This window comes from Scytonema sp. PCC 10023, from assembly GCF_963920835.1.
Classification (GTDB): domain Bacteria; phylum Cyanobacteriota; class Cyanobacteriia; order Cyanobacteriales; family Nostocaceae; genus Kalymmatonema.
Genome location: NZ_CAWUDP010000011.1, coordinates 1 through 115,343, shown reverse-complemented (window position 1 = coordinate 115,343; position 115,343 = coordinate 1). Strand labels below are relative to the sequence as shown.

Sequence of the window (115,343 nt, the reverse complement as noted above, 5' to 3'; positions counted from 1 at the left end):
TTCCATCAAACAGCGTCCCAAACTCCGAGCCTGTTCTAAAATAATTTGGCTCAAACTCAAACGGCGATTTTGTCGCGGATACAAAACTGGATTACGGAACTGCTTTTCTAACTCGCCTAAAAATAATTTTTTCGCCAAACTACCCAACCACACTCCCACCCCATCTGGAGATGATTGGAAATCTTCTGGTGAAAGTAGCTGTGATTGGATAATTGAAATGACAGTTTGGTCTACCACCACTGGTCGAAACTCTTCCATTAAATCCAGCACTAAATTTGGGCGATAAGGTTCTGTAGCATGGAAAAACCCTAGATATGGGTCAAGCCCAGCCTGCAAACAAGCAGAAAACACCCGTGCTAACAATACCCCATATCCCCAACTCAAAAGTGCATTAATCGGGTCTAGGGGTGGACGGCGATTGCGTCCGCTAAAATTCCACTCAGTAGGAAACCAATGTCGTAATCCTTGATATTGACACTCCCCTGGCTATCAAAACTTCGCTGTCGCTCGTTTTGATTTAAAGCCAGGGGATTCTACATTCACCGTCGCCACTTGCTCTACCAGGTTTGCACCAAGCAGCGTAGAGGTTGCGACTCCTGTAGCGTTACTTCGGGATTGCCCATCCCTAGCTTTTGCAAGATTCAGAATATTTATTGCTGCATTCACATCTCTTTGTATCTCGCATCCACAACTACACTTATGGGTACGAGTTGAAAGAGATTTTTTCACAATTGCACCACAATCAGAACACTTTTGAGAAGTCATTCTAGGATTGACCGCAACAACTGTAGTACCTAACTTAACAGCAAAATATTCTAACCAACGACGAAAAAGAGTCCAAGCCACATCATTAATGGACTTAGCTAAACAGTGATTCTAACCCCGTGCCTTTCACATTCAAATTTTCATAGGCGACTAAAGCGTTAGCTTTGCATAAGGTTCGCGCCAATCTCTTGGAATGCTCTGTCCTTTGCCTATTTACTCTTAAATGCTTTCGAGCATATCTTTGTCTTGCTTTACGCCGTTGGTTTTTTCCTTTTTCTTTTTTATATATTTGACGTTGAGCGTGTTTAATGGCTTTTTCAGCTTTACGGAGAAACCTGGGATTTTCTTCATGATGCCCATTGGAATCAGAATAAAAATATTCCAACCCAACATCAAGACCTAGTTCACCATCACCTATTCTTTGTTCAGGCTTGACTTCAATGTTAACTGCAAACTGGCAATAGTATCCGTCGGCTTTTCTAACTAATCGAACTCGTTTGATTGATTTGACAGGATAAGTGTGAATGTCCCACTTTCCTAGTAACTTGATCTCTCCAATACCTTTTTTATCAGTAAAAGTGATGCGCCGTTTTGTGGGATGCAGTGACCATCCACTAGTCTTGTACTCAACCGAACGATTATCTTTTTGGAAACGCGGAAATCCTTTCTTAAGTGCCTTTTTGGATTTACAATTACCGTAAAACCTGTCAATAGCTGACCATGCTCTCTCAGTAGCAGATTGACAAGCCATTGAGTTTAATTCTTTTACAAAACCAAACTCTTTACGCAGCGCTGTTGAGTAGTTGTTCAAAGCAATCTTGTCTACTTTTTCGCCATTGGGTGCATCCATCCAGTAACGAATTGCTTTGTTTCGGATGAATTGAGTAGTTCTAATAGCCTCATCGATAGCTCGATACTGCTGTTGTTTACCTTTAACTTTGTACTCTAAAACCAGCACTGCGGTATCACCTCCTTTATTTACTTCACTCAATTCATGATAACATTAATGCAACGCCAACCAACGCCAATATGAAAACTAAAAGATTAAACGTAAGACTAACTGACCGCAGATACTATAAGCTAGTCTTATTGTCAGCCGAGTTAGACCGAACTATCAGCAGCATGATTGATGAATGGATTGATTCTTTACCTGAGCCGCAAAAAGAAAACATCACTGTAGGCTAAAGCCTACGTTGTGGCTTTCATCCCCTGCCTAAAGGCAAGGGGTTTTCAGCCTACATCCTTATAAGAGGAATAATTACCTATCAAATCAATTGCTTGTGTCAATTCGGCAATTTGTCCTTGAGTCGCACGGTTACGCCGTTGCAGCAGCACCCGTTGGTTACGAACTTTACCCATAACCAATTTCTGTGCCAACGCCATACCAAAGGTGGTTTCCACAAGACGGTACTGTGCTAAACGAATTGTTGGGTTAGTGGAAAAGTGCCCTTGCAGACGTCCGCGAAATTGACCATCTTGGCGAAGAAAAATGGTTTCAATCCCCCGGTCGAGTAGCTGTGCAATAGCAACATCGGTTAATTGCACGCCAGGTAAAACGATGACTAAGCTTACTTCTGCCAAACGGCTATTTTGGGATTGTTTCTGTTTGATAATGACTAGTGACTCGTTGCGATAGCGGACAATCGTTCCTGGTTCCGTAAGATACAATGTGGTCATAGATAATAAAAGAAAAAAAGAAGTCTGTTTTTACTTCTTCCATCTTTATTTATCGTTGGAAAACGCCTTTTCCATTGCCGCCACTAAGAAGTTGGTGAAGGTGGAACAGAGACTGGATTCTTTAAAGCCCGACGCGCTAACTTAACATAAGTCTTCACCGTTTCATAAGGCATCTCTAAGTCTTGTGCCACAACCTGCAACGACTCTCCCATTTCCCGCCGTGCCAATATAGTTGCCCATTTCGTTGCGGTTTCTTCTGCGCGATCGCCACCAGTACGTTTGCGCTGTGCTTTAAAAATATCTGTCAGTTCCTCAACACGTCTTGCCAGCAAGCTTTGCACGTCTGGCACTTCTGGCGCTACTTGCGATGACCAACCTAACCGTGTTTGACCTAACCCAAACGTCGTTTTATGACCAGTACCGCAGTAAGGCGCTAACTTCCCCAAAGCATAAAACAGCTTGCAAAAGTCTGGTTGCTTTGATGCTTCTTTGGTCAAACCAAATTCTATCGCGCCTGTAAATCCTGTAACCGCACCCTTCTTACCTGCTAGTACTTTCGCTGATGTCAGTTGGTGACGGGTAATCAACACATTTTCATCCACCCAAAAAAGAAACGCCTCTTGTTCAACTGGTATCCCCGAAAAGTCATTCCACCGGCGCAGGTAACTGTGAAAGACATTCGTTGGCATTGGCAAGGGGAAGTGATGACCTTTGCGACGAAAGCTTGTGGGACTAGTGAACTTTAGGGTGACTGTTTCACCATGTTCAGAATTAAGGAGTTGAGCATAAGTTGTGGCAGGATGAGCAATTTGACAAGAGCGTATTTGCAAAGGTGCATCCCGCAAATTCAGTTGTGTGGGCAAATTTTGCACCCACTGCAAAAGCCACTGCACAACTCGACTCGATAAAGCGGTAACATACCAGTAATAAGTGGTGTTTGCCTTGAGTTGCACTTCCCGACCGCTACTCACCATTTCTCCATCCAACGCCGAAATGGTGAAGGGTTTTTCCGACTCGCCATCGTGGAGGTAAGCAGATAGTTCCGGTGAGAACGAACGTACTTGGTCAAGAAACCAAGCGTGCAGCCCAATGGTGTACTGAGGGTAAATAGAAACATCTGCTTCGGAGAGTAATTCAAATACCAATCCGACCAATTCTGTATCGGGCGACCAAATTAGGTTAGATTCTGGGGAATTAAGCTTTTTTGGAGTGCGTCGTGGCATGACAAGTTATAAATCCCAATAAATCAGCATATATCCGTATTGAGTACAGCACTTTTGGGAATTATGAGTTCTCACTATTGTATCTCGTTTTGCTCTTTCCATCCCCTTGCGGGGAATAGGTAGTTTGTAACTTTGTAACTTTAACTCGCGATCGCTTCAGAATAAAGTCTTGCGGGGAATACTACTTTAATCACCGTCCTCTTGCAGGTATTGTGCAAATGGTGACAGCTTGTCTAAGGATTTAGCTACTGCCATGACTTGTTCTGAAGTCTTGCTGGCAATATTAGCAACTTCCAGAACAGATTGGCTGGCGGAGGTTGAAGCTTTTGCTTGAACTGGAGCGGTTTGGGCAAGCTCCTCAACCAGTTTTTTCATTTGGTCGGTTATAGTAGCAATTTCATTAAGCTTGAGCTGAGTTTCTTTTACCAATTCAGTCCCAATTCCCACCTGTTCTGCCCCAGACTCCATAGCAGCAATAGCTTCATTGGCTTCTGTCTGAATTTGGGCAATCAGTGATTCTATTTCTGCTTCTGCAATACTCGCGTTCAATTCCTGCACTTGAGAAAGTGCGTTGTCAGCAAGCATTGCCAATTTTTGACCAGTTTCTGGGGTGCGACTTGCTTCAAGTGCTGTATTCATGACTTGCAGCTTAAGTTGAGATGCAATATTACTAATGAGGTTGGCTACCTGGGAGAGCTTTTGGGAAGGTTCGTCTAGACGCTGGACTTTTTCGGCAGCTTCCACAATTGTTGTTTGGATAGCACTGAAGTTGTCTAAAATCGGGTTCATAGACTCATGCCCATCCTGTACTAACTGGCTCAGCCGCTGATCCTGCAGTTCTGCTTGTTGCGCACAAATCAGCATTCTCAAAGCCGAATCAGCTAACGTTTGAATTTGATTGTAGGCATTTGTCACAGACTCCATCTGACTAAGAGCCTCGGTTGAAAGGGTTTGGACAACTGTTTCACTACCTGTAAGCAGTTCTGACACCTGACGCTGGAGTGCTTCTTTTTGTTGACGCTGCTCGCGTTCTGCTGCTTCAGCAATTTCGTACGCCTGCTCTACCTGGTATAAAAGCCTAGCATGGTCGAGAGCAAACCCCACTTGTGTAGCTATCTGGGCAACCAAATCAATCTCATACTGCTGCCAATCACGCGGTGCGGAGCACTGATGTGCAATCAATAAGCCAAATAGCTGCTCATCCTTGAGAATCGGCGCTACCAAATTTGCCTTGACAGCAAACGGTTCGAGTTGACCAATGTAACAATCGCTCAAACCTGCTTCATAAATGTTATTCGTAGCTTGAACTCGACCCGCTTGGTACATTTCTACATAGCTCTCTGCAAAGCAGGGGTCTTTAATTTCGGCTCGCAACGCTTTCGGAAAACCTGGAACAACGGATTCTGCAACCACAGTTCCATACCAGTCGCTGTCAAAGCCAAAAACAACCACTCGGTCAGCGCCCAGTGCTTTGCGAACTTCATTAACGGTGGTTTTGAGGACGTCTTCTTCGTTGAGCGATTCGCGAATGCGGCGCGTTATGTCCCCAAGCAATTGAGTTCGCACACCTTCTGCATCGATTCGCTGAAGCAGCCGCGCATGGTCGAGAGCAAATCCCACTTGCATAGCGATCTGGCTGATCAAATCAATCTCATACTGCTGCCAATCACGGGGTCCGGAGCACTGATGTGCAATCAATAAGCCAAATAGCTGCTCATCCTTGAGAATCGGCGCTACCAAATTTGCCTTGACAGCAAACGGTTCGAGTTGACCAATGTAACAATCGCTTAAACCTGCTTCATAAATGTTATTAGTAGCTTGAACTCGACCTGCTTGGTACTGTTCTATATAGCCCTCTACGAAGCAGGGGTCTTTGATTTTGGCTCGCAACGCTTTCGCAAAACCAGGAACAACTGATTCTGCAACCACAGTTCCATACCAGTCGCTGTCAAAGCCATAAACAACGACTCGGTCAGCACTGAGTGCTTTGCGAACTTCTTCAACGGTGGTTTTAAGGACATCCTCTTCGTTGAGCGATTCCCGAATGCGGCGGGTAATATCTATAAATATCTGAGCTTGATCGGCTTTCGTATCTATCCGTTCTAGCAGTTTAGCGTAGTCGAGAGCAAATCCCACTTGCGTAGCTATCTGGGTGCAGAAATCAATCTCAGCTCGCTGCCATAAGCGTGGTCCGGAACACTGATGTGCAATTAATAAGCCGAATAGCTGGTCGTTCTTGATAATCGGCGCAACCAAATTTGCCTTGACACCAAATCGCTCTAGCAACCCAATATGACAATCACCGAGATTAGCTTTATAAATATCATCAATAGCACGAACACGACCATTTCGGTATTGTTCGACATACCCTCCCTGGAAACAGGGGTCTGAGATTGTCGTCCACAATGTTTTCGGCAAACCAGGGGCTACGGATTCTTCTACAAAGGTTCCATCCAACTTGGAATCGAAACGAAAGATGACCACGCGGTCAATTCTTAAGGCTTTGCGAACTTCTTCAACAGTCGTTCTGAAGACATCTTGTTCACTAAGCGATTGCCGAATACGCTGGGTAATGTTCATCAACACGCGCGATCGCTCAGCTTCAGCTTCTTGTTTCCATAGCAAATCCGGAAGCTGTTCTTTTATTAAGCTGATGTTGCTCTCTAAGACAACCAGCTCATCAATGCTCCTGATGGGAGCGGGAGTACCAACCTCTTGACGTAGGCTATTCACCATACTACTAGAGACTGTTGTCGCGTTCAGGATGGGACGAATGGCGCGATTAGCTAAAAATGCTGCGATCGCACCTGCCAACACTGCCGTCACCCCTGTTTCAATTAACAGAAGTGACAGTAATCTGTCTAGTGCTTCACTTTTTGCTGGACTTGTGGTATTCGTTTGTCTAGATTGGGAAATTTGCTTAGCAGTCAACTGGCTACCAAAGTAGTAAGTGACTGTCCCTACTGCCAACACAGGCAGCATACTGATACCAAGCGCCCAAGCTATTGCCTTAGTTTTCAAGCTCGATTCCTGTCCCTTCTGCTGAGCAACAGGAGACTGTTGAAGATTTTTTGGCTGATTAAATTTTTGCTCCGCTGGCTTTTGAGAAGAAGGCTGAGTCATACACGAAATCTAGTTCTGCTGCAATAATTTATTAAGGACAAAAGTATTGGTCGCTACATCGATTTCCTCAACTAGGGAGGTAGGGTAATGCTGCGTTGGAATTGTTACTAAGTTAAAGGTAGATTAAAAAGTTGCAACCTTGTCCTGACTTTATTTAAGGCTTTTGTGTAGGACTAAAGAAGCGCCACAACTAGGGGTATTAGAGTTTTTACCAAAGGGGCAAAATGGCTCTAAAACTCTTACATGGTTTGCTTTTCACTCCTTAGCCTTTCTGCCTCTCCTCAAGGGTTTGATGTTCCAAATTAATAACTTTATTATATGAGTATTCAATATTATTAAAGTATAATATATTATTATTGTGTGAATTTTGTATTAACCATTCAAAAGCTGTGTGCGCGAGCTTTTTACAAAAATGAGCAAAACAAGCGCAACTGCACATACCAAAGACACTATTCTTAGCGTTGGGTTGTCCCACTGTTTTATGGCGATCGCCACCATTGCCCAAACTGTGACTCCTGTATAAGCAATGTCTCGGCGCTGGACAGTCATGAATGTAGCAACTGCGGCTGCAACTAGCAACATAATCACTGTCCATACTTGGGCAGAAATTCCCCAACCATTCCAACCGACAAAATACAACGCACACGCCACATTAACAATAGTTGCTACACTAATCCACGCTAGATAAATACTGATAGGAATGGTAACGCACCACTTCTTGATACGAGATACAGGATTTGTGCCAATCCCTAACCTTACGTATATACTTATTAGGGGTAGCAAAATTCCTAGCATTGCTACCACTGAAAGTGAAAAAAGCCGGGACAGGAACAGATAAACCCAGATACTTTGGGCAAAACAAGCAATCACCAGCAAGTAGCTTATTTTACGTAAATCGGAATCATGTCTCTGGTTTGGCAAAACTTGGTAGATTCCTAATGCAAAAAGACCAAGGTAAATCAATCCCCAAATAGCAAAGGCGTAATTAGCAGGAATAATCTGCACATTTTTGAACAGAGTATTAGAAATTTCGCCAATATTGAGTCCATTTAAGGGAAAAATGTTCGACACAACGTTGACGACAAAAGCGCCGATAATGGCAGCTAGGGTCACAAGCTGTCGCAGTAAATCTTGGTCATAGCTAGAGTTGGATTGCTGCATAGCTACTATTGCACCGCTTATAGATACTCTGTTGTGCTTCTAGCTTACATCTTTCTTGGAGGTTGACAACCCAGAAGCAACGATAGTAGAGTTAAAAATAACGAGCGTTCGATATAAATTAATTAGAGAGATGCCGAAGATTGTTGACCATGACCAATACCGCAAAGAACTGCTCAGTAAGTGCTTTGACTTATTCGCCGAGAAAGGCTATGCTGCCATTACCATGCGCCAAATAGCTGAAGGTTTAGGTGTTTCTACTGGAACGTTGTATCACTACTTTCCTAGTAAACAGGCGTTATTTGAGCAATTGGTAGAAGACATATGTGAACGAGATGTATTGCTGGCAAAGGCTGAGTTGGAAGGAAAGCAAACTTTGCCGGAACGGATGGAAGCTTTAGGAAAATTTTTAGCTAAAAACGAAGGTTATTACATTAAGTGGACTTATTTACAAGTTGATTTTTGTCAGCATCAAGACTCTAAAGAAATGCAGGGTAGTAATGCGTTTCAACGTGCAACAGAGCGATATGAACAGGTAGTGTGTGATATTTTAGGCATTCAAGACCGAGTGTTAGCTTGGTTTATTTTTAGTCTGATGGATGGCTTAATCCTTGAGCGACTAATGGATAATGAAATGGTTTCTATTCCTGAACAATTTGCTTTGTTGAGCAAAATGCTAACGGCATATTTAGAAAAACAACTCTCGAATCATACTGCTAACAGCTAATGAGTGAGGAAAATTTATGAATGTTAAGGTATTATCAAAACCTGGGAATCGATGGTTAATTGGGCTAGTTGTAGGTGCAACTGCAATCACAGGTGGAATTGTTTTTTATGGTATTTCTCAGTATGGGATGGTCAGTCAAAAACCCGCACCTGTGGAAACTGCTCCTCCAGTAAAAAAAGTCACAGCATTAGGACGACTAGAACCAGAAGCTGAGGTGGTTAACTTGTCTGCACCTTTAGCATTGGATGGCGATCGCATAGCTCAACTGCTCGTCAAAGAGGGTGAGAATGTAAAAGCTGGACAAGTTGTGGCGCTTCTCGACTCACGAGATAAACTCCAAGATGCTCTATCGCAAGCACAAGAGCAGGTTAAGATGGCTCAAGCCAAACTCGCACAAGTAAAAGCTGGGGCAAAATCCGGGGAAATCTTTGCTCAAAAAGCAACTATTGAGCGGTTGCAAGCACAGTTGCAAAGTGACACAATAGCTCAAGAAGAAGCGATCGCCCGATTGGAAGCGCAGTGGCTAGGCGATAGAACAGCACAAGAAGCAACAATTCGGAGACTTGAGGCGGAACTTAAGAATGCTCAAGCCGAAGATCAACGATATCAGCAGTTGTACAAAGAAGGAGCTGAATCTCGTTCCTTATTTGATAGCAAACGCTTGACTTTAGAAACCGCGCAACAGCAACTCAACGAAGCCAAAGCAGTTCTTAACCGAATTAATACCACTGCTAGCAAACAAGTTCGTGAAGCGAAAGTGGCGCTACAAAGAATTAATGTTACTGGTGTCAAGCAAATTAAAGAAGCCAACGCCACCCTCGACAAGATTGCTGAAGTTCGTCCCGTGGATGTGCAAGCGGCGCAAGCGGAAGTGGATAATGCTGTAGCCGCTGTCAAACGCGCACAAACTGACTTACAACAAGCTTATATCAAGTCACCAATCACAGGAGAGATACTCAAAATTCACACACGAGTTGGAGAAAAAATAAGTGACTCTGGCATTGTGGATCTAGCGCAAACTGAGCAAATGGTTGCTGTCGCAGAAGTTTATCAATCAGACATTGGTAAAGTGAAAACCGGACAAAAGGCAGTTGTTACAGGACAAGCGTTCAACGGAGAATTGCAAGGAACCGTTTCGCTGGTTGGCTTGCAGGTGAACCGACAGAATGTTTTCAGCAATCAACCAGGGGAAAATCTGGATAAGCGAGTCGTCGAGGTGAAAATTCGCCTCACACCCGAAGACAGCAAGCGAGTTGCAGGTTTGACCAACTTGCAAGTGCAGACAGCGATTGAACAGTAAATTTTCTTCGCTAAAAAATATAACGAATGTTCGATATAGATTGGTGTGACAAGGAGGGAACTTCTACAAATGCTTTGCAAAACGTCTCGAATCCGGATTCTTAGGAGAACTTATCCTTGGGCGACTTTGGCAATTACAGCTTATAGACTCAAATGCTTAAACAATGTCAACAGGAATAGAGAAAAAACTCGTTTTTTGATGGCTTACTTCAAGATTGACTTTGCAGGCATTCTATCGCTCATGAATGACATGATTTTTTAAAGTGTACTAAACACATTGTCTCGTAAAAAAAGGTGTCAAAATGCTGAAAGCCACATACTTAATTCTTTGCATTCTAGGTACTGTTTTACCGTATTCACAATTTTTTCCTTTTCTTTTAGAACACGGATTGAATGTGAACCTTGCCTTAGAACAGCTTTTTGCTAACCGAATTTCTGCATTTTTTGGTATGGACGTGTTTGTTTCAGCGCTGATTCTTTTCGTTTTTATATTTGGAGAAGGTTCACGGCTAAAGATGAAAAATTTGTGGGTTTATGTTGCCAGTACTTTGTTAGTTGGTGTTTCTTTGGGCTTGCCTTTGTTTCTCCTCATGCGACAACACAAACTTGAAGAAACAACAGTGAACAACAAGATTCCCGACTTCTTTAAGAAGTCGGGAATCTAAGCCAATGGATTTTCGTATGTCAAGGAGTTTTTTGAAATGTTTCGTAAATGGTTTCGTAGAACGCCGCTGGCATTGCGGCAGGTGATGAAAGAAAAAACTCGTCTAGCAGTGGCAGTGGCAGGTATTGCCTTTGCAGATATGCTGATATTTTTGCAATTAGGCTTTCAAGATGCACTGTATGACAGTGCGACACAGCCCCATCGCCTGCTGGAAGCAGATTTGGTGATGACTAATCCTCAATTACAAACCCTTTTCTCTGTCAAAAGCTTTTCTCGTGAACGACTTTATCAAACGTTGAGTCATGAAGGCGTTCAGTCGGTTAGTTCTGTGTACATAGGTACAGGACAGTGGAAAAATCCAGAAACTCGGATTAACCGCGCCATATTGATATGGGGAATTGAGCCAGAAGCCCCTAGCTTGAATTTGCCAGAGGTGAAGCAAAATGCAACGGATCTTAAACTTTTGAATAGAGTATTGTTTGACCGTGCTGGACGTCCGGAGTACGGGGCTGTAGCCGACGCTGTGCAAAAGCAGGGAACGCTGGAAGCAGAACTTAATAGCCAGAACATTCAAGTCACTGGACTGTTTACCGTTGGTAGCTCATTTACTGCTGATGGTAATGTGATCACGAGTGATTCAACGTTTCTGAAATTGTTTCCAGAACGTCAACCCAATCAGATAGAAGTCGGTTTAATCAAACTCAAACCTGGTTTCGATCCGACGCAAGTCCAAGCACAGCTTGCGAAAGAATTGTCAACAGATGTACGAGTTTTAACACCAGAAGGTTTTGCGGCGGTGGAAAAATACTACTGGGAAAGTCAAGGGACAATTGGATTCATTTTTGGACTTGGTGTGATTGTAGGGTTTATTGTGGGAATCGTAATTGTCTACCAGATTCTTTACAGTGATGTTTCCGACCATTTACCAGAATATGCCACGTTAAAGGCAATGGGCTATAGCGACGGTTATCTTCTCGGTGTTTTGTTTCAAGAAGCATTGCTATTGGCAGCATTGGGCTATATTCCTGGATTTTTGATTGCGATCGCACTCTACCAGTTAACATACGCAGCAACACTGCTACCCGTTGGCATGACGCTTGCCCGTGCAATTATTGTATTTATCATAACAATCATGATGTGCAGCTTTTCTGGGGCAGTCGCGATGCGGAAGTTACAATCTGCCGACCCTGCGGATGTATTTTAGTTTTGGGTAACAAATTGTCTTAAAAAAGAAAGCAAACCCTTTGTTGCCCAGAGTCACACAAATGCTAACAATTTATTCTGTGTATGATTTCTGATAAAAAACTGCCTCGTTGGCTCAACATAGGATTGGCTTTCCCCGTCATTTTTTTAAATGGTTGGCTCATACTCTTACTTTGCCAGTACCTACAGCCCATCGTCAGTATTGTATTTACAGCCAGCCTCGTTGCTTTTTTACTAAACTATCCCATCGTCTTTTTAGAGCAGCAAGGCGTGAAGCGAGGTTGGGCAATAGGGCTAGTGTTGCTTTTTGCGCTATTGCTGTTGGGAGTTTTGGGGTTAGTCCTAGGTCCTTTAGTTTTTCAACAATTGGTTGAGTTTGGCAACCGTGTGCCAGCTTGGATTGAAGCAGGTAAGCAAGAATTACAAACTTGGGATGAGCAGACAGTGTTGCACCAGCTGCCATTTGATGTCAGTGGAATTACGTCTCAGTTGACAAGCAGACTGACTGGAGCAATGCAATATCTCACAGCTCAAATTATTAACGTGACTTTGGATACTATTAATAGTGCCTTAAATCTTGTTTTGACAATAGTTCTGACAATTTTTCTGGTTTTTAACGGGAGAAACCTTTGGGATGGGCTTTTTAGCTGGTTCTCTCCCGAGTGGAATGAGCAGATTCAATTATTCCTGAAGCAAAGTTTTCAAAACTACTTTGTAGGTCAAGCAATGACGGCTTCCATCCTCAGTGGAGTTTTGATACTTGCGTTTTTGGCTCTACAGGTGCCTTTTGGTCTACTATTTGGACTAGGTATTGGGTTTGCAAGCTTAATACCGTTTGGAGGAGTTCTCAGTATTGCATTAATCAGCTTATTAGTCTCGTTTCAAAACATTTGGCTAGGAGTCAAGGTATTGACAGTTGCTGTTGTGCTTGGTCAAATCAACGAAAATGTTGTGGCTCCCCGACTGATAGGAGGTATGACGGGACTCAATCCTGCTTGGGTATTCATCTCTTTATTAATAGGAGCAAAGCTGGCAGGAGTTTTGGGTCTACTTATGGCGGTACCTACGGCTAGTTTTATCAAAAAAACAGCAGATTCTCTACGGAGTTCCAATTCTAGTTTGAAGCTACCAATGGTTTCAACACTTGAGGGTTAATTATGGGTCGATGTGTTTTAGTTGTTCTGGGAGTACCCAAATGGCAAATGATTCGACAAATGCATTAAACAATGAAACTCGTGATGCGTGGAACACTAACGCTTCTGTTTGGGACGCCCGCATGGGTGATGACGGGAACGACTTTCATCAAGTGCTGATTCGTCCAGCAATAGAGAGACTACTTGAGGTAAAACCGGGTACCCGCATTTTGGACATAGGCTGTGGAACTGGGCTGACAACCCGCAGGTTAGCCAGCCTGGGCGCACAGGTGGTAGGAATAGATTTTGCCGAAGAGATGATTGCCTCTGCCCGCAGGAGAACTCAACAGCATGAAACATCAATTGAGTATCACGTTCTAGATGCTACGGATGAGACAGCGTTACTTGGGCTGGGGGAACGCTCGTTTGATGCTGCTGTATCCGCGATGGCACTTATGGACATGGCAGACATTGATCCCCTTTTACAGGCACTGACAAAGTTACTACGACCTGGAGGCTGCTTTGTCTTTGCCGTGATGCATCCTTGCTTCAACAGTACCCACGTCACTATGGCTGCAGAAGTCAAGGATTGCGAAGGTCAGCTTGTGAGTGAATACTCAGTCAAAGTATCTGGGTATCTACAACCCTCCACCACAAAAGGTTTAGCACTTGAAAATCAACCAAAACCACATCTGTACTTTCATCGACCGTTACACGTCCTATTAGGTGGAGCATTCCGTGCTGGGTTTGTGTTGGATGGCTTAGAAGAACCAGCTTTTCCATCTGACCATTCTTCTAACACTCGCTTTTACAGTTGGTCTAACTTTACCCAAATTCCACCTGCGCTTGTTGCTAGGTTGAGATTTTCTGATGAATTGTTACGCAAATCCTAGGCGATTAGTCAATAACCATACAGAACAAACTGTAAGCAACCCCCGACTTGAAGTCGGGGGCTTCAGCAAAAGTTGAAGCCCTAGTTTACCAGACTAAGTACTCCTTTGTACTACGTTCAGAACAAGTGTTAAAGTTCCTACCTACAAATGCGTAGCTAGTTTGTAGCTCTAGAAAATCAAGATTAAACATCTGTAATGGGTTAAGGAAGTGTCTTGATTAAAGTACCGATTCTGAACTTTGTCGAAGCTAACATTACCCGTAAGGAGGGACAATTGTCCAAAGTGTTTGTAATAGATTCAGAAAAAAGACCATTAAATCCAATTCATCCAGCGCAAGCAAGGCAATTATTACGAAACCAAAAAGCAGCGGTTTTTAGACGCTTCCCATTCACTTTGATTCTCAAGGAATTCCGTTCGGATTCTCCTGTGTCACCTTTAAGATTGAAGATTGACCCTGGCGCAAAACATACGGGATTGGCATTAGTCAACGATTCAACTGGTGAAGTAGTTTTTGCAGCCGAATTAAAACATAGAGGCTTTGCTATTAGAGAATCTCTTACTTCAAGGAGGCAATTACGTAGAAGTAGAAGAAGCCGCAAAACTAGATATCGTCAACCCAGGTTTAATAACAGAACACGCTCTAAAGATTGGTTAGCACCAAGTTTGGAAAGTCGGGTTGAGAATATCAAAACTTGGGTTGAGAAGTTGCGCCGATTTGCACCCTTTGGAGCTATCAGCCAAGAATTGGTGCGCTTTGATATGCAGTTGATACGCAACCCAGATATTCAGGGGAAAGAATATCAGCAAGGGACTCTTTATGGTTATGAAACTAGAGAGTACTTACTTCAAAAGTGGAATAGACAATGTGCTTACTGTGGAGTAAAAGACGTTCCACTTCAGATAGAACATATTTATCCCAGAGCAAAAGGAGGTTCAAACTCAATTACAAACCTTACTTTATCTTGCGGAAAATGCAATACAAAGAAAGGGACTAAAGATGTTAAAGATTTTCTCAAAAAAGACCCGACAAGATTAGAACAAATTTTGAAACAAGCTAAAAAACCTTTGGCAGATGCAGCATCAGTAAATACAACTCGATTTGCATTGTTAAATGTTTTGAAATCAACTGGGCTACCTGTAGAAACAGGTTCTGGTGGACTAACCAAGTTTCACAGAACTCAACAAGGTTTGCCCAAAGCTCACTGGTTGGATGCTGCTTGCGTTGGTCAATCAACGCCAATCTTGAACATCAAAGGCATCAAAGTTTTGTTCATTACAGCGAACGGTCACGGAACAAGACAAATATGTCGGACTGACAAATACGGATTTCCAAATCGCTATTGCTCTAGAACTAAGTTTCACTTTGGTTTTCAAACTGGTGACATTGTTAAAGCTGTTGTCGTTAGTGGTAAAAAAGTCGGTCAATATATTGGACGAATTGCAACTCGTGCAACTGGTAGTTTCAACATTTCGACCAAAAACGGATTGGTACAAGGAATTTCTCACAAATATTGTAAACACATCCACAAAAAGGACGGATATAGTTATGCATTTTAGGATAATTGTACGGCGATTAAAATCGCTCGTGTCGCAGTTCCTCCGTGGTCTAAAGACACACGGTTTCCCTGCTCCCGGAGGTTTTTAGATGACAAAAATAACTTCTTCTCATAACTCAATGCACATAGTCACAACTCAACCCGTCATCTGTGCAAGTAACCTCAATCATTACTTTGGTGAAGGTACGCTTCGCAAACAAGCCTTATTTGATATTAACCTAGATATTTACTCTGGCGAAATAGTGATTATGACTGGACCTTCAGGTTCAGGAAAAACAACTTTGTTGACTCTTATGGGAGGACTACGTTCTGCCCAAGAAGGAAGTTTAAAGATTTTAGGACAGGAAATGTGTCGTGCGAGTAAAAAGCAGCTGCGAGATGTTCGCCGTCAAGTTGGCTATATTTTCCAAGCACATAACCTCATGACATTTTTGACAGTGAAAGAAAATGTCCGGATGTCGTTAGAGTTACATGACGAGTTTTTAGATCAGGACATGGATGCTCAAGCAGTTACGATGTTGGAGAGTGTTGGTTTGGGAAATCGTGCAGATTACTACCCAGAGAATTTATCAGGTGGACAAAAGCAACGGGTGGCGATCGCCCGCGCCCTGATTAGTCAACCAAAAATAGTCCTAGCAGACGAACCCACTGCTGCACTCGATAAAAAATCTGGGCGTGATGTTGTGGAATTGATGCAGAAGTTAGCGAAAGAACAAGGCTGTACAATTTTGCTGGTGACTCATGATAACCGTATTCTTGATATAGCCGATCGCATTGTATATATGGAAGATGGTCGTCTCGTCAGCGATGGTGTAGATGCTACCGCTAAAGTCGGTTAAATCTAATAACCCAAGTTGCGGGTTACGCCACCTTGTAAAGATGCTGAGGAAAACATCATATGATTGTAACTAACACAGCTTGGTAGTGAACTACCTACACCGCCGCTTGCGGTCGGTGTAGGCTTCTGGCGTTCCTGAGAACTACCAGAACTTCCTTCTCCCAAGGGGAGACGCTGCGCGAACGAGGTACTATTAGTAGTAGAGTCACCCACTACCGGATTCGCTTTACGGCATTTTATCGTGGGGAACAGTCCCAGCCCCACGCGCTTTATGTTGATGGATGCGTTTACATCGCGGTCAACCCAAAGCGATTCTTTTTCGTCCCAATATTCTCGGATACCGCAATCAATGAAGACAAACTCGTCACGATACGCGAGTAATTGAGATGTGTATGCAGGTTTTACTGCTATTGTCCACACCCGGTGCTTTTGCAGCTATGTATTCTAGAATGGTGAAAAACTGTCCAAACGCAGCATCAGTCCAAGATTTGTTTAACCCAGACTTGGCTGATTGACCATTGGGTAAATACTTCCCGTCTTGATCAAGCTTTGCTTTGTTTCGCTTTGACAAAGCTCTGAGGGTAAGATCTTCGTGTACAAAAACTTTTTTGTTTGTACGCAGCAGTGCGTGAGCAGTCTTGAATGCATGGTCAATCCTAGCCCTGGCAATGCGTTGATGTTCCCGCGCTTCCCGCTTGGCTAGTTTACGACGTGCTTTACTGCCTTTTTTCTTGGCTGATTTGCGGCTAGAAACTTTAGCCAACCTTTTTTCAGACTTTCTGAAAGACTTCAAAGCTGGAAGTTTGGTATTCTCTGAAGTCGCCAAATAATCGTCTTCATGTAGTACCGCATCCAAACCGAGCGTGTTATCCCAAGTTGGAATTACATTATCTGGCGTAAAAACAGGAACATTGGGGTCTTCCAAGCAAATCGTAATGTACCATCCGTCTGAAGAGCTTGTTAGTAAAGCGTTCTTAAGCACAAAACCATTAGGCAAAGGACGATGCAAACGCACCTTCACCCAGCCATTAAGCTTTGAAAAAGACAGGAACAACCAATCTTTTTCGATACGTTCAACGGTTATGGCTTGACCTTCAATCCTCATCGTGCGGTAACGTGCAGCATTTTTAAAGCGTGGTTTCCCACTCCGATTACCATTACTGTCTCCCTTAATGAAGCGAGAAAAAGCCAAGTCTACTCGCTTGGACACATCCTGCAATGTTTGAGACGGTACACGGGTAAAGTCTAGCAACTCTCCAGAATACCCGACTTTGAGCAAATCTTCCTTAAGAATTGGAAGCAGTTTTTTCTGAGAGTAAAAATCAGGATTGTCTCGCAGTTCCGGCAATGAACAGACCAAAGGGCAAGCATTAATGCTGTTGCGGTTATTTTCCCACCAGTCAAACCTGTCTCCCAGTTGCTTGTTGTACCAGTACCTACAAGTTCTCAGCCAGGTATTCAATTCTAGTTTTTGATTAGTGTTTGGATAAGCGCGGTACTGATAATTAAGCAACAGAAGAACTTACCTCCTTATCTCTTGGGCAACGTTGTTATTTTATATTACACTGATTGTATCAGAGTTCCTGAAAAAGATGTGAAAAATGATTTTGTTTCCAAAGGTAGGTCAGTCAGTGACCTTAAGATTCATTTGGTTTTGACAACAAAATATCGCGCCCATGCTATCACTGGCGAGATGTTGAAACGCTTACACGTTATTCTTGAAGATTTATTGGTTAAGTGGGATTGCAAGCTTATTGAATTTAATGGGGAATCTGACCACGTACATGCGCTGTTTCAGTACCATCCAGACTTACAATTAAGCACGTTGATTGGAAATATTAAGTCAACAACATCTCGTAGACTTAGGCAAGAATTTGCAGAACACCTGAGTCGTTTCTATACAAAAGACGTTTTTTGGAATGGGTCGTATTTTGTTGCTAGCTGTGGAGGCGTAACCATCTCGACCTTGAAACAGTACATTGAATCACAAGATCGACCAGAGATAGACAATTAAGGCGCTGTCCCCACTCCCTCAATAACCTGCGGTTATTATTGGTCGGGGGACGCACCTTAATTGTCCGGTCATTCATCCCACCCTGCCCTTCGGGTCAGACGTGGGATGAATGACCGATTAAGCTAAAGAAGAGCAAAGTTTAAAGGGCGTTGCTGAATCTATGTATGAAAAAGATGTCGTGTGATTCCAAACCCTTATAGAGACGTACCATGTGAGTCCAGCGCGCTCTTGGTAGGGTTTCCCGACCCAGGCGACTGGCTCTCCCGTTGGGGTACGTCTCTACACTTGGATTCATACTTCAAATCAGCAATGCCGTTTAAAGAGCATACGGGTAAACACATTCGTGATTTGCCAATCACGGCAAACAAGCTTTTGTGATACGAGGATTATTCTTACCACATGAAAGAATTACAGAGCATTATCAAAACCTTCAAGCAATGCAAACAAAGCGGTCAACGTACTGCCCTCGCTACTGTCGTTAAAACCAGTGGTTCAGTTTACCGTAAACCAGGGGCACGTATGTTGATGACTGATGACGGTCAAATGATTGGTGCCATCAGTGGTGGTTGCTTGGAGAGTAATGTCTTTGAACAAGCACAAACCCTAATGTTTTACTCAGGCACTCCAACAGTGGTAAAGTATGATACAAGTTCTAGTGACGATATTATCTGGGGCTTCGGTCTAGGCTGTAATGGAGTTGTGTCTGTGCTGATTGAATCCTTGGATGATGTGGAAGCAAGCAGTCAACTGGAATTCATCGCCGACTGTTTTGAGCAAAATCAACAAGGAGTCGTTGCAACTGTCTTTCGGGTAGAGGGAAAAAACCAAGTCCAAGTTGCTTCTCGTCTGTTTCTAAAACAAGATGGCACTATCATCAACGGGATAGAAGACAATCAGCTTGCCCACAAGGTACAGGAGGATGCTCAACGGGCGCTACATAATAAATGCTCACGTATTGAATCTTACTTACTTGTCAATGGTATTGCTGAAGTGTTGTTTGAGGTGATTCAACCACCTCTTTCTTTGCTTATATTTGGTGCAGGTCACGATGCTATTCCAGTCGTCCACTTTGCTAAACAACTTGGTTGGCATACTACAGTCATTGATAATAGACCAGGTTATACAACAGGCGATCGCTTTCCTGTTGCAGATAGAATTATTTTCTGCAATCCAGAACACCTTGAGGCACATTTGACCTTCAATCCACGCATGGTAGCAGTGTTAATGACTCACAAATATACACATGATTTAGCACTGCTGCCAATTCTACTTTCCTCTGGGTTGCCTTACGTGGGTCTTTTAGGACCGAAAACTCGACGAGAGCGATTACTGCAAGACTTACAAGCATCTGGATTCATTCTCACACCAGACCAGTTACAACGTCTTTACAGTCCAGTTGGTCTTGACATCGGCGCTGAGACTCCAGAAGAAATTGCCCTTTCCATTGTGGCTGAAATTCAAGCTGTTATTGCCAATCGTTGTGGTAATTCACTTAGACAACGCGCTGGAGCTATTCATTCTCAGGATGAGGAGGTTAAATGTCTGGTATCGGTCTAATCATACTGGCAGCAGGTGCATCCACCCGAATGGGGACACCCAAGCAATTGCTGAAGTATAAGCAGCATAGCTTACTGCGTCACATGGTTGAGCAAGCGATCGCCTCAGTCTGCAAACCCATCATTGTTGTGTTAGGGGCGTATGCTGAACGTATTAGACCGGAGATAGAGTCATTTAATGCACATATTGTCGAAAATTTAGACTGGTCTGATGGGATGAGTCGCTCAATTCAAGTTGGCATAGAAGCTTTGAATATTGTTAATCCAAATGTAGAAGCTGCTGTGCTAATGCTATGTGATCAGCCGTTTGTCTCCACCCAAATTATCAATCAGCTTGTTGAAGTTTACCAGACTACAAATCAAAAAATTGTCGCATCAGAATATACAGGAATTTGGGGTGTACCTGCGTTATTCAACTGCCACTTATTCCCAAAACTTACTATGCTCAGTGGTGCTGCTGGTGCTAGACAGGTGATTAAAGAACATATTCAAAAGGTTGTAAGTATTCCTTTTCCAGAAGGTGCGATTGACCTTGACACGCTCGAAGACTATGAGCAGTTTCAAAGGATGAAAAGCAATATCATTTAACTCTTAAGATGCACATTTCATAACGCTTACATAGCAAGGCTTTCAGAAAATGAAGAAAAATGTGCTTTTTTCATTTGTTGCTAGCCTGGAGCATTATAAATATAGTAAGAGCGTCCCGCCCGTTCTGGATTCACAGGCGGGCAGTATCCCACAATTACAATAACTTATCCGGTGTAATAGGTAGATTGCGGATGCGCTTACCTGTAGCATGGTAAACAGCATTACCAATTGCGGATGAAACACCAGTAATGCCTATTTCACCAAGAAAGAATCATCCGCTACTAATCATTCGTCAGAATATTGAACGCGTTTTCTCGTTATGAATCAAGAGTTCTGGTTTCTGAGTATTGGTCTGAAGCCCCCGAATTTATTCGTGGAAAAAAAAGAAAGTTTTTCCATTCTTAAATCCCCCGGATTCCCCTTGTGGGGATATCCTCGCGCTGCGGTTCTGTGTTCTGCATTCTTCTTAACTACACCCCTGACACCCGCTGGATTAAAGTTGAGGTCAGGTTCGCCAACGAAAGCAACCTCAATGCGAGGAATATCCGCGTGTGCGGGAAAGTGATAGGTAGCAAAGTCATAAACCACCGGATAGCCGATATTTGGGTCAAGGTGGCTCTCTTCCATCAAAGCTTGCCCAATCCCCATGATCACGCCGCCCCGCACCTGAGACGCGGCAGTTTTAGCGTTGATAACGCGCCCAATATTCATTACGGATACCCAACGCGTCACCTGTAGGCGTCCAATTTCTTCATCTATACTGACTTCACAAAAATGCGCCCCCCAAGATTGAAACGCCCATTTCTTTCCTTCCTCACCTGGTGCTGAAGATGCTGTTGCCTCAACAGCAGCCCGCCCGGATTGACGGAGGTTGGCAAACACTTCCTCAGCAGTCTTGGCTTTGGCAGTTTTCAGAACCTCCTGACAGGCAGACATGACTGCAGGAAGGAGGGATGCTGTCATCATGGAACCACCTGCTAAGCCGCCATCTGGTAGTAAGGAGTCACCAATATCTACCCGCACTTTTTCTACAGATAGCCCCAAAACTTCTGCGGCGGTGGAGGCGACAATCGTATACGCACCAGTACCCATATCATTCGCTGCAGTCAAAACATGTGCTGTACCATCTGGTAGCAACCGTACCTTCGCGGATGCTGCACGCCTGAGACCAGGGAAAGTTGCCCCTGCCATTCCCCAACCGATCAGTTTACCATTACGTGTTAGCGATCGCACTTGTTTTGGTCTGTCTTTCCAACCAAATTGCTCTGCACCAAAGCGCAAACATTCAGAGAATGCTTTGGCTGAAAATGGCAACTCTTGACGCTGGTGTTCCTTAGTTTCATTTTTCAACCGCAGTTCCACAGGGTCAATATTGAGTTTCCAAGCCAGTTCGTCCATTGCTGACTCCAATGCCCAAAGACCGGGATTTTCTCCTGGTCCTCGCATAAATGTTGGTGTCCCGATGTTTATCGCCGCCACTTCTTGCTTCAACCGGATATTTGGCGTAGCATACATGACTGGAGTAATCCCCGTACAAGGTTCAGTAAAAACTTCAACTGGTGATGTACAAGATTTAACATCATGTTCAACAGACATGAGGTTACCATCAGCAGTGGCTGCCAAACGGATAGTTTGCTCGGTTTCAGAACGGTGTCCTGAATTTGCGGTCATCTGCGCTCGTGTCAGGACGACTTTGAGGGGGCGTTGGAGTTGGCGAGCAACAGCAGCACAGAGAATACCGTGAGGCCAGGGAAAGACTTTAGAACCAAAAGCTCCTCCAATAAAGGGGGTAACAATACGCACCCGCTCTGTTGGGAGTCCAAAAAGTTCTGCATAAGTACGCTGAGTACCCATGACCCACTGGGACGGTTCGTAAATTGTCAGAGAGTCGGAACCTTGCCACTGAGCAATGGTAGCATGAGGTTCCATGGGCGCGTGCAATTCGGTGGCAGTTTTGTAGGTCACTTCCATCTTTGCTGTTGCACTTGCCATTCCTGTGGTAAAGTCTCCCTTTTCAAACTTCAGCTCCTCACCAGACTGGGGTGGGGCTTCTTTGAAAGTACCCTTTGTCAGATCTACAAGGGGCTTCTGAGTTGCGTATTCAACCTTCACCAACTGTGCTGCATGACGTGCTCGTTTAAAGGTATCTGCTACTACCAAGCCAATGATTTGTCGTGCATAATGAACTTTATCATCAGATAATGGTAAACGAGCCTCTTGACATCCTCCCCGCCCAAGAATGTGCGGGGATTCCAAGAATCACTTCTTGGGCTTTCTGTTTCTACGAGTTGACTTGCTTGAAGGAGTTTCCTCACTCAAGTATAGCAAAACTTCCTTCAACTTCTAAGCAAATCTAATCATCTATAGTCAATTGTTCCAATTTTGGTGCAGGTAATTTAGCTATTCTAGGATGGCATATTGCTTTTTCAGCTTGAGTTCTTGGGGAGAATAAGTCATGACTATTTGGGTAAATGAACAAATTGATTCATCCGGCATGATTCATGCTTGTATTGCTTGCTGTAACGAGTCTCAAGCCAAAGATTGCCATCAGTCCTTTGAGCAAAATTTGACTGAAGAGCAAAAGGCATGGGGTTGGGTGGCGCGATTGCGGACGGTCAATTCTTGGGATGACGTTCCAGTCAATGCTTTAAAGCTGGATTAAGAGTTATATTCGTTCCTTAGGGTATGGAGAAAAAAAGAATTCTTTCCTTGCCAAATAGAACATATTTTATTTGTGGGGACGCAACTGTATTGTGCGTTCTTCTTAATTTTTACTTTCTTTTACCGATTCCTATAGGGGCGCAAGCCACTGCGCCTCTACTGCCTTAGTTTCTATAGCGCAACTCAATTGAATGAAGTAATTATAAATCTCGTGTCCACTCCCCTCATTCCCCCTTACAAGAGGGGGGGGAAGACAGAGGAAAAACTTTTATTTATTGTCCCATGAGTAGTTCATTATTTCTTTGGTGTACCTTACTCCGGGTTGCAAACCCCTATATTGGCACAAGCACAGCAGCTAGATCAGAATATGAGCGAAGATAAGGTTAAAGAAATATTAAGAAAATAATATAGTATTAGAAAAGCTTCAAATAAACTAATCTATTATGGAAAATAGATGTGTTTGTTGACTATTTAAGAGTTATCATCGGTACAAAAGATGAATTGAAAAAAAAACTTGTAAAAAACAAAGAAAGTTGAGTGAACTATCCAACAGTTTACACTGCTCTTCCAGGCTCTCCCATCCATTTGGTTGGCAAAACGGGACAAGCTGTTCAAATTTCAATTCATTCTCCTAGTCAGTATATCTGTGCCAACCGCGAGCAGATATTACCAGATTGGAAAAAACAGGTTTCTTTGTGGGTCGTGATTGTTTTACAGCAATCAGGATATGAATTAGTGGAAAGTACCCCGGAAATTGAGACAGAAAAAGAACGGTTGCGGGAAAAGTTTATGAGATTTGGTTGTGATGTTGCCTTTAATCTGCGCGATCGCAACTATTTAACAGACGTGATCGACCCCCGCACAGGCTATCCTTTGCTTTCGCGTCCGGGGAAAATTTTGCACGACGACACTGCAGCTGTGAAAGCTTTACTGCGCTACCCAGTCATTCAAAACAAATGCCGCGTGCTCATCCATCCCAGTTGGGGAATGGCAGTTTATCCCGGCATTTTGATCTCACAAGCTCCCCCATTCTTGATCGAATGGGTGATCAAGAGCATAGCTCCCTTGCATGGTTGGAAAATGAAGACTGAAGACTGAAGAATAATAAAGGATGAAGACTTCATAATTTTTTGTACTCTTGATACCATTGCACAAAAGAATTTATACCTTGCTCAAGGGGAGTACTGGGCTTAAATCCAACATCACGCATCAGGTCATCTACATCAGCATAAGTTGCAGGAACATCTCCCGGTTGCATTGGTAATAGGTTTTTCACTGCTTTCTTGCCAAGCGCCTTTTCAAGCACCTCAATAAACGTCATCAATTCCACAGGATTATTGTTACCGATGTTGTAAAGTTTGTAACGGGCATTGCTGTTCGCTGTGTTGGATTCAGGTGGTTTGAGCATCACCCGGAAGACGCCCTCAACGACATCGTCAATATAGGTAAAATCTCGCTGCATTTTGCCGAAGTTGTAGACATCTATGGGCTTACCTTCTTCTATCGCTTTCACGAATTTGAAATACGCCATGTCGGGTCTTCCCCAAGGACCATAAACTGTAAAAAAGCGCAGCCCGGTTGTCGGAATTTGGTAGAGATGACTATAAGTATGGGCAATCAGTTCATTTGCTTTTTTGGTTGCAGCATACAGCGAAATCGGGTGGTCAACATGATCGCTGACGGCGAAGGGAACTTTGGTATTGACACCATAAACAGAACTTGAGGAAGCAAATACCAAGTGCTTGATTTGACTTTGGCGGCATGCTTCTAAAAGATTCACAAAGCCTGTAACATTGCTATCTAAGTAAGCCCAAGGATTTTGTAAAGAGTAGCGCACGCCTGCTTGGGCAGCAAGGTGAACGACATAGTCAAAGGTGTATTCTTGAAAGAGTTGAGCAATCTCAAGGCGATCGCCCGTATGTTGCCGAGCCTGTTCTTCCAGAACAGGCTCCCCCAAAGCAGAGCTTGGTTGGGCAACAGGGCGCGCTTCGCGATCGCCGTCTGGGCGCGCCCCTTTGGGACGATCGCTCAACTCTAAAAACTGAAACGTAAACCCCGGCTGCGGGTGAAGCTGCGCCAAACGAGCTTTTTTTAGGTTGACATCGTAATAGTCATTCAAATTGTCAACGCCTATGACCTCGATTCCTTCTTGTAAAAGACGCTGTGCTAAGTGATAACCAATAAATCCAGCAACACCAGTAACCAGTACCCTCATCGTTAACACCACTCAAAAGTCCATAATAGACATCATATTCATTGCGCGAAGTATACGTGTGCTGTTTAGCATCTATGATCATAAACAACACTATAGATTGGACTAACCCTTACGAGGTCGGCGCAATTTCTTAGAACGAATAGGTCCTAAAACTTGGTTGAGTGCACGCAGTTGTTCAGCTGTCCCCATAGCGATCAGAACATCTCCCGGCAAAAATACCGTATCAGCTGTAGGACCACCGATAAGTTCGCCATTGGCGCGGCGAATGGCAAGCAGCAGTGCACCCGTTTGCGCTCGTAATTGTGCCTCTCCTAAAGTTTGACCCACAAAAGGACAAGTCGCGGGGTCTAGCAAAAATTCTTCCATGTATAACTGTCGGTCTGTACCTGAGATAATGCCATCTACAAAGTCCATCACTTGGGGTCGCAGAGCTGCTGCTGCCATGCGCCTTCCGCCAGTGATGTAGGGAGAAATGACGGCATCTGCACCGGCACGTTGTAATTTTTGCAAAGCTTCCTCTGTGCTGGCGCGGGCGATCGCCCTAATCTTTGAATTCAGTGTTTTTGCTGATAATACTATATATAAATTTTCAGCATCTGAAGGAAGCGCCGCGACGATACAAATTGCCCGTTCAATACCAACTTTAAACAATGTTTCATCCAGAGTCGCGTCTCCTTGGCATACAACGTAACCTTGAGCTTGGGCGATTTGTACAGATTCCAAACGCGAGTCAATAATGACAAAAGGAACGCCTTCTGCCCGAAATTCTATGGCAATTTGGCGACCTGTCCGGCTAAATCCACAGATGATATAGTGTTCCGCTAAGGATTCCATTAAGCGCCTCTGTTGTCGTATGATAATCTCGTGCTGAAAGTAACCTTGGATGACAGCTTCCGTGAATCTGTTCACAATGTAACCAATACTGATAACTCCCATCAAAATCAAGGCGATGGTAAACAATCTTCCTCTCGGTCCTAGCGGTTGGGTTTCACCGTAGCCAACAGTCGCCAACGTGATGACGGTCATGTAAGCTGCGTCCTCCCAAGACCAACGCTCCACAAATCGATACCACAAAGTGCCAATGAGGAAGACACCAGCAAGGGCGGTAATCCCCGCCTTTAACTCTTGCTTGATACGTTGATATTTTTGCTCAAGTGTTGAGTACACAGTTTTTTTTCGATCACCACTCGTTTGAGAATATCTGAGTGCTAGCTTAATATGAAGTTTGTAAGAAGATTTTTTTCCAGATTCTCATAGAAACCACCAACCAACGATAAGATGACAAGTTTTTAGGAGTTAAGTCAGTAGTGAGCATACAAACTCTGGTTGAACAAGCGACGATAGCGTCTAGCCCCTTTGAAACAGATAGTTTCAATCAAGTTGTCATGTCCACCTACGCACGGTTTCCCATAGCCCTAGAACGGGGCGCTGGATGCCGTGTTTGGGATACGCAGGGGCGGGAATATCTCGACTTTGTGGCTGGAATTGCCACTTGCACTCTCGGACACGCCCACCCTGCTTTCGTAGAAGCAGTGACACGGCAAATACAGAAGCTACACCACGTTTCTAATTTGTACTACATCCCTGAGCAGGGAGAGTTGGCAAACTGGATAGTGCAGCATTCCTGCGCGGATCGCGTATTCTTCTGCAACTCCGGGGCAGAAGCCAATGAAGCCGCAATTAAACTGGTGCGAAAATACGCACATACAGTGCTACAAATTGAAAAACCAATCATTTTAACGGCACGCGACAGTTTCCACGGAAGGACTTTGGCAACAATTACCGCTACAGCTCAACCGAAGTATCAAAAGAACTTTGAACCTTTGATGCCTGGTTTCCACTATGTCCCTTACAACGATATTGGTGCGGTAGAAGCGGCGATTAGCGAACTCGATGAAGGCGATTACCGGGTAGCGGCAATTTTGATAGAACCATTGCAGGGGGAAGGCGGCGTACGACCAGGGGATCTTGCCTACTTCCAAAAGCTGCGGCAGATTTGCAATGAAACTGGCGTTTTGCTGATCTTTGATGAAGTGCAAGTCGGTATGGGACGCAGCGGCAAGTTATGGGGTTACGAGTGCCTTGGCGTTGAACCGGATATTTTCACCAGCGCCAAGGGGTTGGGCGGTGGTATCCCGATAGGGGCAATGATGTGCAAATCATTCTGCGATGTTTTCCAGCCAGGAGAGCATGCCAGCACCTTTGGCGGAAATCCTTTTGCGTGCGGAGTTGCTCTCACCGTTTGCCAAACTTTGGAACGGGAGAACATTTTGCAAAATGTACAGGATCGGGGTGAACAGTTGCGAGATGGTTTGCGGGCGATCGCAGCAAAATACCCCAATCACATCACCGAAGTACGTGGTTGGGGTTTGATCAATGGTTTGGTGTTGAACTCAGATACCCAGTTAACAGCGGCGGAGGTTGTCAAAGCTGGGATAGATGAAGGTTTATTGCTCGTTCCCGCTGGTCCCAAGGTTGTACGATTTGTACCACCCTTGATTGTGACACAGGTAGAAGTAGAACAGGCGTTGCAAGCTGTGGACAAGGCAATGGCAGCTGTGACAAAAGAATGAAGAAACAAGAAACAAGAGAGAAGAATAAATTCTTCTCTCTTGTTTCTTTTGGGGAATGATTAATTCAATTACAGTGTTGAGAGCAGAAACTCTACTCATGTTGGTGCAAACCTGCTTGAGCAACTTTCGACGTTGAGCCTAGAATCCCACGGCTTATAGCCGTGGGAGTGTCAAGAATTAGAGAGCGTATCTGCCATTCTTTGCAGTTTTCTACCGACTTCTTCCATCGTGTAGAAGAACGTGAAAAACCTCAGTAACTCATCGATAGGATCATCTTGCATCTGTATTCCTTGCAAGTGATTGAATTGCTCCGTTGCATTCGTGAGTGCAACTTCTATCTCTGGTAAAGATAAATGGGATTTATGCGACTTAACAGTATGTGCCAAGACGAGCATCGCACTTCTGGTTTCCTGTGCTAGTTGGGTAAGTTGGGGTGAGAGCATCTGCCAGAAGGTGTCCTGTTGGCGGACAATTACAGTATGTTCCATTGTCAGGATATGCTCCCAAATCCTTCGGATTAAGAACTCCCAAGCTTCATTTACCTGCTTTTCTGGTGGTTCACGAGTTTGTCCCTGTCTGACTTCCTTCCATAGTTCCCGCCCTTTCTGTAATGAACTAATAATAGTGCCTTTTATCGCCTCCGCTTTCGGGCGCTCATAGTTTCCTGTCAACGCACCATCCACAACCAATCCGTAAAACTGCTCCAAACTCACCAACGTTTGCGACAAACAACGCCTTAGTTCTGAGCCAGCAGAGGCGGGAAAGACGAAGTTGTTGACCAACAGTGCTACACCAATGCCCAACAGAGTTTCTAGAAATCTACCCCAAGCGTACAACCAGGGAGACTGGTTGTGAGTCAAAATGACAATTGCCGACACATACCCCGCTAACTTTGCCGCCTCATTAAATTTCCAGTAGTTGGCAAGAAAGATAGTCAGGAACACACTGATTCCCAACGACCAGGGATTGTTACCTAGGGTAGCGCTAAAGATTGCGCCACCAATGGCACCGATCACCGTTCCAATCAACCGTTGAATCCCCAGTCTCAAAGTGCTGCCATGCGTCGATGACATCACAATAATGGCTGCTATAACTGCGTAGAAAGGATACTCCCATTGCAACCACTGAGCAATGACCAAAGAGATTGCAGATGCTAGTCCCATTTTTAGTGCCATCTTGGCTAGCATCCCATTGGGAGAACAAGCCCAATTGTTCAATGCTGTGATGATTGTTTGTTTGGGCAATTTCTGCTGGCTTGTAGTTTGGCTATCCGGAGAGGGAAGAGTGTTATTGGGTTTTACCATATCTACAAGGTAAAAGAAGGAGTTAGGAAATCCAACACAGACTAATACCACATGGTTTTTGACCATTAGTATTTTATGCTGGTTTTCAAATCTCCACAGGATGTTGCCCGTAAAATGGTAATGCTTCTGACCAGTTAGGACGCTGCCCTCGTTGCCAGTCTAGATATGCGAGTTGCAACACGTTTGTCACTGTCGCTGCTAATCCGGATTTTGCTTCAATAAGTTGATAATCTGTGTCCCAGCTAGCTAATTTTTCCTGCCATGCTTCTGGTGTCATCACAGTATCTGGTAGTAAAACCTTAAGTTCAGAAGCATCTGGTGTGGGTTGATAAATAGCCCCGAAAACTTGACCTCGTTGGGCGGGCATTTGTACAGCTATGGCACTTTCTGACTGAAATCGCCTCCCCGTTGACGGCGAGGAGGTTTGGGGGGTGGGGTCAACAACGTGTGACCACGCCATAGCTGCCAAAGTAGAAATGGCAAATACAGGAATGCCTAGTTGTTGCCCCAAAGTGCGGGCGGTGACAACGCCAATCCGAGTTCCAGTAAAACCTCCTGGTCCGTTTGCTACGGCAATAAACGCCAAGTCTGCCCAAGTTTGCGGTTTAATAAATTCAACTAAATATTGATGCAAATGACTGGATAGTTCACGATCTAAATCCCAAACTTGAGAACGGCTTTCGGCAGCAAAGTTACTCATTGCCAAACCCAATTCACGAGTTGTGGTGTGTAGTGCCAGTGCGTATTGCGTTGGTTGGAGATTTGCTAATTGAGTGGTCAAGCTATTTTTAATATTGGTTTTTTTATAACGTCTTGTATTTTAAAGCATCTTTCTGCGTTAAATTAAACATAAAAATAATCACGACTACCACACTAAACAGCAGTAGCCGCGTTTAACATACACAACACAACTCATGCTCAAGTTGGCACCAACTCACCAGGACGTAACTTCGACCACTTACCCATTTCACGCTTAAAGCTGAGACATCCTACAACATCCCATTCCATTTCAATCACATCGTCTCGCGTACGGATGTTGACATTGATGGAGGGTTCATTCGGCTCAAAATTTGGCGTTTCGGTCAAGTGAGGTTGTTGGTGCTGGGTTTCTACCGCATGGTAGGTGATACAGCGGTCTACATAGTGGCAATTTACACAAACACACATAATTCAACCAACTCCGGGGACCTTTATTGATAATCTAGCTTAAGCGCCATTGTTATTCACTAGTCGCTGGGTTTATTTTTATTACGATGGACTGTTCAGTTCCTTCTATGCTTTCGCCAGAAAATTGGCCTTTTAGTTTGGAATTATTGCCACAACCTGCATACATGGTAGGTGGTGCTGTGCGGGATGCGATTTTAGGAAAGACTCGCGAGTACTTGGATCTGGATTTTGTTCTACCATCTGATGCGGTGAAGGTAGCTCGTAAAATAGCGACACATTACAAAGCTGGTTTTGTGTTATTAGATCCACAACGACAAATTGCTCGTGTTGTGTTTCCCCACGCTACAGCAGATTTTGCACAAGCTGAAGGCAATAGCTTAGAAACAGACTTGCATAGGCGGGATTTCACAGTAAATGCCATAGCATACAATCCCCACACTCAAGAAATCATTGATCCCTTGCAAGGCTATAATGACCTGCAACAGCGTCTTTTGCGAATGATATCACCTGCTAACTTGGAAGACGATCCCTTGCGGTTAATGCGGGCATATCGCCAAGCTGCTCAACTCGGTTTTACAATTGAGCCAGAGACTCAGGCAGTAATTCGCTCTTTAGCTTCACACATCACAAAAGTTGCCCCTGAAAGAGTGCGGGTAGAATTAGGGTATATGCTGGCAAATGCTCAAGGGAGTTCCTGGATTGCAAGTGCTTGGGAAGATGGTTTAATTACTCCTTTCTTTAAATACGCCACAAAAGAAAGTGTGAGTTTATTGGCGATGGTTGACTCTTCTGCTTCTCAACTGGCGGAAATTTGGCAGCAATTTGGAGTGGAACTTGCCCAATATGTACGCGATACCGTCAAAACCACTTGGTTGGCAATAGCTAAACTTGCAACTCTAGTCAACCCGGAACCAGAAACAGCCCAAATAGAGTTGGTGGAACTCACCTATAGTCGTGCAGAAATAAAAGCGGTAACTACCGTTTTAAGGTTGTTACCGCAACTGAAAACACCCCTGATGTCTTTGCGAGAACAATATTTCTTATTTCAAGAAGCGGGATTTGTTTTTCCAGCGATCGCCACTTTAGCAGTCGCACACACCATATCAGTAGAGGCGATATCTAACGACAACGCTCTAGATATGTACGCACCCTTAATCACCCGCTACCTTAACCCTGATGATCTGGTTGCTCATCCCACAGCTTTACTTAGTGGGGAAGATCTAATGTTAGCACTGAACATTCCTGCTTCGCCACTAGTCGGTCAACTCCTTACAGAAATTGCCGTGGCGCAGATTGAGGGGAAAATTTCCACACAAGAACAAGCGATAGAGTTTGCAGCTGGGTTATTAAAGATTAGGGATTAGGGATTAGGGATTAGGGTTTGAAACTGTAACTTATTTTCCTGACAAAACTACCCATACCTTACTGATTGTCCACGTCTTCCAGAAGCTTGTCCACATATTCCCTTAGCCGTTCTTGCCAGTCAGGGACGGCTTTAAGTTTCTCCCTCACTCCCACACGCACATTGAAACATATGGGACGCTTATCAAACGGCTCATTGTTCTGTGGTTTAAATCCTAACTTGTTACCTTTCTGAAATGGCATCACACAAACTTAAATTAATATGTTAATATATTAACATGTAGAGAGCATAACAATGTTATTAGGTTTTAAGACAGAACTAAAACTGAATAACGCGCAACGCACCCAACTGCTTAAGCATTGTGGTGTATCCCGTCATGCGTGGAACTGGGGACTAGCTTTAACCAAACAAATACTGGATCACAACAAAGCTAATCCCGAAGCCAAGATAAAGTTTCCTAGCGCTATTGACCTTCATAAATGGCTGGTAGCACTGGTAAAGAGCGAAAATTCTTGGTACTACGAATGTTCGCGCGTCGGCTCCACAGGAAGCACTAAGAGCATTGAGGATCTCTTGGGACAGATGCTTTAATAAGACATCTGGAGTCCCGCAGTTCAAAAAGAAAGGACGTAGAGACTCATTCACGCTTGAGGGAATAGTCAAAATCTTAGGTAGTAATAAAATTCAAGTACCTGTGATTGGTGTTCTCAAGACCTACGAACGACTGCCCTTCGGGTTCGCAGTCCCCTAGGTCGGGAAACCCTCCTGCAGGGCTGTCTCACCACAAGTGCTAATCAAGTCTTGTACAATATCTCGTCATGCATCGAGATGGTTTATTAGTTTCAGGTTTGATGTAGAACAACAGCATTTAGGTAATACAAGCGTTGTAGGCGTTGACCTTGGTGTTAAGAACTTGGCAACCAAGAGCACTGGTGAGGTAATAGCTGGAGCCAAGTCTTACAAAAAGTACGAAGCTAAGTTAAGCAGAATGCAGTGGTTGAACCGCCATAAAATCATCGGTTCAAACAACTGGAAAAAAGCGCTCCTTCAAATAGCTAAGCTTCACAGAAAAATAGCCAACATCCGGAAAGACACATTGCACAAGCTCACTACGCTGCTTGCCAAGAACCACGGCACAATAGTGATTGAAGACCTCAATGTATCAGGCATGATGGCTAATCATAAACTGGGCTTTGCGCAATTGCTGATATGTCTTTGTTTGAGTTCCGTCGTCAATTGACCTATAAATGCGAATTATATGGTTCAAAGCTCGTTGTCGTTGACCGATGGTTTCCAAGTTCCAAGACTTGTTCAAATTGTGGCACTAAAAAGGAAACACTCACCTTGAATGAGCGAGTGTTTGAATGCTCCGAGTGTGGTTTTGTTGTTGACCGCGATTTAAACGCAGCGATTAATTTGAAGCGAAGCGGTTCCTTTTAGGAACTAGAACGCGGTCAGTTAGACCGTATGAGCCTGTGGACTGGTCTTGTTGCCGACTTCTCCAGCAATGTTGCAGGAAGTAAACGAAACCCAACCTCTGTGACTAGTACCAGTCATCTTGTTGTATAGAAAAGTCTAGTTATGGGTAGCTTTGGGTAGGTTTTATGTAACGGAATTCTCACCTAAGAGTCAACAGTCCCCTTTACAATTTCTGAATTTAAGGGTATTGCGGAAGTCCCCACCCTCAAGGTACTCAAGCAGGTGGGGATGGCATGCTGTGCAAAGATGAAAACATTTCTGACCAATTCAATCCGTAGGATTGACAGGGAATGCGATGGTTGTTCGCGTAGCGTGTCCGGAGGACATAGAGTTGCCAATCTTGGCATTTGGTAGTGAGCCTATATAATCTTCGATTACCGCAGTCATCGTTTTATCTGTAAGTACTGCATACTCTCTAAGTATATTTAGCCTGCGGTCTGCTACTTCACGCACTAGCAAAAAAGCTGGTGATCTTGAGGCAACTAGGGGCGAAGAAGCGTCAAAAATCTACTCTTACTAGGCTGGATGTAGAAACCAGCCCACAGGCGAAGTAAGGGCTGGTAGTTCATAAAAATTTCATCTACCGATACAGTGGGGATTTATCTATTCCTCCAACTTGATTAAGAGGCCAAAAGCGAATGACAGCACGTCCGATAATGTTCTCGCGGGGAACAACACCCCAGCAGCGGCTATCATAGCTACTGTTACGGTTATCTCCTAATACTAAGTATGAGTTGGCTGGTATGGTGACAGGTTGCGATAGGAAAGGTGGTTGCTGACCTGATGTGCAAACATCGATAGCTGTACGCTGTCCAGTTGCTAAGTACTTTTCTGACAGGCCTTTGTTATCGATATAAACTTTGCCATTCCTCAGTTCTACCTTTTCTCCTGGTAAGGCAATCACACGCTTAATAAAAGCATCTTGATATTGTTCTTTTTGTAACTCTTGCGTCGGTGAAAATACTACAATATCGCCTCGCTGCGGGTTAGAAAATTTATAACTTAATTTATCGACAATAATCTTGTCCGCCTCCCATTGGTTTGGAGTACCGTGTAGGGTTGGTTCCATCGAACCAGAGGGAATCCAACGCGCTTCAGCAACAAAGGTGCGAATTCCTAGGGCTAGGACGATGCTTAATACAACCGTCCTACTGAGTTCTGCAAGCCAAGAAGAATTACTGGGTTGTGGGTGGCGAGAGTTGTTATCAGACACTTGATTTTGCATGAAAGAAATTACAAAAGTAATGGCAATAGAAGCAGGTGATTCACTTGCCCAAGCAGGGATGCTGTATTTTTATCTTAACTTTACAATCAAGCTGTTGAGGTTGTGTAGTCATCTTGACAGGGTTCTCGGTTAATTAAGAAGAATAAACTTTTTTGTGACAAACAACACAAAGGCTCCGCAAAGAGTTCAACTAAGTTTAACCTATAGGGATAATTATGTGTTAAGCTCAGTTCTTGTTTTAACGCAGTTGACCGCATGTCATCTCCTACGAGTTTGCTGATTCGTCGCGCTCGCATAATTCTACCCAATGGTGAATCACTCCTTGGGGATGTGCTAACGCGCGATCGCACGATAGTTCAAGTTGCACCAGAAATTTCCGCTGCAACGCCGATTACAGAAATTGACGCACAAGGGTTAACTTTGTTGCCAGGCGTAATTGATCCACAAGTCCACTTCCGGGAACCAGGACTGGAACACAAGGAAGATTTATTTACCGCTAGTTGCGCTTGTGCCAAAGGGGGAGTCACCTCATTTTTGGAAATGCCCAATACGCGCCCCACAACCACGACTCAACAAGCTCTTGATGATAAACTACAACGAGCTTCGCAAAAGTGCTTGGTGAATTATGGCTTTTTTATTGGGGCAACAGCAGAAAATTTGCCTGATTTAGTTATGGCAAAGCCAACTTGTGGGATCAAAATTTTCATGGGTTCAATGCATGGACAGTTGCTCGTTGACCAAGACGCTGCACTAGAAGCTATATTTTCTAAAGGCGAGCGTTTGATTGCCGTTCATGCTGAAGACCAAGCCAGAATTAATGAACGCCGCAAGGATTTCGCTGGAATTCATGATCCTGCAGTTCATTCCCAAATCCAAGATAATCAGGCAGCCCTACTGGCAACTCAGCAAGCATTAAGACTTTCTAAAAAATACCAACGTCGTTTGCATATTCTGCATATGTCAACAGCAGAAGAAGCAGACTTACTACGTCAGGATAAACCAGGTTGGGTGACAGCAGAGGTGACGCCTCAGCATTTACTTCTCAATACCAGTGCTTATGCGAAGATTGGCACTTTAGCGCAGATGAATCCACCATTGCGATCGCCCCACGATAACGAAGTCCTGTGGCAAGCTTTGCGTGATGGCGTGATTGACTTCATTGCCACAGATCACGCACCGCACACTTTGGAAGAAAAAGCTCAAGAGTACCCAAACACTCCTTCTGGGATGCCTGGTGTTGAAACTTCCCTACCTCTGATGTTAACAGCTGCAATGCAGGGAAAATGTACTGTTGCTCAAGTGACTCATTGGATGTCACAAGCCGTCGCTCAGGGATATGGTATCCCAAATAAGGGAGCGATCGCTCCTGGTTATGATGCCGATTTAGTGCTTGTCGATTTGAATACCTATCGCCCTGTGTTACGCGAGGAATTGTTGACTAAGTGTCGTTGGAGTCCTTTTGAAGGTTGGAACCTCACTGGATGGCCTGTGATCACTATAGTAGGCGGTCAGATTGTGTATGAAAAAGGAAAAGTACATACACACGTGCGGGGTCAAGCCTTAACTTTTACTCATTAAACAAGAGTGCAAAAGTCAATTTTATGAAAAAAAAACCACAGATGGACAGAGATGGACACTAGTTATTTATCTGCGTTTATCTGTGTGCATCTGCGGTTCTAAATATCAATTAATCATACTTTTGCAAGAAGTGTATTAGCTAAAACGAAAATTCATCCCACGTTTGTTGCCGTTGGGAGGCGTGGCAATACTGCTTGGATCAGCAGCTTTTTCTATTAATCAACAAACTTTGTAGAGACACGCTGTTTGAAGGGTCTCTACACACTGAAATTTCTACCGTTGACACTGTAAGCTTAAGCCGTGACAGAGTGGCTTTCATCACGCTCGCTAAAACCACAGGGTTTTCAGCCTACCTTCTTATAATCCAAAACCCGATTACTATCACTCACCACTCCCACTAATTACATTCTGATATCAAGTCCGGTTAATTACTTATAATTCCTGCTTTACCTCACCCGCCTCCCTTCCCCTCTCCGAACTTGCTACAGAGGGTTGGGGTGAGGTTCTTCGTTTTTTATAAGTGTTCATCCGGACATAATATGAGTTCTGAATTCTAAATTCTTTTTCTGAATTTGGCAAAGCGTTGCTTAGTGCGCCTTTCCAGCCACAAGTCTCAGCTTTTGAACGTATTGAGTAGAGGTTTCTTTACTGAATACGTTTTTATTTTATACAAACTTCATAATTGATCAAGTAAATCTACGTATGCATTTGCTTACATAGTTAAGGGAGCTAGCAAATATCAATGCTAGATATACCTACTGTAAAAAATTTTGCAAGTGAGGTTTGATAATTAAGATGACAATCTTAGCTAATCTAAATGATGAGCGTGGTAGCGGTAGATTTGGCGCTACCACGGCAAACACATTTGAGCAAAGCGAGAATGTGTCATAAAGACCGTGAAATTCTTGGCTGAATGCGCTGCTTTGAACGAGTCCACTTACCATGCTGTAGTTGCCTACACGATGCACCTAGGTGGTTCTCTGCTCAAGCTTTTGCTCTGTTACGCAAGCCTGTTCTCGTCCGCCCCACGGTAGGAAACAGATTAAACTCCCATCGAGGCTATTGCTTCGTTGATGGTGCAATTATGGAGCGTAATTTCCGCTTGACGAGTGCCTTCATCTCCATAAGTCAAGCGTACAGCAAAATAGCTATTTGGTTTGTAGGGCATACGTTCTGCCCATTCAATTGCCACAATTCCTGGTGTGACCTCAACACCTTCCCAGTAGGTTTCTAGGTTTAAGTCGGCGACTTGTTTTGGTTCCAAGCGATATAAATCTAGGTGGTAAAGGGGAAGGCGTCCTTCCATGTACTCGTTAATGAGAGTAAAAGTTGGGCTAACAATTGGATCGCTGATGCCTAAACCTTCCCCTATACCTTGCACCAAAGTTGTTTTGCCAGCACCTAAATCACCTTCGAGTAAAATAACATTGCCAGCATTCAGCGATTGACCGAGAGCAATTCCAAGCTTTCGCGTCGCCGCTGCATCTGCCAAAAAAATTTTTATCATCAGTCAATAGTTCTGGGCTGGTCCCGTATATCCTCACTTTCCATGATGAGCTCCACTATACCACCGCCACAACACCCGCGCCAGTCGTTGGGGGTTGTGACGCACGCAACCTGTTTCATCTTCATGCATCACATTAGCGAGAACAATCCGCCGCCCTAACTGACCTATAGCTTCTCGATCCAGGAAAACAGGATGCGATTGTTGCTGGGCGTAGCGGATAAGTGCGCGGGGACTAGGAGATTTTTTATGTACTAGTACAGCGTTAAATAGGGGTCTGCCGCAAGCAGCATCAATTGCCCGGATGTGGTCAGCAACGGTGTATCCTTGAGTTTCTCCAGGCTGTGTCATGATGTTACATACGTAGATACGGGGTGCGTCCGAGGCGGCGATCGCATCAGCAATTTCTGGTACGAGCAAATTGGGAATGACGCTGGTATAAAGACTGCCAGGACCCATGATGATGTAATCGGCTTCTTTAATTGCCTTAATGGCGGCTGGCAAGCCGGGAGGATTTTCCGGAATGCAGCCAATCTTGACAATAGTACCACCGGCTTCGGTAATTTTAGATTCTCCTTGTATACGGCGACCATCGGATAACTCAGCCCAGAGGCGCACATCGCTGAGAGTTGCTGGCAGAACTTGTCCCCGGATGGCTAGGACTTTGGAACTGGCGGCGACACCTCTTTCCAAATCGCCAGTAATATCACTCATCGCCGTCAAAAACAAATTGCCAAAACTATGACCTAGCAATCCCTCTCCAGCCTTAAAGCGGTACTGGAACAGTTCTGTCAATAACTTTTCTTCATCAGCCAGTGCAGCCAAACAATTGCGAATATCTCCAGGTGGTAGCACGCCAAATTCCTGGCGTAACCGCCCTGAAGAACCACCGTCGTCGGCTACAGTGACAATGGCAGTAATATTGGCGCTATAAACTTTCAAGCCTCTAAGCAATGTGGAAAGTCCCGTACCACCACCAATTGCGACAATTTTTGGTCCCCGGTGCAATCGGCGATGCGCCATGAGGACATCAATAAGTTCCTCATCGCCTTCTGATCGCAGTACCTGAGTAATTGAACTGACTGTCCGAGTTTGTCCCCATAAAAGCAACAGCAAGCCGCCCAGTATCACCAAAGGTCCGCTAATGTAGTACGGTACAATGTCGGTGATGAATTCCAGAATGCCCCTCAAAAACTTAATTGCCCAAAAAATTGGGGTTAGCCTAATCCAGATAGCAAATCCCAGACTTGCTAAAATTACACCTCCAATACTAATTAGCAACCATCGTTTCACCGATAGCCCAGGAGATAACCACTTGAACCACTGGTTAACTCGATGGGAAGTGCGACGACGTGACTGCTTTTGCAAGGCGTTGAGGGCTTGTCTGAGAAAACCAATTGACATACCTGATTTGGAGCAGTGCTACTAACAATGATTAACAGAAAATGTACACTACCTGGTTTAAACCCAAGAAGTGTGGAATTATTAGATTTTTCAATCTCATTAGACCAAAAGTGCATAGTCTAAGTTGCCAGTATGCCGAGTGATTACGCCTTTTGGTCAACAGAAACAACAAATCAATGGAACAGCGAATTTTAGGAATAGATCCAGGACTGGCAATTTTAGGATTTGGGGCGATCATATGCCAAAAAAATCAAAACAGTGTGCAACATGATTCAGTAAACCTACTAGATTTTGGTGTTGTCAATACGCCAGCTGGCACGGAAGTGGGACAGCGGCTATGTACGTTGTACGACGATTTGCACACCCTGATCAAAGAATTTCAACCTGAGTTGGTAGCAATTGAAAAACTCTTCTTCTATCGTATGTCAAATACTATCCTCGTGGCTCAAGCGCGGGGAATCGTCATGTTGGTATTGGCACAGCATAACTTACCGACTGTAGAATTTACCCCTGCCCAAATTAAACAAGCGTTAACGGGATATGGTAATGCTGACAAACAGGAAGTCCAGCAAGCAGTGGCGCGGGAGTTGAATTTGGATGCCATACCTAAGCCAGATGACGCCGCCGATGCTTTGGCAGTGGCGCTGACAGCGTGGTTTCAGATTTAGGTGTGTAAAACGAGAATTTGTAGCTCATCAAGACTTTGGATGCGATCGCTGTAAAGCGGGCGCTTTGCGCCATCGCCCAAACGGAGCCGCCCTTTGGGAGCATCGCCGCAGGCGGGTACTCCGTGCTCGAAGCGCTTTTCTCGTGCTAAGGTGCAACAAGAGCATCGATAATGAATAACGATGGCAGAATTAAGTCTTCAAATTCCCAATGAACTGGCTCAAGGTCTTTGGGGAACACAATAATTCTACCGGCTTTGACTGCTTATTTCCAATAAAGTCTAGACTATTAAGAACCCTTAGACGAATAGGATGCGTCATGCCGACCTATCGATCCAAAACCTCGACCCAAGGACGCAATATGGCCGGTGCCCGCGCGCTCTGGCGCGCCACCGGAATGCACACCGAAGACTTCGAGAAGCCAATCATTGCAGTCGCCAACTCCTTTACCCAATTCGTACCCGGTCACGTTCACTTGAAGGATCTGGGCCAATTGGTGTGCCGTGAAATTGAAGCCGCCGGTGGTGTCGCCAAGGAATTCAACACCATCGCCGTGGACGATGGCATCGCCATGGGTCATGACGGGATGCTCTACAGTCTGCCCTCGCGCGAGATCATCGCCGATTCAGTCGAGTACATGGTCAACGCCCATTGTGCCGACGCCCTGGTCTGCATTTCCAACTGTGACAAGATTACCCCCGGCATGTTGATGGCAGCCCTGCGTCTCAACATTCCCGCCGTATTCGTCTCTGGCGGACCAATGGAAGCTGGCAAGACGAAGCTCTCGGATCACAAACTGGACTTGGTGGACGCCATGGTGGCTGCCGCGAACGACACGATCAGCGACGAGGTTGTCGAAGAGTATGAGCGTTCCGCATGCCCGACCTGTGGCTCTTGCTCCGGCATGTTCACCGCCAACTCCATGAACTGTCTCACCGAGGCGATCGGTCTTTCCTTACCCGGCAACGGCACCGTGCTCGCAACCCATTTCGACCGGAAGGATCTGTTCCTCAACGCCGCGCGCACCATTGTCAGCATTACTCGCCGCTACTATGAGCAGGACGATGAATCGGTACTGCCCCGCTCTGTTGCCAGTTTCAAAGCGTTCGAGAATGCCATGATGCTGGACATCGCCATGGGCGGCTCCACCAACACTATTCTGCACTTGCTGGCCGCCGCCCATGAAGCCGATGTTGATTTCACCTTGAGCGACATCGATCGCCTCTCGCGCCAGGTTCCACAACTCTGCAAGGTAGCACCGAACACACCCAAGTATCATATCGAGGATGTCCACCGGGCTGGCGGCATCCCCAGCATTCTCGGCGAGCTCGATCGGGCCGGACTGCTCCACACGGACTTGCCGACGGTCCACAGTAAGACGCTGAAAGAAGCGCTCGATCACTGGGATATCGTGCGTACCGATGACGAAGCCGTCCACACCTTCTTCAAAGCTGGCCCTGCGGGTATTCCAACTCAGCAAGCGTTCAGCCAATCGACCCGGTGGCCCTCGCTGGATCTGGACCGAGAAAACGGGTGTATCCGCAGCATCGAAAACGCCTACAGCACCGAGGGCGGACTGGCTGTGCTATACGGCAACTTGGCTGAGCGTGGTTGTATTGTTAAGACGGCAGGCGTAGACGAAAGCATTCATGTGTTTGAAGGCAAGGCGCGCATTTATGAAAGTCAGGATGCCGCTGTCAAAGGAATTCTCAGCGATGAAGTGGAAGCGGGCGACGTGGTGATCATTCGCTATGAAGGTCCGCGCGGTGGACCTGGCATGCAGGAAATGCTCTATCCGACCAGTTACCTTAAATCCAAGGGTCTGGGCAAGGTTTGTGCATTATTGACCGACGGTCGCTTCTCAGGCGGTACTTCGGGACTCTCGATTGGTCATGCCTCTCCGGAGGCGGCGGCGGGCGGCAACATTGCTCTGGTCAAGGACGGCGATCGCATCCGGATCGACATCCCCAATCGCAGCATCAATGTGGAGCTATCGGCGGAGGAATTAGCCAACCGTCGTGTTGCCATGGAAGCAAAGGGCAAAGATGCCTGGAAGCCTGCACAGCCCCGGCAGCGTCGGGTGACAGCGGCGCTCAAGGCTTATGCACTGCTGGCGACTAGCGCGGATCAAGGCGCGGTACGAAACCTGGAAGTGCTCCAGTAGAGAAATACAAAAGACACAAAAACAGGGGTTCTGTCACAAAAACAGGTTAATGGTAAGGTGGGAAAGGCTATCCTTGCCTCCCCACCCTCCTAGCGTCTACTCCTTCTGTGTTTAAGTGGCTAGAACTTACGCATTGGCAGGAAGTTGACATTGTGAATTTAAGCCCACCTTTTGTTTAAGATGTTCGAGAATGAAGTCACGAGCGACTTGAATAGATAATTTTCTCGCTTTGAAATCAGTTGCAGTAGAGAATGTGTGTGTTTTGGGCTAGAAAAAGATAGGTCAACTATTCATATATTTACTTATCACAAATCTGATTACACTTACCAACTTGCGCCCAAACTTGCCTATGAGGTAAATCCGTACTCTCCCCTAAAAGTTCTACCTCAAACAGCTTTAACTTTTCTCCCGGCTGAAGCTTATCTAGCAGTCGTGATGACGGAGATTTTTTTTCTCTTAAATCCACCTTCTGTTTAATAGTGACTATTGTGTTTCTTGATGGAACAGTAGGGAGATCAATTATCTGAGGATCTGTGGTTTGAAGCAGTTTATCTCCAAAAATTAAACTATTCGAGGTATTATTAACTAGACCAATCTGTATCCAGCCAATTGGGGTTACGTATTGTATTGAGTTTGGAGTTGGGTTAGCTTCTGATAAAGGAGTCTCTAATAAATTATGTCGTTGAGAAATTAAGAGCATACTACCTACTAGCACAACACCTACACCTACTACCACAACACTTGCTACAACAACCTTCACAACAGGCACTATGGTTGCCCGACTCTCGCGATGAGAGGTTAATATCCCAGTAGAAGCAGAATTAGAAAGTTTCTCAACCACTACCCTAATACCTTCAGCAATATTTACAAATGCTTCATCGTGTGTTGCCCAAAACCTACGATTAGTTACAGGTTGACCATTGTCAGGGAGGTATTGTAGTTCACTGAACGGTGTATTCTGCCAGTTATCAATTGGGCGGAGTTTAATAGGTATAATATGGGCTTTTCCAGCCTTGCACCGTTCCATAGCCCGCTTTACGATTTTCCTGCCATGTTCCGAATCTACAAACTCTGGACTCACCAGCAAAATAATCAAATCGGCTCTATTTAAATATCGGTTATTTTCCTGCTTCCAGTCCCTTCCCGCCGCCGTTTGATATTTATACCAGTTTATCTTCACTCTAGGCTCTTGTTTCAAACTACTAAGATGTGGCTCCAGCTTGTCCCGCAGTTTTTGGTCTTTGTGGGAGTAGCAAAAAAAAATTTTGATAGGTCTGGTAAATATCGGCAAAAAAGACATAAATTACAGTTTCTTTTTACTGCATCACTAAGTAAGTTCGCACCTTTAATGAGAAAAACTTCAAAATCTGCACTCAAAGTGATTCGATGCCTAGTTTCTCGATTTGTTCTGCAAATTCTTCAGTAATAACAGAGAATGCTTCATCCTGGTTTTTCCAACCCCTACCAGTTACAAATTTACTATTCCTAGGTAAAGGCTGAAGGTCACCAAGTTGAAACTCCCCAAACTTTACACTCTGCCAGTTTGCAACTGGACTCAGAAGTACAGGAATCACCAAAGCTTCTCCGGATTTTTGTCTTTCCATTGCCCGCTTAATCTCTAAGTTGCGGTGGTAATCAGCAAGAAAATTCCGACTAATAAGTAGGAGAATTATCTGGGCTGAGTTTAGGTGTTTCTCAATTTCAACCTTCCTATTTTCACCTGCTGCAATTTTGCGCTCATGCCAAATTTTAATAACGTCTTGTCCCTCTAAACTACTTAGAGACGTTTCTAGTTGCATTCGCAATTTTTCATTTTCTCGAGCATAAAATAAGAACACTTCTATAGCTTTAGTAGGTAGCACAGGCATAGGTTTGTTTTTTACTAAAGGCAAGTTTTTGGGAAAAGTTGGAGCAACAGTTGTAATGCTGAAATTAAGCTTTTTTTTAATAGTTGGAGTCAGTTCCTCTGAAATACCTTCCAACTGAATGGCATTAACGCCAAATTTGTGCGCTACCTCTATGGTTCGCCCAGCCCCTAAAGCATCATAAAAACCAACAGCAAATTTAATCGCAGCCCTATCCCCAATTGCCTGCTTCATCCCAATTACATAATCAATGTGTTGGACAATTGCTTCAGCCTGCTTCTCTGAATAACAAGCATTGAGCAGTACACACTCCACCTCTGCAAATAACTCAAACAGTCCAGCAAGTGCCTCTGGCTTTACTGGCTTTGCTTGCCCAGTTATGTCCTCAAGTACCAATCCGCCGTTCGCTTCACCATGTCCGCAAAAATGGACGATTTGTGGCTCAAAGTCCAATATAGATCGGCGAAGATCATCTGGACGTACTGCCCACCTTGACTCTATAACAAATTGATTAGATTTTTTTGATCGCCGTAAACCTTCAGCAATTTCACGAACCTCCTCATCCAAACGGAGTTTTGTAGTATTTTTTGGATTCGCTGCTAGAACCAAGATTTTTTTTATGGGAGTATCACTGGTCATGCAATGGTTCAGTATAAATACATTTTTTTAGTAGTATAACTTTTGTCATCTAATGAAAGATACTGTAGGGAGCTATGTTAGAAAGCTTGCTGCCCTCAGTATATTTACAACTCAGGATTGAGGATAAGGTGAATAATCGTACCCCAATTAACTAGTTAACGTTTAACGGTTCCACCACTACCCTCTTCTCATCCTCATCCACCTTAACTCGTGCCAGCCCAAATTGCGAAATCACCCAAGCATTTGTCGTCAAGTGGGTACTCACCTCAGGTACTCGGTACTCACTCCTCGTTGATGCCAAAGCAGCTGGCAATAATAACTGATCCGCCAAATGTTCATCCACTGGTGCGCCTGTTTGATGAAACTTCAACAGTTCCTCGCAAGCCATATCTGCTACTTTTTCCGCTGCCAAACCAATGCGCCCTAACGCACCAAACCCAGCTAAGCTATTCTCGTACTTAGCAGTGAGAAACAAACCCGCCCCTGGTGCCACACCTTTTGCTCGCAATGGCTGCACAGATGGTTTCAATTGGGCTTCACGCAACACATTTTCAGCACGACTCGCCATCCTTTGGGGAATGTGAGAAGGTAATTCCGTGACGACTGCTAACCCCCGCACCTGTTGCAAGTCGCCGCGTTCCACCAAGTTGATCCCCCCAATGCTACCACCACTTATTAACAACTGCACTTCTCCACCACCTTGGGGATACCACCCCCAAGCCTTCAGTTCCACCTCAACTTGCACACCCATGCGTTGCACAGTTGGTAAATAAACTTCTTGAATGTAAGTCACCGAAGGGCTGTGGGTGACGTGAGTTCCGCCCTTAAGTGTTACCTGAGAGTCACCAGTAGCCAGTACCAAAGGTAAGAGAACAGTCTGCAACACTAAACCCACAGCACCAGCCGAACCGCCTTGGCGCGCTTCACTGACATCAAAGGTATAATTTCCCGCTTGTACAGCACTACCAGGAATAAACTCCAGCGTCGTCGAACCCAAAGCATCCCCTTGCACTTTGGCGTTGCAAATTGCTGCGGCGGCGCGAACCGCTGTCAAGTGTTGTGCTGCAAGCCCCGGCTTTGGGCGCCCGGCGCGGATGTTGCCGATCCGGATGGGATGACCAGTAATCGCAGCTAGACTTAGGGAGGTGCGGAGAATTTGCCCGCCGCCTTCACCGTAGGAACCGTCGATGTGAATCATGGACAATTTGAGATTTTGTCTTTTAAATTTTGGATTGTCCCGATGATTTTTGAATCAAACCACAGATGGACACAGATAAATCTTGATTGATGTTTATCTGTAGTTTTTTAATTGTGGCTGCAAAGGAGATTTACGCTTCGCTTCGCGTATCCGTAGGGGATATTTTAAATTCCAACACTTTGCTCTTACCAGGATTCATTAACCCATAGGGGTCAACCATTTCCTTAAACTTCAATTGCTCGGGATCAATCACTTTTCTCCCACCGTCTTCAATAATATATGTGTGGGGATTAGCAATAAACACACCGCGCTCTTCGTGATAGCGGATAATTTCATTGAGGCGTTCTTCTGTAGAGTAGCGCACAAGTTGCAAAGCTGCAGGAGCGATCGCACCGTTGACTCGAATAAATTCTAAATGCATCATCACCTCATCGCCAAAGTGATGATACAGATGCTCTACCAGTTGTAAATTTTTATCATCAGGCAATATACTTTGCAAGTAGGTGATGGAAGTATCTACAGTCCGGGCGTGTAAGGTGGTGTGGTTCCAGGTAAATTCCCCTAAGTGCGTCCCTTTTGCTGCATCAATAGCAGGTTTTTGATATGTAATTTTGCCACCATATTGCTGTACTAACCCAGACAATAATTCTAAACTTGGTTCGGCAAGCATCAGTAAAGCGGCGTGAGTTCCATCAGGAATATACTCTCGTAGAGGTGCAAAATACTGTGGAATTGGGGATGCAAAAATGCTAATTTCTTTCTTAATCATCCCATCAGCATTGGCTAAAGCTTGACCAAACTTTGCCGCCGCCATAAATTCTGGGAAGGTAACAATCACTTCTGCCCAAGGGTAAGCTGGTCCTAATGGGATTTCGACTTCAGTAATAATACCATTGATGCCCCAGGCATGGTTGACTTTTTGCACGTCGTCGCCGCGCAGTTCAATGACACGCGGTTCATCTTCCATTGTCACGACTTGTAAAGCTAGAAGATTGCCGCGATCGCCTAACAATCCATATTGTATCGACCCTATTCCGCCGCTACCACCTGCTACAAATCCGGCAATCGTCGCTGTGCGATAAGTTGAGGGTGCCATCCGCATTTCCCAACCGATTTCTCGTGCTTTTTTATCCAACGCTGCCAACTTTACCCCAGCTTCCACCCGCGCGACTCCCGGTTTCACCCAGGGTATTTCCTGCATCCGCGTCATATCTATAATGACGCCTCCATGTAAGGGTACGCATTGCCCGTAATTTCCCGTTCCTGCACCGCGCACTGTAACGGGTACTCTGTGTTTCACGCAAGCTGCTGCTACTTTTAACACTTCTTGTTGGTTCGCAGGACGCACAACTAGATCCCCGATTTTTCCTTCGAGTTTGGGTACGAGTACCGGGCTGAAGGTGTGGTAATCTTGGGATAATTTTGCGACTTGTGTAGGGTCGGTAATAATTTCAATGCCTTCTAAGGAAGCAGTGAGAGCATCTAAATCAAATGATTTTACAGGTGTTGTAGTCATAGTGAGAATTTTCTAAAAATGGAACCACAGATGGACACAGATAGACACAGATAACAGTCACTCGCTTCTCAAACATTCAAAATTATCAATTCAAAATTCAAACATTTTACCCACGGCTGTCTTCCGTGGGCTTGAAACAAGGACACCGTATTTCTTGCGCTTGCGCCAGAGCGAAATACATCTTTTTTTGAAGTGGGCTTGTATCCCACAACTAAAGTTTTTAAGCCGTTTTCCATTTTGAATTTTGAATGAGCGAATTTTGAATTGTTTTGTCATCTGTGTTCATCGGTGTTCATCTGTAATTTTAATTTTCATGTTTGACTGCACTTTCGTGCCATTTACTTAATATAAGGTCAGATAAGGCACTCAAGCTCACAAAAATCAGAACACCTAAGCCTGTTGTGAGAAATAATGCGGCAAACATACGGGGAATTTGTAAGTTGTAGCTGGAGATGAGGATGCGATAAGCAATTCCTGCTTTTGCCCCACCAGTACCAGCAACAAACTCCGCAACGACTGCACCAATTAATGCTAAACCACCACTGATTTTTAAGCCGCCCAGAAAATAAGGCATGGCACTGGGTAAGCGGAGATACAATAGTGTTTGCCACCGGGAGGCTTTGTACAGTTGAAACAAATCAAGCAAGTTGCGGTCAACGCTGTTGAGTCCTAGTGTGGTGTTAGAAATGATGGGAAACAGGGCAACTATCCAAGCACAAACGACTAGGGCGGCAAAGGTGTTATTTTTTAGCCAAAGGATGATCAGGGGCGCGATCGCCACAATTGGTGTTGTTTGTAAAATGACTGCGTAAGGAAATAAACTTTTTTCAATCCACTTGCTTTGGGCGAATAATATCGCAATCAGCAAACCAGAAATAGCAGCAGCAATAAAAGCAAAAATAGTAATTTGTAGTGTAATTAATAACGAGGGAAAAAGCTCATTCCAATCAGTAATTAGGGTTTGAAATACTAATATGGGATCGGGGAGTATATAGGGAGGCAAATTTGTTATCCGTACAAAGATATCCCACAGAACCAGTGCCAAAAAGCCGACTGCCACAGGTGCCAAGACATCAGCAGAAATAAATTTTGCAAGTATCTTTTGTGTTTGAAGGCGACGGATGAACAGCATAAGCAATTCAAAACTGCAAAATTGAATTTTTGGGATTGCCCATTGCTGCCGCTAGATGTTTAGCAACCTTGTGGCAATATTCGTTGTATGCTGAGGACATACGAAACGCCTCACTACGCGGGTGTGGTGCATCAATTATGACATCTGCTACTATACGTCCGGGGGTTGTCCCCATGACAAGCACCCGATTTGATAAATACACTGCTTCGTAAATATTATGTGTCACGAAAACGACTGTCCAGTGGTGTAGATACCACAAATCTAGTAAGTCACGGTTGAGTTTGCTGCGCGTAATTTCATCCAATGCCCCAAACGGTTCATCCATCAACAGGATATTCGGCTGAGTGACTAATGCCCTAGCAATTGATACCCGCATTTTCATCCCACCCGATAACTCGCGGGGATAACTTTTTTCAAAGCCTTCTAACCCTACCAGTGCAAGCGTTTGCTGCACCAAGGGAATTGCATCTTTTCTGGGCATTCCCGTTAATTTCAAGGGTAAGCGGACATTTTCCCTAACATTCGCCCAAGGCATAAGTGCGGCGTCTTGAAAGACAAAGGCAAGTTTCCGTGCTTGCTGAGTGATACCGCAGTCAATACTGCCAGAAGTCACACGCCCAAGTCCAGCAATCAGGCGCAACACGGTACTTTTACCACACCCAGAAGGACCAACTAAGCTGACAAACTGTGACTTGTGGATCACAACATTTAGGTCTTGCAAGGCAACAGTGCCATTGGCATAGACTTTGCTAACGTTAGTGAGAGTAATAATAGGGTTGGTCATTAATCAACTTTCACTACGGCGTACATATCTCGGTTCAATAACTATTGCAACTGAATTGCGAATCTGACTTTTCACGGTATGTGGATTCATCGCATTTTGAGGGTTTCCCAAGCCCTGATTTTTTCGTCCTTAAGAAGAACACAGAACCGCAGCTAGGTAATCAGAATATCCCCACGGATGGAATCCTCTTGATTTGAACGCGGAAGACTTTCTTTTTTTCCACGAATCAATTCGGGGGCTTGGAACCAGTTCTCACCGAAGCTGAACTCTTAATTCAGCAAGGAGAAAATGCGTTTAACATTGTGACGAATGATTCTGAGTTCTGAGTTCTTTCTTGGTCATTTTCCTTAATCCACGACTATTAAGAATCAGCCTGTGGAAACCACGTTGTTTCGTAGTTTGAGGACTTCCCGTGAAAAGTCAGGTGTCTCACCCGTGCTAAAAGCGCAACTACGAACTAGACATTAAGACTTGTACGCCTGCACTCCCCTATTGACAAATTTCAAAGTGAATGCTTGCTTGTATTTTGTATTAGGTTGGAAAAGTTTCGCTTTAACCATGTCCTGAAACATTGTATCCCAACGCTCCTCGGTCATTGCCCCGATCCCTTGTTTTTCTGCTGCCCCAGAAACAAGTAAACCATATTCTTTAAGCTTTTGAAGACTATATGCAAGCTGCTCGTCTGTCATTTCTGGGTTATCTTTTTTAATAAGTTCATTACCAGGAGTTGGGTTGTCCAAGTAGCTGTACCATCCCTTAATTGAAGCATCGACAAACCGCTGCACTAAATCTGGATTGTTCTCGACAAGTTCTTTTTTTGTCTCAATTGTGGTTGCGTAAGGTGGATAACCAAAATCTGCTAATAAAAACACTAGAGGCTTAAATCCACCCTGCTTTTCAATGGCGAAAGGTTCTGAGGTAACATAACCCTGCTGGGCAGAGTTTTTGTCAGTCAGAAAAGGTCCGGGATTGAAGTTATAGGGGCGCTTTTGTTCGTCGGTAAAACCGTACTTCGCTTTAAGAAAGGGCCAAAAGGTGACATTGGCAGCAGCAGAAAGATAAATTGGCTTACTTTTAAGGTCGGCAAGAGTTTTCACTCCTGTGTTAGGGTGAGCAATGAGACACTGGGGATCTTTTTGAAAGATTGCCGCTACAGTCATTTTAGGGATTCCTTGAGCTATGGCATTGACTGCATCAATCCCATAGCCCATAAAGAAATCTACCGCACCACCCATCAACAACTGCGTTCCACTGGGAACTTGGGGACCACCCATTTTTATGCGAAGATCCAAGCCGTGGTCTTTATAAATACCAGTCGCGATCGCCTGATAAAATCCCCCGTGTTCTGCTTGCGCTACCCAGTTGGTACCAAATGTGACTTTATCCAAGCCAGAGTTGTTAGACTGTGGTTGGTCGTTATTGGCACAAGCAGCAATGATGCTACTACCAATTAACACTGAACCAGACTGGATAAATCGGCGACGACTCAGGGTATGAATTGCTGTTGATGAGCGTGGTGACGGATTCATATTAAAATTTTGCTTTCTTTGCTCCTAGTGCTAGTTCAATCGGAAAGTGCATTCCAAAATCAATTTTTGATTGACTTGGGAATAAGGTTGAATCTCCAAAGCACGGTGAAATGCTCTGATAGCTTCAACGTACTCTCCCATCGCGACATAACACAAGCCTAGACCGTGAAGTGCGCCGAAATGTACTGGATTGATTTGGATGACCATTCGACAGTCTCTCAGAGACTTTGAATACTCTCCAGTGGTATAATAAAGAAAAGCTCGGCGATTCCAAGCTTCAGCAAAATCTGGTTGGTCGTTAATAAGTTCTGTCAGCAAAGCTTCGGCTTGAGCTATTTCTCCAGAATCCATTAACTTTTGACTGCGTTCAATCATGGACAGTCCATGAACTCCCTTTTGTTGAAACCAGATACGCCAGATTTTCCTGGTCGCTTGGTCGCGGACTGTTTGCTCGGGATTTTTCAAGTCTTCAAGTAAGGAATCGATAAATAAAGAATCCATGAATTCAAGGTCGGTGATAGTTACTTTGGATCAAATTTCGCACATTATTATCTAAATGATCTAATTAATTACTAAAAAATTCTGATTCCTGAGTACCAAGAACCCAATACGTGCAACACAGAAATGCCGGAGGAGGTTTCCCCGGATGGCAACTGGCGTTGCTGAGTCAAATTTTAGAAATTCAAAAAATGCGACAGCACTCATTGCTTAGAACTGGGGACAATGAAATTAAAAATTAGCAATTAATTTACTATCTTCTGTAGTCTGTAATACGATCGCTCTATGATTCGATATTTAGAGTCATTAGTGATGGGTCATTAGTATGCCATACTTTTACAAGTCACAACTATGCTGGTAGTTGTAGAGAAATCGCTAATGACTAAGAATTGATAAAAAGTAAGAGAAAAAGAAACGACTATGCCAAAGCAAAAAAGCGTTTCCAGGCATATTGTTCTCACTTCGCATCCCAGTCGCTTTGGTCCTAAACCGATTCCCATCCAATGGGGAGCAGCTGATCCAATGCAACGCGGTCCAGTGATTGCCACGCTGGTAAAGCAAGCACACCGCAATGTGATTGGCACCCACTCTGGTGGTTATGCGATTTACAGGGCATTAGCGGTGGCTAGCGGAGCACTTCAGTCAGATCACAGGGCAGATCTTACCAACACATCTCCAGTAGAATACATTGGACCACACCCAAGCTGGTACGAGCCAGATAAAATTGTCTCGCTTGACCCGTTTGGGGCGATGGTTGGTGAGGTGTTTGCATCATACTGTGCACAGGGATATGACATTCGTCCTACGATCGCCATCACAAACGCGCACATCAACTTACCCGAATTACAAGAAGCGGTGGCAAAAGGACGCTTGCAGGTTGATGGTAAGATTATGAAACCTGGTGGCGATTTAGTGGTCACTAAAGCCGCAATTGAACCAGTTTGGTACTTACCAGGAATTGCCAAACGGTTCCAAATCACCGAAGGGGAGTTACGCCGCGCTTTATTTGAACAAACTGGGGGAATGTTCCCAGATTTAGTGACGCGATCTGATTTGGAAGTATTTTTGCCGCCAATCGGAGGTGTGACTGTGTATATCATTGGAGATATAGCAGCCCTGACTGACCCGGATAAACCCTTAGCAGTACGCGTACATGATGAATGTAACGGGTCTGATGTGTTTGGCTCAGATATTTGCACCTGTCGCCCCTACTTAGTACATGGTATAGAAGTTTGCGTCCAAACGGCACAAGAAGGTGGTGCAGGTGTCATTGTCTACTGCCGTAAGGAAGGGCGTGCTTTGGGAGAGGTAACGAAATTCCTGGTTTACAATGCCCGCAAGCGTCAAGAGGGTGGCGATCGCGCTGATTCCTACTTTGCCCGCACTGAGTGTGTGGCGGGGGTGGAAGATATGCGGTTCCAAGAACTGATGCCGGATGTGTTGCACTGGTTGGGCATTACCCGTATCGACCGTATGGTATCAATGAGTAATATGAAGTACAACGCTATTACTCAGTCGGGAATTGAGATTGTCGAACGAATACCAATTCCAGAAGAGTTGATTCCCCAAGATGCCCGGGTGGAGATAGAGGCGAAGAAAGCAGCAGGTTATTACACCACAGGAGAGGTGTTGGATGCTGACAGTTTAGCTGCGGTCAAGGGACGTTCTTTAGTAGATTGAGTTTAAGGCGATAAGGGGGACAAGGCAGACAAGGCAGACAAGGCAGACAAGGGAGAATTCCTCAAAAAAACTCTCCCCGTCGCTGCGTCTGCCATTCTCCACGTCATCTCCCTCATCTTCCTCATCCTCCTCATCTCCCCTCGGGGTGTATCGATATAGCAGGCACGTCCTAACCCTCAAATTCCTGCAAAAAGTTGAATAAAGCTAAACTTCACTACTCATCTTTTTCAATTTTTTCTTCAAAGACTGAATGTACTGTCGCAGTACTTCAGTTCTATTCAAATCGACGAGCTGACAATATGCATCCAATATTTTTAATTCGTCTACCGTAACCCGAATCTCTATCCTTTCCGTTTGTTTAGCCATTGATATTTCCGTACAATTGTCCGTACAATAACTATAAAATCAAAGCGCTTTATCAGCAATGTACGCCATCAAAGTAGAGCTAAAACTGAATAACAAAGAGCGAACTTTGATGCGTAAGCATTCTGGTTATGCACGTTTTGTCTACAACTACGGCTTGGCATTAACACAGGGTTTGTACGCTTCTGGAGTAAAAGCGAGTATCGCTAAACAGATAAACGAAGTAAAGAAAGTATTCACCGGATATACCAAAAAGCAGCCTGAAAATCAGTGGATGAACAAACTCTCATCCAGAGTGTATCAACAGGCTTTTATGGACTTAGGGCAAGCATATCAGAGATGGTTTAAAGGACTGTCTAGGAAACCTGTTTTTAAGTCTAGAAAGTCCGGCGATTCGTTTACTGTTTACGACGGTAACGGGAAAGTATTGACTACCAGTGGGAAGGAAATAAAGATTCCCACGCTTGGGACTTTCCGCTTAAAAGAAACTTTGCTTTGTCGTTATGTAACTCAAACTTTTACTATTAGTCGCCAAGCCAATAAATGGTACGTCTGTTTTGCAGTAGACGCTGATAGAATTCCACCGACTTATCACCCAGAGGAAGCGGTGGGAATTGACTTGGGCGTGAAATGCTTTGCAACTTTGTCAGACGGTTCTCAGATTGAAGCTCCATTACCTTACAAACAAGCGAAAACCAAGCTAGGTAAGGAACAGTGGCGGAATAGAAACAAGCAATTTGGCAACGGTCGTCAAGGGATAAAGCAGTCAAACAGAGCCAAGAGATTCTTTGATTCTCTTGCCAAGAAACACGCACGAATGGTCAATCAGCGCCAAGACTTTCTGCATAAGACAACAACAGAGATAAGCCGCAAGTTCTACCGAATTCGGATAGAAGATTTAAATGTCTCAGGGATGGCTCACAGCAGAAAATTGTCAGCAGCAATCTCTGATTTAGGATTCTACGAATTCCGTCGTCAACTAACCTACAAGTCTGAGTTTTTTAGAACCAAGGTAGAGGTAGTCGATAGATGGTATCCATCGTCAAAGAAGTGCTCAATCTGTGGAAACAGACACGATAATCTAAAACTTTATGACAGAATTTACCAGTGTCAAAATAAGTCGTGTTTAGCGCACACAATAACGATGGATAGGGACTTAAACGCAGCTTATAACTTGTTGAACGCACCAATGGACTTTGTACGGCAGGCTCAACCGGAAATCACGCTCGTGGACAAGAAGTAGCCGACTACCTTGGTTGAAGCGAGAAATAAAAAGCAATGTTCAATGTTGCATAAGTTTTATGGAGCAGTCAGTAAGAATGGAGATGCGAACCGCCAAGACGCCAAGGACGCCAAGAACAGATGATCAAGAGTTGGTTGCTTATTTGCGATCGCCTGGTGCTATCCGCGAACGTTGTGGGCAACTGTTTGCGTTAGCTGTTGAGGGTAAGTCGCATCACTTTAGTTGCGATTTGACACGGTTGACAAAAGTGGGTGATTATGTAATTGAGGTAATGCAGGAACAATACCCAGATTTGCAAATTCCTTTTCACAGCCGCTGGCGGCATTTTGAGGCTGGGGGTGTACCGCGTTTATCTCAGTTGGATGAGCAATTAGCCGAACTAACGCCTTTAGAAAAAGCTGGTGCCAAGTTTGATTTGGCGATGATTAGTGTTTTGTTGGATGCGGGGGCGGGCGATCGTTGGTATTATCGCGAACGGGAGACTCAGCTAAGTTTTAGGCGTTCTGAAGGTTTGGCAGTTGCTAGTTTCCAAATGTTTTGCGATGGAACTTTTTCTAGTGACCAGCAAACAGCACCTTTGCAAGTTCATGCTGAAAGATTGCAAGCCTTAACAGAACAAGAACTGGCAGATGGGTTTGGTGTGAATGCAGAGAATCCTTTGGTGGGAGTTGCTGGGCGGTTGCAGTTGTTGCAAAAATTAGGTCAAGCCTTACTTTCTTCACCTCATTTATTTGGAGAACAAAACCCCCGCCCGGGTAATTTGGTTAAATATTTAATAGAAAAATCTAGCAATAATCAATTAGCTGCTACTACAGTGTTGGATGCAGTTCTAGAAGGACTAGGTGATATTTGGTCTGGACGAATTGAGGTTGCTGGGATTAATCTGGGTGATGTTTGGTTTCACCCAAGTGTTGCTGATGATGGCTTAGTGCCATTTCACAAACTGTCCCAGTGGCTTACCTATTCTCTGCTAGAGCCTGTACAAGAACTTGGTTTGGAAATTACTGGCTTGGATGCCCTTACTGGATTAGCAGAATATCGCAATGGCGGGTTATGCCTTGATTTGGAACTCCTGCGCCCCAAAGAGCCAGAAATTTTGCTCAAGCCTCATCCAGTTGCATCAGAGGTTATAGTTGAGTGGCGTGCCTTAACCGTGATGCTCTTGGATCACATCGCTGCTACAGTACGCGAAAAATTAGGCATGAGTGCTGAAGAACTGCCACTGGTGAAAATCCTGCAAGGTGGAACTTGGACAGCGGGGCGAAAAATAGCTGCTCAATACAGAAAGGGTGGTATACCCCCCATACAGATAGAAAGCGACGGCACTGTATTCTAGCTCTGGGCAGTCATTAGTCACTTTATCATTAGCTTTGGAAAAAGCAACCGACCAAAAAGCTAATGACTGATACCTCTTTTCTTGGTGTCCTTGGCAAGGGAACGGACAATTGCACGCCAGTCGCACGCCACTTGCGGGACTCGGGACGGACAGTTTCTCCCGGAGGGAAACCCTCCAAGAGAACTGTCCTCGGGAACCCCAACGCCAGTCGCCTGGGTCGGGAGACCCCAACGGGAGAGCCAGTTGCCGTGAGAGCGGGAAACCCTCCTGCAGCACTGGTCTCACCTCCTGCATGGCTAGCGCTCCGCAACGCAGTGGTTCCACCCTTCGGGAAGTCGCTCCGCGTCTACAACTGGTGGGAACCAGAGTACGGCACTGTCGTCCACTTTGCTTTCGTCGGGACGCAAGCGTCCTCATCTTGCCGTTCGCATAATAAAACATTTAGAGCTTATGTACAGTCAAGTCATAATAATCGAGCATCCGTTGATTCAACACAAATTGACGCTCATGCGTAAAGCCGAAACCACCACGGCAAAATTTCGAGTCTTAATTAAAGAGATTAGCTTGCTGTTGGCTTATGAAGTCACGCGAGATTTGCCTCTAAAACATGAATTGATTAAAACACCACTAGCCCCGATGAAAGCCCCAGTGCTTGCGCCAGATAAAAAGCTAGTGATTGTTTCTATCCAACGGGCGGGACAAGGAATTTTGGATGGGATGCTGGAACTTATACCATCAGCAAGAGTAGGACACATTGGATTATACCGTGACCCCAAAACCCTAATTCCCGTTGAATATTATTTCAAAGTACCTCAGGATGTCGATAAGCGAGATGTATTGGTGGTTGATCCGATGCTGGCAACTGGCAACTCAGCAGTAGCAGCGGTTGAACGCCTGAAATCAACTAATCCGAAGTCGATTCGGTTTATTTGTATACTCGCTGCACCAGAAGGTATTGAGTATTTCACCGAAGTACACCCTGATGTCCCTATTTACACTGCTGCTATTGACGATTATTTGGATGAAAGCGGCTACATTATTCCTGGATTGGGAGATGCAGGCGATCGCTTGTTTGGGACGAAATAAGCTGATTTGTATTCAAATTGTATAGTTTGACGTAAAAAAGAAGGTAAAAGGTGAAAGCTATAAGGTAAAAAATCATATTTTTCCTTTTTCCTTCTTATTCCTGAACTGCTACTTTCCTAAGTTTAACAGTAAAGTTTAACAGTTTTATGATCACTGGTTGAGGCAATTGTCTGACCGTCAGGACTGAACGCCACATTCCAAACTATATTTGCTCAAACCAGTGAACCTTATTTGCAGACGTGATGAATCACGTTGGTATGTGATTGAACTAGTAATTTTTTTCAAAAAAGTGACTGGCTCAATCACATTTCTTTATAGTACCTATAATTTTTGATACTTGCTCTCAATAGTAGCAAGCTTGATTCTTGCGACTCATTTGCTGTGCTTTCAATTTTCATGTCCTAAAGCCTTACAGCAAGAGTTTCATAAGCCAAAAAGCGCAAGTTCAATGCGCGACAGCTTATCATGAGAAATTTACTAAAAAATTCTTATTTTGCGTATTAATCATTTATATTCTATTCCTATAACTGTTTTTATCACCCTCCCAAAAATGTCTAAACCAACGATTGGGCAACTCGAAAGAGAAATAACACATCGTATCCGTTCCCTCTATATGAAACAACTTGGACATCGCCCTGGCAAAATTATTTGCCAATTTTTTGATACAGAATTGGCAATCTCAATAGAAAACTCTGTAAGCGTTCCTGAGCAAACTCTTGTGAGGGCAGGATATGATATGTTAGCTGAACAAGTGCGATTAGATCTAAACAAAATCATTGCTCCACAAATCAAGGATTTGATTGAGGAGATTATTAAAAAAGCAGTAGTAGACTTGTTGCTCAATACCAATTTAATAACAGGTCGCACTGGCATTATTGTTTTTTTAGAAGCATTGCCAGAAGTTCGGAATCGCGAAAGTATTCCTAAGGCTAATTGCAAGATTGCGCAAGAGTGAGATGGCGGTAGATAGCAGCTTGTAATTCATGAAAATTATATGGTTTGGTAATGCAGTCATCAGCTCCTGCTAGAAGAATGGCATTTCCATCTTGTTCACAGGTTAAAGTTGTCATTCCAATAATTGGAATCATTGCTGTCTCTGGGTTGCGCTTTAAATAATGAATAACCTGTAAACCACTTAAATCAGGTAGTGCAATATCGAGCAGGATTAAATCTGGTTGGTGTGTTTGTGACAAAATCAAAGCTTTGATTCCTTGTTTAGCACAAATACACGATACATTGAGTAACTTAAGCTGACAATTGAGAAGTTCTAAATAGTGTAGATCTTGTTCTACAACTAAAACAAAAGGCTGCACGGACATAAATTATTCTTCACCTTTAAAGAAGGACCATACATCAAAACCCTCGTGACTAAAAAACTCGTTTTTAGGAAGGTCATCCTGTTAGCAAGATGTACGAGGCTTCCTTCAGGCGGCTGTTAGCGGCTTGAGATGGAGTGACTCGTCTGTGACTCACAAGGCTTGGTGTCTGCGCTGATATCCAGGGAAGGATACGAAGAGCTAGTGGCAACATTAAGCAAATATCATCATATTAGATGTGTGTTTCGTCAAGTCTTTTTTGAAAAAAATTTAGCTTTGGTTAGCTGTGGCTAAATTTTATAGAGCATGGCTCTTGATTAGGACTGACGCCAAAATTTTGATTGTGTGGGACTCGCCATAGTGCATCTCTACATAAATCACCTCAACTTAGTAGCGTTTTGAACCTAGAAGACATAAGTCCTGATAGCTGCATTATTAAGTAGGTGTAAGTGAAATCAACTTATGCACTTAATTAAGATGGAACGTGGATTGTAGATAGCTGAAACATTTTGCAGCCGCAGCGCAATTGATCTGCAGATACAGAGAATGCTTCCCTGACGCTCGCGCATAGCACAATCCGGTTTTTTTGTACAGTGCCTAAGTCCTATTGGTGTCGGTTTTGTTTGAAGTAGGGGACTCCCAAAGCTGCTGGAGGTGTAGACTGTCCAGCTAATCCAACCAGGGCAAGCAGAGCGGTTATGTACGGTAGCATAATCAAAAATTGATAAGGAATATTTGCATTCAATGCCTGAATTCGCAACTGCAAAGCTTCCGTAGCACCAAACAACAAGCAAGCCAACCCAGTTCCTATAGGATGCCATCTGCCAAAAATTAAGGCAGCGATCGCAATAAAGCCTTTTCCAGCACTCATTCCCTCTGCAAAGTATTTTACCTGCACTAAAGTTAAATAAGCACCTCCCAATGCAGCTAGACAACCACTGACTACCACAGCAAGGTAACGCACCTGTTGCACTGACACCCCAGCCGTATCAGCAGCCTTGGGATATTCCCCTACAGCTCGTAAGGTAAGACCCGGGCTGGTACTAAACAAAATATAGGTGCTGATAAAAACTAAAAACAACAGTAAATATACGAGAATATCTTGCTGGAATAGCAAAGGTCCGACAAGGGGAATATTCGCAAGACCAGGAATTATAATTGGTTCAATTCCAGGTATGCGCTGGGCGCTACTACCACCAAATACTAAGCGTGATAAAAACGATGTTAACCCAGCGGCAACAAGATTAATTGCTAAGCCTGAAACTAACTGGTCAACCCGTAAAGTTACGGATAAGAAAGCATGGAGTAGTCCCACTAGTCCCCCAGCAATCAGAGAAGCAAAGACACCAAGCCAGACGTTACCAGTGTAAAAAGTGGCTACACCACTAGTAAATGCACCTGTCAGCAACATTCCCTCTAAGGCAATATTCAGTACCCCCGACCGTTCCGAAAAAAGTCCACCCAGTGCGGCAAATGCTAGGGGAACTGCAAGACGGAGGCTAGAAACGAGGTAATCTGAGAAGAAGTTTATGTTATTCATATGTAGTATATTGCACCCAACCCTGATACGGAGTTGCGTTGAAAGATATCACGTAGTTGTTGGGACAAGAGAGGGAGAGAGGGTAAGATGTATGAACCATTAGCGATTTTTTGTAAGGTGGGCATTGCTCACTAATATCTCAAATGTCTATCACATAAGCTTTTATAGGCAATGCCCCGAAGTTCCCTAGGTTGGGAAACCCGCCTGCAGGACTTCTCTCCACCCTACGATTTGTAGTCTAATCATAAAATAAGCGCTATAAAATGAGGCTACAAAGTCCGGATGACAAGGGCTTATTATTTGTGTTCATGGTTCCATCACTTTTATGCGATGTTCTAGAGCCAGACTAATGGCAATAAACAGTACAGTCAAACCTTGAATAGCGTAAACCACAGTCACTGGGACTCCCGCACTGCGCTGCATCACATTCGCACCACTGCGAAGCGCACCAAAGAACAAGGAAGTCAGTACGACACCGAAAACACTACCGCGGCTGAGAAATGCGATCGCGATCGCATCAAATCCATAACCAGCCGAAACTTGCTCAAACAATCGATATTTTAACCCCATCACTTCAGTTGCACCCGCCAACCCAGCTAAACCACCCGCCAACGCCATTACCAGCATGATCGTGCGTTCGACAGAAATACCACCATAACGGGAAGCAATAGGGTTAAATCCTACGGCAGCGATTTGGTAGCCTATAGGTGATAGTACGAGCAAAACCCATACAATGACTGCTGCAACTAACGCCAGTAAAATCCCCGCATGGGCGAGACTCCCTGGTAAAATAATTGGTAGTTGAGCAGATTTAGCAATCAATGGTGAATAAGGACTAGGCGCACCTGGTTGCTTTAAGGGGTTCTGAACAAGGTAACCAATAAAGTTAAAGGCGATGTAGTTCAAGAGCAAAGTTGTGATCACCTCATTTATCCCGCGCACCGCTTTGAGATAACCTGGAATCAAACCCCAAATTCCACCAAAAACAAATCCTGCAAGCAACGCCAGTGGTACATGAATTACACCAGGTAATCCCTGCACGTACAACCCTATCAACGCACTTCCCAAAGCACCCAGGTAAATTTGCCCTTCCCCACCGATATTAAATTGACCTGCACGCAAAGCCACCAACACCCCTAAACTGGTTAACAATAGCGGTACTATCTTGGTAAGAGTGTTGCCAAATCCAAAGTAGGTAGAAAGAGATTCTTGAAACAAAGCCGTATATGCTGCGATGGGATTTGCCCCAGCAAGTAAGATCAGAATTGCACCGACGAGTAACGCCGATGCGATCGCAATTACGGGAGGTAAGATTGGTAGCAGCAGAGGTTGAATCCGATTCGTTGTAGTCATCTGAGTTTACATTTTTGAATTTTGAATTTTGAATTTTGAATTGTTTATTTCCTTCCCCCAGCCATTAAAAAACCAATCTCCTCCACCGTTGCTGTCATTGCATCCAAAACACCCACAAACTCACCTGTGTACATTACTGCAATGCGATCGCTCATTGCCATAACTTCCTCCAATTCGGTAGAAATGTACAAGATAGCCGCACCGCGATCGCGTTGGGCTAACAACTGCAACTGTACTGCTTGTGTCGCCCCCACATCCAGCCCCCGCGTTGGTTGCATAGCTACTATTAACATTGGTTCTCTCGCCAGTTCCCGCGCCAGCACAACCTTTTGCTGATTTCCCCCCGAAAGCTGACTGACTTTCACACCTTCACTTGTCGCCCGGATATCAAACTCTTGCATTGCAGACTTAGCATTATTGCTGATTGCTTCCTTCTGCAACAAAAAGCGACGACAAAACGGCAATTTTTTAAAAGCTTTCAAAATGAGATTTTGAGCAATATTGAACTGCAACACCAAACCCATTTTTTGCCTATCTTCCGGGATGTACCCCACAAGGGCTTGTGGGGAGGGGTTCTGTATCAGTTCAATTTTTCCAGCCTTGACTGTTCGTAAACCAGTAATTGCATCTGCTAATTCTCGCTGTCCATTACCATCTACACCTGCAATACCCAGAATTTCTCCCGCCCGCAGTTCAAAAGATACATTGCGGACAGCGATTGCGCGGGGCGCAGTGCCTTCGGCAATCGCACCCCTGTCATCCTCAACTTGTAAATTTTGCACTGACAAAACCACCTTTCCAGGGGAAGCAGGAGTTTTGTCTAACCGTAAAGTCACCTCGCGCCCTACCATCAATTCCGCTAACTGCTGCGGCGTGGCTTCTTGAGTCGTTGTATTTGCTACTACCTTTCCGCGTCGCAACACAGTGACTGTGTCGCATAGGTTCATAACCTCATCCAATTTGTGGCTGATAAAAATAATTGTGTGTCCATTCGCTGCAAGTTGTCGCAAAATAGCAATTAATGATTCTACTTCTCTTGGTGTTAGCACTGCTGTTGGTTCATCAAGAATCAACAATTTTGCTTTCCGGTAGAGAACTTTGAGAATTTCGACTCGCTGTTGCGCCCCTACTGGCAAATTTCCTACTTTAGCAGCAGGATCAACTGTTAATCTATAAGCTTCGGATAAAGCCGCGATTTCCTGTTGTTTCTGACGCAGGTTTAAACGCCAGTGATTCAATGTTCCTAGAATGATGTTTTCTGTTACAGTCAACTGGGGAACCAGCATGAAATGTTGGTGAATCATGCCAATGCCTAATTCAATTGCTGCACTTGATGAAGATATTTTTACTGGTTTTTCTTGCAGGTATATTTGACCTGCATCAGGTTGATAAAGACCGCTAATAATGTTCATTAAAGTGGTTTTGCCCGCCCCATTCTCGCCTAGGATGGCGTGAATTTTTCCTGGTTCAACAGTGAGGCTAATGTTGTCATTGGCAATGAATGAGCCAAAGCGTTTGCTAATTCCTTCTAAGCGTAAATAAGACATATAACAAAACTGCACGAGACAAGAGAAAAGGTAGAGAAAAACCTCACCCCCCAGCCCCCTCTCCGCAAGCAGAGAGGGGGAGCATTTTTCCCTCTGTGGGCAGGCTGTAAGAAAACAAGGAGAGTATTTTTCCCCTCCTCGCTTGCGGAGAGCAGCGCCGTGCGGGGGTTCCCCCCGTTGAGGCGACTGCGGGGGAGGGGTTAGGGGTGGGGTCACACTGATGTATTTTCAAGTTAGATAGAAACGAAAAATAAAATGAGATTTTAAGCTGTGGTTTTTTTAACGCACCGGGTATCTTTGCCACCCTCTTGGCATTTTTCAAAGGTGATTTTTTTAGCAACAATTTCCTCTTTTGTATTGAGTGTCTTTTGTTTGATTGGTTCGGGAACGATCGCCCCAAACTTTCCTAAAGATAAAATATCTGGTTTTTCTAAACCTATCGTGTAAATTTGACCTTTGAGTTGATTTTGTTTGGCTAGTTCTGCTAAATAGGCGATCGCTAAATCCAACCGCTTTACCGCACTTGTTAAAACTGCTTTGGGTGCAATTTCTAATTGGTCTTTCGTGTTACCAAAAGCATAAACTCCTTTGTCGCTTGCAGTTTGCAAAACGGCAGCAGATGCAGTATCTAACCATTGATAGATGACATCAGCGCCAGAAGAAATTAAAGCAAGAGTGGCTTCTTTTGCCTTGGCGACATCGTTCCAGTCACCCGTGAATGTAGAACTGATTTTGATATCTGGCTTGAGAGATTTTGCTCCTAATTCAAAGCCGCGTAGTTCTTGTTGGGTAGCATCAAATTGTTGTCCTGCAATGTAAGCGAGTTGATTGGATTTGGTCATTGATGCAGCGATGATTCCGCACAGATAACTCGCTTGCAAATGGTCAATTCGCAAAGCAGCGATGTTGGAACCGTTGACAGCACCATTGACACCGATAAAGAAAGTGTTGGGGAACTGCGGCGCGACTTGTTCAATAGCAGCATCAAATTGTCCGCCGTGGGCAAATACTAGGTTATAGCCCCGACGCGCAAAATCTGAGAGAACTTCGGTTTGGTCTGCTTGTGCTATTTGTTCTACATAGGATGTTTCTGCACCCAGCTTTTGTTTAGCAAGCTGTACGCCTTCGTAACCAGATTGATTCCAGGCTTGATCGCTGATGACTCCAGGGAGGGCGATCGCTATCTTAAACCCTGGGCTACCCCCTGTCGTTGTTGAGTTGCTACTGCAAGCCTTCAGCAGTAAACTCGTACTTAAGGTAGCTGAACCATACAAAAGAAATTTACGCCTACTAAAATTTGCCGCCATACATTAGCCTTGAGAATCCTTGTTATTGATTACTATAATCTCCCTTATTCCCCTACCTCCTCGTTTATTTTTCCCACCGTTGACCGAAGACGTAGTGACCTGAAGCCAAACAAACTGAAGGAGTGGACGCAACTATAAAGTCAAGGGAATAGATGAACAATCTCAAGGAAATTTTTCGTGTCATCCTAGCGGTATGTATGATTGTAGCTGGAGTGACGCACTTTACATCTGCTGACCAGTATGTCAGAATTGTGCCGCCGCAACTGCCCTACCCTGTAGAAATAGTTTATCTGAGTGGCTTTTATGAAATCTTGGGTGGTATCGGGTTATTAGTCCCGCCTGTAAGTCAAGCTGCTGCTTGGGGGCTACTTGTTCTTTTTATTGCTGTTTACCCATCCAATATCAATATGGCAGTAAATCTCATTAAAATTGACCATATACCAAATTCACCCTGGCTACATGTGATTAGACTTCCGTTTCAGGCGGTTTTAATTGCTTGGGCTTGGTTGTATACAAAACCTTCAGATCCCGAAAAACAAGCTTCTATTATTCCCAAGTCACTTATTCCCAAGGAACTGCAGGAATTAAAGTGAGTCGTTTTCGCAGACCTTTGTTTAACCCTCTCCTGAAAGGAGAGGGAATCAAGGGTAAAATAATGTGGGTGCAAGCAGGTTTGATGTCAACACCCCTGCCTAAAGGCTAGGGGCTTAAGCGCCTCAAGTCTGGTGGATTAGTTGACCCGACTAAGTACCTTGAGTACTACGTTATTGGCAAGTGTTCAAGTTCTCACTCCGGGATACGTGATGCCAGTCCCGGATTCTGAAACCGGACGATTAAACACGTTTAGAGGGTTAAGCTAGTGTCGTTTGGAAAGTACCGACCAATAACATTGTCTAGGCTCACATTACCCCGAAAGGGAGGCTCGAATGAGCAAAACCGTTATGCGTACAGGTGAGTCCAGTCCTGTTCGCGCAGCGTCTCCGCTAGGAGAAGGCGGGTTTCCCAACCTAGGGAACTGGCTCTCCCGTTGGGGTGAAAAATATCAGTTCGCAATTGCCCGAACGAAAGTACAACGCAAAAGTACACGGTATTGAGTAACCCCAAGGCGGTAATGGTTCACAAAAACAAGAATGTGTATTGCCGTCCTATAAGGACGGGGTTTCTACCCAAATTTTCGATGAGTACATCAAAGACAGTTCAACAATTGCGGGCTGAATGGATAACGCCGGAAAGTTTTCGTCGATATGGACAGGTCATTTTTCCTCAGTTAGACGGTAAATCGTTTGATGCACAAGATGCTCAACTCGTACTTGATAGAGGTGTTCCCCGCTTTTATATCATGCAGCTGCACCGCAGAGGACGCAAATTTCACACCATTACTCGCCATGTACAATGTACTCAATGTCTGGGTTCACTGGAAGGGAAGGACTGGTTAATTGCGGTTTGTCCTCCTAATAATAATATTGATGAACCATCTTTAGAAGACATAGCAGCTTTCCGCATTCCAGGAAATTGCTTTATCAAATTAGACGTAGGAACTTGGCACGCTGGACCTTATTTTGAGCATGAGGTTGTGAATTTTTATAACTTGGAATTGAGTGATACGAATGTGGTGGATCATTTCACTCACAATTTTCTCAACAGTCATAATCTGGAGTTTGAGTTTGAGATTTTGTGAGCGATCGCTCTAGAATAAGAGTTCTAGCTCGCATCTGGATCTCCTCCTAACTCCCGCAATCGCGCTGCTAGACGCTCGGCTCGCTTTTTCTCCTGCTCCGCCCGTTGCTGCTCTCGCTCCGCTATTTCTTCCGGCAGCAAAATTAAGTTTCCTTGTGAGTCATACAACCGCAACCAGTAATATCATGTCCGCTTAATTACTTATAATTCCTGCTTGACCTCACCCCAACCCTCTCCTTCTTAAGGAGAGGGTGCCGTAGGCGGGTGAGGTTATTCGTTTTTTATAAGTGTTTATCCGGATATGATATAATAGACCTCTTGCACTCAGGCAAAACTTGGCCCAATCCCCAACCCCTTCTCCCAAAATTGGGATTCGGGGAGCCAATTTTAAAGTCCCTCTCCCAAGCTTGGGAGAGGGATTTAGGGTGAGGGTAAAGATTCATGCAAGAAGTCTAATGACTAATGACTAATGACTGCCTTAACGAGTTAACTTTATTTGTACCGACCTACTTATTTGTTAATGATTGTTAGCAAAAAAGTATCGGTTGCCATTCACCAATTTCGACAGGTATTTGCTGATTTACTAACGAAGACTTTCCAGGAACAGACGAAGAAGGTTTTGAAGGTGCAGGTAAAGAAAGTTCTTTAGGGACAAAAGGCTCACTAGAAGGTGCAGATAATTGTATAGGTATCTCTGCACTAATGCGACAACCTGCTCCCGGTCTAGAATCTAAATTGATATGACCTTGCAAAACGGCAACCCGTTCTTGCATTCCCCGCAGTCCATATCCGGTCGAGACTTGCTTAGGATTGAATCCCCGACCGTTATCTTGAATGATGAGGTAGACACTGGTTGATGTTGTGTAGACAAGAATTTGCACTTGTGTCGCCATCGCATACTTGCGAGTATTGTTGAGTGCTTCTTGAATAATTCGGTAAAGTGGTGTGACAAGCTGCGACGGTAAAGCGACAGAAAAGTTAAGCTCAACTATAGGTAACACGCCAGTGGTTTGCTGAAAATCATTGACCAGAAATTCGATGAGTGTTTGCAGAGATTGAGTCTCGTGGGTATCGTCGCGTAATGCTTGCACCGATTGGCGGACTTGTTGAGTGGCGATCGCCACTAATCGATGCGCTTCAGTAAGAGACTGCTGTGCCTGAGTGGGGTCTGGTTTACACAGTTTCATGGCAGTTTGTAATTGAAACTTGAGCGCGGTGAGTGCATGTCCCACAGAATCATGGAGTTCTCGCGCAATTCGGTTGCGTTCTTGCACCGCCGAGAGATTAGCAAATTCCAAAACACACTGCCACAAGTGTTGATGGATTTGATTGAGTTGTTCTGGTGTGTAGAGTTCTTCGACCATATTCCTGTTTAAGTTCGTCCAGCTAATTATTAGGTAGTTCTGGATGCAGGAAGCTTATGCAATTTTTCGGGAGCAGTTTCACTATTGAAAGGGACTAGGGATTAGGGATTGGGGATTAGGGATTGGGTTTAGAATCGAAAAATTATGTTCGGAGCAACAAAGCCCTCCCAAAGAAAGGAAATTTTTCCCAGTCATCAGTCGCCAGTCCCCCATCCCGGAGCTACCATCATTTACGGGTGTGTCAGCAATGGGACGCAATGGCGCTTTCTCAAACTGGAAGGCACAGTGGTGAGCCAGCTGCGGTGGTGAACCAGTGCTGCGGGAGGGTTTCCCGACAGCCAGGCAACTGGTGAAAGGGTTCCCCGGCATAAGCAAACTGGCGTAAGCGCAAAGCGCAGGCTCCGCCAACGCGTAGCGTGCCGAAGGCATACCCGAAGGGTGACAATCGATCTCAACGATTATCCCCTACCACCAGTTCATCAAATCTTAGGATTCTTGGTGTGGATGGTACAACACGCTTAAGTCCAGTTGCCAATCAGCACATACGCCGCCCAGAAATAGGGTTGTTGTCTAAACTTGGGGTCGCGTAAAATTTCAAGTTGGGCACGTCGCAGAGCTTCTGCCTTTGAGACACCAGTTTTACTAGCTTGCGCTAATTGATTATAAAATTGACCGATGAGTGTCGCTGAGGCTTCATCATTGACGCGCCACAGTGTAGCTACTGTACTACGTGCGCCGGATCGTACCGCAACTCCCGCTAATCCTAACGCCGAACGAGTATCGCCCGCTGCTGTTTCACACGCACTCAGCACCAAGAGTTCCAGCGAATTATCCCTTGACAGTTCGACGGTTTTTAGGACGCTACTGAGTTGATTGACTTTGATTTTGTTATCCCAAGTCAAAATAAAAGTGTCATCTGCTGTAGAACCAAATTGACCGTGTGTTGCCAAATGGACAATCGGTGACGAAACAGCAGATACCCTATTTTGAAACGCGGAATTTGTAAACTTTTGGTTAAACAGGATTTGGCTAGGAATCTGAGATTTAATTTTGTTCACCTCAGTCTCAACATAAGGCAGCGCCGAGAACTCTGGAGGACGCGCAGCATTGAGTCCAGCTACCAACGCACCCAGTTGTTCTTGCTTGAGCGATCGCGGCGATAAAAGTTGCAGCCCGGGTGTTAAAGCAATGCTGTACTGTTCCACGAGGAACTTTTGACCATCGTGCAGCGCCGCCATTGGGACATTTCGCAAAGCACCATCTAAAACAAAGACTAAGGTTTCTACTTTGCTCGCGGCAAGTTCTGCGGCTGCTGGACGAATAAGCCAATTGTATAATTGCTGGAGTTGTGGGAGTGCCAAGTTTCCGGTGGTGGGTTGCTGTAAGTCTAGGCGCAGCGGTGATACAAGATTTTCCACCTGTTTGCTGCTGACATCAGTTTTGTAGTAGCGTAAATTGCGAGGTTGTGCTTGCGTTTGGTTCGCAGATGGTGGTAGACTAGTAATAATAGCAAGCTCGTCTTCTAAAAGAATCGGATAAATGACTGCTGCACGTTGATCTACCTGATCAATCAATGCTGGGTTGCCGTTGAGACACGCTTCCCGGAAGAAGTTATCGAGTTCGACCAATTGTAATGCTTCAACGACATCCCGCGCAGTCTTCAAATCATCAGGTTTATTCGATTTCACCAGTAGCCCGACGAGTTGACGGTGAATTGGCTCAACGGCATCGCGGAAGGAAAACTGTACATCCGGACTTGCCGCAGCCAAATCTGTTCGCAGCGATTTGATTGTCGCGATCGCTTCTTTATAAGCTGCGATCGCACCTGTATTTTTGCCTTGAGCCTTTAGCACTCGTCCCAACTGCCACTGCCACAGATAAGCGCTATCGGCTGCGTTTGTTTGTTGTGCTAATTGGAGTGCTTGCTCGGTCAATTTTTCAGCCTCAGTCCACTGCTGCGTTTTTTCGTAGACACTGCCCAAGGTACCCAACGCGTAGGCAAGGGTGTGTGAATCTCCTAAATCTTTGGCTTGTTGTACTGCTTTTGCTAGGAGTTGTGCGGCTTCACGCAACGCAGATGTCTCTCCTGTTTGGCTTCCCATCCGCATCATCGACTGGGCGAGATTCACCCGTGCTTCAATAGCTGTACGACTGGGAGGTAATGCCTCGATTTGTTGTTGAACCTGTGGCAAGAGAGTTTGAGCCGCAGACTGTTGATTGGTATCGACGAGTAGACTGAGTTGATTGACTTGTGCTTGCACCCGTAGACTGGGGGAAACTGCAGAAGCCGCCTGTTGATAGAACTTCAAGGCAGATTCGGCAGCTTTGGAGTTCATTTGAGCGTCGGCAGTTTTATCGAAGCTAAGTTGAGCGCGGGCAGTGTTACCGAGGCTGAGTTGAGCTAATGTGATGATGTCGGGTAACTGCAACTTGTTGGCAATAGCAAGGCTACGCTCTAAAACAAGGCGTGCTTGGGTGAAATTGCCAGTCACCCGCAGCGAATCTCCTAAAGTACGAAGCGCGGTTGCGGTTTCGGGAGAAGAAGGAACGGCATTGAGCAGAGTTTGTAGTTGTTGAGCATTCGCAGTTGAACGCTGCGGTAATTTTAATGCGCTGTCGAGAAGTGCGATCGCCCGTCGATATAATCCTAAGTTTTGTAAAGCTTGCGCCTGCTTAATTTGGCTGATCAGTGCTCGTTCTGGCTTGCCTTGCTGGGTGTAAAGTGCTGCAGCGCGTTGCCAGGATTTCAGCGCAGCTTCCGCTTGTCCGCGTGCCAGGAGTAACCCGCCCTGGATGTCGAGGACTTGCGCTAGTGCTAGTGATTTCTCTGGGGTTGTTGGTATAGTTGCTTCTAAGAGTGAGAGACTGTTGGCGATCGCTTTGCTGGCATCGTTCCATTGTCCCAGCTGTTGATAGCACAGCGATAAATTGCTGAGACTGAGCGCTTGGCGGATGGGATCTCCGACGGCTTTGTAAGCTTGAGCAGCTTTTTCAAAGAGCGTTGCTGCTTCTGCAAATTGATTGGCGGTATAGTGCGTACGTGCTTGCTGTTCGAGAAAAGACCCCTCCCCGCCCTGGACTATTCCCCTCCCCGCATGCGGGGAGGGGTTAGGGGAGGGGTTCCGAGGAATTTGGGAGTTCTCAACCGAACCAGGAATTACTGAAATGTGAGCAAATACAGGTGATGCAATACACAACAATGAAGTCATCACCATTGGGATAATAAAACGAATAAATTTCTTATGGCGTCGTTTAATAGGTTTCATAAAAGTATTTTTCATCGTTATCATTGTTTCGATACCGGACATCCTGTTGCTGCAGGGCGAGTATTCGGCGTGACTTTAGGTGCAAAGGCGACTAATGTAATGTTGCCATCGCTATCTTTGACCCAACCTTGCGCTTCAACAATTGCAGGCGGAGTAGGCGTGACGACTATTGCTGGGGATGTTTGCGGTACATTAGCAGAGCCTTGTGAGTCCAAAGTTGCCAACTGACTGAGGTTAGGTGTACCTGCCAACGGTTCTAGAGGATTAGGAGATAAACTGCCGCGTCCTGTGATGATAAATTCGCCCAACGGTTTGGCATTAGGGCTTCTCGGGCAAATTTGGGCAATTTGATTGGTGGCGTCAACAAAAGAGACTGGTAGTTCGATGAGTCCAGAGGCGGGTTGGACTTCTGGTTCGGTGATGTCGATTTGTCCCTGCACACCGAGTTGAGAACTGGCAGTGATGTCGCTTTGTAAGGTGGGGAAGGAAGCGGGGACGATGCCAAACAGCCCATCGGTGTTGATGGTGATGTTACCGCCGCGTCCTTGGAAGGCATTGGCGGTGATGTCGCTGTTTTCATTAGGGACAGCAACAATAAATTTGCCATTGATTGTGATGTTACCGCCATTGCTGTCTACCTGAGGCGCTCCGGCAGTTGTAGAAATAAAGCTGCCTTTACGTAGCAGTAAAACATCATCAACGGTCAAGAATATATCGCCGCCACTTCTTGTTGTAGTTTCAGCAGAGATTTCTGAGCGATTATTTAATCGTAAAGTCTCACCTTGGACTTGAATTTTTCCACTTTCGCCGCTGCCAAAACTATTGGCAGAAACAACAGCTCGATTGTTGAGGTCGAGTGCTCGCGAAGTCATGAAGATTGTGCCACCCGTGCCCTGCCCGTTGGAAGTCACCCTACTGAGAATATCACTGTCGTCAACCGAAATGCGATCGCCAGCATTGAGAGTGATATCTCCAGCATCCCCTTGCCCAGCAGTCGAGGAAACTAACGCAGCTTCATTGCTTAAGGAAATAAGATCGCCAGCATTCAGGGTAATATCTCCACCCTTCCCGACTGCATTCAAACTCACACTGCTCCTAATATCTGCATTGTCTAAGGAAATGCGATCGCGTGCCTGAACAATTATGTTACCAGCATCACCTTGTGCTTGGGTACTTGTGGTGAGTTCCGCATAATTCGAGAGTAAGAGTGAACCTGTAGTAATTTCAATATTGCCACCTTTGCCAACAGCGTCTTTTCCAATCAAACCGGTAGACGCCGCACTAGAACCAAATGCGCCACTAGCAGTTCGCTGACTTGTTCCGTCAAACACCACCTGATCGCGGGCGTTGATAAAGATATTACCTGCGTTGCCACGTCCATTGGAGACTTCTGCTGCTAACTGACCACCGTTTGTGACAAACAATGAACCCGTGTTGATTTCAATATTGCCACCATTGCCAACAGGTTGTTTCAAAATTCCAGCTTGTCCTACAGTACTGAAGGCTCCACTGGAACTAACATAATCACCTTGCACAACTTGCACAAATTGAACATCATTAACAGTAATTTCCAATAGTTTACTGCCATCAAACACAATTGTATCGCGGGCATTGAGGCTGATATTTCCAGCATCGCCTTGCCCAAACGTGCTAGTGTCAATCTGACCTGCGTTATTGAGGAAGAGGGAACCAGTCGTGATATCAATATCTCCCCCCTGACCCTCTCCTCCAGGAACCACCCTGCTGGCAATAATGCTGCTATTGTCTAAAGTAATAAAGTCATTGGCATTAATCGTGATATTCCCTGCATCCCCTTTTGCACCTGTACTGGATTGCAATTGTGCATTGTTGGTCATCGATAATGAATTAGTATTAATCTTAATATTGCCACCATTACCGACTGCTCCAGGGTACACTAGGCTCAAGATGGTTAATCCAGTCTGATCTGTACCATTTAATGAAATGCGATCGCGAGCGTTGATTAATATATTTCCAGCGTCGCCTTGTCCAAACGTGCTGGTATCAATTCGTGCGCCATTAGTGACAGACAATAAATCAGTCTTAATCCCAATATTGCCGCCGTTGCCTTCTGCTCCAGGTTCCACTGTGCTGAAAATACCGCTAGGAGCTTTTCTTACCGTTGGGCTAATCCTATCTAAATAAACTTCGCGAGCACTGATAGTAATATTTCCAGAATCACCTTTTCCATAAGTGCTAGCACTTAATTGAGCACCATTAGTCAGAAAAAGGGAGCCAGTGGTCAGATCAATGTTGCCTCCTTTGCCTTTCCCTCCAAGTTCCACATCACTAATGATTGAACTGGATCGGCGTCCATCTTGACTGGTACCATCAAAGAAGATGCGATCACGTGCCTGAACGATGACATTTCCTGCATTCCCCTGACCGCCTGTATTTGCAATGATTCTCACTCCATCTGTGATAGTGAGTGAGCCAGTGGAAATCTGAATATTACCGCTATTGCCCATACTAGGGAGAAATACGAAAAACTCTGAAAAAACAGAGTTATCAATTATACTTTCCTGGGCAAGTTGAAGAGTTCCAGTGGTATTGAGGATAATATCTCCCGCTTGAGTGTTTGGTGTGCCCCCAAGTAAAATTCCCGCTTGTATACTACTCCTTCCAAAAATATCCAAATTGCGAGCGTCGATTGTCACGTTACCACCGCCATCACTCCTCACACTCCTCACATCAATTCTCGATTGATTGTTAAGCGATACGTCTGCACGTGGAAGATCGGGAGGAAAACTCAGACCTCCATCAGCATTGAACCCAACAGACCCTACACTTCCTACTGCGCCAATCTCAACACGACCTCCTAGTGCATACAACTGTCCCCCCTCCATCTGTACATTGCCTCCCACCAAGAGCAAATTCTTTCCACTGGGAACTAACAAGAGTCCTCGGTTATTAATCGCCCCCGGATTAAGTTGATTGAACAACAACGCAGAGGGATTGATAGTCAACAGTGGTGGCGCTTCTGGATTTGTCGCACTAAACACACCCTGCTCACCAAAGCGAAAGGCACTCGCTGTCGTCCCTACAAATGACCCACCTACATCCAATCGGGCGTTGGGACCAAATACAATTCCATTGGGATTAAGCAAAAACAGATTCGCGCTACCGTCAACGCCCAACGTCCCCAGAATATTTGAAGCTTCCTTACCTGTCACCCGCGTCAAAATATTTTGTATTCCATTAGAATTGACAAAATACACTCGTTGCCCATTACTGACATTGAACTGACTAAAACTGTGAAAAAGGTTGCTACCCCGTTGAGCGCCGCCAGAGATGCTGTCAGCTGCTGCACCCTTGATTTGAACGTTGGGTGTGACGCTTGAACTTTCTGCCCCAAGGGTGTTATCCGGAGTAATTTGAGCGTGAGCAACCTTGCTGGTAAACAGGATGAGGCTGCATAGAAGGGAGTGTTGAGAAAGCAGTGGAAATTTGTTACCGTCGGCATTTTCCAGCAATTCCCAAGCGGGAATTCGCTGATAGACGCGTTCCGGGGGAAGCGAGAAATCGACTATAGGTTGTAACCCAAAGGGCGGATACCAGTTTAAAGGAGGAGGTAAATCGCGGATTTTTGGCGCTTTCTGCTCAATTGCATCAACGAGTTGGGTGCGTAAACTCGTGACGCTACTTGTATGGGGCTTTGGTAAGTTAGCGATTGAGGAACGAGATGTCTGCACAAGCGACATCAAATAAGCGATTGGGCAAGCTTGGCGACAATCTTGATCTGGAAGTGGAATTTCCACAAAGTGGGGATCAACCACATCAATATATCCTTGCACTGTCCAATTTTGACTTGCAATAGTAGTACTTTTACTGATACTCAATTCACCATCTGGTTCCAAAATCCCAGCAATAATGAACCACATATTTTGGTCAACTGCTCGCTGTATTGCTTTTCCTAAATCTTTATCTCCAGATGGAGGGTCTTTTTGCGGCGTATCAAGCACCACATCTACCCCAACAACGGGCGCATTTAATTTTTGTAGGCGTTCGATTAACTTTGCTAAGTAGCTGCGATTTATCGGATTGAGCTGAGAAATGCCACCACGAGAAATGGATTTGGTATCAATTTGCACGAGTGCAACGGTTGGAGGTGACTTAGATGGGATTTGAGCCGTTACGTCGCGGTAAATTGATTGGACAAATGTCCGCCCGTTCAGCAGTTGCTCTGCAACAAGGGGAATGCAACTGAGAGCAATACTTGTGCATAGTGCGATCGCCTCAATTCGAGTTGGTAACAAATTACATAAATACTGTTTCCAGTCAACTGGGTTTATACGGAATAAGGCGGCTCCCGGATGGCAAAACAGCGAAGGCACCAAATAAGCAGAGGGATAAGTGTGGCTCTTTTCCATCCGCAGAAATTGACGCGCCGCCATCATTGACTCGTACACATCCAGGTGTTTCGCCAACCCTTGCAAGAATCGTACCAAAAATTCCTGCGCGACACGGTTATGTATCGGTTCACGCATCACCACAACTTGACTAAAACCAATATCAATCAACGCATCCGCAATACTCAATCCACTACATGAGTTGAAAATGGCAACTTGTAGTCCGAGTTTTTTTGCAACCATCAATTGTGGTTTGATTTCATTGATAGAAATTGACACACCAGGAGCAATTCCCAACTCGCCCCCTGTCATCTGGGTTTCGTTGCTGTGTCCAGCAAAAAATAGTATATCCCAGCCGAGCTTTTCTGTAATTGCGTCGGTAATTTGTTGGATTGCTTGCTCTGGTGTTTGCTTTGGTTGCCAACCGACAAACTGTATATCTGCAATGCGGGAGAGCGATCGCACAGCTTCGCGATCTGCTTCAAAATTTAACCCAGTATCGTCGCCTAAAATTGCTAGAATGCGGGCACGTCGCTGTTGTGGTTTATCATACCGGGTTCCACTTTCTTTAATATTTAAAGGAGCACGAATAATCCGAATTGCTCCAGTCGTTGCGAACTCTGTGCCAAGTTCCCAAGCCTCCCAAGGAAAACGGTCTAACTCAATCGGCGCACAGGTGAGAAACAGTTGCACTGCCTCAGTTGTTTCTGGATTCGCTTTAACAAGTTCCTGACTTGCCTGGGCAATTTGGGAGCGAATTTCGTATAACTCTGCACTACGCAACCAGCGATGAAACTCATACATTAACTTTGTTTCCGCTTTGACAAGTTCCGCGTGCCAGTCCACAGTAGTGAGTCTGGCAACCCCACCACCAACCGTCCGTCCCCGTATATGTTCCGACTGATAAAAGCTGAGATATGCCCGCCGCCATTCTTTATAAAGCTGAGTGAGGGCAGTTGGATAATTAACTTGCACAGTTAAATTTTGTCCTTGTCCCCAAGACAATTCAAATAAGCAGATTTGCTCAACTTTTTGAACTTTAAGATGAAAAAGACGGGAATAAAGTTTCATATAGGAGTTAGTTGTTAGTAGTTATATCACGTCGGTCGAATTGCCCATAATACCGGAACCCCACCCCCTAACCCCCTCCCTGCAAGTGCAGAGGGGAACCGAAGCGAAGCTGCGATGGGGTGGGGTTCTTTAGGAATCGGGGTTAACTTATCGGACATCATATAGCCCTTCTCGTTTGAATGAAGTACAAATTTATCTGTGTCCATCTGTGTCCATCTGTGGTTCTTATTTCCTGATGTATTGCACTCAATTACAGCTATTTTCAGGTAAATAGACCTTTTTATCTCGCGCAAAGCCGCAAAGACGCAAAGAAGAACGCTAAAAAATGTGCTCTAAATAAGTGAAAACTGAAGATTTCGCTATATTTCCAACTCAAAACCAAAAGGCGGAATTTCAAAAACCGCTTCATGATCAGCAGTTACTGTTACCCAAAATCGTTCGCCCCAATTGCCAATGACTTGAGCATAAAGTACGCCTTGATTCGTATCCTCCTGAGATTCTTCAAACAGTTGCTGAGTCTCATCTTTAATTTCCAGCTTGAGGTGCATTGGTATCTGCCCTCGCTGTTGTGGACTTAAAGCAATCAGTAACATCCATTCCGGACTATCTAATTCTTGTGATACCACCCACGTCACCGCATACAGTCGCAAACTTCCCTGTTCCCAGGACAAGTCACGGTAAGCGCCTCGCGCCGTTGGAGGAATATGGACACCTTGCTGTTCCAAGGCTGCGCGAATCTTATAAAATTCTTCTTCCAACGATCGCAGCGCAGACAGTGTCAATGATGGCATGAGCATCCATCCCAATTCCTGAGCCACTGTATCAATTTGGTTGCGTAACCACAAACCGACATTTATCAGGGGTTGAGAACGCACAGGAGCAGAAACTTCATACACCCAGTTTACGAGATCAGGGTTTTGCAATAGTGTCTTGCCTTCTTCGACTGTCAGCAATTGCCAAAGCGGCTTGGTTGGAAGTTGAGATTGCAGTGCTGTCAGTTTCTGCCGCAGTGCTACGTCACTGGTTTGTTGTGCGGATGCAGTTGTGGGTAGAACTATAGCATCTGGTTCTAGGCAACGCAGATTTAGTAGAAGCGCGTTGGGATCAGGATTAAACCAAGTTAGGGGTAGTGTATACGTCCAATCTTGTTGCGGTTGGAGCGATGTGGCTGCTTGGTATCGACGGTACTGTTCATAGTTTAAAAAACCAGACACTGCAACCTGCTGTTGCTCCTCGTCAACTTGGATCGGCACATAGAAATGAGCTGCAAAATCAGGGATATCAAAAACCGCACTTGGAAAGCTGACTTGATTCTCATCCAGACTGCTACAAGGCACGATGCAGAGTTTGAAGGAACCGACTTGAACGTTACACGCCGCCGTCATCAAATTTGCATAGGATGGTTGCCAAATCGAGGCATTTTCGCTTTGCACCCTCAAATCTGGGGCGCGATCGCCCAGCCATTGCTCAAATCCTAATACAGCCAACGCAGCCAAGTAGACTTGCCAGCGTTGATCTGGCAAGTGAATTGATTGACTCAGACGTGCAGCTTTTTGTAATTGCTCTGGTAATAACTCGGTTTGTGTATCATTGAGCGATCGCCAATCGAGTACGTCTGTTAAATCTGGCATTGGTGCAGGTTGATCAATCATGATGTAGGACTCCTTGAATCGAGATAACGGCAGATGCGACGTGCCAGCAAACCACGTAGGGGTTGATTGCGAACCGGATTTTTTGCCTCAGATTCTGCTTCCTGGATGATGCCCGTAATTTGTTCCTCTAAAATCACTTCCACCTGCTGATCTAAGCTTTGTAAACGTTGGGAGTCAGCATACATTTTGGCGCACTCAACAATGCGATCGCGCAACATCACGAGCAACCGCTGACGGATATCAGCACGTAAATCATTAAGTTTTAATAAACGAGTGACTTCATACTGTTTTTTAAATCCAATGTGCGGCGCGATTTGGCTCATCGATTGACCTTGGCAATGGAAAAGATGTAACGCAGTTATAAATAATTGCTCAACCGATGAACGCTTGCGTTGCAACTTAGAAATAAAATCACTAATAACTTGAGAAATTGCGTTATCTAAACATTGAATAAATTGATTTTGATAATATTTAAGAAATTCAACTTTTTCTTCATCATCCGGCTCTACCTGTGCGCGATCTACGAACGGTTGAATCTCAGGCTGATCGAAAGAAACGGCTGGAACCATTCCTCCTTGTGCCGAAATGCGATATTGCCGTAGTTTGGATGCGATCGCATTTAATTGACGCAAGACTGCTTCAGGCGTGAGCGTGCGACTGGTGCGAGCTTTCAGGTCATCAGCGATACGAACTAACTGCTCAGGCGTTGGTGGTTGACACGGTTGTTTCGTCCCCGTAACGCGCTGTTGCAGGCGGTCTTCACGATAGACTGCATGAAAGCTTTGTAAAAGTTCACAAGTTTGTTGGATTTCAATTTGTGTGAACTGATACACCTCCGAAAGAATTTGCTGTAAACGCTTCGAGGTTGTATCATTCAGCAACGCCCAATCGCTGACTATATAAACACCGTGCTGTAACAAAAACCGTTTGAGTTCTGGATGTTGCTTAACATAGCGTGTCACCCATGTGTTGAGCGTTCCCTTCGCTGGGTCAAAAGTTTGCAAAATCGTCGTCGCCAGAGAACGATAAGCAACACTTTGCGGCACCTTAGGGAGCAGCCCCTGATCATCTAAAACAAAAGGCAATAAATCTTCATAAGTAAAACCGTGGCGACTGCCAAACTTAGCTGCCAAATTCAGACACGCCTGATCAATTTGATGCGAGATATAGCAGCGTAAACAAATTTCAGCGAAAAAGCGATCATCGCTCTTCACTTCCCCATCCTGCCGCATTTGCTGCCAAAGTTGGCGTTGAATCGTTGTATCAGGGACGTTAACCTGTTTCGTCCATTCAGGAAATTGGTTTTGGAAATAGGTCTTAGCAGCGATCATTGTTTCCACCCGACGCGAGCCAGTCGAATTTAACTTGACAAATTGCCAGTATTTTGATGCAGAAACCACAGTGTTTTATTTATCCAAAGCCAGTCACTCTCAATTTTTTCATCTCCTCAATTTAAAGTCACTATTTTTTCAGTAGTGTTACTTATACTTCTTTCTAGTTCTGGCTGAGTCAACTCATGCAAATTCAGCGGCGAATCCAACCGCGACTATAGCGCCTCACTTCAGCTACTTTAACGTGAGTTCGACGAAACCTAACCCCAACCCCTTCCCTTGTAGGGAAGGGGCAAAAAATCCGCAACGCACGTACGAAAGAATAGGCTTTTTAAGCCTCTCCCCGCTTCAGGGAGAGGTTTGGAGAGGGGTCAAATCAGGATATATCAAACTCACGTTACTTTAGTAAAATGACAGGGATATACGCCTGAAAATTTTCAAAATCTTTATCTGTTGTTATCAGGCTGTAGCTACGACGATGAGCAACTGCACAAAGTAAAAAATCAGTGTTTGCTCCTTGAATACCATGTGTACGGCAAGTGTTGTAAAATTCTGCAGCTAACTCGTAGTCTTCGGTTGTTAACTCTAAGTCAGGGAAGGCACGGAGGTAGTCTCTGAGACGAGTAAACTGTTCTGCATGACGAATGCCTGAAAGTACTTCTTGTCGCACAGCCCCTAACAAAACGACTCGATCATCAATAATTAAATCACGCAACTGATTGACAACAGGCATTGCGTCTGATGGAGTATTTCGCCGTAGTGCCAATGACCATACAGACGTGTCTACGATCACTCTCATGACTGCAGTCGCTGCTGTTTATAGTTGTAATCTGCGTCATAGTCAATCGTTCCAAACAACTCCAGCACCCTAAGCTGCTTGCGGCGTTGTACAAATTCGCGCAATGCTTCTTCGACCACATCACGTTCAGTCTGTTGATTGCCAAGAGCTAAAGCTTCTTGAATTAAAGCTTCGTCGATTTGAATGTTGATGGTCATGCACTTGCTTTTGGACAAACGATAATAACACAAAAATTTTATCAGTTTCCTCTTCCTCTGCGTTCTCTGCGCCTCTGTGGTTCCATAAAAAAGTCCTGTTCACAACTCAGCTAGGAATGCTATATAAGTCTTCACCGGACATGACATGATATGATAACCTAATCGCTAATCCGCATTGCCCCTCATCCCCAAAGGGAACCCCGAGATCCCCAGTCTCCACACCCAGGAGTAGCAATAAACGATTAAGAAATACAAAATTTTATCAAGCCAAACTGGATTGCACAATAATTTGGCGCACTTGATTAGGAGTCAAAGTGGGATTGGCGCTCAACATTAGTGCCGCTACACCTGAAACATAAGGTGTCGCCATCGAAGTGCCATTGAGATAGCCATATTTATTACCGGGAATCGTGGAGTAAATATTAACGCCAGGGGCAACTACATAATTTAGCCGACTGTCAGAACCTGCTCGATTTGAGAGATTAGCCATATACCTATATTGATCAATCGCGCCCACTGCGATTCCCCAATCAGTTGCTAATGCTGCTGGATATATAGGTGTACCAGCACCTTCATTACCTGCAGCCATGACAACAGTTGCACCCCGTTGCGTTGCATATCGTATAGCCTGTTCAATTTCAGATGAATAACCTCCACCCAAACTGAGATTAATCACATCTGCGCCATTATTGGCTGCATAGACAATTCCTTGTGCAATATTTTTCTGAGTACCGCTGCCCTTTTCATCCACTACTTTGATTGGCATAATTTGAGAATTGTATGCGACACCTGTTGTACCAAATTCATTTCTCTCAGCAGCAATGATTCCAGCAACATGAGTGCCATGTCCCTCGTAATCCATCGGATTATTGTTGTTGCCTACAAAATTCCATCCAATGACATCATCAACATATCCGTTGCGATCATCATCAATACCATTGCCAAAAATTTCGCCTCGGTTTCTCCAAATATTGTCATTTAAATCTGCGTGGGTATAGTCCACTCCACTATCAAGTACAGCCACCACAACATTCTTGCCTGTATATCCTTTTGCCCATACTTCCGGTGCTTGAATCGTATCAAGTCCCCAATTGTATCCACCGACATTAGAAACATCAGCAAAAGGTGACTTCCCTATTGCTCCTGCTACGGCTACGGGTGCATTCACAAGTCCATAGCCAGACACCTTACTAAAGGTCTTTGATTGTAAGGTCAAAGATTGTGACGTTGAAAGCTTTTCTGCGCTCAACTCATTTGTTGGCGTTGCCGTTGCAAAATAATTTGCCTGTGTCGTATTGCCATCATTTGCTAGAAAAGAGAGTGGAATTTGATACTCAAATTCACTGTTATCATCAGCAAGAACTTGACCCGTGATTTCATCAATGGTTTGTGATAAAGCATCAACCTGGACGGAATGATTAAGATTGCGGTAAACTTCACTTGCGACCAAACTCAGTAAGTCATCATCTTTGTAGGCACATTGACGATGAGAAATGTCATCATTTGCAATGCCTATATAGTCATAAAAGCTGTATATTTCGTTAGAAATAGATTGTTCTTTTCCTAAATTCGAGTTATTAGGGAAATTGATTAGAAGATTATTAGGCTCAAATGAACCCGTAATTATAGGTGTTGTTATCGCAGATGAAATCTCTAAAGATACACTACAAGTATCTATTGAAGTGTCAAGCATATTTGTTGATATTTCATGTTTTTCTGAGCTACGTTATTCACTATTTCTCAAGGCAAGGGACATATGCATTTTGATGAAAACTTACATAAAGATAATGAAAGGCGTGTAAACAAAGCTCCTTGGCTTCCAAAGAAACGCAATAGCCTGTAATTAGCAATGTAGAGACGCGCCATGGCGGGTCTCTACATTAACTAAACTGTATTGATTTATGAAATGCTGTACTACGTAAACTATGTAACTTGCTTTGCATAGTAATATATCTACTGAGGATTCTACCTAATTTTCTTTTTACTGGGGGGTGCGATGTTTGAGATACCTGTGCGTCAGTGGTGGGAACGAGGATTAGGAATTGTTATATGTGGTGCGATCGCTTTTGCTGGAAATAGCTCACTCGCTCAAATCACCCCAGACAGCACTCTCCCAAATAATTCAAACGTCACATTAGATAGCGGCACTTTCAATATCACAGGGGGAACCCAAGCAGGGGCTAATCTGTTTCATAGTTTCCAGCAATTCTCTGTCCCTACTAACTTTACAGCTTCTTTTAACAATGCCGTAGATATTCAAAACATCATCAGTCGGGTAACGGGTGGTTCAATATCTAACATTGATGGGTTAATCCGCGCCAACGGTACAGCTAACCTATTTCTGATTAATCCCAACGGAATCATTTTTGGACCGAATGCCAGTTTGAATATTGGCGGTTCGTTTGTCGGCTCTACGGCTAATGCGATTCAATTTGGGAATAACGGCATTTTCAGCGCTTCCACTCTTGAAGCTCCCTCACCCTTGCTGACAATCAATCCTTCTGCTTTACTATTTAACCAAATTGCAGCTGCATCTATTCAAAATAGCTCAGTGGCACCAGCAGGACAAGCTCCCTCTGGGGGAATTTCTTCTGGTTTACGTGTTCCAGATGGGCGGAGTTTGTTGCTCGTAGGTGGCGACATCAAGATGGATGGCGGAGGATTGAGGGCTTACGGTGGACGCGTCGAGTTGGGAGGATTAGCTTCCCCTGGAACAGTCGGGTTAGAGGTGAATGGCAACAATTTAAGCTTGTTGAGTTTTCCTGATAACGCAACCCGTGCAGATGTGTCTCTCACCAATGGAGCTAATGTAAATGTATCAGCTGCTGGGGGCGGTAGTATTGCAGTCAACGCTCGCAATTTAAATATTTCGGGAGAAAGTAGCCTTCTGGCTGGAATAGGGCAAGGGCTGGGGTCAGAAGGTGCTGTTGCAGGAGATATTACGCTGGATGCCACAGGGGAAATAAAAGTGGTAAGCAGCGGCGGTGTGTTCAATGTTGTCTTCCCGCAAGCAGTGGGCAATGGGGGAAATATTACAGTCTCCTCTGACTCCTTCTCTTTAACTGATGGTGCTGAAGTGCTTGCCAGCACTTTAGGGCAAGGAAATGCAGGCAGCGTGTCGGTGCGAGCGTCCAATTCGGTTGATCTTGTCAATGGGAGAATTCTCAGCACTGTGGAACAAGGAGGTGTGGGCAAAAGTGGCAATATCAATATCAACGCTGCTTCTCTTTCACTCAAAGATTCCGCTCAACTACGAAGCATAGTTCGTGGAGCTTTTGACAATGTGCCAGCAGGAAGAGGGGATGCAGGTAATGTCACAGTTGATGTTACAGGTCCTGTGACCATTACCGGAACAAAGAACGGATTTCCCAGTGGAATTAGCACTGACGTGGGAACGGGGGCAACGGGCAATGGGGGGAACATTAGTATTTCCTCTGGTTCCTTCTCTTTAACTGATGGTGCTGTACTGGGTGCCAGTATCTTGGGACAAGGGAATGCAGGCAGCGTGTCGGTGCGAGCGTCCGATTCAGTTGAGCTTGTCAATAATGCGTATATCTTTAGCACTGTGGAAAGGGGAGGTGTAGGCAATGGTGGCAACATTAACATCAATGCTGCAACACTCTCACTCAAAGATGGTGCTCAACTGCTAACCCTAGTTCGTGAAGCTAGAAACAACCAGCCAGCTGGAAGGGGCAATGCAGGCAATGTTACAGTTAATGTCACAGGTTCTGTAACGATTGCTGGGAGAAAGGACACAATTCGTAGTGCGATTTCCAGCGAGGTGAGAAGGGGAGCGACGGGCAATGGGGGGAACATTAGTATTTCCTCTGGTTCCTTCTCTTTAACTGATGATGCTGAAGTGGTTGCCAGCACTTTTGGACAAGGGAATGCAGGTAACGTGTCGGTGCGGGCGTCCAATTCTATTGAGCTTGCAAACACTGCTGGCATCTTCAGTGCTGTGGGAGAAGGAGGTGTGGGTAATGGTGGCAACATCAATATCAAGGCAGCAGCACTCTCCCTCAAAAATGGTGCTCAACTGCTAACCCTAGTTCGTGAAGCTTCTGGGAACCTGCCAGCCGGAAGGGGAGATGCAGGCAATGTCACAGTTGATGTCGCAGGGAATGTGACCATTGCTGGAGTCAAGGAGGGAAACCCCAGTGGGATTTTCAGCTTAGTGGGAACCGGAGCGATAGGCAAGGGGGGAAATATTGCTATCTCCTCTGGGGACTTCTCTTTAACTGATGGCGCTCAACTGTCCGCCAGCACATTTGGACAAGGGAATGCAGGGAATATTACAGCTGATGTCACAGGGAATGTGACCATTGCTGGGATCAAGGAGGGAGAACCCAGTGGGATTCGCACCTTAGTGGGCACGGGAGCAACGGGCAAGGGGGGAAATATTGCTATCTCCTCTGGTTCCTTCTCTTTAACTGATGGCGCTCAACTGTCCGCCAGTACATTTGGACAAGGGAATGCAGGGAATATCACAGCTGATGTCACAGGGAATGTGACCATTGCTGGGATCAAGGAGGGACAAGCCAGTGAGATTTCCAGCAAGGTGAGAACAGGGGCAACGGGCACTGGGGGGAACATTAGTATTTCCTCTGGTTCCTTCTCTTTAACTGATGGTGCTCAACTAACTGCCAGCACCAGTGGTCAAGGGAACGCAGGCAGTGTGTCGGTACGAGCGTCAGATTCGGTTGAGCTTGCAAACACTGTAGTTATCTTCAGCACTGTGGAAGCAGGAGGTGTAGGCAAAGGTGGTAATATCAACATTAATGCAGCTTCTATGTCCCTCAAAGAGGGCGCTCAACTACAAACCTCAGTTCTTGAAGCTTTTAACAATCTGCCAGCCGGAAGAGGGGATGCAGGTAATGTCACAGTTGATGTCACAGGACCAGTGACGATTGCTGGCGTAAAGAACGAATTTCCCAGTGCGATTTTCAGCGTTGTGCAAACGGGGGTGACGGGCAATGGGGGGAAAATTAGTATTTCCTCTGGCTCCTTCTCTTTAACTGATGGTGCTGTACTATCCGTTAGTACTTTAGGACAAGGGAATGCAGGCAATGTGTCGGTGCGTGCGTTCAATGCGGTTGAACTTGTCAATGGCGGCATCCTCAGCACTGTGGAAAGGGAAGGTGTGGGCAATGGTGGCAACATCAACATCAACGCTGCAACACTATCCCTTAAAGACCGTGCTGCAATCACTGCTAGCAGTGCTGGCAAAGGCACTGCTGGCAACATAGAAGTTGATACTCGCTCTATCCGTTTGAGCGATCGCTCAACCATCAGCTCTAACACTGTAGCAGGACAAGGAAACATCAACCTACGTCCTCGTGATTTATTGCTGTTGCGTCGTGGTAGCAACATCACCACCAATGCTACTGGCACAGCGACTGGCGGCAATATCACCATTAATACCAACAATTTAGTTGCCGTTCCAAAGGAAAATACTGACATCAGCGCTAATGCACAAGAGAGCTTTGGCGGACGGGTAAACATCAATACTAAAGGTATCTTTGGGATTCAGTTTCGACAGCAAGACACACCATTTAGTGATATCACTGCCAGTTCTGCCCTTGGTCCGCAATTCAGTGGTTCTGTAGAAATCAACAGACCCGATGTTGACCCGACTCAGGGATTAGTAGAACTGCCCGTCAATTTAGTCGATGCCTCACAGCAAATTGACACCAGTTGTCGTCCCGATAGCAGGCAACAAAGGGGTTCCTTTGTCATCACCGGACGTGGAGGCTTGCGCCCAAGTCCCTATGATATGTTGACACCTCAAGTCGTAAATTTAAACTTGGCGACTCTGGAAGCAACAAGTGCAAGCGGTTCCTCAGCATCTCCTGTCAGTAAAGAAACTACGACTAAACCACCAGAACCCATTGTAGAAGCGACTGGCTGGGTGAAAAATGACAAAGGGGAGATTTTTCTAACAGCGAATCTGCCCGTCGTCATGCCTCATAGTCCTTGGTTGAAACCTGCTTCTTGCAGTGCGAGGCGTGAAGCTGAGTAAGAAAGGATAAGGATAGTGCATTTGCAAAATGTCTACAGCTATATTCAGCTAATTGAACCACAGATTTTTGTAGGGGCACGGCATTGCCTATTGGTGTCAACTTAAGCCAAAACCCTTGTTACGCTAGATCATGCTCTCCTGAATGCCCACAATCTCGCTTCACCCCACCCCGGTTTTGTCTTACGCCAAAACCTCCCCTCCCCTTAGCAAGGGGAGGGGATAAAGGGGTGGGGTTAAATCAACGTGGAATAAAGGTTTGAACGTTAAGTTGGCACCAATGTGTACTCATGCGCCCCTACCCCGTGGTTTATTTACTTGAAAAGCGCTGTAAGAACAAATCTCCCTTTATTGTTTAATTGTTTACATTTGGGCAACGTTGGGCTACATTCCAACCTGCATTGGGATTATTTCTTATATAGAAATGAATCCCAGTACGACCTTTATTATCTACTGAATACTCCGCGACCAAACCTGCTATTGGACCATCAATGAAATGCACGTGATTATTTGATGGATAAAACACATAACGTCCTCCGCTATAAGAGGAGGAATAATACGTACCTTGACCATCAAGTTGGATCTTTCCCAATTCGCTAGGATAAACATACATTCCGAACATATAGTAGCAATTGTAAGTTCCTGATAGTGCTTCTGGCTGAATGTGATTTGCATGGGCTGGAATCGCAGACAGCATGGTTAAAGCAACACAACTGCTCAAGTAATTTAGGATTAAACGCTTCATGCTTTTCATTCCTTCTTGATTTTTCTTGCTGCTAACATCTATTTCTCGTTGTTGAAAACTTATGCAAAAATCTCAAGAAACTATCGCATGCAAACGCATAGTTATGATTTTGACTGCTAGTTCTGCATGAGTCCTGTCTTACCAGAAATAGTCTAATATCATGTCCGAATGAACACTTATAAAAAACGAAGAACCTCAAGAGCCTACCCTTCTCCTGTCGGAGACGCACTCGCGTTCGGGAACGGCTTCGCCGTTAGCGAAGCTCCTCCGAAGGAGGCACGGCACCCTCTCCGAAATCGCCCAGAGGGTTGGGGTGAGGTCAAGCAGGAATTATAAGTAATTAAGCGGACTTCATATAACTTCAGGAATCACGAATCCGTTTCTGCGAATGGCTTAGGGACTTCCTTTCTTAAAAAATATCCAACTTTTCTTGTGGCATGGGATTGACGCCCGGGGCGATCGCCACGAACCGCAACAAAGAAATCCAGGAAACCGAACGCCTAATTGCACAATTGGAATTACAGCTACTTCCTTTATAGCCACTGTCTAATCTAGCGCGCAGCGGTCTTCAGTTGCGTCGCTGATATAACTCCTTGAACGGATACCAATTTTTTAAACTTTTCCGTAATCAAAATAAAATAAATTTTTTCTAACTCTTCAATACTTTTTTATACTACGTACAAAATCAAAAGAATTTTTATTTAAGTAATCACTGAGTACTCAAAAATATTCCTTTTGGTACTGTCAAAATACTTCTTAAGTGATATTTATTCTAATAATCTGAATTTCTCCACGGAATTTACACCATTTAACCCTGTCTTCTCGCTATAGTCATTTTCAGTGTTAATGCAATTGACAGTTAAGCTGTCACGTTGATCAGAAGTTATGAATCTAGTTCCAACAAAGAACACTTTCCAGTAACATAGTTCTGTGTTGTTTTGGAGTCACAACTTGGAATCATAGCTTTTGACTTGCTTTTTCAAACACTCACCCGCTCATCTCACTGCTCTAAAGTACAGTACTGGTAACGACTTATGACGCGCTCTCCAAAGTCAGGAAATGAACAGGAGCCTTCTAACCGTCGTCTGTGGCTTCTCCTCTTAGGACGTACTAGTCTTGCTGTGGGAGTGATTTTGCTAGCTGGAATTGCAGGTGGTGTTTGGTGGGCTAGGAACTATGTTTATAAAGATTTAGCACCATTGGTGGAGAACAATCTTCAGCAGTTGCTTGGAAGACCAGTAAAATTAGGGGCAGTTGAGCGATTTTCGCTTTCTAGTTTGAGATTCGGAGCGTTATCGGTACCAGCAACTCCCAATGATCCAGATAGAGTTGCAGCAAAAGCTGTGGATGTACAGTTTTCGCCTTTGCGGCTCCTTTTTAACCGGACATTGGCATTAAATGTTACTTTAGTTGAGCCTGATGTATATCTTGAACAAGATAAACAGGGACGCTGGGTAACAACTCAACTTAAGACGGGAGATGGAAAAGGTATTATCCAAACTGAGTTGCAGACAATACGGCTTCAGAATGGAGATGTGGTGTTGGTGCCAAATCCGACACCAAATAAACCCAAAGGTTCAGTTGCGTTAGATCAGGTAAATGGTACAGCGCGAATTCTGTCTCAAAATCAAGGAATTGGCTATGATCTCGGTGCTCAACCAACCACGGGAGGAACAGTCAAAATAGTTGGTGAGACACAACTGAAAACACTACAAACTAACGTCAAGCTGCAAGCGCAAAATCTGGAAGCAGCCAATGTTAGTCGATTAATTGAGCTACCAATTGCTTTGCAATCAGGTCGTGTAGATGCTGACTTAGGGGTTCAATTACAGCCAGATCAGCAAGAACCCAATAAGCAAGAAATTGCGATTAATGGAACGGCGATCGCCAATAAAGTCACTGCTCAAATTCAAAACGTTCCCCAAAAGTTTATCAATTCCATTGGCAAATTAACTTTCCAGGGTCAGACAGTTGGTATTGAAAGTCTAACTACAAACTATGGCACAGTTCCCGTTCTGGCAAATGGATCTCTCAATCTCCAAACAGGTTACAATATTTCCGCTCAGGTAAAGGCGGTTAGTGCCAAAAATCTTTTAGACACGCTGAATGTGAAATTGCCAGTTCCGGTTGCTGGAGAAGTACAATCAAAAATTCAGTTGCAAGGAGCAATTCAACAACCCATTCTCAGCGGAACTGCAAGCAACATCAAACCTGTTCAAGTTGACCGCGTTTTATTTAATGGTATTAGTACTGGCTTTCGGTTAAGCCTATCTAAAGCCGCATCTGGTATTACCGTTTCTAACCTGCAATTAATCCCAGCAGCAGGTGGGCAAATTACAGGGAACGGTCAAATTCAACTGGGATCTAAACCTCAACAAGGTGGAGTGAAGTTTAATCTGCAAGCCGAAGGTGTGTCAGCAGATGCACTTGCTAGTGCTTACGGCTTGACTCTCCCCACAAGTATTGGGAATGTGTCAGCCAAAGCCGAAGTTTCTGGTTCACCTGGAGGCGGTACACAGCCATTGACGCTTAACATATCTAGCGTTCAAGCAACACCACCAGCGGGAGGACAAATCACAGCAAACGGTCGAGTTCAACTTGTCCCCCAAGGTAACGTTGCGTTAAATGTTCAAGCTCAAGGTATACCAGCAAATGCGATCGCCCAAGGTTACGGCGTTTCAGTTCCCATCAACATTGGTGGTGTATCCGCTAACGCCACAGTCTCTGGAAGACTCGGTGCGCAACCTTTAACAGTCAATGTTGCAAGCGTGAAGGCGACTCCAGAAGTAGGAGGACAAATCACGGCAAACGGTCAAGTTCAGCTTGCACCCAAAGGTAGAGTTTCATTTAATGTGCAAGCTCAGAATTTACCAGGCGATGCTATTGCCAAAGCTTACAAGACTTCACCTCCGATTACAATTGGTAATGTATCGGCAAACGCCAGGATTTTTGGCTCACTTGGCAATTTGCAAACAGTCGCGCAGGTTTCAGCACCCACAGCCACGTATCCCACGAGTGGACAAGTTGTTGTCAATCAACAAGGTAATAGTGTTCTCTTCCAAGATGCTGTTGTCAAAGTGGCAGGCAGTACAATTAGAGGCAGGGGTCAACTTGCCCAAGGTCGCTGGCAAGCTTTTGTTAATGCCGATCAACTACAATTGAGTCGTTTTGCACAGGTACCACCCCAGCTTCAAGGGGGAGTCTTAAGCAGTCAGTTGAATTTGTCAGGAACCACTGCTTCGTTCCAACCGTCAACCATTCAAGCTTCAGGACAGGCAAGTCTGCGTAATGTGGCAGGAGGTACAGTTAACGTTAGGAATATTAGCCTTGATAATGGTCGCTGGCAAGCCCTTGCTAATGTTTCCCAAGTTCAACTCAACCGTTTCTCTCAACAACTGCAAGGACGACTCAATAGCAACTTGCAATTAGCAGGAACGACTGAATCTTTTGCGCTTTCAAATATTCGCGCCGCAGGACAAGTCGGTTTATCACAAGGGTTATCACTGCTTGCACAACCAATCACAGCACAAGTTCAGTGGAATGGACAACAGATTATTCTGCAAAACGCAACTTCCCCCGGACTGAGTGCTAACGGTGTTGTTGCAGTCCAAGTACCAGAAACTGGCACACCTCAAGTCAGTGGTTTTAATCTCAATGTGCAAGCACGCAATTATAACCTGCAAAAAGCGAGTTCCAATCTTCCTGGTAACATAGCGTTAGCGGGGCGACTTAATTTCACAGGACAAGTTACAGGTACGCCAACGACTCCTAATGCTGTGGGAAACATCCGGCTAGAGAATTTGAATGTCAGTGGTTTGGCGTTTGACCCGGTATTAGCTGGGAATGTAAAATATCAGGGCGGGCAAGGTGGACAACTGCAACTTGCAGGTAGACAAGACGAAATTGCAGTTAATATTGATGCAAACAATCGCCCAAGTTCATTTTTATTCCGACGTGATCAAGCAGTTGCCACTGGCAGAACTGAAGGAGAAAACTTGCTTGTCAACGTGCGAGATTTTCCTGTAGCTATTCTGAGTGGGTTTGTTCCTAATAATACGTTAAAACCTCTTGCAGGGCAAGCATCCGGCGATTTAGTCGTTAATCTCAATAACTATGCAGCTGCTGGAGAAGTGGCGATCGCCAAACCTGTCGTTGGTAGAGTCACAGCAGATGAATTTCGAGGTAACATTACTTATGCCGATGGTGCTGCTAGCTTAACGAATGGTCAATTGCGGATAGCAGAAAGCAGCATCGCCCTGAGTGGAAATGTGCAAACAGGGAACAACCCGCAATTTCAATTCCAAGCTAATTTTGACCAAACCAGAATCGACAGACTTTTACAAGCATTCAATGTCTTTGATTTTGGGGATTTTGGTGGAGGGTTGCAGGGTCCCGATTTGGCAGGAGCAGAGGTTCTTCAAACTCAGCCTCGGAGTTTGCCAGATACAGATTTGCTAACACAGCTAAAGTATTTCTCACAAATTGCAACCCGAGTCGTACAAGAACAAGCACAGCAAAAAGAACCAACGACTTTACCCACACTTGCAGAATTACAGGGTGCTCTTAGCGGAGGAATTGAAGTGGCTGGCTCATTAAAGTCAGGATTGAATGCCAGCTTTAATTTTCAGGGCAATAACTGGCAATGGGGTAACTACTCGATTAATGATGTCATAGCTAGAGGCACTTTTGCAAATGGTGTCGTGACACTGTTACCGTTGCGTGTAGATTTGAATCCAGGTTCGCTGGCATTTACAGGACAGTTAGGAACTGAACAACTGTCTGGACAGTTGCGTGTGGCAAGTTTACCTTTATCACTTCTACAGCCTTTTATAGAAAGATATCCAGTCGATGTCACAGGGAATGTGAATGCTGTCGCCACCCTAGGTGGTGATTTAAAAGACCCCAGAGCGATCGGTGAACTGACGCTGGTGGATGGTACTATCAACAAACAAGCAGTGCAGACTGGGCAAGTGAGTTTCAATTATAACAATGCTCGTCTGAATTTTGGCAGTACCGTGTTGGTGACTGGGACACAGCCTGTTCAGATTGCAGGTAGCGTACCTTTTGGGTTGCCTTTTGCTTCAGTTCAACCAGATAGCAATCAAATCAGCATCAACGCCAGAGTGCAGGATGAAGGCTTGGCGCTGTTAAACTTGTTTACCAATCAGCAAGTCACTTGGGTGAATGGTCAAGGGCAAGTGAATGTAGATGTTCAAGGGACTTTAAACCAGCCGATTATCAACGGAGTCGCCACAGTTAATAATGCAACTTTTCAGGCTCAAGCTTTACCTGACCCCTTGACAAATGTCACAGGAACACTCCAATTTAACGGCGATACGCTGACTGTCGAGAGCCTTCAAGGGCAATACAATAAGGGTGCAGTGAGTGCTGCGGGAGTCCTGCCCATTTTTGCACGTCAAGGAGCACGAGCCGAAGCCGCAACAAATCCCCTCACCGTATCGGTAAATAATTTGGATTTGAATGTTCAAGGGCTGTATCAAGGAGGTGTCAGCGGTGATGTCGTTATTGGTGGAACAGCGCTGTCGCCTGATATTGGTGGAACGATTCAGCTCAACGATGGTCAGGTGTTGATTGGACAATCCAATACAGCTGGTGCAAAACCATCAGGTACACAAAAGGACAGCGCAACAGATAACGCAACAACTATTTTCAGGGCACAACCAACAAATACGCAAGGAACTAGCACACCGGATGGCGCAACAACGACTTTCGGCGCACAACCAACAAATACGCAAGGAACTAGCACACCAGATGGCGCAACAACGACTTTCGGCTTAGAACAACCAGGTACACAAGATAACGCAGCGGCTACTGCGACTCGACCAAATTTACCTATAGAGTTTGATGGTTTAAGGCTGATTCTAGGTAACAATGTTCGTGTCTCCACTGCGCCCATACTCGGCGGCTTTGTACCAGGAGGCGAGTTGAGTCCGTCTCTACTCACCTTTGACGCAAAAGGCAATTTGACTATTAATGGTACGTTAGCGAAGCCTCTGCCCCAAGGAGTCATTCGTCTTACAGGAGGGCGAGTCAACTTATTTACAACTCAGTTTACCTTAGATCGGGGTTATGAACACACTGCGGAGTTTACTCCCAGTCGAGGACTCGACCCCGTCCTAGATGTCCGGCTTGTAACACTTGTACCGGAGGCAACAGGGGCAACAGCTAATCGCACTTTGAGATCTCCTTTTTCTAGCGAAATCAGTGATGTTTCTGCAACCAGCTTTGGTACTTTACGAACTGTTCGTGTTCAAGCCAGAGCAACAGGACCAGCCAGTCAATTAGCTGAGAATCTAGAACTGACGAGCGAACCTAGCCGCAGTAAGGCAGAAATTATTTCCCTGTTAGGCGGTTCTATTATTAATTCGCTGGGTCAATCAGACGCAACAACTGGACTTGTCACCCTCGCTGGTTCTACGATATTCGGTAGTTTGCAAGGAAGCATTACTGCGATAGGACAGGCGATCGGCTTTAGTGAATTTCGCATCTATCCTTCCCCCGTCACCACGCGAGCATCGAGGAACTCCGACCAAAGAGAGACGTCTTCAGTTCTCGGCTTAGCAGCAGAAGGTGTGTTTGACATTAGTAGGAATTTCTCTGTTTCCCTCTCGCGGGTTTTCTTGACCAATGAGCCTTTCAATTACAACGTCATATATAGAGTTAATGACGATCTTTTGGTGCGAGGCTCAACGAATTTAGCAGACGACAGCCGTCTACTATTTGAGTACGAGACACGATTTTAGTTGCTGTTGAGAACGAACTGTAACTTTTTCAACAACTCATCTGACGTGTAGGGCTTTGACATAAAGGTTTTGACACTATTACCAAGGAGTTGAGCCATCTTAGAGGTCACAAGTCCGCTAACAGCAATAATTTTAACCTGTGGGTTCATCCTTTTTAATACTTTGACGGTAGTTGAACCATCCATAGACGGCATCATCATATCAATTAACACAACACTAATTTTTTTCTGATGTTGCGTATACAGCGCCAGTGCCTCAATTCCATCCTTAGCAACTAAAACTTTGTAGCCATAGTTTTCCAACACTGTTTTAGTCACCTCACAAATTGAATCTTCGTCATCAACAACAAGAATCAATTCTCCAAATCCAATCGGTAATTTATGATCAGGTGTGACTAAACCATCTGTTTGAGTTGTCGGCGTTGCGGGTAAGTGCACCTGAAATTTTGTTCCCTTTCCGACTTCACTAACGACGTTGACAAAACCGCCGTGGCTTTTAACAATGCCCATGACTGTTGAAAGACCAAGACCTGTACCTTTGCCCACTTCTTTTGTTGTGAAAAATGGTTCAAAAATTCGCTCAATGATTTCTCTATTAATCCCAACTCCCGTATCAGATACTGTTATGACAACGTAGGGACCCACCTTAGCTTCAATATTCATTCGGGCATAATGACTATCAATCCAAAGATTTTTCGCAGAAATTTCCAGGATACCGCCATTAGGCATAGCATCACGAGCATTAATGCAGAGATTCATCAGAACTTGGTGCAGTTGAGTAGTATTGCTTGTGATAGTCCAAAGATTTTGCGCTGTTGCATCGGTGCGGACTTCAATGGCTTTGGGAAATGTCTGTTTAGTAATACGCTCAATTTCTGAGATTATATGCTCTACCTGTAGGGATGTACGCTCACCTTCAAGTCCGCGTGCGAATGACAGCACTTGTTTGACCAAAGTTGCTCCACGTTTTATATTTGTTGTAAGTATTGAAAGCCACTGCTGACTCTGCTCATCCAAAAGTTTTCTTTCTAAAAGTTGTACACTCAGCAGCATAGGTGTGAGCGCATTGTTGAGGTCATGAGCGATACCGCTTGCCAAGGTACCGATACTCTCTAAGCGCTGAACCCGGAGAAACTGAGCTTCGAGTTGTTTTTTCTCTGTAATGTCAGTGTTAACCGTAAGAATGGATTTCGGTTGCCCATCTTCATCGCGCACTAAAGTCCATCGGCTAGCAACGATAATTTTCTTGCCTTCTTTTGTAAGTTGATGTAACTCACCCTGCCAAGAGCCACTTTCAGCTAAACTTGTCTGAATGTTAGGCAGTTGAGATAAGCTTTCCTGTTGATATAAAAGCTCATTGACATTTTTGCTGAGCACTTCTTGTGCCTTCCATCCGTACAGACGTTCAGCCCCTTGGTTCCAAAATCGGATTTGGTGATCCAAGTGTCGTACAATAATTGCATCTGCCGTGATATCAAGCAGCTCCGCTTGTTCGCGGATTTTCTGTTCTGCTTGCTTGCGTTCTGTCATATCGAGGACAAAACCAACCATGCTCTTTTGAGACTCTTCCAGAAGCGCACCACCAATCACAACAGGAAGACGGCTACCATCTTTGCGAATGAACTCCTTCTCGAAAGGAGTACAAACTCCAGAACAGGCTAATTCTGTGATCGCCCTTTCATCCAAACTGCTATATTCTGCTGGAGTCATTTTATCCCAATACAATTTTCCTTTTAGCAGTTCTTCCCGTTCATATCCCACCATCTGCAAAAAGGCATCGTTGGCTTCTGTAATTTTGCCGTTCAACTCTGTCAAAATAATCCCAATAATATTAGATTCAACCAAGCGTCTAAAGCGGGCTTCACTTTCTTGAAGCGCTTGAAAAGCTTGCTCACGCTCTTCTTCTGCTCGTTTACGCTCGGTGATATCAATAACAAAGCCAGCCATCTGAGCAACATTGCCTGCACTGTCTAAAAAAAAGTACCCTTTGTCCTCAACTGTGATATAATTGCCATCTTGGCGACAAAGACGGTATGACAAATGAAATGGCTTTTTTGTAGATAAAAGGCGGTTATTCTCTTGCTGAAAGGGGTTTCTATCTTCAGGGTGAATGAGTTCTAACCACTGGTTTAAACCTCCTGACATCTCCTCTGGGGAGTAGCCTAATATCCGCTCTAAGTTGCCGCCATAGGTGACATCATTGGTATAAGGATTCCAGTCGTAGATTATCTGACCACTTGCCTGAATGAGTGCTTCATAGCGATTTTTCCAGTTGGCTAATTCATCTTTTTGGCATTGCAGTTCTTCCTCTATTTGCTTACGCTCAGAAACTTCCACCTCCAAACGCTGATTTTGCTCTGTGAGTCTTTTCGTTAGGTTTTGCAGGCGCAGGTGGATGTTTACCCGAGCTAAAACTTCTTCATGCTCTAACGGCTTGGTGATATAGTCAACTGCCCCAAGTTTTAATCCTTTAACTTTATCCACCTTATCGCTTAGGGCAGTCAAGAAAATGACAGGAATATCTTGAGTGATTTCATTCGTTTTCAAGCGACGGCAAGTTTCAAAACCGTCCATTTCCGGCATGAGTACATCTAACAAGATAAGATCAGGTGGGGCGTATTCCGCCATTTCAATCGCACTTTCCCCATCTTCAGCCACCACAACATTCAAGCCTGAATCTTCTAAAAAATCAAACAGCATTTGTAAATTGGTGGGAGTGTCATCGACGATTAAGATGACACCTTTTTCATGATTATTAAAACTCATTCAAACCTCTTAATCTTTTCAAGTCTTAATATTTTTTAAATATTGCCGAATTTGTTTTCCTTTAAAACTTTTAGCAAGTTGACGCAGATGCGTGGCAAACGGCACCCATTGCTTATCCAACTCCTCCAGTCTTGTGGCTTCCTGAATAATGCCTTTGAGGTCGCCCCTCATCGCCAAATCAAGTAAGGTAGCCACTTGCTGTGCAGGTGGAACTACAAGAGAGTCCTGAGTACTCAGTCCTGAGTACTCACTACTGAGTTGTACTTTGGTGTCTATCTCTTCATAAACCCATTCCAACCCCAAGTGAACCCGTACTTTTTCCAAAAGGTCTGCTTCCCGGACTGGTTTGGGGAGGAAACCGTCGCAACCAACTTTCCGGCTTTGTTGATGGTCGAAATCAAAAACGCTCGCCGAGATGGCAATCACCACAACCCCTTCCAACTCCGGCATCATCCTGAGGCGACGGGTCGCTTCAAAGCCATCCATCACGGGCATCACCAAGTCCATTAAAATGATATCTGGCTGAAATTGATGAGCTTTGTTTAAACCGTCTAAACCGTCAGTCGCTTCTAAAACTTCAAACCCCAAAGGCTCTAGCATATTAACCAACACAGAACGATTTGCCCACTTGTCGTCTACTACCAAAATTTTCCGCTTCAAGCCTTTGAAACCAATGATATTGTTTTCCGAAATATCAGCAACATCAATCCATTCAACTTCAGGTAAATCTAAATCCAACCAAAAAACACTTCCTTTCCCTAGTGTACTTTCTACTTTCAGTTCCCCGCCCATCAATTCAGCTAATTCACGGCTAATTGTCAGTCCCAATCCTGTTCCTTCAGTCTCGCGGATTTTCTCACCCGCCTGTTGGAATGGTAAAAAGATTTCTTCTAATTTCTCCTGAGCAATGCCAATGCCTGTATCTTCTACCTGAAAGCGGAATTTTTCTTGATGATAGCCAACTTTGAAAGTAATGTAGCCTTGTTCTGTAAACTTAACTGCATTTCCAAGTAAGTTAATTAAAACTTGCCGCAACCGCTTTTCATCTGCTCGGACGGCTTTGGGAATCGGTGTTAAAGTTTCGTAAATTAATTCTATACCTTTTTGTTCAGCACGAATGCGGCAGATTTCCGCAATAGCTTCTAGAAATTCCGGAAAATGAAAATTTTTCGCATAAAGTTCCATTTTCCGAGCCTCAATTTTTGAGATGTCTAAAACATCATTAATCAGATTGAGCAAGTGTTCACCGCATTGATGAATAATGTTCAGACCATTCTTTTGCTGGTCTGTGATAGTTTTGCCTTTTTTGAGGATTTGAGCATAACCCAAAATCCCGTTAAGCGGAGTGCGGAGTTCGTGGCTCATGTTAGCCAAAAATTGGCTTTTGGCTCGGTCGAGTTCCGCTAAAGCTTCAGCGCGTTTGCGTTCCATCTCCAAGGCGCGAGTGTTGGCAACTGCTGTTGCTATCTGCCCTGCAACCAAGCTTAAAAATCTGCTATAGGTATCGTTAAGAGCACGTCGAGGGCTAATACCAACGACTAAAAGACCAGTAGGCAGTGTAACACCAGGTTGTGCTACTGGCAAGACAAGTGCTACAAAGGGCGATTCTGGCCAAGGACCACCTGGCAAAGCACCAAATTGAGCTACCAAATTGTCTACTTGTACGGTTTGTCCGGTGCGTGCCACTCGTGCTAAAGGCCAAGATCCAGGTTTGTCTTCGGCACTTAGGTCAATAACTCGAGGGCTAGCAGGTGTATCAGGTTCCAGCCCCGTTGTTCCTGCCAAATGCGCTTGTCTCCTACTCTCATCTAACAGATAAAGTAGAGCAAAGGGAATATCAGCAGCGTTCTGACTTAAAGTTTCAGTCGCAATTCTACAAGCTTCTTGGGTCACTTGCGCCGTAGCGGTATTAATTCCCAAATCGTGCAGCGTCCGTAGGCGTCGTTCATCTAAGACGCGTTCTGTGGTTTCGGTAACAGCCTGGAAAATGCCGACGACCTGACCCGACTCATCACGGATGGGGCTGTGGGAGAACGTGAAGTACGTCTCCTCGATATACCCGTTGCGGTTCGGCAGAATTAACTGGTTTTCATACCAAGTGCCTTCACCCGACAAAACCCGCTCGAACATCGGAGTCAGGACATCCCAGATTTCTGTCCACCAAGGATACGCAGGCTGTCCTAGTGCCCCAGGATGCTTGAGGTCACCGAGGATAGGGCGGAAGCCGTCGTTGTAGAACTGAACCAACTCTGGTCCCCAATGAATCAGCATCGGGAAGCGCGAAGCTAGGAGGATACTCACCGCAGTACGCAAGCTTTGGGGCCAACTACTGACAGGACCCAATAGGGTTTTTGACCAATCGAGCGATCGCATCAGCGCTCCCATCTCCCCACCCCCAGCCAAACAGTCTTCGGGTTTAGCCGTCTTCACCTCACCAATCACGAGTTCTCCTCCTGTTTGACGTATGCGAATAACATTAACAAGAAAGAACTCAGAACTCAGAACTCAGAACTCAGAGAACCCCCGTTCTCTAGGACTGGGTGGCAGTTTTGGGGGTTTAAATCCCCCACCAAGTCAAAGATTTGGTGGTCTTCAATTAGTAGCGGGTCTGAATCCTTTACTAATTGCATTCTGAGTTCCTAGCTGCGGAATTCTGTATTCTTCTTCAATTTCTTTCAAATGTCTTGCTTATATACTAATTACGTAATTCAACTTAAAATTACGTAATTTTGAGTAAACTAACCTAAAGTAACTCCTCATAGTTATAACTATGGCTTCTTGAGAATAGAATGGCTAGCAAGCAATCAGCTTGATGAGTGCCAAAGTCAGCGTAGCGAAATGGAAAAAGCGTACAAGCTAGGTCAAAATCCTTTTTCTATCTACCTTTGGTCAACTAACTAATATCAGAAACATGACGAGCGGAAACTTGGTTTTAGTAAAAGTTTTGAGGGAATTTGAACAACGAATCATCTTACTCCACTTTACCCCTCAAATAAGGTTTCAAAACTTAATGGCAGAAGTTCTTAATGTACAAGATTCTTAATATACAAGATTCCTTTATTTGCATTGAATTGATGCAAAAACTGCAAGTGAATCCTTCTCATAAGAAACCATCTGTGCTAAGGATTTCATAAAAGAGAAATTATATGATGTCCGGCAAATTACCGATAATTACAGAACCCCACCCCTAACCCATTGGTGTCAACAATCGCGTTCAAACCTTTATCCCACGTTGATTTACCCCACCCCTTAATCCCCTCCCCTTGTTAAGGGGAGGGGAGGTTTTGGCGCTCTTACAAACCGGGGTGGGGTGAAGCGAGAATCGCGGGCAAATATAAGGGCATGAGGCAACGTAATTACAAGGTTCTTGCCTTAGACACGTATCCCCCTAACCCCTCCCCCTCCGGGTATGCCTTCGGCACGTCTATGTCCTGAGCCCTTCGGGCACGGCTTGAGGCCGAACGGACACGCTACGCGAACGACGAACGCCAGTCGCCTAGGTTGGGAAACCCGCCTGCAGCGCGCTTACTCCCCGCAAGCAGGGAGGGAAACTTCAGCCTAAGTACACGTCACCGTAAAAAGGGGTCGGAAATCAAAATTTTCATGACCCTGGACAAAGTTCATTCAAACAGCGAATTCCGTACCTCATTTATGGTGGGCTGTACTAAGGGAGGTTGCACGGTACAGACGCTCTCGTCCCTCACCGTAGGGACGAGAGCGAGGATCATTACGCAACCACTAATTCAGACTCACTTTCTGATGGCGCACCATCTTGTACCAACGAAGGTCTGTTATCATTGCGTTGCAACATATTACCTGCGAATGCTAACAAGGCGTTGGTCTTACGAGTGCGCCACTCATCCACGAGTTTTTGCACTTGGATTGCAGACATCCGCCGTGTCATGGCTTCATAAAGATAGGCAGCATGACCAGTTTCATCCTGGGCAATGCTCAACATCCCCAGTTTAAGGTTACGAGCAATTGCGTCATCTTCAGGTAACACGTTTGCCATGCGGGCAAAGTCTTTGCTAGCATCCAACTCTAGGATGTAGGTGCTAGCCATAAACACATCCCAATCAATATTCTCAGGTTTGAGCTGTTCTTGAGAGTAGCCTTCAAAGAATGCAGCAAAGAAGGGGCTGCGCCGTTCTTGAGTTTTATTTTCCTCCGGATTCTTAGGCAAACTTTTAAAATCTACAACTGTTTTATTAAGTTGTTTTAAGGCATGAGCAAAAATTTGACCATGCTTGGTTTCATCTGATGCGTGTTTTGCCAGTTTTTCTGCTAGCCATGTGTCGCCTTCTGCGGCAGCGCGATCGCTCAGTTTAGTGAGAAATGGAACTGAGCCAGACTCTGCCAACTGGAAGCCTGCAAGAACGTTGGGGCGGGTTTTGAGGTCGCGGATTTGCAAGGCATAAAAATAAGCCATAGCACCAGAACCAACTAAGTGCATGACATAAGTCAAGAAGTTCATGAGTAACTCGTGCTTATTGTGAGGAAGTTACATTCCTTATACTAATCCTCATTTTCGGTTTGGATTACTTATTTTTGGAGGATAGATTTGGCGAGATTAGGTTTGCATTCACCATAGAGTAGGGGCAGTGAGCTTTGCTCACCGGGTACGCTACACTGATAGCAATCAATCCCTAGGGGATGGGAACCATGACGAAAATCTCTAATTTTGAAAAGGTATCGGTTAGTCCAGAACTTCTGAAAGGTCTGCAAGGTTTCGTTGCCTTTATCGATGACGGAACAGATGTCGAGGCAATTTTTGATATTGCTGCTGCGTTAGCCAACCATGAAGTTTCTGCTGCTGCGATTACCTATCTCAAGTCCCATCCTGAAATTGCTCAACTTTTTAAAGAACAATATATTGCACCGACTCCCAATCTAGAAGCGTTACTCAAGCTGCCTGAAGATTCGTTAGGCTTTGCCTATGCCTCTCACATGCGAGCAGCCAACCTTGATCCAGAGTTTTATCGCAAAGTCGAGCTTCAAGATGACGCAAGCTATTTAACTCTGCGTATGCGACAAACCCATGATATTTGGCATACCGTTACAGGATTTGGCACCGATTCTGTTGGGGAAATTGGGTTGTTAGCATTTCAGATCGCACAAAATCGCTCTCCGTTTGCAGTGATGTTGATTGCCGCAATAACCCTAAGTATGATCAAGATGAATAGCGATTTAAACCCGCTTGTACGTGTCCTTCAGCAGGGCTACGATTTGGGGTATCAGGCAAAACCCTTTCTGGCGCAGAAGTGGGAAGAGGCTTGGTCTAAGCCGCTACCAGACTGGCGTAAGGAGTTAAATGTCACTCCTCCAAGATAAAGCCTGATCACAAGATGGCAGAGAATGGTAGGGCAATCGGCTTTGAGGCAGGAGTTTGAGGGCAGGTATCCCTCTTTCTCTGGACTCACCATTCTCAACAAGAGCCTCTGGCTCTAATATCTCGTTACCAGGTTCAACCTGGTAACGAGGGTTTGGAGGCTGAGCCGACTCACTGTTGCAACTCTTGCAAGATCTCAGTAGTAAGACCTGGTGATACATTAGAAAGCCAAGTGGTGATATAGCGCTGCTATGTAGCTCTTGGTATCATGAAAGTAACTGGCATCCCTATTCAGTAGCTTTCCATAATGCTGTGTTTAAGATCATTTCAAAGAGCTTATTTATTTGACGACTTTGAAATTGAAATCAAAGAAGAAATTTTCAGTAAATACAAGTATGCTTTGGCATATATTGGTGTAGATTTTGAGAGAGAAGATGTCCAAGAAGCTCTCCTCAACTGTATTGAGGGCTTTGAAGATGCCATATGTGCCACTATCGCTTACTGGTACTGGCTAACAGAAAATTCTCAACCTTTCTATGCAAATGCTTGTCTCATTCAAGCGATAGGTCAACGTTGGAACTCCAGGTATTGGAAAGACGAATACTTAGACAACCCTAATTTTAAAAGCCCAAGCCTTGCATGGTGGGAACAAGCAGGAAAAGTGTGGGGTCAGGATTTCAGAAATCAAATTATTGCTGATGTCAACGAAGATTATATCTTGTTCCGAACAGGCAAGAGAATAGCTTTTTCTGTAGCTACAAGATGGGGCTGGGAAAGGTTGAAGGAATATGCGCTCACGCAACAACTAGAAGCAGAGGAAAAATACCGTCAACGGCAAAGATTTTAACAGTTACCAGTTATCAAGTACAGTCCGAGTTATCAGTTTTATCGTTGGGGGAAACACCACACCAATTGGACCGAAAGCGTTGGTGCGCTGTAACACCACACCAGCTCGGTGGCGTCACTGCGGCTGGTACTGTTCACTGTTTTAATGAACGATTTCTGAAAAGCCCTACAGACTCGAAGTCTGGGGCTATACAAACGAAACCCACCTTCGTAGGCTAAAATGCTTGCAGGCTGCGGAGGCACACCAGTGTTTGTATGATTCTCGATAGCCCCACTCTTCTTTCTAGAGTAAGGCATTTTGGCGAAGGTCTTTTAAGAAGAATGCAGAACACAGAACACAGTAATCAGAATATCCAAAACGAGTGAATCCGGGGGATTTAAGTGCGAAAAACTTTCGCGTGTCTCCGCATGTTGTTGACCGGGGCTTTATACCAATACGAGCGCAACCTTAACTCTTGGTTCGCGACGAGAAAACGCGTTTAATATTCTGATTTCTGAGTTCTGATTCCTGAGTTCTTTGTTGGTCAAAGAAACCAGGTTTGTCGGCTACACTCTTGCAGCAGGTAAAGCTAACCTTGCAGGCTGCTCTAAGGTGGTATCTTCAGCGCTATACACTTGTTCTGATGCCAACAGTTGCCGAATGAACCTGGCTACAGCTTTCTGCGCCAACTGGTTGGCGACTTGTTGACCTAAACGCTGTACCCCTGGGTTGAACAACAACTGAGCAAGTTGAGGTGCAAGTCGCGCTGGGTCAAAACCACGGGTTTCTTGGAGAATATTCAAAATCCGTTTGATATGATCCAAGGTTTGTTGTTGTTCGATGGAAGCAGCAGGAGTTTCATTGACTGTTGTGATCCCAACTCTTTCTCGCAGCAGGTATGTAAAGTTATGCAAAACATTTCTACCTAAAGCATCGACTCCTTTGACAACTTCGTCCACGAGTTTGTCACGAATGAAAGCACCGCGTTCGGAAGACAGAAAGTCTATCCCCTGATTCAGTACCAAGTCAAAGTCATAGTCTTGACTATTACGAGCATTACGTAACAAGTTTTCTAAACGGTTCCAGCGGAATGTACCTTCTTTAAACAGCAAATCCCGCAACGATGATCTTAATTCCGGCGCTTGGTCGGTTAACAAACGTTTGGCAACGTAGGGATAAGCTTCGCTGAGGACTTTGAAGTTGGGGTCAATATTAATGGCGATGCCTTCCAATGTCACCAGCGAACGGATAATCAAGGCGTAGTAGGCTGGAACGCGGAAAGGATACTCATACATCAACGCCGATAGATCATCGGTAATACTTTTGATGTTCAACTCGGCAACACTGGCTCCCAAGGCGTTACCAAACACTCTAGCAAACGCTGGAATGATCGGTGTCAAGTCGGTGTCTGGTGTCAAAAATTCCAGCTTGACGTAATCACGACCTAAACCTTCAAAGTCGCGGTTCACCAAGTGAACGATCGCCTCCAGCAAACCATAGCGCTGCTGTGGCTTAATCTCGCTCATCATCCCAAAGTCGAGATAAGCCAATTGACCATCAACTGTGGCTAACAAATTACCTGGGTGAGGATCAGCGTGGAAAAATCCATGTTCCAGCAACTGGCGCAGCGAACACTGTACACCTACTTCAATTAAATAACGAGCATTTATACCGAGAGCGCGAAGTTCTTCTGTTTGGGTTAATTTAACACCATTAATCCACTCCATCGTCAAAACGCGACGATTGGTGTATTCCCAGTATATTTTCGGTACATAAACGTCTTTCATGTGACCATAAAGCTGGAAAAATCGCTCAGCGTTTTCTCCCTCATGAATATAGTCCATCTCTTCAAAGATGCGATCGCCTAATTCATCGAGGATACCAACAAGGTCACTCCGCACCCGTTTGATATTTCTTTGCGCCAATTTAGCCAGTCGGCGCAGGATATACAAATCAATTGTGATGCGTTCTCTTAAGTCCGGACGTTGGACTTTCACAGCGACTTCTTCACCAGTTTTCAGCTTACCTTTATAAACTTGACCCAAGGAAGCAGCTGCAATTGGTTCCCGAGACAGTTCAAGATAAACCTCCTCTGGAGAAGCACCCAGTTCTTCTTCAATAAACCGATAAGCAATTTCGTTGGGAAAAGGTGGTAATTTGTCTTGCAGTTGAGTGAGTTCCTCCAGATACACAGGAGGAACCAGATCCGGTCGGGTGGACAAAGCTTGTCCAATTTTGATGTAAGCAGGTCCCAGGCTTGTCAGCAGTTCTCGCAGCTTAACTGCTCGCCGTCGGTCATTTTTGACGACGACTCCCCGCTGGCTATCCCACCACAACCCCAAAGCAAAGGTCAACGTTGATGTTAAAACTGTAACAATACGTCCGAAAACCTGTAGGGGTCTTTTTTTGTAATGCGCCGAAATCTCCTGGGGATTGTAATGTATTGTTTCACCAGTGTTTGTAGTTAATAGCACCTCGCGAGTCTGAGTTTCCTCTGAAGTTGGTAAGCTGACAACTTTGATAGCACTATTTTCAAGCACCAGTTCACTATTGGACAGTTCATCTCGACGAAAATCCTTCGCGTGACTGTCCTCAACGGATAGTTGACGTAAATTGGAACCGCCACTTATGCGGCTGTCTTCCTTCATTAATTGGGAAGTAGGGGGAACTGTCTTAGCATTCATGTAGCTCTACCACCGCATCGGATTTATATGTAAAGTATTGTAACAATTTATGATGCATACGTGTAAATCCTTGTAGGGATAGGGTATGGAGACAGGGGATAGATAATATGGTAGAAATTCATAAAGAAGAACTCACAACTGAACGAGTGAGTTCACCTTGAAGATTGAGATGAGTTATGAGTTTGATATTTAGGTCTTTATGGGCAAAACCAAAACTCAAAATTTTTCTTGAGTGAAAATTAATCCCCCTAGAGGTGGAGTAATTCTGATGAGTTGGTGCGTTTTGCATTCTGACTCCTTTGATAACCTATTCCCTAATCAAGAAACTCTATCCTCAGCACCATATATATCAAACTCGAACTAAACTAAATTTGGTACACTCAAGAAGTCTTACTAGTCCAATGGTATGAGGTATTGCTAATTGCTTAAAGTTCATTCCTAGTGTCCCATAAATGAAAAGAATCCGGCGTCTGCCCTCACGGAGAATTTGGCTGAATGTTGTCTGTATTGCAAATAGAAAACTTTGCTCTTATTGACCATCTAGAATTGGAATTTGGCGCTGGGCTTAATGTATTAACAGGGGAAACCGGCGCGGGAAAGTCCATTATCTTAGATGCGATTGATGCTGTATTGGGCGGTAAAGTCTCCAGTCGAGTGATTCGCACTGGTACAAATCGGGCGATGGTAGAAGCCACTTTCACTTCTAACTCAGGATTAGCGGCTTGGTTGAGCGAACAGGAAATAGATTTAATAGAAGATAGTGTGATCATCAGCCGAGAAATCGCAGCCACCTCAAGTAATATTCGCTCTCGTTCGCGGGTGAATGGAGTGTTGGTTAATCGACAAATTATGTCAGGATTGAGGGAACGCCTGGTGGAAATCACCGCCCAAGGGCAAACTGTACAAGTGGGACAGTCTGCTCAAGTGCGTGAGTGGTTAGATATTTATGGTGGCGAGTCCCAGATGCAGCAGCGTCAAGTTGTCAGCTCTGTTTTTGGTGCTTATCAACAAGCGCGTACAGCATTAGAAAAACGCCGGATATCAGAACGCGATCGCCTGCAACAACTTGACTTACTGACGTATCAAGTGCAGGAACTCAAAACAGCAAACCTCAGCGAACCCGATGAATTAGAAAAGCTTTTGCAAGAACGGGAACGCCTCAATCATGTCGTCGAGCTGCAACAGATGAGTTACAAAGTTTATCAGGCTTTGTACCAAAATGATGGCGAAACTCCAGCAGCAGCAGACTTACTGGGAGACAGTGAGGAGATATTCAGTGACATGGTAGAATACGATACCCAACTGCAACCGCTGTTGGATATGGTAAGAGATGCTCAAGCAACTTTGGCAGAAGTCGCACGCCAGATAAATGCCTATGGAGAAGGTTTGGAAGCAGATCCCCAACGCTTAGAGGAAGTAGAAGAGCGTATTCAGGAATTAAAGCAAATTTGTCGCAAGTATGGTCCAACACTCGCAGATGCTCTTGCCCACTACCAGCGCATTCAGGGAGAGTTAGCCCAGCTTGATGATAGCGAACAATCTATTGAAAGTTTAGAACAACAAGAAAATCTTTGTTTGGAAAAGTTGACTCAAGCTTGTCAGGAGTTAACTCAGTTGCGGCGCACCACAGCGACTGCTTTAGAAGCAAAACTCCTCAGAGAACTGAAACCTTTGGCAATGGAAAAGGTAAAGTTTCAAGTCGAGATTGTACCAACTTCCCCAACCGCAGCGGGAGCAGACAAAATTACCTTTTTGTTTAGTCCCAACCCAGGAGAACCACTACAACCTTTGACAGCAATTGCTTCTGGCGGTGAGATGAGCCGCTTTTTACTAGCGCTGAAAGCTTGTTTTTCCCAAGCTGATGCTGAAACGACACTCGTGTTTGATGAAATTGATGTTGGGGTTTCCGGACGCGTAGCGCAGGCGATCGCCGAAAAATTGCATCAGTTGGGTCAAATTTCCCAAGTATTATGTGTCACACACCAACCTCTGGTTGCAGCAATGGCAGACCGACATTTCCGGGTCGATAAGCAAGTGATCACTTCAGACACAGGTAATAAAACAAACAACGGGCATCCTGAGCAGCGTACTGTTGTCCGAGTCACATCCTTGGATAATTTAACTAAGCGCCGAGAAGAATTGGCACAGTTAGCTGGTGGGAAGTCGGCGCAGGAGGCGATCGCTTTTGCTGATTCGTTGTTGACGCAAGCAGCTAACCATCGACGACAAAGTTGAATTATAGCGGTTCTCGTTTGGATACAGTACGCGGTAGGGGCATGACACATTGCTCATTGGTGTCTAAGGCAAGAACTTTGTCATTACGTTACATCATGGCTTTGTGCTTGCCCACAATTTTCGCTTCACCCCACCCTGGTTTTGTCTTAACGTGACTTTAACCCGACACAGCTATAACTTGAAGAGGACACGGAGACAAGGGGACGCGGTGACGCGGGGAAACCCCACGGATAAATCCGGGGGATTCAGGCTGCGGTTGAATTTCTTTTTTCTCTCGCGTTTAAATTCGCTTTCTTGCAACCATTCGCTCCGAGCGGAAGACACAGGCTCCTCTCCGCGTCGCCGTGTCTCCCATTCTCCGCGTCTTTTTAGGTCAAGCGTTACTACAGCGAATTTGCTACCCTCTAGTCAAGAAATGCACTAGAAATCTCTAACGGCTGACAAAATCGGTTATCAAGCCGATTTTTTCCATTTCACGTTAAAGGCTTATTTGGGGTAATTAAGCTAGTAGTCCACCACAGCAACGCGTGCAGGGTACAAAGATTCTCCGCGTCCCCCTTCGGGTATGCCTTCGGCACGCCAAGGGCGAACGCAGTCGCCTAGGTCGGGAAACCCTCCTGCAGCGCTGTCTCACCGTGTCTCGCTGTCTCCGTGTCAGCCTTCACCCGTCAATTTTGCTTTGGTCGAGTACTAGTGGCATTTCAAAAGTCAGTAATAAATCAGTAGTAAAAAAAATTAAGGCTTAAATATCTCTCGTCTATCCTAAGTCATCGCTGCGGTTTGATGGAATTAAGCAGAATTAAACGAACCGAGTAGCAAGACAAGCATCTGAATTCAAGTTTGAGGCTCGATAAGTTTAATTTGACCTAACTGTTCATCAAACATCGGAGGAAACTAGGCGATGAAGCGGAACATTATTATCAGCATCGAAGCAGATGGCATTGCAGATACAACCGGAAATGCCTTCCCTACACCAGATACATCAATAACTGAAACATCAAAGTCAGTTTCTCTAGATTCAGAACTGACAACACAAAATCAAGAAAGTCCAGATGAGCCTATCACTAATCTGGGAACGCCTCTGCAAACAGATCGCTGGATTTACCGGATTGTAGTTAGCGCACTGGCATTAACTATAGTGTCTTGTATTGGTAGTGCGGTTTGGTTGCAATCACAGGATAAAGAAATTCCTGAAATTCTCACTGGATTAGGGACGGGAGCGTTGGGTGGTTTGGCAGGGCTTTTAGCGCCGACTCTATCAAAACATTAGTAGAGGTGGCAAGAAAATTTGAACACTTCTCAAACGGCGTTTTGATTCAACAGAACCACTAAAGTGCCAATATAAAAAGTGAACCCACCTTGATTGTTGGGTTTGCTTTTGCAATAAACCACTACTGTCAAAACGCCCTTTAATTAGGTTGGTTTTGCGTGGATAACAATTCTGCAATCAACGTCATTAATTCATCTGGCATTACTGGTTTTGTGATGTATTTTTGAAAACCTGCTGCCAACATCTTATGTTCAGTTGTGCTTCCAGCATAATCAGTAAGGGCTATCGCTGGAATTTGACCTCCTTGCTGCGGTGACATTGCCCTAATTTGACGAATTAGGTTATAACCATCCACTTCTGGCATTGCTATATCACTTAGTAATATATTTGGCTGAGATTGCGGCATTAATGTTAGAGCTTCAGTCGCTGATGCTGCAATTGTTACGCTTGCTCCATGCTCTTGAAGTACAAAACTGAGAAATTCCCGCACGTCGGTATCATCATCAACTATTAAAATTTTGACATCCTTTAAATTGGCAGCAGGCTGGGACTGAGAGTTGTCTCTAGGCAATTGCTGGGGAGCTGACAACAGTGGTAGTCGGATAGTAAAAGTTGCTCCTTGTCCGACTCCCGGACTTGCAGCATAAATGCTTCCTCCATGCATTTCCACTAGATAACGTACAATTGCCAATCCCAGCCCCAATCCACTAAATTTTCTAGTTGTACTGCTATCTGCTTGACGAAAACGGTCAAATATGTGCGGTAAAAAGTCCAGGCTAATGCCCATACCTGTGTCGCTAACTTGAATTTCTGCATAGGAAGTAACCTGCTTTAAGGTCACTCCTATCCGTCCACCGTTGGGTGTAAACTTAACGGCGTTACTAAGTAACTCCTCTACAACTTGCTGTAAGCGGTTGAAATCACCTGAAATTTGACCAACACTAAAGTTAAGCTGTGTTTGAATTTGTATGGATTTAGCTTCCGCTTCCAAGTGCATTGTTTCCACAGATGCCTCAATCACTGTTGCTAAATCTACAGGACTTATGTCCAGTCTTAGCTTACCTAGGGAAATGCGGGAAACATCTAGCAAGTCTTGAATTAGCTGCACTAGCATCCGAGCATTACGATCAATGGCGTCCAAAGCCCTAGTAGCAGCAGCTTCATCAAGTTTACGAGACTTCAACAGCTTTGCCCACCCCAAAATTGGATTGAGTGGCGTTCGCAGTTCGTGGAAAAGAACGGCAAGAAATTCGTCTTTCATACGGTTGGCTTTTTCGGCTTCCCCACGAGCAACTTGCTCAAGTATAAGTAGGCGTTCACGTTCCGCTTCCAATTCCCTTAAATGGATCAGTTCAGCCTCTTGACTGGCTCGTTCAGCTTCTGAACTCGCTGTTAAAAACTGATAATCGCGGTCGCTCAAGCTTTTATTTTCTGCCCAAGCAGAGGCATCTATCAACGCCTTTCCGCGCAACAGCAGCGACTCATCCTTACAACCGGAATCGAACCACTCTATCAAAGCCATAGAATATGGTCGTAATTTGCTTAATTCTTGCTCAACCCAATTTCGATTGAAAACAGACTTGTAAATGCGATTATATACTTTTAAACTTCCTTGCTGTTTCACCACCAACCCGGATAACCGTAATTCTATTTGTTCCTGACTGTCATTTCTTATTACTTCCCCTTTCTCCAAAATTTCTTGATAAAGTCCCAACAGCCTTCCCGCACGCTGCTGATTACTGATAATGCGATCGCGCATCGTCCGCAAATGCTCTGGCTCATCCTGTGATTCCCAATTGTGGATGATTTGATGTTTTACAACACTTGCCACCCATCTTTTCTCTGAAAATTTGGAACTTTGTATTTTAAATGTTGGATTAGCTGGAAATTTTTCACAGTCCAGAAGCAGAAGTTGACATAGTTTTTGAGTGAGAAACGGTTGTCCACCCGTCCAATGCAAAACTTCTTTTAAAACAGCTTGGGGATTACTCACTTTCCCGGTCAACCCTTGCGCTAAAGGCATCACTTTCTCTAATTCAAACCCAGTGAGTTCAATTGCTCGACCAATATTAAAAGGTGTGCGAGTTTTATCACTTATTAAATCTGAAGGTGTTGCTACTCCCAATAGGGCAAAGGTCAAACGATTGTATTCTGGTTTTTCTGTACGACTGTTGTAAACAGCACGAATGGAAGCAAAAAAATCATCTTTAAAATTGATATTTAAGAGACTGTCAATTTCATCGATAAATATTACTATCTGCTGGGGAGTATATCGCAGCAGCACCTCTTCTAAAAATTCTCCCCAGCACTGCACTAAAGGAATATAATCTCTTTCCCGCAACCAAGAACGCAAGTTAATCTTATCTGTTAGTTCAAAGCGATTAACCAAATTTGCCATTAAGCCGCCGTACCACTGTTGCATGGTTACATTTTGAGTGCCAATAGCTGTAATATCAATAGAAGCACAGGCAACACCTTCTTTTTGCAGCCTTTGCATTACTTGCACCTTTAGAGAAGACTTTCCCATCTGGCGGGAGTTTAATACATAACAAAACTCTCCCGCTTTCAGGGCATTGTAAAGTTCTTCATCTGCTTTCCGCTGGACGTAAGTTTGGGCATTAACAGGTAAACTGCCCCCAACTTGATAAATTGAACAGGGTTCGACATTCATAATCAAATCCCGTTAATTGACTGTCATTAGTATCGCAGGCTGCTGTCTTTGTAGCATAACGTACATTACTTGTTTATTTTGATGGCGTACGGTTGGTTGCGGCTGTACCTAAGCATCGTATGAACTAACTTGAAAGCAATAGTCAAAATACTGACGGTACAAATTGCACGCAATTTTTACCTCATTTCCCACTTGCTGTACTAATCCCAAGCGATACAATTTATACCCCTGTATTGGTTCTAGTTGCACTGTTCCCGATGTCATGACAACTTTTTTTAGTGCCTCCACTAACCCCAGATGCTGTTGCAGCATCCCCCAATAGCGTCGGAGGTGGTTGCCATAAATCCCAGCTTCTGTAGGTGCATTTTGCAACAGTTCCTCCAGAGTTACACTGTACATCTGGAGATAAGAGAACGCCTGCCCGAGCAAATAGGGATGCCCTCCTACCATATCCATAAGTTGTGTAACCTGCGCCAAATCCCAAGTCAAACCATATTTTTCTGCTAAATTCTGTACCTGTTCTGGTGTAAACTCTCGTAACTCTACGGCTACACCTACGTTGAACGGAGACTCATTAACATTCAATTTTACGTAGACTTCCGTTGAGTGAATAACTACCAAGCGTAGCTTTTTCCAAATATGACGAGTTTTCGCATCTTCGTGCCAAGCACGTAGCAGTCCTAAAAACTCTGTTGCTACAGGATGAGGGAAAACTCGCTCCACTTCATCCAAGCAGAGAACTATTGGGGTTTCTGAGTGTTTTAATAAATACTGTTCAAAATAAGTACTGCAATTTGCCTTACTAGTAGAATATTCTTCATCCCAGTAATCAGCAAGTTGATTTGGCATTCCCAAACGTTCACCGACGCTGACACAAAACCACTGTAAAAATTTATCTAAGTTGCTAAAATGAGTTTTTTCTTCAGCATAATGTAGGTTCAAGCGCACTATTTTGTATCCCTTTCGTGATACTAATTGGGGTAGAACCTTATCCATTAATGAAGTTTTACCCATTAACCCAGGAGCTTTAATCCGCAGCAACGCGCCGGATTGGCATAGTGCCTGTTGACAAATCGATTCAATCGGAGGACGTTCAACATAAATAAAATCCTCGATTTCTGATTCATTTGGACAGGTTACAAAGCTAACTTCTGGTGGCTGCTTATTCTCTATCACAGTTGTATCGTTGCTTCCATTTGAATTATGGTCGGCGATCGCTTTCCAATCCAGTCCCAACCTGTCACAAATTTCTTGAAAATTTAGACAGTCTACGGGTTTACCATTAAGAAAATTACTAACGGTAGCAAGAGAAAGCCCTAATTCTTCAGCCAAATCTTTTTGGCGTGGATAACGCTGGCGTTGTACGGCTACTTTAACTCGGTCGATAAATTCTTTACCTACTTTAACAGAGCGCGGCATAACTGGGTTTTTTCAGCAAGATGCTCCGATTATAGAGCTGGGAACCATCTCTACACGGCAACTCAGTAATAAGTCAGTTACAAGTTATCAATCACTAGAAAATCGCTTCTAGTTGCTCCTGCCAATGCCTGAGAGATTGGGGCGCGGTACTACATTTTCAGAAGAAGTAGCAAGTGTTACACATAGTTGCACCATCTGGCTCATGCAACAACGCTTTCAGTAGCCAGTGGAGTCAATGGCACTTCGTCTTTATAGCATCAGTCAGGCGATTGCATAAAGGTACTGCCCCTTGGGAGATTGCCCGACTAAACGCACTGTGATAGCAGTGATATCAAATCGCTGTCTAGCCTCAGACAGCACTAAAAAGCGATTCAATCCCTAAATGTCATAACAAAATTCCCGCAGCGTAGTCACTGATCGCGTCAGTCCAAGCCTTAAAAGTCTTTCTAGGTACTCATCAGGAGTTGATGGTGGATTTTTGAGAGTGCTTCTATGTTTTTTGGCTGCTTGACAAACCTCTGCTGGGTAATGGTCAATCAAATGTAGGATAAATTCATCTGGGTGCTGGGATTCAATGCCATATGGTGCAAGAGCTTGATCTGGAAAATCCTTAAGGTTGAAAGTGACTATCACCGAGGCATTACATCGAATCGCAGCAGCAAGGACATGGCGGTCATCTGGATCTGGGAGGATAAGACCAGGAATTAATGCTTCATAACCTGTCACGAGACAATCTCGGACATGGGTATTCATCAGATTTTTGGTTCTGGTGAGTTGTTCAATTGTTAAATCAGGACGTTCTTTGAGAACATTTCGTATCCACTCCGAATGAATCTCTTGGGTCCATCGCGCTCTAAATAAGTCAGTGAGCGCAAGCCACATCAGAAAATCCCTGAGCGGCGCTGGGTATAAAACGCAGGCATCATAAATAGCCGTAAAATTAGACATGATCTTCACTCTACTAGCAGTAGGCTAGTAGTCCGCTCAGTCATATCCCATATTGAGTTCTTGAGCTTGAGCAGCAAGTTCCTCAAGAGTCTGCATTCGTTTAGCATCAATCCGGTTTTTGTAGTCCATTAAATCTTGATAACGTACTCGCCGACGTGTCCCAACTTTACGGAACGGAATTTCTCCAGACTCCAATAAATCCACTAAATAAGGGCGAGAGACATTTAGGATATCAGCAGCTTCTTGGGTAGTGAGTTCCTTCTTGACAGGGATAAGCGTCACAGCATTCCCAAGAGCCATCTGCGCCAAAATATCAACGAGCAGACGAAATGCAGACGCTGGTATCGTTACTGTTTCACTCTTTCCCGAATGCAAAAGAACCGTCAGAGTGGGGTCAGTCGTCTTATCCTGTACATAGGATGCCAAAGCTTGACTACTAGCTTGTGCCAGAGTTGTGTCTTCTTCTGTAGGTGCAACACATCCAATTGTTTGGTGAGTATTAAGTGCCATAAATACTAGAGAGTCATTGTTTGATATCAAATTGCGCCCCGCGTTATTCACTTATGATAGTTCTCATTCAAAATGAGCGCAATAAACGAAATGAGCGAAAACGCAGAATCGTTGATATCACCAGCTTGATAGCAACGATTCACCTTACCGGGGAGTATACAAGCGAGTGCAGACTTAATGAAAGCGATTCAGTACAACCGCTTTCATGGACAGTACATTAATCACCACGTCAACTGGTAGCTGCTATAAAATACTTAATTAAGGTGGGGCGGAATCTGAAGCGGTGTCAGTACCATTTTGATGGCGATCGCATCGAGTCATTGAAAGTGACAAAATACAGAGACACCAGAGGCGTGGGAGTGGATGAGTACAATAAGGTATTTGATGTGATTGATACGATCTGTGCTAAAGGGAAGCGGGATTATGCCTTATTTCTGCTGCTTTGGGCAAACGTCCTGCGTAGGGGAGAGGTTGCAAAGTTAAGAGTGGGGGATTTCGATTATCACGAAAACACGTTAACTGTCTATGGGAAGGGTAAGGGCAATGATTCTACCAGGATTGATTTAAATCCTTTTGTTGCAGAGGCATCGCCGAAAAATTGCATCAGTTGGGTCAAATTTCCCAAGTATTATGTGTCACACACCAACCTCTGGTTGCAGCAATGGCAGACCGACATTTCCGGGTCGATAAGCAAGTGATCACTTCAGACACAGGTAATAAAACAAACAACGGGCATCCTGAGCAGCGTACTGTTGTCCGAGTCACATCCTTGGATAATTTAACTAAGCGCCGAGAAGAATTGGCACAGTTAGCTGGTGGGAAGTCGGCACAGGAGGCGATCGCTTTTGCTGAGTCTTTGTTGACGCAAGCAGCGAATCACCGACGACAAAGTTGAATTATAGCGGTTCTCGTAACGTTAAAGTTGTGGTAAGGACACTCAGCGTGATCGCTACTTTCGTTAAAGCTGTGGTAAGGACAACAACTGCGATCCCTACTAACGTTAAAGCTGTGGTAAGGACAACAACTGCGATCGCTACTAACATTAAAGCGATCAGCTACACCATTTCCCTTTAATGCAATACGGTTCAGTTAAGGTTGATGTGTAAAAAATCATGTGTGTAGAGACGCGCCATGGCGCGTCTCTACATTGTGTTCCTGATAAGGATTCTGGTCTTATCTGAACGGTATTGGGTTATAAACCCCAGGCTAATAACGAAAGTCGTCTCAAGACGACTGAATAAAGAATTTAGTCCACTTTCACTTTGCACTACCAACGCCATCGCACAGATGCTTGTCATTCTCAGTTACACTTGGATTATTCTGCAAATAAGGGCGTACCCAATCGCAACCGCGCACCATTAAATTATCTAAATCCAAATTCCACAAAATTACTGTGCTGTCTTCACTGCCAGAAGCCAAGGTTTTGCCATCCGGGCTAAATGCCACGCTAATGACCGACTCGCTATGCCCAGTCAGGGTTGGCGAAGGGTTGCCTGTTGCCACATCCCAGAGTTTGATCGTCTTGTCATCACTGCCAGAAGCCAAGGTTTTGCCATCCGGGCTAAATGCCACGCTATAGACCCGCTCGCTATGCCGAGTCAGGGTTTGCGAAATTTTGCCTGTTGCCACATCCCAGAGTTTGATGGTGTTGTCCCAACTGCCAGAAGCCAAGGTTTTGCCATCCGGGCTAAATGCCACGCTCCAGACCTCAGAACTATGCCCAGTCAGGGGTTGCGAAATTTTGCCTGTTGCCACATCCCAGAGTTTGATGGTGTTGTCATCACTG

Annotated in this window: 89 protein-coding genes and 5 pseudogenes (1 of these 94 running past the window's edge); 40 read left to right on the top strand and 54 right to left on the bottom strand. The window is 44.8% G+C overall.

Annotated features, from left to right (window positions below; translation table 11 throughout):
* Together cas1 (ACM0OZ_RS09445) and ACM0OZ_RS09440 are read right to left on the bottom strand one after the other, a co-directional pair.
* Positions 1 to 459: pseudogene (gene cas1, locus ACM0OZ_RS09445) on the bottom strand (CRISPR-associated endonuclease Cas1); its annotated part reaches 36 nt to the left of the window's first position; the annotation flags it as partial.
* A gap of 30 nt (positions 460 to 489) precedes the next feature.
* Positions 490 to 1,723: pseudogene (locus ACM0OZ_RS09440) on the bottom strand (RNA-guided endonuclease InsQ/TnpB family protein).
* 71 nt (positions 1,724 to 1,794) lie between these two features.
* Here ACM0OZ_RS09440 and ACM0OZ_RS09435 point away from each other — a divergent pair.
* Positions 1,795 to 1,950 carry a hypothetical protein gene (locus ACM0OZ_RS09435; protein WP_414582536.1) on the top strand — a complete coding sequence of 52 codons (156 nt, stop codon included), beginning with the start codon at positions 1,795 to 1,797 and terminating at the stop codon, positions 1,948 to 1,950.
* A gap of 45 nt (positions 1,951 to 1,995) precedes the next feature.
* On the opposite strand, the gene cas1 (ACM0OZ_RS09430) is transcribed toward ACM0OZ_RS09435, so the two are convergent.
* The 4 genes from cas1 (ACM0OZ_RS09430) to ACM0OZ_RS09415 all read right to left on the bottom strand — a co-directional run bounded on the left by cas1 (ACM0OZ_RS09430) (position 1,996) and on the right by ACM0OZ_RS09415 (position 7,949).
* Positions 1,996 to 2,442, bottom strand: coding sequence for a CRISPR-associated endonuclease Cas1 (gene cas1, locus ACM0OZ_RS09430; protein ID WP_414582535.1), 447 nt, complete (start codon positions 2,440 to 2,442; stop codon positions 1,996 to 1,998).
* An 83-nt stretch (positions 2,443 to 2,525) separates the two neighbouring features.
* Entirely contained in the window at positions 2,526 to 3,665 is a 1,140-nt protein-coding gene (gene cas6 / locus ACM0OZ_RS09425; RefSeq protein WP_414582534.1) for a CRISPR-associated endoribonuclease Cas6, read from the bottom strand.
* 186 nt (positions 3,666 to 3,851) lie between these two features.
* Complete coding sequence (locus ACM0OZ_RS09420; RefSeq protein ID WP_414582532.1) at positions 3,852 to 6,788, bottom strand: GAF domain-containing protein; 2,937 nt, start codon at positions 6,786 to 6,788, stop codon at positions 3,852 to 3,854.
* Between the two features lie 372 nt (positions 6,789 to 7,160).
* A complete protein-coding gene (locus tag ACM0OZ_RS09415) occupies positions 7,161 to 7,949 on the bottom strand; it encodes a tryptophan-rich sensory protein (protein ID WP_414582531.1) in 789 nt (262 codons plus the stop codon).
* Positions 7,950 to 8,079: 130 nt separating this feature from the next.
* Between ACM0OZ_RS09415 and ACM0OZ_RS09410 the strand changes: the two genes are divergently transcribed.
* From ACM0OZ_RS09410 to ACM0OZ_RS09375, 8 genes are all read left to right on the top strand, one after another.
* Positions 8,080 to 8,673, top strand: coding sequence for a TetR/AcrR family transcriptional regulator (locus ACM0OZ_RS09410; protein ID WP_414582530.1), 594 nt, complete (start codon positions 8,080 to 8,082; stop codon positions 8,671 to 8,673).
* Positions 8,674 to 8,689: 16 nt separating this feature from the next.
* Positions 8,690 to 9,973 carry an ABC exporter membrane fusion protein gene (locus tag ACM0OZ_RS09405; RefSeq protein WP_414582529.1) on the top strand — a complete coding sequence of 428 codons (1,284 nt, stop codon included), beginning with the start codon at positions 8,690 to 8,692 and terminating at the stop codon, positions 9,971 to 9,973.
* Between the two features lie 301 nt (positions 9,974 to 10,274).
* Positions 10,275 to 10,637 carry a DUF2834 domain-containing protein gene (locus ACM0OZ_RS09400; protein WP_414582528.1) on the top strand — a complete coding sequence of 121 codons (363 nt, stop codon included), beginning with the start codon at positions 10,275 to 10,277 and terminating at the stop codon, positions 10,635 to 10,637.
* A gap of 36 nt (positions 10,638 to 10,673) precedes the next feature.
* Complete coding sequence (gene devC, locus ACM0OZ_RS09395; protein WP_414582527.1) at positions 10,674 to 11,840, top strand: ABC transporter permease DevC; 1,167 nt, start codon at positions 10,674 to 10,676, stop codon at positions 11,838 to 11,840.
* 83 nt (positions 11,841 to 11,923) lie between these two features.
* Positions 11,924 to 12,994, top strand: coding sequence for an AI-2E family transporter (locus ACM0OZ_RS09390; protein WP_414582526.1), 1,071 nt, complete (start codon positions 11,924 to 11,926; stop codon positions 12,992 to 12,994).
* Positions 12,995 to 13,034: 40 nt separating this feature from the next.
* The gene (locus tag ACM0OZ_RS09385; protein WP_414582525.1) at positions 13,035 to 13,865 is read left to right on the top strand and encodes a class I SAM-dependent methyltransferase; all 831 of its coding nucleotides are present in this window, start codon (positions 13,035 to 13,037) and stop codon (positions 13,863 to 13,865) included.
* 273 nt (positions 13,866 to 14,138) lie between these two features.
* Positions 14,139 to 15,422: an RNA-guided endonuclease IscB gene (iscB, locus tag ACM0OZ_RS09380; protein WP_414582573.1), complete on the top strand. Its 1,284-nt coding sequence runs from the start codon at positions 14,139 to 14,141 to the stop codon at positions 15,420 to 15,422.
* 88 nt (positions 15,423 to 15,510) lie between these two features.
* Complete coding sequence (locus ACM0OZ_RS09375) at positions 15,511 to 16,260, top strand: DevA family ABC transporter ATP-binding protein (protein WP_414582524.1); 750 nt, start codon at positions 15,511 to 15,513, stop codon at positions 16,258 to 16,260.
* A 2-nt stretch (positions 16,261 to 16,262) separates the two neighbouring features.
* Here the strand turns inward: ACM0OZ_RS09375 and ACM0OZ_RS09370 are convergent, their stop codons facing one another.
* Together ACM0OZ_RS09370 and ACM0OZ_RS09365 are read right to left on the bottom strand one after the other, a co-directional pair.
* Positions 16,263 to 16,679, bottom strand: a complete 417-nt coding sequence (locus ACM0OZ_RS09370; RefSeq protein WP_414582523.1) for a hypothetical protein — start codon at positions 16,677 to 16,679, stop codon at positions 16,263 to 16,265.
* Positions 16,624 to 17,772: an RNA-guided endonuclease InsQ/TnpB family protein gene (locus tag ACM0OZ_RS09365; protein ID WP_414582522.1), complete on the bottom strand. Its 1,149-nt coding sequence runs from the start codon at positions 17,770 to 17,772 to the stop codon at positions 16,624 to 16,626. The genes ACM0OZ_RS09370 and ACM0OZ_RS09365 overlap by 56 nt, the downstream gene beginning before the upstream one ends.
* 81 nt (positions 17,773 to 17,853) lie before the next feature.
* Here ACM0OZ_RS09365 and tnpA point away from each other — a divergent pair, with 81 nt between their 5' ends.
* From tnpA to ACM0OZ_RS09350, 3 genes are all read left to right on the top strand, one after another.
* Positions 17,854 to 18,273: an IS200/IS605 family transposase gene (gene tnpA, locus ACM0OZ_RS09360; RefSeq protein ID WP_414582521.1), complete on the top strand. Its 420-nt coding sequence runs from the start codon at positions 17,854 to 17,856 to the stop codon at positions 18,271 to 18,273.
* Positions 18,274 to 18,672: 399 nt separating this feature from the next.
* Positions 18,673 to 19,830, top strand: coding sequence for an XdhC family protein (locus ACM0OZ_RS09355; RefSeq protein ID WP_414582520.1), 1,158 nt, complete (start codon positions 18,673 to 18,675; stop codon positions 19,828 to 19,830).
* On the top strand, positions 19,812 to 20,417 hold the full coding sequence (locus ACM0OZ_RS09350) for a nucleotidyltransferase family protein (protein ID WP_414582519.1): 606 nt from the start codon (positions 19,812 to 19,814) through the stop codon (positions 20,415 to 20,417). The genes ACM0OZ_RS09355 and ACM0OZ_RS09350 overlap by 19 nt, the downstream gene beginning before the upstream one ends.
* 324 nt (positions 20,418 to 20,741) lie before the next feature.
* Here the strand turns inward: ACM0OZ_RS09350 and ACM0OZ_RS09345 are convergent, their stop codons facing one another.
* A complete protein-coding gene (locus ACM0OZ_RS09345; protein ID WP_414582518.1) occupies positions 20,742 to 22,673 on the bottom strand; it encodes a xanthine dehydrogenase family protein molybdopterin-binding subunit in 1,932 nt (643 codons plus the stop codon).
* Positions 22,674 to 22,872: 199 nt separating this feature from the next.
* Here ACM0OZ_RS09345 and ACM0OZ_RS09340 point away from each other — a divergent pair, with 199 nt between their 5' ends.
* Both ACM0OZ_RS09340 and ACM0OZ_RS09335 read left to right on the top strand, forming a co-directional pair.
* Positions 22,873 to 23,079 (top strand): hypothetical protein, encoded by a 207-nt coding sequence (locus ACM0OZ_RS09340; protein ID WP_041035271.1) that lies wholly within the window; start codon positions 22,873 to 22,875, stop codon positions 23,077 to 23,079.
* A gap of 536 nt (positions 23,080 to 23,615) precedes the next feature.
* A complete protein-coding gene (locus ACM0OZ_RS09335) occupies positions 23,616 to 24,176 on the top strand; it encodes a methylmalonic aciduria and homocystinuria type D protein (protein ID WP_414582517.1) in 561 nt (186 codons plus the stop codon).
* A 22-nt stretch (positions 24,177 to 24,198) separates the two neighbouring features.
* On the opposite strand, the gene ACM0OZ_RS09330 is transcribed toward ACM0OZ_RS09335, so the two are convergent.
* Entirely contained in the window at positions 24,199 to 25,293 is a 1,095-nt protein-coding gene (locus tag ACM0OZ_RS09330) for an NAD-dependent epimerase (RefSeq protein WP_414582516.1), read from the bottom strand.
* Between the two features lie 102 nt (positions 25,294 to 25,395).
* The gene (locus tag ACM0OZ_RS09325) at positions 25,396 to 26,460 is read right to left on the bottom strand and encodes a potassium channel family protein (protein WP_414582515.1); all 1,065 of its coding nucleotides are present in this window, start codon (positions 26,458 to 26,460) and stop codon (positions 25,396 to 25,398) included.
* A 140-nt stretch (positions 26,461 to 26,600) separates the two neighbouring features.
* On the opposite strand from ACM0OZ_RS09325, the gene ACM0OZ_RS09320 reads away from it, so the two are divergent.
* The gene (locus ACM0OZ_RS09320; RefSeq protein WP_414582514.1) at positions 26,601 to 27,866 is read left to right on the top strand and encodes an aspartate aminotransferase family protein; all 1,266 of its coding nucleotides are present in this window, start codon (positions 26,601 to 26,603) and stop codon (positions 27,864 to 27,866) included.
* A 170-nt stretch (positions 27,867 to 28,036) separates the two neighbouring features.
* Here ACM0OZ_RS09320 and ACM0OZ_RS09315 read toward each other — a convergent pair whose 3' ends face one another.
* The 3 genes from ACM0OZ_RS09315 to ACM0OZ_RS09305 form a co-directional block, all read right to left on the bottom strand.
* Positions 28,037 to 29,236, bottom strand: coding sequence for an FUSC family protein (locus tag ACM0OZ_RS09315; protein WP_414582513.1), 1,200 nt, complete (start codon positions 29,234 to 29,236; stop codon positions 28,037 to 28,039).
* Positions 29,237 to 29,255: 19 nt separating this feature from the next.
* Positions 29,256 to 29,951 carry a tRNA (adenosine(37)-N6)-threonylcarbamoyltransferase complex dimerization subunit type 1 TsaB gene (tsaB, locus tag ACM0OZ_RS09310; RefSeq protein WP_414582512.1) on the bottom strand — a complete coding sequence of 232 codons (696 nt, stop codon included), beginning with the start codon at positions 29,949 to 29,951 and terminating at the stop codon, positions 29,256 to 29,258.
* Positions 29,952 to 30,088: 137 nt separating this feature from the next.
* Positions 30,089 to 30,337, bottom strand: a complete 249-nt coding sequence (locus tag ACM0OZ_RS09305; protein WP_041035262.1) for a Ycf34 family protein — start codon at positions 30,335 to 30,337, stop codon at positions 30,089 to 30,091.
* An 86-nt stretch (positions 30,338 to 30,423) separates the two neighbouring features.
* On the opposite strand from ACM0OZ_RS09305, the gene ACM0OZ_RS09300 reads away from it, so the two are divergent.
* Entirely contained in the window at positions 30,424 to 31,701 is a 1,278-nt protein-coding gene (locus tag ACM0OZ_RS09300) for a CCA tRNA nucleotidyltransferase (protein ID WP_414582511.1), read from the top strand.
* Positions 31,702 to 31,759: 58 nt separating this feature from the next.
* Here the strand turns inward: ACM0OZ_RS09300 and ACM0OZ_RS09295 are convergent, their stop codons facing one another.
* Positions 31,760 to 31,942, bottom strand: coding sequence for a hypothetical protein (locus ACM0OZ_RS09295; RefSeq protein WP_414582510.1), 183 nt, complete (start codon positions 31,940 to 31,942; stop codon positions 31,760 to 31,762).
* Positions 31,943 to 31,994: 52 nt separating this feature from the next.
* Here ACM0OZ_RS09295 and ACM0OZ_RS09290 point away from each other — a divergent pair, with 52 nt between their 5' ends.
* From ACM0OZ_RS09290 to ACM0OZ_RS09280, 3 genes are all read left to right on the top strand, one after another.
* Complete coding sequence (locus ACM0OZ_RS09290) at positions 31,995 to 32,291, top strand: helix-turn-helix domain-containing protein (protein ID WP_414582509.1); 297 nt, start codon at positions 31,995 to 31,997, stop codon at positions 32,289 to 32,291.
* A gap of 196 nt (positions 32,292 to 32,487) precedes the next feature.
* A complete protein-coding gene (locus tag ACM0OZ_RS09285; protein ID WP_414582508.1) occupies positions 32,488 to 32,940 on the top strand; it encodes an RNA-guided endonuclease InsQ/TnpB family protein in 453 nt (150 codons plus the stop codon).
* The gene (locus tag ACM0OZ_RS09280; RefSeq protein ID WP_414582507.1) at positions 32,910 to 33,140 is read left to right on the top strand and encodes an RNA-guided endonuclease InsQ/TnpB family protein; all 231 of its coding nucleotides are present in this window, start codon (positions 32,910 to 32,912) and stop codon (positions 33,138 to 33,140) included. The genes ACM0OZ_RS09285 and ACM0OZ_RS09280 overlap by 31 nt, the downstream gene beginning before the upstream one ends.
* A 619-nt stretch (positions 33,141 to 33,759) precedes the next feature.
* On the opposite strand, the gene lepB is transcribed toward ACM0OZ_RS09280, so the two are convergent.
* Positions 33,760 to 34,404, bottom strand: coding sequence for a signal peptidase I (gene lepB / locus ACM0OZ_RS09275; RefSeq protein WP_414582506.1), 645 nt, complete (start codon positions 34,402 to 34,404; stop codon positions 33,760 to 33,762).
* Between the two features lie 255 nt (positions 34,405 to 34,659).
* Here lepB and ACM0OZ_RS09270 point away from each other — a divergent pair, with 255 nt between their 5' ends.
* The gene (locus ACM0OZ_RS09270) at positions 34,660 to 35,982 is read left to right on the top strand and encodes a dihydroorotase (protein WP_414582505.1); all 1,323 of its coding nucleotides are present in this window, start codon (positions 34,660 to 34,662) and stop codon (positions 35,980 to 35,982) included.
* 1,042 nt (positions 35,983 to 37,024) lie between these two features.
* Here the strand turns inward: ACM0OZ_RS09270 and tsaE are convergent.
* Together tsaE and ACM0OZ_RS09260 are read right to left on the bottom strand one after the other, a co-directional pair.
* Positions 37,025 to 37,489: a tRNA (adenosine(37)-N6)-threonylcarbamoyltransferase complex ATPase subunit type 1 TsaE gene (gene tsaE / locus ACM0OZ_RS09265; RefSeq protein WP_414582504.1), complete on the bottom strand. Its 465-nt coding sequence runs from the start codon at positions 37,487 to 37,489 to the stop codon at positions 37,025 to 37,027.
* Positions 37,490 to 37,522: 33 nt separating this feature from the next.
* A complete protein-coding gene (locus ACM0OZ_RS09260; RefSeq protein WP_414582502.1) occupies positions 37,523 to 38,890 on the bottom strand; it encodes a gluconeogenesis factor YvcK family protein in 1,368 nt (455 codons plus the stop codon).
* A 176-nt stretch (positions 38,891 to 39,066) separates the two neighbouring features.
* Here ACM0OZ_RS09260 and ruvC point away from each other — a divergent pair, with 176 nt between their 5' ends.
* Together ruvC and ilvD are read left to right on the top strand one after the other, a co-directional pair.
* Positions 39,067 to 39,558 carry a crossover junction endodeoxyribonuclease RuvC gene (ruvC, locus tag ACM0OZ_RS09255; RefSeq protein ID WP_414582501.1) on the top strand — a complete coding sequence of 164 codons (492 nt, stop codon included), beginning with the start codon at positions 39,067 to 39,069 and terminating at the stop codon, positions 39,556 to 39,558.
* 316 nt (positions 39,559 to 39,874) lie between these two features.
* Positions 39,875 to 41,719 carry a dihydroxy-acid dehydratase gene (gene ilvD, locus ACM0OZ_RS09250; RefSeq protein WP_414582500.1) on the top strand — a complete coding sequence of 615 codons (1,845 nt, stop codon included), beginning with the start codon at positions 39,875 to 39,877 and terminating at the stop codon, positions 41,717 to 41,719.
* Positions 41,720 to 42,017: 298 nt separating this feature from the next.
* Here ilvD and ACM0OZ_RS09245 read toward each other — a convergent pair whose 3' ends face one another.
* From ACM0OZ_RS09245 to ACM0OZ_RS09210, 8 genes are all read right to left on the bottom strand, one after another.
* Complete coding sequence (locus ACM0OZ_RS09245) at positions 42,018 to 43,019, bottom strand: toll/interleukin-1 receptor domain-containing protein (RefSeq protein ID WP_414582499.1); 1,002 nt, start codon at positions 43,017 to 43,019, stop codon at positions 42,018 to 42,020.
* Between the two features lie 73 nt (positions 43,020 to 43,092).
* The gene (locus ACM0OZ_RS09240; protein ID WP_414582498.1) at positions 43,093 to 44,223 is read right to left on the bottom strand and encodes a CHAT domain-containing protein; all 1,131 of its coding nucleotides are present in this window, start codon (positions 44,221 to 44,223) and stop codon (positions 43,093 to 43,095) included.
* Between the two features lie 151 nt (positions 44,224 to 44,374).
* Positions 44,375 to 45,421, bottom strand: coding sequence for an RNA 3'-terminal phosphate cyclase (gene rtcA, locus ACM0OZ_RS09235; protein ID WP_414582497.1), 1,047 nt, complete (start codon positions 45,419 to 45,421; stop codon positions 44,375 to 44,377).
* A 130-nt stretch (positions 45,422 to 45,551) separates the two neighbouring features.
* Positions 45,552 to 46,937, bottom strand: a complete 1,386-nt coding sequence (locus ACM0OZ_RS09230) for an FAD-binding oxidoreductase (protein ID WP_414582496.1) — start codon at positions 46,935 to 46,937, stop codon at positions 45,552 to 45,554.
* Between the two features lie 304 nt (positions 46,938 to 47,241).
* On the bottom strand, positions 47,242 to 48,069 hold the full coding sequence (locus ACM0OZ_RS09225; RefSeq protein WP_096563246.1) for an ABC transporter permease: 828 nt from the start codon (positions 48,067 to 48,069) through the stop codon (positions 47,242 to 47,244).
* Between the two features lie 7 nt (positions 48,070 to 48,076).
* A complete protein-coding gene (locus tag ACM0OZ_RS09220; RefSeq protein WP_414582495.1) occupies positions 48,077 to 48,853 on the bottom strand; it encodes an ABC transporter ATP-binding protein in 777 nt (258 codons plus the stop codon).
* A gap of 464 nt (positions 48,854 to 49,317) precedes the next feature.
* Positions 49,318 to 50,382 (bottom strand): ABC transporter substrate-binding protein, encoded by a 1,065-nt coding sequence (locus ACM0OZ_RS09215; protein ID WP_414582494.1) that lies wholly within the window; start codon positions 50,380 to 50,382, stop codon positions 49,318 to 49,320.
* A 30-nt stretch (positions 50,383 to 50,412) separates the two neighbouring features.
* Positions 50,413 to 50,883 (bottom strand): tetratricopeptide repeat protein, encoded by a 471-nt coding sequence (locus ACM0OZ_RS09210; protein ID WP_414582493.1) that lies wholly within the window; start codon positions 50,881 to 50,883, stop codon positions 50,413 to 50,415.
* Positions 50,884 to 51,300: 417 nt separating this feature from the next.
* On the opposite strand from ACM0OZ_RS09210, the gene ACM0OZ_RS09205 reads away from it, so the two are divergent.
* Positions 51,301 to 52,560, top strand: a complete 1,260-nt coding sequence (locus tag ACM0OZ_RS09205) for a GTP cyclohydrolase II (RefSeq protein WP_414582492.1) — start codon at positions 51,301 to 51,303, stop codon at positions 52,558 to 52,560.
* Positions 52,561 to 52,764: 204 nt separating this feature from the next.
* Here the strand turns inward: ACM0OZ_RS09205 and ACM0OZ_RS09200 are convergent, their stop codons facing one another.
* Positions 52,765 to 52,926, bottom strand: a complete 162-nt coding sequence (locus ACM0OZ_RS09200) for a CopG family transcriptional regulator (RefSeq protein ID WP_414582491.1) — start codon at positions 52,924 to 52,926, stop codon at positions 52,765 to 52,767.
* Between the two features lie 58 nt (positions 52,927 to 52,984).
* On the opposite strand from ACM0OZ_RS09200, the gene ACM0OZ_RS09195 reads away from it, so the two are divergent.
* From ACM0OZ_RS09195 to upp, 4 genes are all read left to right on the top strand, one after another.
* Positions 52,985 to 54,166, top strand: coding sequence for an RNA-guided endonuclease InsQ/TnpB family protein (locus tag ACM0OZ_RS09195; RefSeq protein WP_414582490.1), 1,182 nt, complete (start codon positions 52,985 to 52,987; stop codon positions 54,164 to 54,166).
* A gap of 76 nt (positions 54,167 to 54,242) precedes the next feature.
* Positions 54,243 to 55,502 (top strand): URC4/urg3 family protein, encoded by a 1,260-nt coding sequence (locus ACM0OZ_RS09190; protein ID WP_414582489.1) that lies wholly within the window; start codon positions 54,243 to 54,245, stop codon positions 55,500 to 55,502.
* Between the two features lie 62 nt (positions 55,503 to 55,564).
* Positions 55,565 to 56,017 carry a hypothetical protein gene (locus ACM0OZ_RS09185; RefSeq protein ID WP_414582488.1) on the top strand — a complete coding sequence of 151 codons (453 nt, stop codon included), beginning with the start codon at positions 55,565 to 55,567 and terminating at the stop codon, positions 56,015 to 56,017.
* Entirely contained in the window at positions 55,953 to 56,588 is a 636-nt protein-coding gene (gene upp, locus ACM0OZ_RS09180; RefSeq protein ID WP_414582487.1) for a uracil phosphoribosyltransferase, read from the top strand. The genes ACM0OZ_RS09185 and upp overlap by 65 nt, the downstream gene beginning before the upstream one ends.
* 122 nt (positions 56,589 to 56,710) lie before the next feature.
* On the opposite strand, the gene ACM0OZ_RS09175 is transcribed toward upp, so the two are convergent.
* Complete coding sequence (locus tag ACM0OZ_RS09175) at positions 56,711 to 56,782, bottom strand: hypothetical protein (RefSeq protein ID WP_414582572.1); 72 nt, start codon at positions 56,780 to 56,782, stop codon at positions 56,711 to 56,713.
* Between the two features lie 356 nt (positions 56,783 to 57,138).
* Here ACM0OZ_RS09175 and ACM0OZ_RS09170 point away from each other — a divergent pair, with 356 nt between their 5' ends.
* Entirely contained in the window at positions 57,139 to 57,543 is a 405-nt protein-coding gene (locus ACM0OZ_RS09170; RefSeq protein ID WP_414582486.1) for a DUF2294 domain-containing protein, read from the top strand.
* Here ACM0OZ_RS09170 and ACM0OZ_RS09165 read toward each other — a convergent pair.
* The 5 genes from ACM0OZ_RS09165 to ACM0OZ_RS09145 form a co-directional block, all read right to left on the bottom strand.
* Positions 57,518 to 57,907 carry a response regulator gene (locus ACM0OZ_RS09165; RefSeq protein ID WP_414582485.1) on the bottom strand — a complete coding sequence of 130 codons (390 nt, stop codon included), beginning with the start codon at positions 57,905 to 57,907 and terminating at the stop codon, positions 57,518 to 57,520. The two genes, ACM0OZ_RS09170 and ACM0OZ_RS09165, sit on opposite strands and share 26 nt — an antisense overlap.
* Positions 57,908 to 58,508: 601 nt before the next feature.
* Positions 58,509 to 59,444: an ABC transporter permease gene (locus tag ACM0OZ_RS09160; RefSeq protein WP_414582484.1), complete on the bottom strand. Its 936-nt coding sequence runs from the start codon at positions 59,442 to 59,444 to the stop codon at positions 58,509 to 58,511.
* Between the two features lie 306 nt (positions 59,445 to 59,750).
* The gene (locus ACM0OZ_RS09155) at positions 59,751 to 60,797 is read right to left on the bottom strand and encodes an ABC transporter permease (protein ID WP_414582483.1); all 1,047 of its coding nucleotides are present in this window, start codon (positions 60,795 to 60,797) and stop codon (positions 59,751 to 59,753) included.
* Between the two features lie 44 nt (positions 60,798 to 60,841).
* Positions 60,842 to 62,344, bottom strand: coding sequence for an ABC transporter ATP-binding protein (locus ACM0OZ_RS09150; protein WP_414582482.1), 1,503 nt, complete (start codon positions 62,342 to 62,344; stop codon positions 60,842 to 60,844).
* Between the two features lie 263 nt (positions 62,345 to 62,607).
* Positions 62,608 to 63,651 carry a BMP family protein gene (locus ACM0OZ_RS09145; protein WP_414582480.1) on the bottom strand — a complete coding sequence of 348 codons (1,044 nt, stop codon included), beginning with the start codon at positions 63,649 to 63,651 and terminating at the stop codon, positions 62,608 to 62,610.
* A gap of 152 nt (positions 63,652 to 63,803) precedes the next feature.
* Between ACM0OZ_RS09145 and ACM0OZ_RS09140 the strand changes: the two genes are divergently transcribed.
* From ACM0OZ_RS09140 to ACM0OZ_RS09130, 3 genes are all read left to right on the top strand, one after another.
* Positions 63,804 to 64,244, top strand: a complete 441-nt coding sequence (locus tag ACM0OZ_RS09140; protein ID WP_414582479.1) for a DoxX family protein — start codon at positions 63,804 to 63,806, stop codon at positions 64,242 to 64,244.
* A 333-nt stretch (positions 64,245 to 64,577) separates the two neighbouring features.
* Complete coding sequence (locus tag ACM0OZ_RS09135) at positions 64,578 to 64,745, top strand: hypothetical protein (protein ID WP_414582478.1); 168 nt, start codon at positions 64,578 to 64,580, stop codon at positions 64,743 to 64,745.
* Between the two features lie 83 nt (positions 64,746 to 64,828).
* The gene (locus ACM0OZ_RS09130; RefSeq protein WP_414582477.1) at positions 64,829 to 65,329 is read left to right on the top strand and encodes an ureidoglycolate lyase; all 501 of its coding nucleotides are present in this window, start codon (positions 64,829 to 64,831) and stop codon (positions 65,327 to 65,329) included.
* 526 nt (positions 65,330 to 65,855) lie between these two features.
* On the opposite strand, the gene ACM0OZ_RS09125 is transcribed toward ACM0OZ_RS09130, so the two are convergent.
* Entirely contained in the window at positions 65,856 to 66,692 is an 837-nt protein-coding gene (locus tag ACM0OZ_RS09125) for a sensor histidine kinase (RefSeq protein WP_414582476.1), read from the bottom strand.
* A 144-nt stretch (positions 66,693 to 66,836) separates the two neighbouring features.
* On the opposite strand from ACM0OZ_RS09125, the gene ACM0OZ_RS09120 reads away from it, so the two are divergent.
* A complete protein-coding gene (locus ACM0OZ_RS09120; RefSeq protein WP_414582475.1) occupies positions 66,837 to 67,001 on the top strand; it encodes a hypothetical protein in 165 nt (54 codons plus the stop codon).
* 209 nt (positions 67,002 to 67,210) lie between these two features.
* Here ACM0OZ_RS09120 and ACM0OZ_RS09115 read toward each other — a convergent pair whose 3' ends face one another.
* The 7 genes from ACM0OZ_RS09115 to ACM0OZ_RS09085 all read right to left on the bottom strand — a co-directional run bounded on the left by ACM0OZ_RS09115 (position 67,211) and on the right by ACM0OZ_RS09085 (position 81,068).
* Positions 67,211 to 69,973, bottom strand: coding sequence for a CHAT domain-containing protein (locus ACM0OZ_RS09115; protein WP_414582474.1), 2,763 nt, complete (start codon positions 69,971 to 69,973; stop codon positions 67,211 to 67,213).
* 5 nt (positions 69,974 to 69,978) lie between these two features.
* Positions 69,979 to 75,396, bottom strand: coding sequence for a filamentous hemagglutinin N-terminal domain-containing protein (locus tag ACM0OZ_RS09110; protein WP_414582473.1), 5,418 nt, complete (start codon positions 75,394 to 75,396; stop codon positions 69,979 to 69,981).
* A 359-nt stretch (positions 75,397 to 75,755) separates the two neighbouring features.
* A complete protein-coding gene (locus tag ACM0OZ_RS09105; protein ID WP_414582472.1) occupies positions 75,756 to 77,048 on the bottom strand; it encodes a DUF1822 family protein in 1,293 nt (430 codons plus the stop codon).
* Complete coding sequence (locus ACM0OZ_RS09100; RefSeq protein WP_414582471.1) at positions 77,045 to 78,448, bottom strand: hypothetical protein; 1,404 nt, start codon at positions 78,446 to 78,448, stop codon at positions 77,045 to 77,047. The genes ACM0OZ_RS09105 and ACM0OZ_RS09100 overlap by 4 nt, the downstream gene beginning before the upstream one ends.
* A gap of 328 nt (positions 78,449 to 78,776) precedes the next feature.
* Complete coding sequence (locus ACM0OZ_RS09095; protein ID WP_414582470.1) at positions 78,777 to 79,178, bottom strand: PIN domain-containing protein; 402 nt, start codon at positions 79,176 to 79,178, stop codon at positions 78,777 to 78,779.
* Positions 79,175 to 79,375 carry a type II toxin-antitoxin system VapB family antitoxin gene (locus tag ACM0OZ_RS09090; protein ID WP_414582469.1) on the bottom strand — a complete coding sequence of 67 codons (201 nt, stop codon included), beginning with the start codon at positions 79,373 to 79,375 and terminating at the stop codon, positions 79,175 to 79,177. The genes ACM0OZ_RS09095 and ACM0OZ_RS09090 overlap by 4 nt, the downstream gene beginning before the upstream one ends.
* Positions 79,376 to 79,637: 262 nt before the next feature.
* Positions 79,638 to 81,068, bottom strand: coding sequence for a S8 family peptidase (locus ACM0OZ_RS09085; RefSeq protein ID WP_414582468.1), 1,431 nt, complete (start codon positions 81,066 to 81,068; stop codon positions 79,638 to 79,640).
* A 303-nt stretch (positions 81,069 to 81,371) separates the two neighbouring features.
* On the opposite strand from ACM0OZ_RS09085, the gene ACM0OZ_RS09080 reads away from it, so the two are divergent.
* A complete protein-coding gene (locus ACM0OZ_RS09080) occupies positions 81,372 to 85,394 on the top strand; it encodes a filamentous hemagglutinin N-terminal domain-containing protein (RefSeq protein WP_414582467.1) in 4,023 nt (1,340 codons plus the stop codon).
* Positions 85,395 to 85,746: 352 nt separating this feature from the next.
* Here ACM0OZ_RS09080 and ACM0OZ_RS09075 read toward each other — a convergent pair whose 3' ends face one another.
* Positions 85,747 to 86,136, bottom strand: coding sequence for a hypothetical protein (locus ACM0OZ_RS09075; RefSeq protein ID WP_414582466.1), 390 nt, complete (start codon positions 86,134 to 86,136; stop codon positions 85,747 to 85,749).
* 1,034 nt (positions 86,137 to 87,170) lie between these two features.
* Between ACM0OZ_RS09075 and ACM0OZ_RS09070 the strand changes: the two genes are divergently transcribed.
* Positions 87,171 to 92,900 carry a translocation/assembly module TamB domain-containing protein gene (locus ACM0OZ_RS09070; RefSeq protein WP_414582465.1) on the top strand — a complete coding sequence of 1,910 codons (5,730 nt, stop codon included), beginning with the start codon at positions 87,171 to 87,173 and terminating at the stop codon, positions 92,898 to 92,900.
* Here the strand turns inward: ACM0OZ_RS09070 and ACM0OZ_RS09065 are convergent.
* The 4 genes and pseudogenes from ACM0OZ_RS09065 to ACM0OZ_RS09050 form a co-directional block, all read right to left on the bottom strand.
* Positions 92,897 to 95,665 carry a PAS domain S-box protein gene (locus tag ACM0OZ_RS09065; RefSeq protein ID WP_414582463.1) on the bottom strand — a complete coding sequence of 923 codons (2,769 nt, stop codon included), beginning with the start codon at positions 95,663 to 95,665 and terminating at the stop codon, positions 92,897 to 92,899. The genes ACM0OZ_RS09070 and ACM0OZ_RS09065 overlap by 4 nt on opposite strands.
* Before the next feature lie 18 nt (positions 95,666 to 95,683).
* A pseudogene (locus ACM0OZ_RS09060) lies at positions 95,684 to 97,093 on the bottom strand (ATP-binding protein); the annotation flags it as partial.
* Between the two features lie 36 nt (positions 97,094 to 97,129).
* Positions 97,130 to 97,795, bottom strand: a pseudogene (locus tag ACM0OZ_RS09055) (GAF domain-containing protein); the annotation flags it as partial.
* Between the two features lie 1,597 nt (positions 97,796 to 99,392).
* Positions 99,393 to 100,139 carry a ferritin-like domain-containing protein gene (locus tag ACM0OZ_RS09050; RefSeq protein ID WP_414582462.1) on the bottom strand — a complete coding sequence of 249 codons (747 nt, stop codon included), beginning with the start codon at positions 100,137 to 100,139 and terminating at the stop codon, positions 99,393 to 99,395.
* A 188-nt stretch (positions 100,140 to 100,327) separates the two neighbouring features.
* On the opposite strand from ACM0OZ_RS09050, the gene ACM0OZ_RS09045 reads away from it, so the two are divergent.
* Together ACM0OZ_RS09045 and ACM0OZ_RS09040 are read left to right on the top strand one after the other, a co-directional pair.
* Positions 100,328 to 100,996, top strand: a complete 669-nt coding sequence (locus ACM0OZ_RS09045) for a Coq4 family protein (protein ID WP_414582461.1) — start codon at positions 100,328 to 100,330, stop codon at positions 100,994 to 100,996.
* A 305-nt stretch (positions 100,997 to 101,301) separates the two neighbouring features.
* Positions 101,302 to 101,841: a hypothetical protein gene (locus ACM0OZ_RS09040; RefSeq protein WP_414582460.1), complete on the top strand. Its 540-nt coding sequence runs from the start codon at positions 101,302 to 101,304 to the stop codon at positions 101,839 to 101,841.
* A 545-nt stretch (positions 101,842 to 102,386) separates the two neighbouring features.
* On the opposite strand, the gene ACM0OZ_RS09035 is transcribed toward ACM0OZ_RS09040, so the two are convergent.
* Both ACM0OZ_RS09035 and ACM0OZ_RS09030 read right to left on the bottom strand, forming a co-directional pair.
* Positions 102,387 to 104,504 (bottom strand): ABC1 kinase family protein, encoded by a 2,118-nt coding sequence (locus ACM0OZ_RS09035; RefSeq protein ID WP_414582459.1) that lies wholly within the window; start codon positions 104,502 to 104,504, stop codon positions 102,387 to 102,389.
* A 118-nt stretch (positions 104,505 to 104,622) separates the two neighbouring features.
* Positions 104,623 to 104,793 (bottom strand): hypothetical protein, encoded by a 171-nt coding sequence (locus ACM0OZ_RS09030; protein ID WP_414582458.1) that lies wholly within the window; start codon positions 104,791 to 104,793, stop codon positions 104,623 to 104,625.
* Positions 104,794 to 104,999: 206 nt separating this feature from the next.
* Here ACM0OZ_RS09030 and recN point away from each other — a divergent pair, with 206 nt between their 5' ends.
* Positions 105,000 to 106,739, top strand: a complete 1,740-nt coding sequence (gene recN, locus ACM0OZ_RS09025; protein WP_414582457.1) for a DNA repair protein RecN — start codon at positions 105,000 to 105,002, stop codon at positions 106,737 to 106,739.
* Between the two features lie 901 nt (positions 106,740 to 107,640).
* Positions 107,641 to 108,009, top strand: a complete 369-nt coding sequence (locus ACM0OZ_RS09020; RefSeq protein ID WP_414582456.1) for a hypothetical protein — start codon at positions 107,641 to 107,643, stop codon at positions 108,007 to 108,009.
* A gap of 139 nt (positions 108,010 to 108,148) precedes the next feature.
* Here ACM0OZ_RS09020 and ACM0OZ_RS09015 read toward each other — a convergent pair whose 3' ends face one another.
* The 4 genes from ACM0OZ_RS09015 to ACM0OZ_RS09000 form a co-directional block, all read right to left on the bottom strand.
* Entirely contained in the window at positions 108,149 to 110,680 is a 2,532-nt protein-coding gene (locus ACM0OZ_RS09015) for an AAA-like domain-containing protein (protein ID WP_414582455.1), read from the bottom strand.
* A gap of 108 nt (positions 110,681 to 110,788) precedes the next feature.
* On the bottom strand, positions 110,789 to 112,099 hold the full coding sequence (locus ACM0OZ_RS09010; RefSeq protein ID WP_414582454.1) for an AAA-like domain-containing protein: 1,311 nt from the start codon (positions 112,097 to 112,099) through the stop codon (positions 110,789 to 110,791).
* Positions 112,100 to 112,477: 378 nt separating this feature from the next.
* Positions 112,478 to 113,047: a PIN domain-containing protein gene (locus ACM0OZ_RS09005; RefSeq protein WP_414582453.1), complete on the bottom strand. Its 570-nt coding sequence runs from the start codon at positions 113,045 to 113,047 to the stop codon at positions 112,478 to 112,480.
* A 36-nt stretch (positions 113,048 to 113,083) separates the two neighbouring features.
* Positions 113,084 to 113,557: a helix-turn-helix domain-containing protein gene (locus ACM0OZ_RS09000; protein ID WP_414582452.1), complete on the bottom strand. Its 474-nt coding sequence runs from the start codon at positions 113,555 to 113,557 to the stop codon at positions 113,084 to 113,086.
* 263 nt (positions 113,558 to 113,820) lie between these two features.
* Between ACM0OZ_RS09000 and ACM0OZ_RS08995 the strand changes: the two genes are divergently transcribed.
* Both ACM0OZ_RS08995 and ACM0OZ_RS08990 read left to right on the top strand, forming a co-directional pair.
* The gene (locus ACM0OZ_RS08995; protein ID WP_414582451.1) at positions 113,821 to 114,255 is read left to right on the top strand and encodes a tyrosine-type recombinase/integrase; all 435 of its coding nucleotides are present in this window, start codon (positions 113,821 to 113,823) and stop codon (positions 114,253 to 114,255) included.
* Positions 114,138 to 114,452 (top strand): annotated as a pseudogene (locus ACM0OZ_RS08990) (DNA repair protein RecN); the annotation flags it as partial. The gene ACM0OZ_RS08995 and the pseudogene ACM0OZ_RS08990, both read left to right, overlap by 118 nt.
* Position 114,453: 1 nt before the next feature.
* Here the strand turns inward: ACM0OZ_RS08990 and ACM0OZ_RS08985 are convergent.
* Together ACM0OZ_RS08985 and ACM0OZ_RS08980 are read right to left on the bottom strand one after the other, a co-directional pair.
* The gene (locus tag ACM0OZ_RS08985) at positions 114,454 to 114,600 is read right to left on the bottom strand and encodes a hypothetical protein (protein WP_414582450.1); all 147 of its coding nucleotides are present in this window, start codon (positions 114,598 to 114,600) and stop codon (positions 114,454 to 114,456) included.
* Positions 114,601 to 114,814: 214 nt separating this feature from the next.
* Positions 114,815 to 115,343 (bottom strand): WD40 repeat domain-containing protein (locus ACM0OZ_RS08980; RefSeq protein ID WP_414582449.1); only part of this gene is annotated, 529 nt, incomplete at its 5' end.

What these genes read in the sequence shown, in the direction of transcription:
- ACM0OZ_RS09290 (WP_414582509.1), top strand. Translation starts at nt 31,995, where the DNA reads ATGTTATTAGGTTTTAAGACAGAACTAAAACTGAATAACGCGCAACGC.
- ACM0OZ_RS09340 (WP_041035271.1), top strand. Translation starts at nt 22,873, where the DNA reads ATGACTATTTGGGTAAATGAACAAATTGATTCATCCGGCATGATTCAT.
- devC (WP_414582527.1), top strand. Translation starts at nt 10,674, where the DNA reads ATGTTTCGTAAATGGTTTCGTAGAACGCCGCTGGCATTGCGGCAGGTG.
- ilvD (WP_414582500.1), top strand. Translation starts at nt 39,875, where the DNA reads ATGCCGACCTATCGATCCAAAACCTCGACCCAAGGACGCAATATGGCC.
- cas6 (WP_414582534.1), bottom strand. Translation starts at nt 3,665, where the DNA reads ATGCCACGACGCACTCCAAAAAAGCTTAATTCCCCAGAATCTAACCTA.
- upp (WP_414582487.1), top strand. Translation starts at nt 55,953, where the DNA reads ATGTACAGTCAAGTCATAATAATCGAGCATCCGTTGATTCAACACAAA.
- ACM0OZ_RS09210 (WP_414582493.1), bottom strand. Translation starts at nt 50,883, where the DNA reads ATGGATTCTTTATTTATCGATTCCTTACTTGAAGACTTGAAAAATCCC.
- ACM0OZ_RS09200 (WP_414582491.1), bottom strand. Translation starts at nt 52,926, where the DNA reads ATGGCTAAACAAACGGAAAGGATAGAGATTCGGGTTACGGTAGACGAA.
- ACM0OZ_RS09125 (WP_414582476.1), bottom strand. Translation starts at nt 66,692, where the DNA reads ATGGTCGAAGAACTCTACACACCAGAACAACTCAATCAAATCCATCAA.
- ACM0OZ_RS09130 (WP_414582477.1), top strand. Translation starts at nt 64,829, where the DNA reads ATGAGTACATCAAAGACAGTTCAACAATTGCGGGCTGAATGGATAACG.
- ACM0OZ_RS09415 (WP_414582531.1), bottom strand. Translation starts at nt 7,949, where the DNA reads ATGCAGCAATCCAACTCTAGCTATGACCAAGATTTACTGCGACAGCTT.
- ACM0OZ_RS09300 (WP_414582511.1), top strand. Translation starts at nt 30,424, where the DNA reads ATGGACTGTTCAGTTCCTTCTATGCTTTCGCCAGAAAATTGGCCTTTT.
- tsaE (WP_414582504.1), bottom strand. Translation starts at nt 37,489, where the DNA reads ATGATAAAAATTTTTTTGGCAGATGCAGCGGCGACGCGAAAGCTTGGA.
- ACM0OZ_RS09070 (WP_414582465.1), top strand. Translation starts at nt 87,171, where the DNA reads ATGACGCGCTCTCCAAAGTCAGGAAATGAACAGGAGCCTTCTAACCGT.
- ACM0OZ_RS09150 (WP_414582482.1), bottom strand. Translation starts at nt 62,344, where the DNA reads ATGTCTTATTTACGCTTAGAAGGAATTAGCAAACGCTTTGGCTCATTC.
- recN (WP_414582457.1), top strand. Translation starts at nt 105,000, where the DNA reads ATGTTGTCTGTATTGCAAATAGAAAACTTTGCTCTTATTGACCATCTA.
- ACM0OZ_RS09205 (WP_414582492.1), top strand. Translation starts at nt 51,301, where the DNA reads ATGCCAAAGCAAAAAAGCGTTTCCAGGCATATTGTTCTCACTTCGCAT.
- ACM0OZ_RS09010 (WP_414582454.1), bottom strand. Translation starts at nt 112,099, where the DNA reads ATGCCGCGCTCTGTTAAAGTAGGTAAAGAATTTATCGACCGAGTTAAA.
- ACM0OZ_RS09220 (WP_414582495.1), bottom strand. Translation starts at nt 48,853, where the DNA reads ATGACCAACCCTATTATTACTCTCACTAACGTTAGCAAAGTCTATGCC.
- ACM0OZ_RS09410 (WP_414582530.1), top strand. Translation starts at nt 8,080, where the DNA reads ATGCCGAAGATTGTTGACCATGACCAATACCGCAAAGAACTGCTCAGT.
- ACM0OZ_RS09295 (WP_414582510.1), bottom strand. Translation starts at nt 31,942, where the DNA reads ATGCCATTTCAGAAAGGTAACAAGTTAGGATTTAAACCACAGAACAAT.
- ACM0OZ_RS09350 (WP_414582519.1), top strand. Translation starts at nt 19,812, where the DNA reads ATGTCTGGTATCGGTCTAATCATACTGGCAGCAGGTGCATCCACCCGA.
- ACM0OZ_RS09305 (WP_041035262.1), bottom strand. Translation starts at nt 30,337, where the DNA reads ATGTGTGTTTGTGTAAATTGCCACTATGTAGACCGCTGTATCACCTAC.
- ACM0OZ_RS09020 (WP_414582456.1), top strand. Translation starts at nt 107,641, where the DNA reads ATGAAGCGGAACATTATTATCAGCATCGAAGCAGATGGCATTGCAGAT.
- ACM0OZ_RS09050 (WP_414582462.1), bottom strand. Translation starts at nt 100,139, where the DNA reads ATGAACTTCTTGACTTATGTCATGCACTTAGTTGGTTCTGGTGCTATG.
- ACM0OZ_RS09015 (WP_414582455.1), bottom strand. Translation starts at nt 110,680, where the DNA reads ATGAATGTCGAACCCTGTTCAATTTATCAAGTTGGGGGCAGTTTACCT.
- ACM0OZ_RS09245 (WP_414582499.1), bottom strand. Translation starts at nt 43,019, where the DNA reads ATGTCTTTTTTGCCGATATTTACCAGACCTATCAAAATTTTTTTTTGC.
- ACM0OZ_RS09145 (WP_414582480.1), bottom strand. Translation starts at nt 63,651, where the DNA reads ATGGCGGCAAATTTTAGTAGGCGTAAATTTCTTTTGTATGGTTCAGCT.
- ACM0OZ_RS09080 (WP_414582467.1), top strand. Translation starts at nt 81,372, where the DNA reads ATGTTTGAGATACCTGTGCGTCAGTGGTGGGAACGAGGATTAGGAATT.
- ACM0OZ_RS09190 (WP_414582489.1), top strand. Translation starts at nt 54,243, where the DNA reads ATGGAGATGCGAACCGCCAAGACGCCAAGGACGCCAAGAACAGATGAT.
- ACM0OZ_RS09045 (WP_414582461.1), top strand. Translation starts at nt 100,328, where the DNA reads ATGACGAAAATCTCTAATTTTGAAAAGGTATCGGTTAGTCCAGAACTT.
- ACM0OZ_RS09110 (WP_414582473.1), bottom strand. Translation starts at nt 75,396, where the DNA reads ATGAAACTTTATTCCCGTCTTTTTCATCTTAAAGTTCAAAAAGTTGAG.
- ACM0OZ_RS09400 (WP_414582528.1), top strand. Translation starts at nt 10,275, where the DNA reads ATGCTGAAAGCCACATACTTAATTCTTTGCATTCTAGGTACTGTTTTA.
- ACM0OZ_RS09330 (WP_414582516.1), bottom strand. Translation starts at nt 25,293, where the DNA reads ATGAGGGTACTGGTTACTGGTGTTGCTGGATTTATTGGTTATCACTTA.
- cas1 (WP_414582535.1), bottom strand. Translation starts at nt 2,442, where the DNA reads ATGACCACATTGTATCTTACGGAACCAGGAACGATTGTCCGCTATCGC.
- ACM0OZ_RS09035 (WP_414582459.1), bottom strand. Translation starts at nt 104,504, where the DNA reads ATGAATGCTAAGACAGTTCCCCCTACTTCCCAATTAATGAAGGAAGAC.
- ACM0OZ_RS09170 (WP_414582486.1), top strand. Translation starts at nt 57,139, where the DNA reads ATGTCTAAACCAACGATTGGGCAACTCGAAAGAGAAATAACACATCGT.
- ACM0OZ_RS09270 (WP_414582505.1), top strand. Translation starts at nt 34,660, where the DNA reads ATGTCATCTCCTACGAGTTTGCTGATTCGTCGCGCTCGCATAATTCTA.
- ACM0OZ_RS09165 (WP_414582485.1), bottom strand. Translation starts at nt 57,907, where the DNA reads ATGTCCGTGCAGCCTTTTGTTTTAGTTGTAGAACAAGATCTACACTAT.
- ACM0OZ_RS09075 (WP_414582466.1), bottom strand. Translation starts at nt 86,136, where the DNA reads ATGAAGCGTTTAATCCTAAATTACTTGAGCAGTTGTGTTGCTTTAACC.
- ACM0OZ_RS09435 (WP_414582536.1), top strand. Translation starts at nt 1,795, where the DNA reads ATGAAAACTAAAAGATTAAACGTAAGACTAACTGACCGCAGATACTAT.
- ACM0OZ_RS09385 (WP_414582525.1), top strand. Translation starts at nt 13,035, where the DNA reads ATGGCAAATGATTCGACAAATGCATTAAACAATGAAACTCGTGATGCG.
- ACM0OZ_RS09240 (WP_414582498.1), bottom strand. Translation starts at nt 44,223, where the DNA reads ATGACCAGTGATACTCCCATAAAAAAAATCTTGGTTCTAGCAGCGAAT.
- ruvC (WP_414582501.1), top strand. Translation starts at nt 39,067, where the DNA reads ATGGAACAGCGAATTTTAGGAATAGATCCAGGACTGGCAATTTTAGGA.
- ACM0OZ_RS09215 (WP_414582494.1), bottom strand. Translation starts at nt 50,382, where the DNA reads ATGAATCCGTCACCACGCTCATCAACAGCAATTCATACCCTGAGTCGT.
- ACM0OZ_RS09090 (WP_414582469.1), bottom strand. Translation starts at nt 79,375, where the DNA reads ATGACCATCAACATTCAAATCGACGAAGCTTTAATTCAAGAAGCTTTA.
- ACM0OZ_RS09155 (WP_414582483.1), bottom strand. Translation starts at nt 60,797, where the DNA reads ATGACTACAACGAATCGGATTCAACCTCTGCTGCTACCAATCTTACCT.
- ACM0OZ_RS09120 (WP_414582475.1), top strand. Translation starts at nt 66,837, where the DNA reads ATGTTCGGAGCAACAAAGCCCTCCCAAAGAAAGGAAATTTTTCCCAGT.
- ACM0OZ_RS09065 (WP_414582463.1), bottom strand. Translation starts at nt 95,665, where the DNA reads ATGAGTTTTAATAATCATGAAAAAGGTGTCATCTTAATCGTCGATGAC.
- ACM0OZ_RS09085 (WP_414582468.1), bottom strand. Translation starts at nt 81,068, where the DNA reads ATGCTTGACACTTCAATAGATACTTGTAGTGTATCTTTAGAGATTTCA.
- ACM0OZ_RS09405 (WP_414582529.1), top strand. Translation starts at nt 8,690, where the DNA reads ATGAATGTTAAGGTATTATCAAAACCTGGGAATCGATGGTTAATTGGG.
- ACM0OZ_RS09195 (WP_414582490.1), top strand. Translation starts at nt 52,985, where the DNA reads ATGTACGCCATCAAAGTAGAGCTAAAACTGAATAACAAAGAGCGAACT.
- ACM0OZ_RS09000 (WP_414582452.1), bottom strand. Translation starts at nt 113,557, where the DNA reads ATGGCACTTAATACTCACCAAACAATTGGATGTGTTGCACCTACAGAA.
- ACM0OZ_RS09225 (WP_096563246.1), bottom strand. Translation starts at nt 48,069, where the DNA reads ATGCTGTTCATCCGTCGCCTTCAAACACAAAAGATACTTGCAAAATTT.
- ACM0OZ_RS09160 (WP_414582484.1), bottom strand. Translation starts at nt 59,444, where the DNA reads ATGAATAACATAAACTTCTTCTCAGATTACCTCGTTTCTAGCCTCCGT.
- ACM0OZ_RS09230 (WP_414582496.1), bottom strand. Translation starts at nt 46,937, where the DNA reads ATGACTACAACACCTGTAAAATCATTTGATTTAGATGCTCTCACTGCT.
- ACM0OZ_RS08985 (WP_414582450.1), bottom strand. Translation starts at nt 114,600, where the DNA reads ATGTTAGTAGCGATCGCAGTTGTTGTCCTTACCACAGCTTTAACGTTA.
- ACM0OZ_RS09420 (WP_414582532.1), bottom strand. Translation starts at nt 6,788, where the DNA reads ATGACTCAGCCTTCTTCTCAAAAGCCAGCGGAGCAAAAATTTAATCAG.
- ACM0OZ_RS09140 (WP_414582479.1), top strand. Translation starts at nt 63,804, where the DNA reads ATGAACAATCTCAAGGAAATTTTTCGTGTCATCCTAGCGGTATGTATG.
- ACM0OZ_RS09280 (WP_414582507.1), top strand. Translation starts at nt 32,910, where the DNA reads ATGTCTTTGTTTGAGTTCCGTCGTCAATTGACCTATAAATGCGAATTA.
- ACM0OZ_RS09185 (WP_414582488.1), top strand. Translation starts at nt 55,565, where the DNA reads ATGACTGATACCTCTTTTCTTGGTGTCCTTGGCAAGGGAACGGACAAT.
- ACM0OZ_RS09375 (WP_414582524.1), top strand. Translation starts at nt 15,511, where the DNA reads ATGACAAAAATAACTTCTTCTCATAACTCAATGCACATAGTCACAACT.
- ACM0OZ_RS09315 (WP_414582513.1), bottom strand. Translation starts at nt 29,236, where the DNA reads ATGGTCAAAAACCATGTGGTATTAGTCTGTGTTGGATTTCCTAACTCC.
- ACM0OZ_RS09390 (WP_414582526.1), top strand. Translation starts at nt 11,924, where the DNA reads ATGATTTCTGATAAAAAACTGCCTCGTTGGCTCAACATAGGATTGGCT.
- rtcA (WP_414582497.1), bottom strand. Translation starts at nt 45,421, where the DNA reads ATGATTCACATCGACGGTTCCTACGGTGAAGGCGGCGGGCAAATTCTC.
- ACM0OZ_RS09095 (WP_414582470.1), bottom strand. Translation starts at nt 79,178, where the DNA reads ATGAGAGTGATCGTAGACACGTCTGTATGGTCATTGGCACTACGGCGA.
- ACM0OZ_RS09105 (WP_414582472.1), bottom strand. Translation starts at nt 77,048, where the DNA reads ATGATTGATCAACCTGCACCAATGCCAGATTTAACAGACGTACTCGAT.
- lepB (WP_414582506.1), bottom strand. Translation starts at nt 34,404, where the DNA reads ATGCAAAATCAAGTGTCTGATAACAACTCTCGCCACCCACAACCCAGT.
- ACM0OZ_RS09355 (WP_414582520.1), top strand. Translation starts at nt 18,673, where the DNA reads ATGAAAGAATTACAGAGCATTATCAAAACCTTCAAGCAATGCAAACAA.
- ACM0OZ_RS09040 (WP_414582460.1), top strand. Translation starts at nt 101,302, where the DNA reads ATGCTGTGTTTAAGATCATTTCAAAGAGCTTATTTATTTGACGACTTT.
- ACM0OZ_RS09005 (WP_414582453.1), bottom strand. Translation starts at nt 113,047, where the DNA reads ATGTCTAATTTTACGGCTATTTATGATGCCTGCGTTTTATACCCAGCG.
- ACM0OZ_RS09260 (WP_414582502.1), bottom strand. Translation starts at nt 38,890, where the DNA reads ATGTCAATTGGTTTTCTCAGACAAGCCCTCAACGCCTTGCAAAAGCAG.
- ACM0OZ_RS09135 (WP_414582478.1), top strand. Translation starts at nt 64,578, where the DNA reads ATGAGCAAAACCGTTATGCGTACAGGTGAGTCCAGTCCTGTTCGCGCA.
- ACM0OZ_RS09030 (WP_414582458.1), bottom strand. Translation starts at nt 104,793, where the DNA reads ATGCAAAACGCACCAACTCATCAGAATTACTCCACCTCTAGGGGGATT.
- ACM0OZ_RS09115 (WP_414582474.1), bottom strand. Translation starts at nt 69,973, where the DNA reads ATGAAAAATACTTTTATGAAACCTATTAAACGACGCCATAAGAAATTT.